Source organism: Roseburia sp. 499 (assembly GCF_001940225.2).
Lineage (GTDB): Bacteria > Bacillota > Clostridia > Lachnospirales > Lachnospiraceae > Petralouisia.
The window spans coordinates 2,768,231-2,883,573 of record NZ_CP135164.1; the positions used below are offsets into that span (position 1 = coordinate 2,768,231).

The following is a 115,343-nucleotide window of genomic DNA, read 5'->3' on the forward strand; positions in this document are numbered from 1 at the left end:
TCTTGGGGAACATAACCACAATAGTCTCGAAAAACTTTCTTTTTTCTTAATGCATTTTCGCCAAAATACAGAATCTCACCGCCATCAGGCTTCATGATTCCAGACATAATACGCATCAGGGTAGACTTCCCACAACCGTTCTTTCCTACGATAGCAATCCGTTCCCCGCAGTTTGCCTGAAAACTAATATCCTCTAAAATGACCTTTTTCCCGTATTTTTTTTGTAAATGTGAAACTTCCACCATTACTGCACTATTTCTACTCCCTTCTTCCTTATTTTGACATTTTTCTCAATCCTTTTTTATTTTATCTTTCTTTCTATTACTTGTCAATTTTTTAACTAAGCAATCTCAATCTGGCACATTTTCATAGCTTCCAATGCATTACTGTGACTTTGTGGTGTAACACCTGCACAGCATTTCTCTTCTACTATAACTTTTACTTCCGGTAAAAATGCTTTTATCAAAAGTGCATTGGAAATAACACAAATATCAGTACAAAGTCCTATCAAAGTAACGCTTTCCAATTCCTTTTTTCCTTTTAAATACTCTGCCAATTCCACAGAACCAAATGTCAACTTATCAAACACTTTCATATCCGGTGTTCTTAGCTTTTCTAATCGTTTCTCAATCTTCCATCCTTCTGTTCCCTTAATACAGTGTGGTACCGGAAGCTTCTGTCCTTCCTGCGTTTCACTGTAATTGTCAAAGTGCGTATCTCTTGTAAATATAATTTCTCCCTTAAAATCTTTAATTTTTTCCTCTACCTTCGGAACAATTTCCGCTGCTTCATTGGTTCCTAATGCCCCGTTGATAAAATCCTTTTGCATGTCTACTACTACCAAAACCTGTTTTTCCATACTTGACTCTCCTCTCGTTCTTAAATATAAACTTGTTACTCTATGGACTTCAACGATTCCGCCATATTGATTCTATTAATTTTTCGGCGCATGATAATATCTACGCACAAAGTAAAACCTAATACTGCTATTACAGAATACAGATAACTCTGGGGACGGATATTGATTTCAAAGGAAACCATATCTATTTTTATTTGCAACATAACAAAACGGTGAAGTAACTTGCCCAATGGAACGCCAAAAATAATCCCCATAATAGACAGTACCATATTTTCTCGGAACACATAGGCACCAGTCTCCCTTGGATAAAAACCTAACACCTTCAAGGTTGCAATTTCCCTAACACGTTCCGAAATATTGATATTTCCTAAATTGAATAATACAATAAACGCCAATGCAGCCGCACAACAAATAATCAATACCACAATATAATTCATACTTTCCATCATATTCTGCACACGAAGCTTCATATCCTCTATTATTGTCATATTAGAAGCATTTTTCATATCCGACAAGTATGATGCTATCTGATAGGCATCTGCCCCTTCCTCTAAGGCAAAGTAAATCGTCTTTGGTTCAAAAATTTCTCCAAAATATTCTTCATAGGTCTCTGCCGTTACATAGGCGTAATAGTAAGCATAATTTTCAAAAATTCCTGCTACCTTTAGAGGCTTTGTATTCTTCTCACCTACCTGTAGGGTCACCTCATCTCCTATTTTTAAGGAAAGTACCTCTGCCAACCGGTTATCAATGAGAATCTCTCCCTTTTTCGGCAACTCTACTGACTTCTCATCCAGATGGAAATTCACACATTGATTAATTTTTGCATCTTCCGATACCAGCAACGTCACTGTTTTACTACCATTTTCATATGGAGCATCCGCAGATGCCTCTTGTAGCACTGCACTGCCGGTAATCGCTTTTCCAAACTGCTCTTCAATCTCTTCCAGCACCGCTTTTGTAATCGCTTTGGTATAAGTAGCACTGATATCATACTGTAAAATCTCGTCATACTGGTTATTGACAATATTGGACACAGAATCCTTCACTCCAAATCCCGCAATTACCAGCGACGTACAGCCTGCAATACCAAGTATCATCATAATCATACGCTTTTTAAAACGAAATATATTTCTGGCTGATACCTTATGCAAGAACTTCAAATGTTTCCAGACAATTGAAATCTTTTCCAGTAAAATTCTTTTTCCGGCAGATGGTGCTTTTGGTCTTATCAAATCCGCCGGTGTATGCGCCAGCTCCAAGCGACATGCCATAAAGGTAGTTCCCACAGAACACAACAACGCTACCAACAATGATAATAAAAATAGCCATACATTATCCACAGTAATAACGGTATCTGTAAATCCATACAACATACCATAGGCTATCCAAATTGCCATAGGAAACAGACGTGATCCCAGAAAATATCCAATCGCTGTACCAATTCCCGCTGCACTTCCGGAATAAATGATATATTTAGAAAGAATCGCTCCTTCTGTATATCCTAATGCTCGCAATGTTCCAATTTGGGTTCGTTCATCATCTACCATTCTGGTCATAGTAGTGGAACATACCAGTGCTGCAATGAGGAAAAAGAATACCGGAAAAACTTTGGCAACTGCTTCTACAATATTTACATCACCTTCAAAACTAGCATATCCCACATTCATACTCCGATTCAATATATAAGCCTTTGGTTCTTCCACGGCTGCAAGTTCCTCTTCTGCATCCGCAATCTTCTGCTCCGCTTTTGTCGTTTCGTTTTCTAATTCCGTCACGCCATCTTCATATTCTTTCCATCCATCGGCCAAAGTCTTCTCATTTTCCGCAATTTCCTGCTCTGCCTGAATTATTTCATTCTTTCCGTTCTCAATCTGACTCTTTCCATCTGCAATCTGCACACGACTTCCTGTAAGTTTTTCATGATTTGCCTCTAATTGTTGACGTCCTGCTGCAAGTTGAGACTGACTAGCATCTAACTTTGCTCGGCTTTCTATAAGCTGAGCATTTGCCACATCTAACTGCACTTTCGTCTCACGCAATTGTAGTTCATTTGCTTCGAACTCCTCAACCGCCTGTTTCAATGCCAAATACATTTCATTCTGATTCAGTGCATCCCCCAGGCCAGCCAACTCTAACTGTTCCTTCTGAGACTTTGCCTGTTCATACTGGCTCCGACTCCTTTCTAACCCGGCAAGCCCTTGTTGATACGCAGCAAGCCCTGCTTGATATTCTGCCAATCCCTTCTGATACTGTACTTCTCCTTCTGCAAGTGCTGCTTCTCCTTCTGTAAGCTCTTGTTCTGCTTTGGCAAGTGCATTCTCCCCTTCTGCAAGTGCTACTTCCCCTTCTCTTAATTCCTGTTCCTTTTCTGCTAGCGTATTCTTTGCCTCTTGAAGTTCCTGCTTTCCCTGTGTCAGTGCTGCTTCCCCTTCTTCCAATTCTGACTTTGCATCCAAAAGCTCCTGCTGCGCCTCGGCTGTCTTTTCCGCAAGTTCCTGCCTTGCATCCGCAATTTCTTCTTTCGCCTCTGCAATTTCTTTCACATATCGTGCTTCAATAACGGAGGTAACCCCTTGCTCTACTGTATCTGTATGGTCATCAATTTCCTTCTGATACTCATCTGTAAACGCCACATTTTTCATATCACCACAGGCATAGACTTCTTTATAATAATCAAAAGAAAATCCCTCCTGGGGTATAAAGACAAAAGCATCTATTTTCCCATTTCCAATCGTAGTCGTTCCTCTCTCCGAGTTCATATACAAAGGCGACCGTACTAATCCGGTAACCGTATAGGTATCATACGCAAAACTATCCTTGATATCCAGAGAATTTTCTGAAGAAATTGCAATCTTCTTCCCTATCATATCCCCAGAATAATAATAAGCATCTACCACGCATTCCTCTGCACGCTCCGGCATTCTTCCGGCTGTCACTATCAGTTGGTTGACCTGTGTGGTAATGGAAAGAGCCTTTAGGCAGCTCTCTTCCCCAGCTTCATTAAGATAAATAAAATCTTCCCAATAAGCCCCTTCTGCTTTCTCTATTCCATCCAAATTCGCTATACCTGATATCTCTTCTTCCTCAAAACCCCAAGTAGACAGGAAACGATAATCATACATTTTCTGTTCTCGTATATACTCCTGTCCGGTCTTAAGCATAGCAGGCTTAGTGGTCTTTAATCCGGCAAAAAATCCTACTCCCAATGCAATAATAGCAAAAATGGCCATATACCTGCCCAGACTCTTTTTTATGGTTCGAAAAATATTTTTACGAAAAGCCTTTTTCATAATATTCACCCTACCATTCTATCTGCTCCACCGGTACAATTTTCTCATTCTTACACACTTCTGCAATAGTTCCGCTTTTTACCCGAATCACCCGATCCGCCATAGCCGTCAATGCAGAATTGTGAGTAATAATCAGAACTGTCATCCCACTTTTTCGGCTTGCATCCTGCAAAAGTTTTAAAATAGCCTTTCCCGTCTGATAATCCAAGGCTCCTGTAGGCTCATCGCATAGAAGAAGTTTGGGATTCTTGGCAAGAGCTCTGGCGATGGCAACTCGTTGTTGCTCTCCACCGGACAGCTGCGCCGGAAAATTATTCATTCGCTCTTCCAATCCTACTTCTTCTAACACCGTTGCCGGATCTAAAGGCTCTTTACAAAGCTGAGATGCAATTTCAACATTTTCCAACGCCGTCAGATTGGGAATAAGATTGTAAAACTGGAATACAAATCCAATATCATTTCTGCGATAATTTGCTAACTGCTTCTTCTTAAAGGCAGATACCTCCACACCATCTAAGAAAATCTTTCCATCGGTTAAAACATCCATACCACCCAATATATTCAACAATGTTGTTTTTCCCGCTCCCGACTGTCCTACAATGACGCAAATCTCTCCTTGTTCTATCTGAAAACTTACATCTTTCAAGGCATGAACCTTGACATCACCGGACTGGTATATTTTATTTACTTTCTGGAATTCGATAAACGCCATAGAGATACCTCCTAACATATATTGATACCTTTATTGTAACGTTTTTTGTAAAACTTGGGAAGAAAAGATATTCTAAAAATATAAAAATTTTAAGAAAAGGGAGTCTTTTTAACTCCCTTTAGATATGTATCTGAAATTCTCCAAAATCAAAAACCCCTTGCCCCTGTACTAACTTTCCGGCTTTATCCAGAGAAGCAAATGCTTTCTCGATTTCTTCTATTATTCCAACCGGAATATCCAATTGATGATGTCCCGGCAAATGTCCCGGTGTATGTATCACCATTACTTGTCGATTCCCTAAATCAATCATTTCTTCATCATGCAAAGCTCTTGTCGGATTACCTGAAAATATTTCATACTTATCAATTTCAAACTCTTTGGGAAAGTCACAAGTTTCACAAATAAGATTCCTCTTTACCACCTGTAACGAATCGGAAATTTTCCGCACAACCACTCCTTCTCACTTTCGTGAACTGCCATATTTTCAAAATACTTATGACCTCCAATATGATTCCAATGGGCATGAGTAGTTACAATCTGTACGGGCAATGCTTGTATTCACTAATCACAAATGTATCCGCTTCTATTTTTTCAGCAGTAAACCATTTTTTCATAAGCACCTCATTATATTACCATATTCTTCGTTAAATCCTACGAACAAAAAAGAGGAAAAAGAAAAGAGATACTTAAAAACTTAAGTATCTCCTTAATGTTAATGCCGCAGACCGGAATCGAACAAATAGTAATTTCTAAAACACTGAAAGAAAGGGGATTTGAGAACTTCATCTTTGTAAAGTGTTCAAAAAAGTGTTCAACATAAGAACTGCGCTCTTACAAACTCAAAACAAATAGCAAAAACCTTATTTATCAATTTTAAGATTATCACAAGAGATTGTCAATCCCTTTACCGCAAGGCACTTGCAAAGCAAGTGGGGATTTACAGTCTCTTTTTATATTATATCGCAAAAAATAACAATTGATATGGCTTTGTTTCAAACGCACTTATTGAAACAAGGCTTGTTTATCTTTCATCTTTATTATTTTCAATCAAATGCCCTCACCATCTGATGTTGTTCCACCACCAGATGTTGTATCTCTGCTTGTATTGGTTGTTGCTGTATCTGCAGAAAGCTCGCTCATTAAATACTCTAAACTTGTACCACCGATACCATTGATTACCCACTGCTTAAACTCTGTTCCATGCGTTAAATAAAATGGGTCATTTACTGAATTTCTTGTTAATGGTGCGGTTGGAATGTGACCTGCTAGGGATGGTACATACCCTTGTAACTGCTCCCATGTGTACCAAGTATAGTTTGATTTATCTTTACTAAGTCCCTCATTGTATGCATTTGTGTACATATTGTCTCTTGTCACTAAATCCGAAGGTTTCCCGTAACATATGTCTATTGTATTTGATACACGGTTACCATTTTCATCTATGATGTATATACGATACCCAGACTGTAAAGTTTCAAAGAACATTCCAGTTGTACCGCCACCAGATGCAGGTCCGCCACCAGTTAAACTTGTGTTTCCACCAGTATCTGATACATCTGCTAGGGCTGTCATATTTACAGATGTGATTGCCGTTGTTATTACTAATGCTGTTGCAATAAGCTTCTTGATTTTTATATGTTTCATTTCTGCTTTCTCCCTTCTATATCTCTTCTTATATGACGAAACACAGCTTTACAGCTGTGTTTTATTTGAGATAATTTTTATCCTTTATGCTTTTAATCAATAACCCTGCAACCCTTCCATGGCTGCTTCTTCTGCCTCTCTCTGTTCATCTGTTAATGAATCTGACTGTCCGCCACCTGTAATAAAATTATCTTGCATTGCTTCCATTGCTGCTCTGTCTTCATCTGAAGGAATATATACATTGTCGTTTTGATTCTGAGAGTCATTCTCAACATTAGAAGATGAAGAAGAACCGCCATTGCTGTTTCCGCTGTTTCCGTTGCCACCGGAATTGTTGTTTCCTGTGCTTCCAGGTTTACTATTGTCTGCTACTTCCGCACTACTGTTTCCGCTATTATCAGAGGATGATGGTGTAACGATGTCTTCATTCTCAATTGCAATTTGCATTAGTACGTTTAATGCGTCTTCTGGATTGTCACCACCGTCTTTGCCTGCCATATAATAACCAAAGTACTCATCTAACTTATCTCCTGTTAATCCTGTGGCTGCACTAAACTCTTCCTTGCTCAACCACTGCCCTACGGACATGTCTAAACTTCCGTTGTTCACTGCTACGTTACTTCCGTCTCCAGAACCCCTTTCATACTCACGCAAACTATTTATTGCACTACAAATAGCGCTATTCATAGAATCAATAGCGTTACTTGTTATCTCTCCTACTTTTATATCCTTTTCATTTCCTTTTAGCAGAAATCTACTGCCTATGGCAACTGCCCCAACTGCTCCGACTGCTATTACCGGAATAACAATCTTCTTATAATTCTTTTTCATTTTCCTTCCTCCTTTGGGATTTATTTTTGTTATTTACGTTTTAGCCAGCCGCACATTGCGAGCCAGAGGCTATAAAAGTAAATATCAAGTTTTCAATGTGCGGACATAGCCTCTATACAATTGTACTTTGTTCGTTGGCTACATTATATCACAGTGTTTTTCTGCTTTCAACCCTATTTTATATGCCAACAGTATAAATGTTTTATGCTCATGGTTTTTGCAATTACTTTAAACTTATAGTAAAAGGAGTTGATACCATGAGCACCACTATGGCAGAACGTTTAAAGGAACTAAGGCTAAAAAATCAGCTTTCCCAGACCCAAGTAGCACATAAACTTCATATTACCCCAGCAATGGTCTCTTCTTACGAAAGAGGTGAAAAATCTCCTAGTCTGGGTTCTCTCATAGCACTTGCAGACATTTTCCATACATCTGCTGATTACATTCTTGGCAGAACCAGCTCTTCACGTTCCTATCTTGATGTAACGGAATTGTCTAATATTCAAATTCAAGCGTTACAAACTCTGATTGATACCATGAAATAATTTATATATCACTTATAACAAGACTGTCACTATGTGGCGGTCTCATTTTTTGCTTATTTGATTATTGGTAGATGATAATTCATAAATAATAGACATGCCACAGGTAGTTCAAAGGTAAAGTACCCTTTGAACTACTTTTGTAGTATGTAGATTTGATAATATAGACATTAACTAGGTGTTAATCTAATTGAAGTGTTCTTTCTGCAAATACTCATTTATTCCTTTCTAAACAACCTGCAATTTCTTTAATAAAAGTGCAAATTATTTCTCTAGCATCTGATGGCATCTGCTGTATTGTCAAATTTACTTGTTCTATTTCTGTTTGATTCGCACCATTGCGAATCTCTTCTGGTGTAAACAATAATTTCATCAACGGAATTTTGTATTCTTTAGATAAACTTTCAATTGTCTGAAAGTTTTCTATTCCCTCTCCCTTCTCATACCTTCGAATTGTATTTGTACATACGTTAAGCTTTTCTGCCATTTCTTCTGCCGAAACAGAATGTACCATTCTTTGTTTTTTTAACATTGTGCCAATTTCATCCACTTTTCTCATATGTATAAATCTCCTTTCTTTAATGGATAAGACCTATACAAACAAGTACCTTTACATGATTAATGATTTTTTTTTATGTACTTCTCTTTTTTGAAAGTACCTATCTTTATTACAATGGTTGATAAATTAGAATTGCTTTATAAGTAAAATTAATAATCGGTTTACTAATAATAACCATTTACTTAAATAGTGACAAAATGTGTACACTTATTCTCAAATGGTGTGCTTTCTGATTATACCTTTTTGCAGGATAATTAAAGTGTACAAAGAAAGCAGGTGAACGCATGAAAGGAAAGGTACGAAGTCCTACACTTTTTCTTAAATGTAGATAGTGCATTTAAGAATGGAGGTGTAACAATGGGTGCAATCCCCTATAGCTATCAGCAGATAAAAAACACATTAAAAGAACATGGTCTGCGTTTGGAAAAGTTATGGATATATAAGGAAAGAATCACCAAATATGACATTCTTGATAAAGAAGGTACTATTCTTATTCATAAGCTTAGCTTGAATCAGTTGCGCTGGATTTTTACTATAGCTGGTGTTCCTATAGATTCTTCAAACCCGCCAGACCAAACAAAGGAGGAGAAACAATGTTAATAAAGAACTTACAATTAGAACTAAACAATATTAACTTCAAGAAAGAAGTTGATTTTTGCTTAGTAACAGAGGTTAACCCTTTACTGGATTACAACGCTAATGCGGAAAATCCACCTGCTATCGGACATAAATACAGATGCCTTGGAAATAGCAATTCTCATTTCGACGTAAAAATCAAGGATTCCAAAACACCTGTTATTACAAATGACATGATTGCTGCCGCAGAGAATATAGGAATCAAGGTTCTGTTTAAGGATATGGTTATAAAAGCCTATGCCTTTATAGAAAAAAGCAGTGGTAATCTCAAACAGGGAGTAACAGTAACAGCATCTAGCATTGAGTTACTGAAAGATAACAATAATGAAATTGTCATGTAAACAACGAGGAGGAAAAAAAATGAACAAGCAAAAAAGAAAAGCTATTGAAAAAGAACAAAAACAGGAATTTCTATTCCATCAGTATATTCGTATCGAACAGGCACTTTCGGATGCCTTATGTAAGCTATCTCTAAATCCGTTTGAAAAAATCGGCATCCAGCCCTTTTTTAAGGCAGGAAAATTAGCGTTTTATCAGGTAGCCTATGAGCTGGATTTAGACCACCTAGGTTTTGATAGTCGGTATCTGCAAGCTAGAGTTCAAGGACAAATCGATTTCGCACAGGAATATGGACATACATTCTACGTTGCTCCTTATTTTCTTGCCGAAAACAGTGCCCTTTTAAGGACTCTACGAATAGCTTCTGTAACTTTTCCAGAGCCAGATATTGCCGTATTTCGGTGCTATGTAGTCCATTCCAAACAGACTTATCGCTTATACCTTAGCGAAAATGCTCCTTTGGATTACTTGGACATAGAATGGAGGGATGCCTAATGTCGCTTTATGAAACACTTATAGCATACCTCGATAAAAAGGCAGAGGAAAATCTGAAAGAAAAAAGAAAATTGGTCTGGGGTTCTCAACAGCTGTGTTCTGAACTTACTTACGTGCTTCATCTCTGTACATCTCCCACTGGCTTAGAGCCAGTGCGAGATGAATACTCATTACAATCAGCTGGTTGGAAACAAGTAAACCAAGAAGTAACCTTCTGCTATCGTTGGAAGAAATGCCGGACAGGAAAGTTTCCTAATGACTGGATGCTATCCACCCTTAGCTATCTTAACACTCATATTCAATCAGTGAGATGTAAAATAGCCAGACAGAGATGTCCAGATAATCGTGCTCGTATAGATAGAAAGTTTTACTTTTTGTCTCATGGCTTTCACATTACTGCCATTCAACAGGATAGTTACTATGCCTATATCTACATCACAATTCCTTTAAATTTTCAAGGAAACAGTTTACATCCGTAGATAATTTGGTAGTGATGTCTGGACTAGGTTACGGAAATAAACAGACTGTGCTTTACTCCATAATGGGAATACCAGACATTCGTTCCATGAACGGTGCGGATGCCTTCAGGCAATAGCACAGAGCATGGATAAGAAATGTCTGGATGCAGGCGGTGTTATAGTATTACCCCGCCTGCACAATCACACTTAAAGCCTAGTAAAAACAAGGCTTTAGGTATGTTCGCATAGAATGCACAAAGCGAACACAAGTTAGCAATAGTTATATAGACAGAAAGGGGTGATACACTTGAAAGAAAATGATTTTCAGAGGAATTCATATCTGTTAACGATTAATAACCCTCTTGACCATGGCTATGACCATAAAAAAATATCAGAAATTCTGATAAGCCAATTTACTACATTACAATTTTTTGCAATGGCGGATGAGATGGGAAAAACACTCCATACGCACATATATGTCTGTTTTTCATCAAGAGTACGTTTTTCAAAAATAAAGAAAGCTTTCCCAGAAGCTCATATTGATGTAGCCAAAGGAGGTGTAGAATCCAATATTAATTACATCAAAAAAGAGGGGAAATGGGCAGAAACCGAAAAGGCAGAAACCAGCATTGAGGGAAGTTATATGGAATGGGGAATAAGACCAGCTCAAAGAGGAACAAAACAAGATATGCAAGAACTATATGAGATGGTTAAAAATGGTTATTCTAATGCTGAAATACTGGCTATAAACAATGATTACATTCTGCATATCGATAAAATTGATAAGGTTAGAACTATGCTTTTGCAGGAGAAATATAAGAATGAACGCCGCACAAATCTGAGAGTAATTTATATTAGTGGAGCAACAGGCACCGGAAAAACCAGAGGTGTACTTGATGCACACGGAGATGCTAATGTATATCGTGTTTCTGATTACCAGCATCCGTTTGACGGCTATTCGATGCAATCTGTTATGGTATTTGATGAATTTCGTTCGGGATTGAAATTATCAGATATGCTTAATTACTGTGACATATATCCCATTGAACTTCCGGCACGTTATGTCAATAAGTATGCATGTTTTGATACTGTTTACATCATTTCCAACTGGGAATTAGAAGAGCAGTACAAAGAAGTGCAGAAAGACAATCCTGAATCATGGAAAGCATTTTTACGACGTATACACGAAGTAAGAATCTATGCTAAGAATGGTACCATTACTATTTATAATTCTGTTGAAAAATATTTGCACCGTAATGAAAAATTTCGGACGTTATCAACAGCAGAGCAAACGGAGCTACCATTTTAACCACAGTTTCACAATACATAAGTAATATCAGAAAGGAGAAAGCACAGTACATATGGCAGACAATTCACTATTAGCACGATTGACCCTGCTGGCTGACTGTGCTAAAATCCCCTTAGATGAAGTTCTCAATGAAGATAAATCTATGAAAGAAATAAAAAAAGACTTAGAAAAAATCATCTTAGAGAACCACACATATGATATTTATTACTCTGAAAGCGAGAAAAGCTGGCGCACTTATTTACCAGATGATACAAAACCTCATCACCGCCGCCCTCTCAAGCGCAAGAGCAAAGAGAACCTTGAAAAAGAGATTATTCAATTCTATATTGAACAGCAACAGAATAATGACCGCAAAAATGTTACATTGGAAACTTTTTATGAGAAATGGCTGATTTACAGACGTGATTATACACCAGCAAAACCAAAAACCATTTATGAAAATACAATGGAATGGAAAAAGTTTTTTGAAGGTACTGACTTAGTGAAAATGCCTTTAGCTGAAATCAAGCCAATAACTCTTATCAAGTTCTTCCGTAAGGTTACAAAAGACAGAACCGTTACTTACAAACGTTTAAGTAATGCCCGTGCTGTACTGAATGGTATTTTTTCATATGCGATTGAAGAAGAAATCATTGAACACAATCCCGTATCAGATGTAAACTTCAAGCAGTTTGTATACAAACCAGTAGAAAATCAAACGGATAATGTTTTTACGCAAGAAGAAACTGCAACACTTTTAAGTTATCTAAAAGGAATCAATGAACCTTATTCTTTGGCAATCCAGCTTTCCTTTTATCTTTTTATCCGCGTTGGCGAAACAAAAGCTATTCGTTGGGAAGATATAGACTATACAAGCAGAAAAGTTTATCTTCACGGACAAGTGTTGACTGAACGCATCCTAAATGATGATTTAACCTTTTCACCAAGAACAGTAACTATTTCTAATCAGATGAAAGGAAACACTTCACACGGATACCGTGAACAGTATCTTACAGATGAAGCATTAGAAATCCTGAAAAAAGCAAAGGAAATTAATCCTTATGGGAAATATGTTTTTGAGCCTAACGGTTCTCTTATGACAACTGACAGTTTCAATCGACGGTTGAAAAAATATTGCAGAGAATGTAATATTCCATATCACTCAAGTCACAAAATTAGATTTTACAATGCAAGTACAGCATATGACGGCGAAAATCTTGTTACCATATCCAAACTCATGGGACATAGTAGAGTTGAAACCACTTTACATTATCTTAGAAATGTCGATAAATCCGAAGATGATATGCAGGCTTTCCAGAATTTAGGATTGAAAAGTAAAAAAAGTGTTCAAAAGTGTTCAAACCTTTAAGAATAAAAAAATAACGGAAACACTGAATTCATCAATGTTTCCGCTTCAAAATGTTAATGCCGCAGACCGGAATCGAACCGGTACGATGTCACCACCACAGGATTTTAAGTCCTGCGCGTCTGCCAGTTCCGCCACTGCGGCACATTATCTTATAAAAGATAAAATGGGCGGAGAAGGATTCGAACCTTCGAAGGCATTGCCAGCAGATTTACAGTCTGTCCCCTTTGGCCACTCGGGAATCCACCCATATGTCATGCAAAAGTTTTGCCCTGACAATGTCATATTATATCATATAGCTCATGCTCTTGCAAGTACAAATTCTATTTTTTATCCAATATTTTTCAATACTACGGAAGAGTGTGCCGGAAGCGATATATTCAAATAGCCACCATGCACTTCATAAATTACGGGTGCCACAGAATGAGCATCTCTTGTTGTATACATAATCTGTTCCAGTTTTGTTTCCTTGTTCAACCCTGCTGCCCAGACAGATACCTTCATGCTACGCTGTACCTCGTCATTATTAAGCACTATTACAAACTGCTGTTCCCGGTTAAACCTTCCGTAACACATCATCTGATAATCACCGCCTAAAAGCTTCAAAGACCCTGTACGAAATGCTTCATTTTCCTTATGAATCCGAATCATTTCCTTGTGGAAGTCTAATAACTCGCGATCTTCAGCCCCCCACGGATAAGTTCTTCGATTATCCGGGTCTGTAAATCCACAGACGCCAACCTCATCTCCATAATATAACGTAGGTGCACCCGGCCAAGTCATCTGTACCACAACCGCTTCCTTCATGACTCCTTTATTCACATCTTGCGCTGCAGCACCACTTCCTAAATTGTCAACTCTACCTACCTTATGATTTGTTCTGGTAAGGAATCTGGAATGATCATGGTTTGACAGTTCATTCATTGCACACTGTAAAGATGGTGTAAGGAATCTCGTCATATAATAATTCATAGCACCTTCAAAGTTCTGATAATTTCCAAGCATATCCTGACGGTAGCCATCACTATGCTTCTCCATTCCTGTCAAAAACCAAGTTAATGGTTCCATAAATGCATCATAATTCATAACGGTATCCCACTGATCGCCACGCAGCCAATCTACCGGATCACCATAATGTTCTGCAAGAATAACAGCATTCGGGTTTGCTTCCTTTACATTCTTTCGAAAATCTCTCCAGAACTGATGGTTATACTCTACAGAATGTCCTAAATCTGCCGCTACATCCAGACGCCATCCATCTGCATTATAAGGTGGAGATACCCATTTTCTGGCAATCTCCATAATATAATCATAAAGGTCTCTGGAACCTTCATAGTTTAGTTTTGGTAACGTATCGTGTCCCCACCAGCCGTCATAAGTGCCATTATACGGCCACTGCCCTTCATCATAGAAGTGAAAGAAGTTTCGATAAGGACTATCTGCTGAGATATATGCTCCGGTTGCGTATCCTAATTCTTTCTCATAAATCAATTCACGATCCAGCCATTTATTAAAAGAACCGCAATGATTAAATACACCATCCAGAATCACTTTCATTCCACGCTTATGTGCTTCTTCTACCAACTGCGCAAATAACTGATTACTAGCTTCCAAATTCTTGTAATCTGTAACACGCTTAATGTACTTGGTTGCCTTAGAATTATCTGTTTCCCCCTGGGGTAATACTTCCCCGCCATCCTCTACAATCACACCATAATGTGGATCTATATAATCATAATCTTGTATATCATATTTATGATTCGATGGTGATACAAATAATGGATTAAAATAAATTACCTCCACACCTAATTCTTGAAGATAATCCATCTTCTGCATTACACCAGCCAAATCACCACCATAAAACTCACCTACACCAAAGCTTGCCGGAAACTTATTCCAACTATCTACCTCTTGGCTATAAATCCCAATATAGTGATATTCATTGGTCTTTACATCATTCGATGGGTCTCCGTTATAAAAACGATCCACCAAAATCTGATACATTACAGCACCCTTCGCCCAATCCGGCGTTGAAAATCCCGGCACAATAATAAAATTATATTCTGGTCTTACCTGCTGTGATACTCCCATTCTGTCATAATAGCAATGAAGCATTCCTGTTACCACTTCAAAATAATAAGAAAAATTCTCCGTTCCAAGTTGTATCGTAACTTGATAGTAATCGAACTCTCCTTCGCTTTCTGACTTCTCCATCACAAATTTTTGTCCATTACTCCATAACCGTACAATATCTACATTATCCTTAGCCGTACGAAATCTAAGAGTCACTTGCTCATTTTCCTTTGGTTCTGCCGGACTCCTATAATCCTTCGTTCCATCCGAAAATAAAGCATGCTTCTTTAACAAAGGACGCATCTGCATCATATACTGCTGTCGTTGGTTTAATTCATAAATCGAAAGCTCTTTCATAGACATAACCTCTCAGCTCACAGACTTTTTCCACTCTTTTTATTCATTCTATCGAATATCTTCACTTAAATCAAGTAAAAAAGTTTTTCTACAAAGTAAAAAAGGCAGCGGTCGAACTGCTGCCTTTTTTAGGAGAAGGTATTTTTACTATGGGGTGTAGCAAAAACTATATAATGTATTGGGGGGTTTTTACGTTAATTATAGTACCATATATCCATCTATAAGTGTGCACAAACTTCACAAAAATTACATCCTTTTTTTATGCACATTTTACAGTACCTTTTTCCCATATTTGAAATACCGTCTTTATTTTTGCACAACTTATCCCTCAAACAACGCTTCAAACTCTTCTCTTCCAATTTTTTCCTTTTCTAAGAGGAGTTCTGCACACTTGTGAAGAATGGTTTCATTTTCATTCAAGATGCTCTTTGCCTTTGCATAACATTCATCAATAATACGTTTTACTTCCTGATCAATGATGCTGGCAATATTTTCTCCATACGCTCTGGTATGTGCCAAATCTCTTCCGATGAATACCTCATCGTCATCATTATCATAATTAATCAAACCTACATTTTCAGACATTCCATACTTAGTAACCATCGCCTTTGCCACACCGGTTGCCTGCTTAATATCCTGAGATGCTCCTGTTGTAATATCGTCAAAAACTAATTCTTCTGCCACACGTCCGCCTAAGTCTACCACAATTTCCTGTAACATTCTGCCCTTGGTGTTAAACATCTCTTCCCGCTCCGGCAATGGCATAGTATAACCTGCGGCTCCTACTCCGGTAGGAATAATGGATACCGAATATACCGGTCCCACATCCGGAAGTAAATGGAACAGAATCGCATGACCTGCTTCATGATATGCTGTAATTTTCTTTTCCTTTTCTGTAATGATACGACTCTTCTTTTCAGAACCAATCCCCACCTTCACAAAGGATTTGCGAATATCATCCTGAATCACATAAGCACGATCTTCTTTTGCAGCACAAATAGCAGCCTCATTTAATAGATTCTCTAAATCAGCCCCGGTAAATCCCGCCGTTGTCTGTGCAATCTGTTTTAAATCTACATCATCACCGAGAGGCTTATTCTTTGCATGAACCTTAAGAATCTCCTCTCTTCCACCGATATCCGGTCTTCCTACATGCACCTTACGATCAAAACGTCCCGGACGCATAATAGCTGGGTCTAAAATATCCACACGGTTTGTGGCTGCCATAACGATAATTCCCTCGTTTACACCAAAACCATCCATCTCTACCAATAACTGATTCAGTGTCTGCTCACGTTCATCATGTCCGCCCCCCATTCCGGTACCTCTGCGACGTGCTACTGCATCAATCTCATCAATAAACACAATACAAGGTGCATTTTTCTTAGCCTCTTCAAATAAATCTCTTACACGAGAAGCACCAACACCAACAAACATCTCTACAAAGTCAGAACCGGAAATACTAAAGAACGGCACACCCGCTTCTCCTGCTACTGCCTTTGCCAGTAATGTCTTTCCAGTTCCCGGCGGTCCTACCAACAGTACTCCCTTCGGAATTCTTGCTCCCAACTTAGTATACTTTCTTGGAGAACGTAAAAAGTCTACTAACTCTTCCAATTCCTCTTTCTCTTCCTTTAGACCGGCAACACTTGCGAAATTTACCTTCTTATTCTCATCAGTGGTCATTTTTGCACGGCTCTTTCCAAAATTCATCATTTTATTACCGCCACCATTGGCTGCTGCCACACGATTAGACATAATGATGTAGAAAATGAACAATATAGCAAACAGTATCAATGTGGGAAGAATAGAAATCAGCCAATTCTCCTGCGGCATTTCCTTAACCTGATACTGTGTAAATTTATATTCTTTCATAGTATCCTGAATTGCATTTACATCGGATAAATACAAAGATACTACTGTAGTCTTATCATCCTTGCCCTTTATGGTAATATCCGCTTCACCACTTGGCACTTCACGATTCTGGGAAATCGTTACGGATTGCACGTTTCCTGCATCTAAATCCTCTTCAAACTGTGCGTAGGTATAATTATCTGACTGTCCTAATCCGGTGGAACTATCTCTTAACAGCCATACCAACGCCAGGATTACAATCACTCCAATGTATAATCCAAACGCTCTATTTCTTTTTTGTGTGTTCATGTACACGCCTCCTCTTATCTTTTATCTATTTTTAAGCATTCAATTCTACTACCCCTATATAAGGTAGATTTCTGTAATGCTGCATATAGTCTAATCCATAGCCCACAACAAATTCATCCGGGATAGCAAATCCGGTATAATCCACCCGAACATCTACTACTCTACGCTCCGGTTTGTCTAAAAGGGTACAAAGCCTCAAACTTTTTGGTTTTCTACTTTTTAAGTTTTCCATCAGATAACTTAACGTTCTTCCGGAATCAATGATATCTTCCACTACTAAAACATTCTTTCCTTCAATTGCCTCATCCAAATCCTTGATTACCTTTACTACACCGCTAGACTTGGTATCGTTTCCATAACTGGATACCGACATAAAATCAATAGAAACGGGCACTGTCAGTCTTTTCGCCAATTCGCAGGTAAAAAACACTCCACCTTTTAATACGCTGACCAAATGCACCTCTTCTCCTTTATAATATTCACTAATCTCTTTTGCCATTTCCAGAATTCTTTTTTCTATATCTTCTTCTGAAATCAATATGCGAATATTTTCACTCATGAATATTTCCTCCGTCTATTCGTATTTCCAAAATTCTTCTTGTATGCTCTGTTACTTTTACATCTTCACCAATGCGGTATCCCACTGCCCAGATAAGATGTGTTTCATCCGCTAAAAGCAATAGTTTATCCCGCTGTTCTCGTGGTATTTTTTCTTCTATCAGATATTTTTTTAATTTCTTTCTTCCGCCCTGAGTATTGATAACAAAATAATCCTTTTCCCGGCGGGTTCTAAGGAGCATACTTCCTTTTATTTTATCATAATCCAACCATTTCGTATACATTTTTTGCGGAATTTCTTGACTTCCAAAATTTTCTTCCAGAATTCTGGTTTGAATTCGATATCCATATTCCGGTATTTCCAACGTTTCCCCCGGCACGATTTCCCATACCTTTTGTAACATATTCTCAACAATACTTTCTTTTGCCTTCTGGATTCGGATTCCTTCATAAGTCCGCTCTGCTTCCAACTGATAGGGCAAATTCACCTTTTTCCCCACTTGCTTTTCCAACAGTTCCAACACCTGTTGGATATGCACATTGGAAATATCTCTGCTACATCCAGCAGCCTCTGTCAACACTCGATGTAGCAAATTCTTCTGTATCATCTTTTTTTCACTTTGCAGTTTTTGCGAAATAAAAATCCCCACTTCCTCTTTACAGATGCAACGCTCTCTCGCTTCCTCCGTAAGCTGCCGCATCAATTCTTCCAACTCCACCGCCATTGCTGCGGTCTGATTCATATGTGCCACTGCCTGACTATTAATCTCTACCAACACCGGCAATACCTGATGCCGAATACGGTTTCTGGTATACTCTAATTCCGCATTCGTCTTATCAATGCAATATTCCTGTTCCTGCTCTTTTAAATACGCTTCAATCTCTTTTCTCTCTACACACAAGAGCGGGCGTATGATATTCTCCCGCACCGGAAGAATTCCACAAAGTCCTTTGAGCCCGGTTCCTCGTGCCAAATGAAACAAAATGGTCTCCGCACAATCATTCTGGTTATGGGCAACCGCAATCTTATCAGCTCGGAACTCCTTAGCTGCCTCTTGAAAATACCCATACCGCAGTTCTCTTGCCCCTTCCTCTACGGTCATTTTATGCTCTCTTGCGTATTTCTCCGCTTTACAATGATATACTTTACATGGAATTTTATGCTCTTTACAAAAATTCTCTACAAATTCTGCATCTTTTTCACTCTCTACTCCTCGAATCCCATGCTCTACATGCACTACACAAAGCTCATACTGCTTTTCGGTACGTAACCGGGACAGCACCAGCAGCAGACAAATAGAATCTGCCCCGCCGGATACTGCCGCCAGAATACGTTCTCCCTTTTCTGCCATATGATGCTGTTCCATAAACTCAAGTACTTTCTTTTGCATTTATTTCTCCCATATTCCTGCCGCCAGTACGGTCATATCATCCGGCACTTTTCCGGCTGTAAATAGTAAAATCCGCTCTAGCACCTGCTTTGCCAGCTGCCCCGGATTGTTAGTTTCTATTGTTTCTAAAATCTCCCGCAGTGTTTCTTCCGGTGATGGAACCCTCAGGTAATCTAGCACCCCATCTGTTACCAGTATCACAAAATCACCGCTTTGAAGTTGTCTTGATGACTTTTCTATTTCTATCTGATGAAAAATCCCCACCGGAAGGGTTGCAGAGGAAATGCACTCCACTTCTTCTCCACGTTTAATAAAGGTGGTTGCTGCCCCGATTTTATAAAAATCACACTTTCCAGTATACAAATCAATATCTGCCATATCCACAGTAGAAAACATTCCTTCTTCTCCTTGAATGACCATGGCAGAATTCATCATACGAATTGCAGTTTCCTTCTGAAATCCGGTTTCTAAAAACTTCTCTATTAACTCTATCACCATTTCGCTTTCCTTACAAGCACTGATTCCAGAACCCATCCCATCTGATAATGCCAGTACGCAGTCACCACCTTCCAGTTCCAATACAGAAAAGCTATCACCGGATATCTGTGCATTATCCTTGGTAAGTCTTGCCACTCCATGCAGACTGTGAAATACGGTATCTTCCTCAAAAGTCAGGTATGCCTCTTCCTTTCCCACCAGAGAACGAACATATTTGCCCGGAACCATGGTTCGTTTCATCCCCAAAGAAATTCCTTTTGCAATTTCTTTTATGGTAACACAATTTCCCCATTTAGAGTACACCTTCATTTGCAATGACAATTTACCATTCTGTCGTTCATAAAGGTGAATATCATTTACTACCACTCCCCTTTCTTTAAGCCTGTATTTTACCGAAGACAACAGGCGCCCCTTCGTTTCACTTACATCAATATATTCTTTGGCACAATCCTCCATGATACCTGCCATTGCATCCAGTTGTTCCGCAATAATGCCCCTGTTTTCCAGCAAACGATTATACCAGGAGAGATTTAACTTTGCTTTTTCAAATACCCCTACCGCTTCTTCTATAATCGTATCCGAGTAAGGACAATAGTCCTCCAACTGCCGCTGTATTTCTTCTTCCGCCACACCTCTTTTTTCCAACGAATGAATCAACTTATAAAATAACTCATACATGGGACTGGTATCCTCCTGCCAGCAGATAGCACACTGATTACAGGACATGCATATCTTTCCAGTAATCTCCTGCTGCATCCTGCCCATTTCTTCCGGCTCAAAATTGCTTTTATATTGATTCATTTGAGAAAATATCTGAGACAACCCATTAAAAGACTTCGCATAAGACTGAAGCTTTTCTCCATGCTCTGGTGTTGTTTTCCCGGAATTCTCGTTTCTTTTCCATGTAATGTTTTCCTCCAAAAACCAATGAAATGCCGGCGATGCCACCAACACCATTCCTGCAACCAACAGGGCTTCTAATATTCCCATCCATATTACCATCCGATTTCGAACTTGAAGCAATTCTCCTGCCATAGCAACCAAACACACACTACCTCCCATGGACACCGCTCCCACCCAGGTCCGGCAAGTCTTATTCGCCCACTCGATTAATTTAATTACCACTGCCGTTACTAAAATTGCCATCGTATACTTTGCCATTTCCTGTACCGGTATGAACAGCGCCATTCCAAATATAGAAAATATTAACAGCAGGGTTCGATTGATTTCTTCCATGTATGCCACCGTAAAAAAGGCAGGTATTAACGGAAAACACCCCACAAACTCCACTTTCGCCACCAGTACTGCCAGGGCATACATTACAATTTCTTTCCATTTTCTTTTTTTCATTTTGTCTATCCTCCTTCTGCCCGCATTTGAGCGTGCAGGAGTTATTATAAAAAGTCCTCTTTGAAATCTTTGTCAAACCAGATACACTTTTTCAAAAACTTTTAGACAAAAAAATCCTTAGAATCGCTGGTTATGACGATTCTAAGGAACTTATGCTTTTTAAGAAATTCATCTATTGACCATCATCTGAATTCTCCTTGAAAATAATTTCATTGGAGTATACCAGACCTAATTTCGTCTTTGCAATCTGTTCTATGTACTCTTTGGTAGTTACATATTCTTCGTATTCCTTAATCTCTTCCTGACGCTGTTGCTCTGATTCCAGTTGCGCCTTTAACTCGGTTTCCTTCTTCTTATAATCCTCATTTTTCTCATACAAAGAAACAATCTGAACAGACATAACACCGATTAAAATCAGCACAATCAGGGTAATAGATAACATTCCTGCTTTATTCTGTTTTCTCTGACGGCGCATGCGCATTCTCTGCACACTTGAACTTCTTGCCCGTTCTCGCTCTTTCATCTTATCTTCCTTCCCTCTGCTTACCGTTTACATAATCCTATTTTAACTGTTCTCCATACTTTTTTCAATTGCTTTTTCATAAATCGTACTACTTTCTTCCCAGTTTTTCTAACAAATCCTATTGGTTTGCAGAATAAACGGGCTGTCCACGCAAAAGGTCTGCTAATAAGAAACAAGATTTTTTTCAACACAAAAACACTGGCTTTTACCACTAGCCGACTTAAGAGAACATTATATATCAACATTCCCAACAGAACACCGCCAATAGCAAATCCTCGAATATAGCCGCTGTTTTCCCGGTAAAGCATCGCGAATAGAACTAATGCACTGGCAATCCAAAACAGCATATCTTCCATTCCAACCCACAGAGTTCCATGTGGAATCAACCTTCGAAAAATCCGTATCTGATCATATACCAGCAACAGCATCATTCCCGTAATGAGGGAAATAAACAATACATCTGCTTCTTTTATGATTTCTGTACTGACTTCCATTATTTAAATAGTCTTCCCAACAAGGATTCTCCTTGCTTTGCTGCGGTCTTTACATCCGAATAGGTCAAACTATCGATTTTCCCTTCAATATCAATTTCACCTTTTTCCAATGTCAAACGCTTTACATGAAGGTCTGCTCCCTTAATCATTAACATTCCCAGTTCTGTTTCTAACAATATTTCTCCCACATCAAAGGACAGTACATCTATGACACCATTGAGCACACCATTTTTCCGATTGGATATTATAATTTTGTGAGTTTTCTGAGCTATTCCTCGCTCTTCCATAAAAAATCCTCCTTCCATATTTTAGGCTTTGGATTGTCCTTTTTAAATATATGAATGAGGTATTTTTTTATGACTGTATTCTCTTATAAACTATCGCTTATATATACCGGAATAACTCTTTTGCTTCTTCCTTCTTACTGGTATCCTGCAAATCAAGTACTTCTACTTTAACATTCTTAGTTCCAAACATAATCTCTATCATATCCCCTACCTTAACATCCAGAGACGCTTTCGCAACCTTACCATTCACAGTCACTCTTCCTGCATCGCACGCCTCGTTTGCTACGGTACGTCGTTTGATAATACGAGATACTTTTAAAAACTTATCTAATCTCATAATCATTTTCCTTTCTCTTACATAACCTTTTTACTAAAGTAATAAAGGACCCTCCTAAAACGGAAGGTCCTTCTTAAATACTATTTTAAACAATCAATGCTTATTATGCATTTACTAAATCTTTTAAAGCTTTTCCTGCTTTGAACTTAGGAGCTTTAGAAGCTGGGATTGTCATTTCTTTACCTGTCTGTGGATTTCTTCCTGTTCTAGCTGCTCTTTCAGAAACTTCAAAAGTACCGAATCCAACTAACTGAATCTTTTCTCCCTTTTTTAATTCTTCAGCAACTACATCTGTAAAAGCCTTTAATGCTTTTTCTGCATCTTTCTTAGATAATTCAGTTTTTTCAGCCATTGCTGCAACTAATTCTGCTTTGTTCATGACAAAATTCCTCCTCTGGATTTCTTCTCTAATATAATTATATTTAGGTTATGATCTCTATCAAAGTGAATACTCCTCTAGTAGATTACCTACAAACATATTTATACTTGTTTTCCTCTGCTTTGTCAAGGAAAATTCCATATTTACAGGCTTTTTTCGGGTTTTTATGAAATGTGCCGAAATATGAATTTTCACTTTGTATACTTTTTCTCTTGCTTTTTTAGATATTTTAATGTAATGATGCCCATTTTAAAGCATTTTATCAATCATTGCAAGAACTTCTTTGCCTAATTTCTCTGATTTTTCATCAGCATCTGCAATGGATGTTCCCTTTACACCGTAATAAAACTTCACTTTTGGTTCTGTTCCGGAAGGTCTTACACACATCCATGCATCGTCCGTCAAATCATAATACAATACATTAGAACTTGGCAATCCTGTTGCGCTTACTTCTCCAGTTTCCATATTCTTAATGGTATCCTGTTTGTAATCTCTTGCAGAAACCACCTGATATCCACCAATTTCAGAAGGTGTATTTTCTCTTAATGTATCCATAATCTTCTGAATCTTTTCCAGACCTTCAATTCCCTTTAAGGTAATTGCCTGTACATCATCCTTGTAGTAACCATAGCGCTCATACATTTCAATCATGGCATCCCAAAGGGTCATATTTTTGGTTTTATAATAAGCTGCTGCTTCACACAATGTCATAGATGCAACTACCGCATCCTTATCTCTTGCATAGGTTCCGGTCAGACAACCATAGCTTTCTTCCATACCAAACAAGTAAGTTCCATTTCCCTTGGTCTCGAATTCCAGAATCTTTTGTCCGATAAACTTAAATCCGGTCAATACTTCAACTAACTGGATACCATAATATTTTGCAATGGCATCTGCCATATTAGTAGAAACGATGGACTTAATGAATGCGCCATCCTTTGGCAGTCCTTCCTTTTCCTTTCTCTGGCTGATAACATAATCACCAATGAGACATCCGGACATATTACCGGTCAAGCTATGGTATTCACCTGTTTTAGAATCCTTTACATAAACACCAAGACGGTCTGCATCCGGGTCTGTTGCCAAAATCAGGTCTGCATCTACTTCTTTTCCAAGCTTTAAGCCCAATTCAAATGCTTCTGCTGCTTCCGGGTTCGGATAACTTACCGTAGGGAATTCTCCATCCGGTAATTCCTGCTCCGGTACTACATAAACATTCTCAAATCCCAGTTCCTTTAACACGCGACGTACCGGGATATTACCGGTTCCGTGAAGTGGACTATATACAATCTTTAAGTCTTTTCCTACTGCATCAATAGAATCCTGATGAAGTACCAGACTCTTTAACTCAGCGATATATGGATCATCAATGTCTGCTCCGATGGTCTGATACAGACCTTCAGCCTTTGCTGCCTCTTTATCCATGGTCTTTACCGTTGCATAATCAGTTACCTTCTTTACTTCGTCCATGATTCCCTTATCATGAGGTGGAGTAATCTGGGCACCATCCTCCCAATATACTTTGTAACCATTATATTCCGGTGGATTATGACTTGCAGTGATATTGATACCTGCAATACATCCCAATTTGCGTACTGCATAAGAAAGTTCCGGTGTTGGACGTAAAGACTCAAATACATATGCCTTAATTCCATTTGCTGCCAGACACAATGCAGCTTCGTCTGCAAATTCCGGAGACATTCTTCTAGAATCATATGCAATAGCAACTCCCTTTGCCTGTCCATTGACTGCAGCAATATAGTTTGCCAGTCCCTGAGTTGCCTTTCTTACAGTGTAAACATTCATACGGTTTGTTCCTGCGCCAATTACACCACGAAGTCCGGCAGTTCCGAACTCCAAATCCATGTAAAAACGTTCTTCGATTTCCTTTTCATCGGCTGCAATGCTCCGTAACTCTGCTTTGGTTGCTTCATCAAAATAAGGATTATTCAGCCATTCCTGATACATCTCTTTATATCCCATTTCTTCCTCCTGATTATTTATGATATATGTTTCTATCATACTTCAAATTATTGATTTTCTCAATACTTTTCCTGTACTTTTATATAAACAGATTAATTTGTGCTACTACTATCCGTGGTAGTTAATGTTCCATTTCTGATTTCTTCTATTAGTGCTTTTACTGCCTCTTCCTGCGTTTTTCCGCTATCTTCTGTAGTATTCGTGCTTTCTGTTGTTTCTTCCTCTTCTGCTTCTTCCTCTTCTACCTCTTCTTCCGTCTGAAGTTCTATTTTCAGATTAGCACTTTCGGAATTCACCACAAGTGTCCTCTTCCAATCTGCATATCCTTCCGCCTTAGCACTCAAGGTATACCTTCCATATTTGAGTATTAAAGGCTGCGAAAGATCAACTAACTCTCCGTTCAGATATAATGTTGCACTATCCGGCTCTATCACAAAATTTATGGTGCAGGACTTCGGTCCTTCCCCCTTTAATTCTTCTAAATTTATTGCCGTTTCACGATTTGCTTCTACGGTAACCTCACGACTTCCACCATAACCATCATTGGCCACAGACAATAAATAAGTTCCTTCCGGTACTTCAATCTTCATATCCTTTTCGATATCCAAAGATAATATATTTCCAATCGTGATATTTCCACCTTCAAAAATATCTGTATTCTGTAAAACCACAGTTCCATGCCCACTGGTTACCTGAATGGCATAAACTTTTTTATCAATCCCTTTCAGACATATGGTGTCCCACTGACTAATTTCCGCTATAGAAATCTTACTATTTCGATAGAACACTTGAATATCATCATTATAATAATAATTGTTTTTTCCTACCGTAATCGTTTTTTTCTCTGTATCCAAAGTAAAATTATGTACATCTCCATATGTAAACACTTCATCCGATACCTGAACCGACGTTACCATGTCCTTCTCTAATTTCACATTTACTGCTTCACCGGCAGATAATTGACCCATGGTAATATCATTGCCAAACTTATCTTTCACATAGGTAGCACCGGTATAATCATATTCCGTTTCTTCTTTCTCATTATAACCTTTTAATGTAATTTTCTTCTGCTCTGTATTTAATCCGATCACAAAATACAGCTGCTCATCATCCGATTGTTCCTCTGTTTCCTCTGTTCCTTCTATTTCTTCTTTCTCGTTCTTCTCTTCTTTCACATAGACTTCCCTGCCATCTGTAAGACCTGCCTTCTTTTCTCCGCAGCCCGGCAGAATGAAACATATGCTTAACAGGAGCAGCCATAGTATTCCTTTTTTCTTCTGCAACATAGTCTCTCCTTTCTCTTGCGTTATATCGACTCACTTGCGCTCATTATATCACACCTTCTGCTTCATTAAAAGTAAGAAGGCCTCTCTCGCTTCGTTCTGTTCCATAATTTTTTCCAGTTTTTCCAGATTCCTTCCGCAGACCCATGCTTTACTGGAATTAAAATAATGGTTGGCTATCTTCCAGAATTTTTCCGGATAAGCAAGACGAATATATAATTGATTTAATTCTTCTATCGACATTTCCCTCACTTTTTCATAAGCAGCCAGCATATCTACCCCCAGCCCCATATTCCAGTTATGTTTTTCCATGATTTTACGCATAAAATTCCCAAGGTCTCCCGCCTGCACATCATAGGAAGCTCTTTCAAAATTTAAAACAATCAGTCCTTTTGAGGTAAAAATAACGTTATGCTGATTATAGTCACCATGACAAATTCCATATATAGAATCGGTATCTGTCCGTTCCAGCTCCTTTCTCTGCAATTCTACCACTTGCTCTGCCTCTCGGTAGAACATGGGGTAACTTTGCAAAAATTTCTGTTCAAAATCATTTTTCTTTTTTCTGGAATACACATAATTGCGAACCTTTTTTAATTCTCTGGTATGCTTCTCATTTTCCAAAAGAAGCGTATTATTTTTTCCCTTCAGATACTCCGGTATCTCTTGCGGAAATTCACGCATTATCTTATGCAACTTCGCCAATTGCTGCACTGCACGCAAAATATCCTCCCGGTTCTTGGTATCACATTCTTTTCCTTCATACCAATCCCGCACCATGTAAGCCGTGCCATCCACATCAACAGTAATTGCCTTTTCTTCTTTATTTTTCACAATACAGTCAATGTATTCTTGTCCATGCTCCTTTAAAAACTCAAGCAAACAATATAAAAATTCTGCCCTACCCTCAGAGCCCCTATATTCTTTTAAAATCTTAAGCCCTTTATCTGTATCACAAATCAGGGCTCCTCTACCTTTTGCCGTCTGCTTTACTTCAAATGGATACTGTTCTAAAATCTGGTTTTCTCGATTATACACACAAACCCCTCCACACCATATTCACAGATTATTTTCTGTGTCTTTCTATCATATGTGAAGGGGTTTCATTGTATTCAAATTTTTATCTGCTTCATTAAAATTTCTTTTTGATTCTCTTCCGGATGCTCTAGTACATAGTCTAACATCCTTTCTAAAACTTCACCCAATTCCTTTCCCGGTTTCATTCCGGCTTCAATCAAATCTTTTCCGGTTACCGCAAGGTCTTTTAGGGTGAGACACTGCTGCTTTTCTAAAATCTCTTCATAGAGCTTTTGATATCCTTCGATATATGCTAGTTTCTCTGCTCGCTGATATTGATTTTTCCCCATAGTATCTGCTCGTTTTACCGCAAATAATGCCGGATACTGTTCTAAACCAATTCGAGAAATAGCTCTACGAATTGCCCTTGGTTCTAAAGGCGGCGTATCATCATGCCACTTAATTAAAGTTGTAACCCTGCGCATGGTATCATTGTCAAACTTTAACCTTTTTAAAATCTCTTTTGCCATTTCCGAACCCTTGGCCGGATGACCATAAAAATGATAAATCCCTTGTTCATCCATACTTTTGCACACCGGCTTGGCTACATCATGCAATAACATAGTGAGACGAATTATCTTATCCGGTGGACTGTTCTTTACCGCTTCTATGGTATGTTGTCCTACATTATAACAGTGATGTTTGTTGTTCTGAGGTGTATCTATCATTGCATCAAATTCCGGCAAAAATATCCGTGTAAGTCCTGTCTCATAAAAGGTTAGAAATTCCTCCGGATGATTAGAGACCAACAGCTTCACCAACTCTACTTGTATACGCTCTGCACTGACTTTCGCAAGATTCTGCGCAAGTTCTGTAATGGCTCCTTTTGTCTCTTCTTCAATAGAAAATCCAAGTTGTGCCGCAAAGCGTACCGCACGCATCATCCTAAGGGCATCTTCTTCAAAACGTTCTTTTGGATTTCCTACACAACGAATTACCTTTTTTTCCAAATCCTCTATTCCGGAAAAAGCATCCACTAACCCATCTTTCTCATTATATGCCATAGCGTTAATGGTAAAATCACGGCGTTTCAAATCCTCTAGAAGACTTGCCGTAAATACGACTTCTTTGGGATGACGACCATCTTCATATTCCCCATCAACGCGATAAGTGGTAACTTCAAAACCTTCCCCATTCATCATAACAGTTACCGTTCCATGCTGAATCCCTGTATCTATCGTCCTTGAAAACAGTTCTTTTACCTGCATAGGCTTTGCTGAAGTTGTAATGTCCCAATCTCCCGGTTTTCGTCCTAAAATAGAATCCCTGATGCAGCCGCCTACTGCATATGCCTCGTAGCCGGCTTCCATCAGGGTATCTATAATATATTTCACTTTTTCAGGCAACTGAATTACCATTTATACTCTCCTACTGACACAGATCTGCCACCACCTGATTGATGACTTTTCCATCTGCCTTTCCTTTTAATTCTGCCATAACAGCTTTCATAATCTGTCCCTTATTCTTTGTTGCTACTACTTCTGCAAATTTTTCTGTAATGTATGTCTTCACTTCTTCTTCGGACATCATAGCAGGTGCATACTCTTTGATTACATTATATCTTAATTCATATTCTTCCTTTAAATCGGTTCTTTCTGCCGGACAGGTATCCAACTGTTCCTTTGCAGTCTTCAACTCCTTTAAGATAACACGATCTGCTAATTCTTCCGGTATATTCTCTCTGCATCCTTCGTCAATAGCTGTCTTCTTTACTGCTGAAACCAAAGAAGAAATGGCATCTTTTCTTCCCTTATCCTTTGCCTTCATTGCTGCAATCATGTCTTTTTGTAATGTTTCAATGTTCATTTCTATTTCCTCCTGAAAATTTTTAACCACCTATAACACTCGCCGTACAGTAATAATCGGCCGGTATGTAGCATTATCATTTCCTACAATTCCATATGCCCTTCCTTTGGCATGTACGATTTTTCCATTTCCCATGTAAAGCGCCACATGCCCTTCGTAACAAATCAAATCTCCCGGTTGCGCGTTCTCATAACTTACTTCCTTGCCCACAGAGCGTTGAGCATAAGACTGACTTGGAATTTTAATTCCAAAGTGAGCATACACATAACTGGTAAATCCACTGCAATCAGCTCCGGTATTCGGGTCTTTTCCACCCCATACATAAGGATTACCTACAAACTGCATCGCATATGCTACCACATCACTTCCACTTACATTGGTAGCATATCCCGGATTAAGATTCTGACCACCGCCAGTAGAACCGCTTCCACCACCGGAGCCTCCTGTACCACCATTATTATTGTTATTATTCTGATTTGCTGCTGCCGCCGCTGCTGCCGCTTCAGCCGCTGCGCGTTCTTCTGCCTCTCGTTGTTCTTCCTTTGCAATAATCGTATTCTGGGCACTAATTGTATCCTGATACTGTGCTGCCAATGCCTGCGCCTGTTTCAACTTCTCACTAAAGTTGTCCATGGTCTTTTCTTTTTGCGCTATCATGTTCTCATAGTCCACAGCCTTGGCCTGATAATCCGCCTGCGCCTGTGTCAATTCGGCAACCTCTTGCTCCTGTTGTTTTTCCAACGCTGCTACCTGTTCTTTTGTTTCCTGATAGGTCACTAATAAATCCCTGTCATAATTATATACTTCATTCACATATTCCACGCGGTTAAGCATATCGGAAATGTTATCTGACTCCAGTATACTGCTAAGTAAAGTAGAATCTCCATTCTCATACATGAATTGGATTCTCTTTTTCATTGCCTCATACTGGTTCTGTTCATCAATCTTTGCCTGCTCTAACTCCTCTTTCGTCTGAGCAAGTTCATCCTCCTTGATTGATAATTCCTCTTCTAAGGTACTCAGGTCAATCATCACCTGTACCAATTCAGAATCTAACTGGTCAATCTCGTTTTGAAGCGCCTGCTGCTCCTTTTCAATTTCATCAATTTCACTATTCTTTTTATCTAAATTTTCCTCTGCCTCTTTCTTCTTATTCTGAGCATCGGTTTTCTTATCTGCTAACGCTACCGTAACTTGTGAAAAACATAATACAACCACCAACAGTGCTGCTGTAAGTCTTCTGGCTTTCATTTCTTTCCCCTTTCTCTTACATCTACGGTTTGTATTCATTCTAAATAATTATAACATTATCTTGTGGGGATAGCAACCTCAGCAACTTTGTAAATTATGGTAAAGATCACATGTTTTCCAGACGTTCCATAGCACTCTGCAACATTTCCTGTGTTATCTTATACGGATAGTGTCTCACATCCGACATCTCCGGAATTCGCTCTATGGTCTCTTCAAACTCTTTTCTGGTGATTCCAATATCCTTTAGTTTCAGTGGAAGTCCCAGTTCTTGATTCAAATGATAAATTTTCCGGAATTCTTCTTCCTGTCCATCGCACAAAAGAGCATACAGCACACCAAAACCGACCACTTCACCGTGAAGATGTTCCCGTTCTATTACCGGATAGGCTGTTAACGCATAAAAAATTGCATGAGCAAGTCCGCTGTTATAATCCGGAGTAAAGTCCCTGGTCAGGAAAATGGACGCGATTCCCGTCGTTATCACAATAGAAAGTACTGCCTGCTCCAGTTCATAAGAACAGATTCCCTTCCGGTTATCCTGATAAGCCTTTGCTCCATACTGTACCAAAGGGTCTAGACACATACGGCTCATTGATACTCCCAGAGCTGTAAAATGTGGCAAATCCTCTCCACGGGATGAAATGGTTGCTTCATAGTATTTTGCATAGGTGTCACCGATTCCTGCCCAGAGATATTTCTCCGGTGCTTTTGCCATAATTTCCGTATCAATAAACGCATGAATTGCCGGCTGTGTAAAAAAATGAGGTTTTAAAAAGGTTCCATCTTCATTATACATGATGGACACAGAGGTACATGCTGCACAGTTAGAAGCAATGGTCGGAAACGTGAAAATCGGCTTTTTCTCTTCGATACAAAGGCACTTACAGGTATCCAGACACTTTCCTCCGCCTACGGCAAACACCATATCAGCCTCTCCATACACCTTAAGTGCCTTCAGGTGTTCCACCGCTGCATAAGTGCAGTCTGTTCCAAAGTATTCATGTCCTATCACTTCAAACCCATTCTCCTGAATTGCTTTTAACAGTTTGGATGAAGCCGCTTCATAAGATTTTACACCGCTAATAATTAAGACCTTTTTTCCAAAAGGACTGCAAATCTTTTCTATCTGTCCATAAATATCACTTCCTATGGAATAGCTTGGTAAATGCATCTCATAATTTTCCAACTTCATGTTTTCCTTCCTCCATTCACTTTGCCGCTATCTTTTATCCCTCACTGGAAAGCAGAATTCTGTCATTATCAAACTCTTTCTGTTTTTTCATGGAATACATCTGAATCAAATCTTCCATGGTCATGTTTTCCCGTTCTTTTCCGGATACATCCAAAATAATCTCACCGGAATCCAGCATAATCGTTCTGCTTCCGGTAGTCAGAGACTGCTTCAAATTATGGGTAATCATCATGGTGGTAATGTTATTTTCTTCCACAATTGTTTTCGTAATCTCCATAACCTTTTCTGCTGTCGCCGGGTCAAGCGCTGCCGTATGTTCGTCTAACAACAGCAATTTCGGAACAGAAAGTGTACACATCAAAAGAGTCACAACCTGACGCTGACCTCCGGAAAGAAGACCAATCTTTGTCTTCATTCTATCCTCTATTCCCATATGGTAACGTGCAAGATTTTCCTGAAAAAATGCTATCTTCTTTTTCGTAATTGCGGACGAAAACGGATTGGCATGCCGTTCTGACCTGGTATAAGCAAGTGCCAGATTCTCTTCAATGGTCATATTTGGCGCTGTCCCCTTCATGGGGTCCTGAAAAACACGTCCTATTTCCCTTGCTCTTTTATGTTCACTTTTGTATGTAATATCCTCATTATCCAAAAAAATATGTCCGCCATCTACCAGAAAACTTCCACAAATAGCATTAAATAAGGTACTTTTTCCCGCTCCATTCGAGCCAACTACTGTAACAAACTCTCCTTTTTTCAAAGAAAGGCTCATGTCTTTAATCGCCACATGTTCATTGACGGTTCCTTTTTCAAATGCTTTTGTAATATTCTGTATCTCTAACATTATCTCTCCGCCTTTCTTTGTTTTCTTTCTGCCATCTTCTGCTTCGCCGCCGGAATTGCCAATGTAATGGCTACAATCAAAGCACAAGTAAGCTTCATCAGATTGGCACTCTTGTCCCCGAATATGTTTTCTCTGATAACAAGGGCTACAATTAACTTATATAATACAGAACCAAGCACTGCCGACACAACTCCAACTGCCGGTCCTCTTTTTCCCAATATCGCTTCTCCGATAATGACTGCTGCGAGACCGTAAATCAAAGTTCCATTTGACGTGTTAATATCGGAATATCCAAGACTCTGTGATGCCAATGCACCGGAAAATCCAATCAGTGCATTCGCTATCATTAATCCGATTATCTTTGTTCTATCCACATTGATGGAAGATGCACTTACCATATCCGGATTATCTCCCGTTGCCCGAATACAAAGACCGATACGTGTCCGGAAGAACCATATCATGATACATACTACCAGAATTACAATCACAAAACTTACCACCGCCTTTACCACGCTGGTCTGAAACTGCCCCCGAATTTCCAAAAGCTCTTTTACCTTTTCAAATACCGTATTTTTGTCGTAACTCAAATTAGTAGTGGCACCCTTCTCTGTCATAGAATAGCCAACCAGATTAATAGAATACAGTCCGCTCATGGTAATGATTCCGGCTAATACCGGATGTACCTTCAACTTTGTCTGCAAAAAACCGGTAATGATTCCGGCGCAGGCGCCTGCCAACATTCCTGCAAAAAGAGCAAATATGGGATGTCCATTCAAAGCAGTCAGAACAGATATCACCGCTCCAAAGCCAAAACTTCCTTCTGTTGTCAAATCCGGAATGTCCAAAATCCGAAGCGATATGTAAATTCCCATTGCCAACAAACCATATATCAGGGCATCCGGCAGATTTGATAAGTAATATTGTAATTCAATCATTTTCTCAATCCTCTTATTCAAGTATGTTTACTTCATACTCAGTCTGAATACTGTCTTCTGTTAATCCCAAAGCTTCCATTGCTGTCTTGTTTACAGAACAATAATCAATACCAATAACCTGAGATGGAATCTCTGTCAATGCTTTTCCTTCTAAATACTCAATTGCCATATCCGCTGTTTTTTTACCAATTCCCTTATCGTCAATTGCAAGTGTTGCAAAGCAACCGGAAGCTACTGTTGTTGCAGAGGAACAGTAAGTAGGAATTCCCTTTTCATTACAGATTTCTGCTAATTTTTCAACTCCATCCTGAATGATGGAATCGTTTGGTACAAAAATTGCTTCTGCTCCATCACTAATTAAAGCATTTACTGCTGTTTCAATATCTCCGGATGTTGGTGCAGTAGTTACTGTATAAGCAATTCCCTGTCCATCCAGATACTCTTTACACTGTTCTATGGTATTTGTTGCATTATCTTCATTTCCGCTATAAATCAATCCATACTTTTCTACCGGAGTGGTTGCCTGAGCAAGTTCAAAAATTTCAGATACCGGAATGGCATTGGAGGTTCCTGTTGCATTTTTATCAGGTGCTTCCATGTCTGTAAGAACTCCTGCTGCTACCGGTGCAGATACTGCACAGAAAAATACCGGCGTGTCAGATTCTGCATTTACAAATCCCTGTGTAGGAGGTGTTGCTATGGTAAATACCACATCATAAGTTCCATCTGTCATATTGTTTACAATAGAAGAAAGTGCAGATGCATCTCCTGCTGCACACTGGTAATCAAATTCTGTATTTTCCTCTGTGTAACCTTTTGCCTCCAACTCTTCTAAAATTCCTTCTTTCATATCCATGAATGCACCATTTTCCACCATGGTAACAATTCCAACTTTTTTCTTATCGCCATCGGAATTATCGGAACCTTTCTCACTTCCACATCCCACAGCTACTGTTGCTGCCATAACTACTGTTAATAAAATACTCAATACTCTCTTTTTCATCTTCTTTTCCTCCTCTTAAAATAAGAAAAGTCCTTATTTTTACATAATGTAAAAATAAGGACAAGTCATCAAATAAACCTGCGGTACCACCTTGATTGATTCTTATGGAATCCACTCTTTAGTAATGCTAACACATCACCTGTCTTTAACGCAGACAATACGTCTTGGATACTCAGCATCAGCCTTTCCCTTCGCCCTCTACAGCCCATGTATCCAAACACTACCTACCGGTTTCCACCATCCCAGCTCTCTGTGCGGGCCCTTTTGCATACCTTTTCTGTATCAGCGGTTTCATTTTTTTACTTGTGGGTAATTATAGTCTGTATGATTTTATTTGTCAATAGCATTTTTTAATTATCTTGCTTTTTAAAAGTGTATCTGTCCGAGTTCTTTTGGCATACCCTTATCGAGCATTCTTGTTGCTGCTGTCTAGAAGAACCAGAAGTGTGAGTTCATATGAAAATCCAATTTTTTCTATTCAGGTTCCGGTGCATGAAGGGAAAAACCGAGTTTCGAATTAGGGAAATTAATATCATTCCTGCAAATGCAATAGCTGAATAGTAGCTACCCCACCGTTTTTATAATCAAAATCTTATCTCCCGCTTTTATCTGCTCGGAAGACATCTGATTGGTACTTACTATGTCTGCAATTGTAGTATAGTTTTCCTTGGCAATATCCCATAATCGGTCCTGTTCCTTGGCGATATACCCTATAATGCCCGGGCTTTCCTGCAACGCCTCCATGTCTAATGGTTCCTCTTCTACCTCTGTCATCTTTTTGATTTCTTGCCGTTCAAATACAATACAATTTAGATTAATCACTGCTTTTACTTCTACCTGAGTGCTATCTGTCATTACGGTTGTCATCTGGTCAATTCCTGCCTGCAAATGATAACGGCAATTTTTATTAATTCCCGGAACCTCTATTAGATAATGAAATGGCAGTACATCCCTCATAGATGCCACCGGCATCTTATCATCTGTTGTCACATAGAGAACTCCCACCTGCAATGTTCCTTCTACCTGAATACCATCTGTTACAAGCTCTGTCTGTTCCACAACCGCATTTCCTTCACTGGCGCAAATTTGCAAAATAGATTCTTGATTTTGATCTATATTCATCTTTTCTGCAATTCTACACTTAGAGAAATTGCGTACCAGAAGTTTTTCAAGTATTGTATCTTCATAAACCGGATTTATCTTTGCTTCTATAGAGTACATATCCTCTACCATCTGATTTTCCTCTTCTGAAAAAATCTTAATTTCCAAATCCAGCACCAACTCCAAATGAAGCATCCGCTCTTCACCATCATAATCCGGCTTTGCTTCTAATTCTACCCCTGCAATCTGATAGGAAATGTCACTTATCATGTCCTCTGTACTTCCCGGACAATCAATCATTCCTACAAAGGGCAACGCATTTTCCACCCATTGCAAACGTTCTTCTTCATCTTCTCCCTCATACAAAACAAAAATCAGCGCTTCGCCTTTAATGTTCAGCTGATTTTCCCCTAATTTCATTTCCACGCCTCGAAGTTGGACGCTTTTCCAAAGAATCTGACGAATATTCGGCTTATTAGACGGAAGTACAATTTCTTCCTTAAAACGATAAGTATCCTTTTGAGATAATAAAAGCGCCATAGCTGTCACAGAATTATTTAATATCTGAAGCCTATCACTTTCTTCTGCTCCGGTTACCAGCTCTTCATCATAATTTTCATCTACCGTTGCCTTTAGTACCACCAACGCCTTAACACTTACTTTTCTGGAATTGATAATTCCCAAAGACAAGTCCTCCATCTCCCATGTAACCTTTGCCGAATCATATTCATTCACCCCATCCATTGCGAGACTTTCCTGAAACGGAATTTCCCCCACCAGACTATCAATTTTTCCGGCATCCTGATCACTACGATAAAGCATAGAAAACTTAAGTACTCCCTTCAGCCATACATGCCCCTGCGTAATACTAGTCTCATCTAAGCGTATTTCTCCCCGATCCATAATGATTCGTATCAAATCCGGCTTTACATCAGGTACATTAAAGTCATCATCCAAGGTAATCTGCGTAACCGCTTCTCCCTTTCCCCGGCTCATATGTATATATTTTTTTAATAATTCCAAAGCAAAAAAACGCTCCCATTCTGAACTTTTGTACATTCTATTCAGAACGGAAACGTTTTATTCATTTCATTCCTAACACAACTTCATTCTAACATCTCTTGTAAGCACATCTGCATAGCTAAAAGATAATAGCTGTGGCGGATTATTTTCATTATCATCATTTATCTGAACTGTAAAAACACAAGGATATGCGCCCTTAATTACACCTTCCTGCACATCTACCCGGTTTCTTCCTCTATCTAACTGAATCAAAACTTTGTTTCCCAACTGCTGTAATACGGATGCTCTTACTTTGGAGATATCTTCCTGTCTTACTATCATTCTTCCACCTCATTTTAATTTTTTAGATTTTCAGTCCCTTATTATGTCAATTTCACTTTTTAGTATAGCACTGCGTTAAAGTGTTGTCAAATGAAATTTTACAACCGAACAAATGTATGGTAACATATATTTATTACAGTAGGTGCCTTTGCGAATGGCGTGGCGGGAACTGTAACCTATTCCCAAACTATTGGAGGATACCATGGATAGACTTATTTTTCATATTGATGTAAATTCTGCTTACCTTTCCTGGTCAGCAGTGGAAAATTTAAAAAATGGAAGTTCTGTAGACCTTCGTGAAATCCCCGCCATTATCGGTGGAGATATGGCAAGCCGTCACGGAATCGTATTGGCAAAGTCTATTCCTGCCAAAGCATATAAAATAACCACAGGTGAACCTGTGGCGCATGCACTTCAAAAGTATCCAAAGTTAGTTATTGTTCCACCAAACCATCAACTTTACAGCGAGTACAGTCACCGTCTTATGGAGCTTTTAAAAACTTTTTCTCCTATCATTGAACAAGTCAGTATTGACGAATGCTATATGGATTTTACTGATTATATCAAAGATTACCCCGACCCGGTTACTGCCGCTACACAGATTAAAGACACGGTACGCAACACCTTTGGTTTCACGGTAAATGTAGGAATTTCCAATAATAAGCTACTGGCTAAAATGGCTTCTGATTTTCAGAAGCCTGATAAAGTGCACACACTATTTCCCAAGGAAGTGCCCGGCAAAATGTGGCCTTTGCCCGTCAGAGACCTTTTTATGGTCGGAAAATCCGCCGCTGCCACCTTAGAAAAGCTAGAGATTCTTACCATCGGTGATTTAGCACACATGGATATCGCTATTCTGGAAAGTCATATGAAGAGTCATGGAAGACTCATTTGGGAATTTGCAAATGGCATAGACGATTCCCCTGTCCAGGCAGAGGAATCTGAATTAAAGGGTGTCGGAAACTCTACCACGCTTTCGCGGGATGCGGAAACTTCCGCAGACGCGAAAAAAGTATTGCGTGGCCTTTGCGACCAGGTAGCTTCCCGCTTAAAAAAATACGGTCAGCTTGCCGGAATGATTAGCACTGAAATCAAATACGCTACCTTTACCAATGTTTCCCACCAGCGACAGCTTCCTAATGTCACGGACGATGCCGCTACCTTGTACCACTATGCCTGCTTATTGTTTGACGAACTCTGGAACGGAGAACCCATTCGCTTGCTGGGCGTACGAACCTCTAAACTCACCACGGAACCGGAACCGATTCAAATGAGCCTCTTTGACTTGCCAAAAACGCAAAGAGAAATCAAAGCGGACAAGGCAGCAGAAGAATTGAGGAAACGTTTTGGCGATGAGGTTATAAAAAAAGGTTTCCCTTAATCCATCGACTTTAAAGCCTCGACCATATTTACTTTTTTTATCTTTGCACATACCGCGCTATTAATCACGATAGAAGATGTACCTTCATTGAGCGTAGTGTTCACAACCATCCATAAGAAAAATTGGAACGTTTTGCTCATCTTTCAACCTTTTCCGTTCAATAATCCCCCCGAATTATCTGAGCCGGCACACCCTTTATTGGCTTTCTCGTAGTTAAAGCCGCAGAATATATACATATGATAATAATTGCTACCCTATAGAATTCCAATACCTCCTCCAAGTAACGACACTGCAACCCCCTAGCCTGCATAGTGTCCATAAATACTGGAATTATAGTACCCCAACGCCTTCATTCTATTCCAAACACACCCCATGTTGGAAAACAGCATCCTTATAACACTGTCACATGACCAATACTTTCTTGTAACACGAGTAATTGCTCACATTTTGAACATATCACTTCTTTTTCTTTTTGTCAATACCTTTTGTGAGTATTTACTCATATTCAATGAAACGGTTGCTTTTTTTTACCTGCTATGTTAAATTTCATTATAGAAAAATATCAGATAATGGAGAGTTTACAATGAGCGATAAATCCGTTCGTGTTCCAAAACAAGCACGAAGTATTGAAAAGAAAAACCAAATTAAACAAGCAGCCCTCGAACTCATGTCTGAAAAGGGATATTTTGGCACTACTTCCAATGAAATTGCCAAGAAAGCCGGACTTTCTATCGGTACATTCTATTCCTATTTTGCTAATAAAAAAGATTTATATGAAGAACTGGTAAAAGATCTCTATCAAACAGTTTTAGAACAATTACCACGCTATGAATCAGAGATGGATCTATCCCCCACTGAACTGGTTCGCAACCGTATTCAAATGATTATGCAATTACATACCTATATGTCTGATTTTCAAAAAGAGATTACCTGCTTGTCCCAACGCTACGATGAGTTCCGCGCCATTGAAGCCAAATACCACCTTAACCTTACTACACGGGCTATGCAATTATTAAATAATCATAAGGATATTCTTAGAATTACTGATATTTCCACTGCAGTATTGCTTATTAACCGATCTCTTGAAGCAGTTGCACATGAGCTACAATTTTACCCAAATTCTTTTGATCAAGATAAGATAATAGATGAACTTACCGATATGTTCTGTCAATATGCAATTAAACCGGAATTTTTATCCGACAAAAAAACAGACCAGAACTGACATTGTTCTGTCCTGCTTTCCTAATATCATATATAAATTCACACTGCAAACTGGCTATTATAAAGCTGCGCATAGAATCCATTTTTTGCAAGCAATTCTTCATGATTTCCCTGCTCCATAATTTTTCCATCTTTCATCACCAGAATAATATCTGCTTCTTGAATCGTAGACAATCGATGGGCTACGATAAAACTGGTACGTCCTTTCATCATTTTGGCAAAAGCATTTTGAATCTTCATTTCCGTTCTGGTATCAATCGAAGACGTAGCCTCATCCAAAATCAACATTGGCGGCAGGCACAACATAACTCTTGCAATACAAAGAAGCTGTTTCTGACCTGCGGAAAGGCTTCCGCCCTCTTCTCCAATTACAGTATCATATCCTTCTGGTAAACGTTTGATAAAACTATGGGCATGAGCTGCCTTTGCTGCCTCTATCATCTCTTCTTCAGTGGCATCCGGTTTTCCCATCATTAAATTTTCTCGGATGGTTCCTGCCTTCAACCATGTCTCCTGCAATACCATACCGTAGCTGCCTCGAAGACTTTTTCTGGTAACAGTTCGAATATCCTTTCCTTCTACCTGAATACTTCCGCTGTCTACATCATAGAAACGCATCAGCAGGTTAATAATAGTGGTTTTCCCACATCCGGTAGGACCTACAATCGCCACACGCTGCCCCGGTTCTACTTTTAAATTAAAATCTTCAATCAGTTTTTTATCCGGTTGATAAGAAAAATATACATGCTCTAAATCCACGTTTCCCTTTACATCTTCCAGTGTCACAGCATTTTCCGGTTCCGGAACTTGCGGTTCCTCTTCAATTAAACGAAAGATACGATCTGCACAGGCAAGAGCATTCTGAAGTTCGGTAACAACACCGGATATCTCGTTAAAAGGCTTGGTATACTGGTTCGCATAACTTAGGAAACAGGAAAGCTGTCCTACCGATATCATCCCGTTCATCGCGCAGAACGCTCCCACAAGCCCTACTCCTGTATACACCAGACTGTTCACAAAACGAGTACATGGATTGGTTAGAGAGGAAAAAAAGGTTGCCTGCAAAGACGCCTTCGCCAGTCTCCCATTAATTTCATCAAAAGTTTCCAGTACATCTGACTCTTTGGAAAACGCCTGGACCACCTTCTGATTCTCTATCATTTCATTGATTAACGCTGTCTGCTCTCCTCGGGTACTGGATTGCAAATGAAACATTGCATAAGTCCGTTTTGCAATAAAACTTGCCACAAATAACGACACAGGTGTAATAAGAACTACCACCAACGTAATCTTTACGTTAATGTTAAGCATAAACAATAGTGTTCCTAAAATTGTAATCACACCCGTAAACAATTGGGAAAAACCCATCAAAAGTCCATCAGCAAACTGGTCTACGTCTGCAATGACGCGACTCACCAATTCTCCATGAGAATGTCCATCTATAAATTTCAAGGGAAGAATCTCTATTTTCGCAAAGGCCTCCCGGCGAATGTCCTGAATTACCTCATAGGTAATCTTATTGTTACATACATTCATTAACCACTGCGCCAATGCTGTTACACCAATCACAACTCCAATTTTTATAAGAATTGCAAATACTGCCTGAAAATCTACAAATCCCTTATCAATAATATAGTCAATGGCATCTCCGGTAAGGACCGGAACATATAAGGTTGCTGCCACTGTTATAACCGCAAATACAAGAGACAGAATTAAATACCAACGATAACGCTTGATATAGTGTAACACTTTTTTTAATGTTTCTGACTGATTTTTGCTTTTTTCCTTTTTCATCGTATCCATGCCTCCCTTCTAATGCTTCTTGTACTGAGATTCGTAAATTTCCCGATACACTCCACAGCTTTCCAGCAATTGGTCATGGGTTCCCATTCCGGCTACCTCACCATCGTCTAGCACAATAATTTTATCTGCATGCTGAATGGAGGAAGTACGCTGTGACACAATAAATACCGTGGGATTTCCCTCCATTTCACGAATTGCTTTCCGAAGCCTTGCATCTGTAGCATAATCAAGAGCTGAGGCACTATCATCCAAAATCAAAATCTGAGGCTTTCTAACCAATGCTCTGGCAATCGTAAGACGTTGCCGTTGTCCACCGGAAAAGTTTTTACCACCTTGCTCCACCAGGGCATCCAGCTTTCCTTCTTTGCCTTCTACCACTTCTTTTGCCTGCGCAGTTTCCAGTGCTTGATATAATTCTTCTTCCGTAGCATCTTCCTTGCCCCAGCAAAGATTTTCTCGAATCGTACCTTTAAAAAGAACTGCTTTCTGCATCACGATTCCAACCATCTGGCGGAGCTGCTCTAATGGATAATCCTTTACATTCTGTCCATCTATCTTCACTTCTCCGGCAGTGGCATCATAAAACCTTGGAATCAAATGAACCAATGACGTTTTACCACTTCCGGTTCCACCAATGATTCCGATTGTCTCTCCTTTTTTCACCTTAAAATCAATATCAGTTAAGCTTTCTGCGCCTGCATCCTGATAGGTCAATCCCACATGCGAAAACTCTACCATATATTCAGAATCTGTTTTTTGCATAGTTGTATTCTGTTTTTCCTTCTGACTTTCCACCGGCATACTGCTCTTCATCTCCAAAATGGATTCGATACGGTTTCCACAAGCAACTGCCTTGGTAATGGTAACAATCAGGTTTGCCAGCTTAATCAATTCTACCAGAATCTGAGACATATAGTTTACCAGCGCAACTACTTGTCCCTGTGTAAGAACTCCCGTATCTACCTGAAAAGTTCCTACATAAAGCAAGGCAATAATCCCACAGTTAATGATAATATAAGTAACCGGATTCATGAATGCACTGATACGTCCCACATGATTCTGCATTCCGGTAAGAGATTCCAGACTGTCTTCGTATCGCGCCTTTTCCTCTTCTTCCTTGTGAAATGCTCGAATTACACGAACTCCGGTAAGATTCTCTCTGGTAATTCCAAGTACCCGGTCAAGACACTCCTGCACCTTTTTGTAAAGAGGAATACTTACTGCCATAATTCCAAATACCACAACAGATAACAATGGAATCGTCACTACAAATATTAACGCTGCCTTCACATCAATGGTAAATGCCATAATCATTGCACCAAATACAATAAATGGTGAACGTAAAAATAACCGCAATACCATATTTACCCCTGACTGCACCTGATTAATATCACTGGTCATTCGGGTAATTAAGGTTGCCGTTCCTGCCTTGTCTATTTCTGAAAAAGAAAACGTCTGAATATGAGAAAACAAGTGATGGCGCACTTGAGTTCCGAATCCAACTGCCGCTTTGGCCGCAAAGTACTGCGCCGTTACGGAACAAGTCAGACCGATTAGTCCAAGTGCCACCATCACCAGACACATTTTTACAATGTAACCACTATCACGATTTGCAATACCTACATCAATAATCTGAGTTACCACCAATGGGACAATTAACTCAAAAGATGCTTCTAACATCTTGAATAATGGGGCTAATATGCTTTCTTTTTTATAGTCTTTTAAATATATCAATAATTTTTTCATGGGAATAATCCTTCCGTAATAATCAATTTATCTTTCCCCATTATAATCCCACTTTCAGACCTAATTCAATACATGATAGCCACCATTTTTATAAAAATGGTGTTTCTTCTATATATTCTTTCTCAGTTCCCTGTATAATATGCTCTACTAACTCTGTTTCCTTGGATTCTCCTAAAATCTCATCTACACTACACCCTAAAATCAATGCCAGCTGTGGTAATTTCCCAATATCAGGCATGGAATTTTCTCCTTTCCGTTGCTGACTTCATCCTAACAAAAAGGCATAAAAAACAACAGCAAGTGGTAGTTGAGTTGGACTCAAGTGGTGCTTGAGTTGCAGTACCTATATAAACCAAAAGCTGAAAACTCGTTTAAAAGTTTTCAGCTCAATCTATTTAATACGTCTCTAAAGTCAAACTCTAAATCTCGACTCTTATTGTACCATACACTTCCCAAAATCTCAGGAACATTATATTTTATCGAGGAACAAACAATCACAGGAATTTCTATTTTTTCTTTATTCAGTCGTTCGATTAATTTAAATCCGGCCTCTTCATCAATACTATTCCCTCTAGATAATGGATAGCACATATCTGTGACAATCAAATCTATCTTTGCTTCCATATTTTCACTTTTGTAAATTTCTTTCCAAGCGTCTTCCTGATTATTCACAGTCAAAATATTCGTAATCCCGCTAAATGCAAGTGCCTTACGGATATCATTCGCCTTAAAAACATCATCATCAATCACTAAAACTTGTATTTTTGATAAATTCATAACTAGTCTCCTAAAAACAATTCCACGGATTTTCTATCTCTCCAACAATCTGTACTCCGGTTATACGATTATAATCCCCTCTGACCTCTTCATAACCTTCTATATATCCAATAGCGCAGTAATAATCCAAAATTTTCTTAACCGTTTCATGCACATTGTGTATTTTACGTTTCCAATATAACTCTGATTTCGTTTTTGTATCATATACTCCAATCGTTGGCAACAAACCAACGTCTTTTCTTTCTTTATGTGACCTTCTCACATATATAATACTTCTGTCCCTTTTTATGATATTATTATTGGTTTTTCTCTCACTATTCACACGCATAATTTCAATCCGGCGAATTAAATACCTTTTTATTAAAATATTCTCTTTTGTATTAGATATTTTCTCTTCTGAAGAATCCTCACAAGAAAGCAGATTTATAGGAAATGAAATCATCTGTGTATTCAATTCCGTATATCTATACAACGGCATTAATACCTCTAACGGTAAATCCTTTTTCAGTTCATAACACTTAGCCTTTTCGTGCCATGTTGCCAAAAGATATTTGCCTTCCAACTCATACGCATTCTCTCCATCAAACTTTTGTTTTCTTGCCCGAAATTCTTCTTCACACTCAATCATAATTTCTGTTTTCCGGAGTTTATTAATACTATCTATAATATCCTTTTTCTTTTGAGCTGTTATCGTCTGTTTATAATCTCCCGACATTGTTCTCAGCACCTGTCCCGGAGTAAAAGTTGAATACCCATTCCTATATAATGTATAAACGGCATCAGCCACATCACAATCAAAACAGGAAAGTGTTTTTGTTATTGCAAAAGTATTTTCCATCTTTTTGTTGGTTCCTCCAACATTGATTCTATTACAGCTCCCACAAAGGTCATCACGTTCACGAATCGTATTTGCAATCTTGGTATTGCTACAATATTCTACCTCTATTATCATTATGAAATCCTCCGTTCCGGCAAATCACTTAATGATGATTTTTTCTTTTTTTCCACTTCTTTTTCTTGAAAACAATCATGTTCCGCATAATAATCAAACTTTACAGCGGCTTCACTACCACTGTTTCCATAACGTTGCTTTAATACAACAATTTCCACTTCTCGCGGTGATTTACTCTTTTCCTTGTCGATGTTAATCTTGCCATCACTCCTGCCTTTTGTGCAAAACTGTAACGCAAGAACTACGTCTGCAGAATATTCAATACTTCCTGATTCTTTCAAATCCTGAAGTTGCACAGACTTCTCATAACTAGCTCGGCTCAAAGAACTAATCAGAAGAATCGGAACTTTTTCAGTATTTGCCAAGGCAGTCATCTGGCGTATACTTTCATCTACGTTCTGTTTATCACTTGCTCTAAAATTTTCACTCTCCGGCGTAAGAATCTGAAGATAATCTACGATTACCACAGGAACCTTATTTTCATTTTTAATAAATTCTTTTACTATTTCCACTACTTTTTTCGCTGAAATACATTCTTCGCCACGTTCTATGATATAAAGATTACTATTATCCTTCTTTACTTTGGAACGTACTTTATCCACAATCTTCCAATCTATTTTTCCTATATTATCATAATTTGTCAATGTACTTGCCGTAATCTTACAGTTCTTATCATAACCACTTTCAATAAAAATTCGTCGGCTGATTGCCTTTGCAGCAATTCTCTCTCGCGGCATTTCCAATGAGAAGTAAATAACAGGCGTTCCCGCCTTTGATATTTTCTCCGCCATCTGTAAAGAAAATGTTGATTTTCCCAGTCCTGATACCGCACCTAAAACTGTCAATCCCGCACAGATTCCTCCACCAAGCATCTCATCCAGACTTGGAAATCCTGTTTTTAAATATGGTAAACAAATTTTTTTAATATTACTTTTGCTAAATAAAGCAATTGCCGAATCCAGTCCCTGGTATTGTTTTTCATTATTGTTATCCATCTTTTTCACTCCATAATTCACTGCAACATCCATTCTAATTTTTAAAACAACTCATGCATCACCTTGGAATAACACTGAAGAACCTCTTCATATCCAATATCATCACCTATTAATTTCATTGTAGAATTCTCATAATCCTTCAGATAAAACTCGGATTGTATCATTTTTTCTACTTGATAAACAATATCTACATCTGCTCTCGCCGATGGTGTTATTTTTATATCCATATTTGCCCTATGTTCTCTGACGTCTCGCATAAGATTATAAAATTTCTCATCTATTGTGATGTATGAATATAATTTATAAATATCATATAAATGTCTTGAATTTCTTGTTGGCTTTCCATTCATATAATAATCGCATACAGCAAACAACTTATCTATAAAAGTCCTTATAAGCGACTGCGTATTCATCATAAATGGTCCAAGACCATATTCCTTAATTATTTCTGGTTCTGTATCTTTTAAATTTTCATATATTATACTCGTAATCTCACGTTCTTCTGTGGGATACGAATAAGACATTAGCGCTGTTTCCAATTTTATATATGGTCTAAGCACATTTTCTCCGGATGTACTCATTGTATCATACAGAAAATCATAGTGATTATAATCCTTATTACTTTCAATCATATCCCAATTATCAATAGGCAATCCCAGTTTCTCGCTAATTGGTTTCAAAAGTTCATATTTAATCTTCTTTTTTCTAGCTACTCCAATATGTTCACAAAATGTAATATCGATATCTTCTGAAAAACGCTCTATTACATGATAAGCCTTCGAAAGAGATGTTCCACCTTTAAATACAACACCTGAATTACGTTTTGCTAATTCTTTAAGCAGTAACGTTACATAGTAATCCTTTTCGACGATATTTTCTTCTATTCCGCTTTTTTCTGAAACTGTAATAATAATATCTTGAAATAATTCTATATCTTCTTTATGCAAATACATCATCCAACCTCAATTCATAATAAAATTTAAATACATTCACCGGATATTCCCTAATATACAAATCCACATCTTCTCTTGTTATTCCATGAACATTAATGTATGTCCGAAATTTTTCTTTTGCATATGAATAATCCTCATCAAGATATGCATCCAGATTTTTCAGCAATTCTAACATCTGTAAAACATGTACATTCTCCTCTGTCACCTTTATATTCGCCCTTCTTACGATAAAGGTCCTCTTTCCAATCGGAATCTCCCTCACTTTTGCAGCAATGTTATTACTTACAATCTCAACCTTGTTTGGAACCTGTGTAGAAATACCAATCTGATTAGCAAAAAAATTGCCGGAATAGAATCCATCTATTCTGCCTCTTCTGGAAATATATTTGTATCTGGCAACCATATCTGCATTGATTCCTACTGTTCCATTAAGTTTGGACTTCTTTGGAATATAGTAAATACCATTCTCGTACTTCACTAGTTTTCCTTCATCACATAACTTCTTAAATTGTTGGTTAATCGCAGATCTCGTAATCCCTTCCAACTTTACATCCGAAAAAAATATAGGTTCTGCAACCTTATAGTTCTTTACTAAATATTCATATAGCATATCTACCACCTTTTTCTAAATATTTGTAACCGCTTTGTTTATATTTATTAAGTATAGCATATTCCTTATTATAATGTTTGTCAATACAAATAAATTATACACTAATAACGCAATGTAAAATCAGTAACTATTCAATGAATCTTTATGATATTTTCAGTGAAAACAAGTATACACATTTTTAGTATATTTACTATAATTCAAAGAAAAACAAGCACTCATCATCCCCCTTATGATAGTATACATTTAAGTATACTATATCAATGATACAAAGGAATATAAACGAAAAATTCAAATGAAACTGAAATAAATTTCATCTTTTCTTAAAGGAAAATTTGATACGCGCACTGACGTGCGTCGGTTGTTTTTAGGAAACATAATAACTATACACAAAGGAAAGGAGCATACACGTATGAAACGAATACTTACCAATTACGACGATGTCAGTTATGACAACGAACTTTACTCTTATGACCAAAATTGGATTCGTCATATCTGTAAACTTCCATCGTTCATCCAAGGTAACTATCAACTGTATATGGATGTATGGTTCAAAAACATGGACGTCCTATTTCCTGTAGAATCCATGACAGATGAAACAGCCGCTTATTACGTAGAAAATGGCTCTCGAATGAATCTTCTAATATGTAAAAATGACAGAGCCGTGCTCGGAGTAAAGTTCTACGAAGATGAAGAAGAACGCGCTTTGCATATGCAAATTTGCACTTCTTATCTAAAAAGCTTTCCTGTCATGCAATTTCCCTGGAGTGCTTATTTCGGAAATGCAACATATGTTCCAATTATTCTGGAAATGATAGAAAAAAAATTAGCGACAGATATTCTGTATCCTGCGAAAGCTAAGATTCTATTTCGAACATTTCCCATTGATACAAGCGGAACAGAAGCTATTGCTTACGCAAAGGCACACCTTCTAACGCAATCAGTAACAACAACTTCTCCGCCAAAGTATGTTTATCGTCCATCACAATATGGTTGTGAGTATGGTATCGTCGCCAGCTACTGTGCTAAAAGTAAATATCCCGAAATACGAACTACCAAAAATGGTAAAGCTGAACTAGCGCGAAGTCTGTCATATCAAAACAGAAGGATAGATATTGAGAAAGAGATTCCAAAAGAAATATCTAAATCTTAATACCAACTTAGAAAGGAAGGATTCAATTGAAATATCCAACAACACTTGAGAAGAAACTAGAACGCCTTCAGAAAGGATTTCCCTGCGAAGATTCCTATGCAATAGCTGAAGTCGAAAAATCTGCAAATATTACATTAGAAACTTATTTTGCACAATGTCCCGAAAAACTGGAACAGTTAAAGGAAATCATCTCCATTTCGACTGACAATATGGGAACTCTAACTTATATGGACGCAGCAATGCTGATAAATCAAGAATTGCTATTCGGAAACCGCCAAAAAGGACTGGACATGCTTTCTCTTTTAACAGAACCATTACATCACGAATATAACAGGAGGGTCAAACTACATGAAAAAGCAAAAAATACCGTTTGAAGAAAGAATTTCTACAGAATGTTCTACGATTAACGAACTTTTTCCGATTGCCGGAATATCAATCACTTACTATTTTACAGGTGCTATTCTGCTTGCCAAAAGCAGATATCTGACCTGGACATATCATCGAAAAATAGCAGATTTTCAAGAGCAAATTGACTTAGTCAATGCTATAGAAGAAGCACTCTGGTATGTCCATTCCCAAGACGAAATAGAGCAAAACACCGGATATGAAGCCCTGTATTACCTAATGATTCAGCCCTTTGTAGAAATCTACCATTCCCAAAAAGAAAGAGAGGAAAACGAAAATGTATACACCAATGATATTAAAAGAAACCTGTAACGGAGTATCCTGCTATAACATCCAGGACGAAATGCTATCTCACAGAGAAATTGAATGTGTAGGAGAGATAAACGCAGAATCTGTTAATTCTATTATTATGCAAATTTTATTTCTGGCTCGCCAGGATGAAGAAAAAGAAATCACCATCTATATTAACAGTCCGGGTGGCGAAGTATCCAGTGGCCTTGCCTTATATGACATTATGCAGGCTGTAAAATGCCCGATTCGCACTGTCTGTGTAGGAATTGCAGCAAGTATGGGAGCAATCCTTTTTGCTGCCGGTGATAAACGTGATATTCTTCCACATGCAAGAGTAATGATACACGATCCGCTGATTTCCGGTGGAGTGGGTGGAAACGCTCTACATATCAAGAGTTTAAGTGAAGACCTGATGCGTACAAGAGAAATCACAGGAAAAATACTGGCTGAACATACTAAAAAGCCAATCGAAGAAATTTACAAAAAAACAGCAACAGACAGTTACTTCTATGCAGAAGAAGCCGTAGCGTATGGACTGGCTGACCGTATCATCAAAACCATATAAAGAAAGGACGATTATTATGAATAAAAACACTTACAGAATCTTAGGAAAGAATGAAACCATCAGCAACAATACCTGGATAACAGGACTAAACAATAACGACTTAATCATCGGACCAAGTGGTGCCGGAAAAACGCGAAACTATGTAAAGCCCAATATCATGCAATGCAACGAAAGTCTTATCATTGCCGATACCAAGGGCAGTCTCTATGAAGAAGTAGGACCTGTACTGAAAAATAACGGTTACAAAGTCCTGCTGTTAAACTTCAATTCCATCAAAGATTCCTGTGGGTATAATCCATTCGATTATATCCACTATGATAAAAGAAGAAAAAAATATTCCGAACAAGATATCATGAAAATAGCTGCCTGTCTGGTTCCTATCAAGGATAAAAAGGAACCTTTCTGGGAGCAGGCAGCACAACTATATGTGACATCTATGATTGCATATATTCTGGAGTGTCTTCCAAAAAGACAGCACACCTTAGAATATGTCTACAAATTATATGCTGAGATGCACACAGGAAACTTCGACAAACTATTTTCAGAGCTTGAAAAAATCAATCCGAACAGCTATGCCATTCAATGTTACAAATTATTCCAAAATAATAAAAAAGCTGACAAAATGCATTCCAGTATTATCGGCATATTGAGTGAAAAATTAAACGGATTGATCTTCGATGATGCATTAGAAATGTATCGTAAAAAAGATAAAATTGATTTCACAGAGATGGGAAAGAGAAAAACCGCTGTGTTCCTGACAATTAGTGATACAGACCGTTCTATGGACAGAATGGCAAATCTATTCTATACACAAGCATTACAGGAACTGTGCAAAAGCGCAGATACAGATTATCCGGACCACAGACTTCCGATTCCGGTTCGTTTCATACTGGATGACTTTGCAACCAATGTGTATATTCCAGACTTTGATAAGATTATTTCTGTCATTCGTTCCAGGGAGGTCTCTGTCAGCATTATCCTGCAAAGCATCTCGCAACTTACCGGACTTTATGGAGAAGCAAACGCCATGACTATCATCAACAACTGCGACAACTGGATTTATCTTGGCGGACAGGATATTAATACAGCAAATATTATCAGTATCAAAGCAAATAAAGCCCAGAATACTATCTTAAATATGCCACTTAATCAGGTCTATCTCTTTACCCGTGGACAAGAGGCCAGAAGGGTAGAAAAATACAACCTGCGTGACCATGAAAAATATAATCAGCTTCCAGAAGCACGAAAGGAGTGTTCACCATGCACATAGAAGATTATAATAAAGACCTTACTGACCGGGAAGAAATTTCCTGGTCAGTATATAAAGGGGTTGGAACCGCTTACGGAATTCATCGTGAAATCGCGGCTGTAAAACTTGCGCTACAAGATTCGCTCATGATAGATGCACTAAAAACTCATGAAAATATTATGGTGCAGGTTATTGGAGATGTTTCACTTCTCGAATTTAACCATGCTATCGATTACATTCAGCAAATAGCCGGAAAAACCGTTGCTGCCTTTGGCGGATGTAATGATTGTTTCGGGAACCCAACCGACGGCATATGCGTTGTTATCACTGTGTATAGCTAATATTGTAAGATACTGAAGGAAAAAAGACCAATAATAAGATTTAAATGTAACTTTCTTACAATTATTTAAATTTTATTATTGGTCTTTTTTCTTTCAGTGATACTTTATTTACGTTTCATCTATATAATATTTAGAAAAGAATTTGGACAGCAAGCAAAGTGCCCACTGTCCGTTTTTCTTATTTATCTGGTTTTCCCAGTTCCGCAGGAGTGTGACGTTCTCCGCAACTGTCATCCGCACAGAAGTAGTAGTCGATGTACTGTTCCGTGACTGCTGGATGATGTACGGTTTCCGTAACCTGTTTTTCTACGGGTACGGTGTCGGTGTGACAACTACAGCCATATCCCATTACAGACATGTAAGCACCTTCGTTTGGTAAATCAGGTCTGTTTGCTTGCCATTCTGCCGTGATATCCCACGATGGGTCTTCGTTTGAAAAACAGTGTAATTCCCACTCCGTCACGGTCTTCGTCACGGTCTCGTCATAGGCTTCCTGTACGACTCTCGTTGCCCAGTGTGGTTGCCACTGATGCTGATGTGTTGGCTGAGCAGGCGTTGGAGTTGGAGTTGTGTTTGTCGGCATAGTGAATGTTCCTATCAAGTGACCATCTGTTGTGTCCATATTATAATAAGTCACTCCGTCTGTGATAAGTCCTCTGGCTACCATTCCGTTCCAGTGATAGAACACAATTCTTCCCCATGGGTCGTAGGAGAATCCATTATTCATAAGACTTCCATCCCAGTTTGCATATCCGTAGTCTGTTCCATTGGCGAACTGAAACCAGCCGTTCTGCTCCATTGCCCCGTTGGCGTTTAAATAATATACGTTATCTCCTACGAAGGTAATCTGGTCTTTGTAGAGATATCCGTTGGAATCAAAGTAACAGGTGTATCCTACACTTGGACAATACTGAAAGTTCGTGAATACTTCATGTCCATAAGAATCCAGATAGATGATATGTTCTCCGTCTGGATGGTAAGTGAGTTTATCCTTCATCGGAGTTCCGTCTGCCTGCAGGTAGTAGGTATATGCGCCGTCGAAGAAGAAGGCGTCTGTTACTAAGGTTCCGTTTGGCAGTGTGTAATGGGTTCCGTCCCAGTTCCCGCCTACTTTTGTGATATCGTAGTGTGGGACCGTTCTGCCGCCTTCTGCTGCGTACGTCTGGGTTGTTATTCCTGTGAATAGCAACGTGACGCTTAATATCATTGTTAATAATTTTCGCTTCATATGTTCTCTCCTTTTCTATTTTGTGTTATTTAGGCGTTTGCGAAACGCCAAAAGCCGCATAAATACAGCATTTTTTGTTGCCAAAATAAAATATCTCCTCAAGGTTTATGGTAAAATAGAATTGTCGAGAAACTAATCAACCATCCACCTGAAAGGAGATATACTCATATGATAACACATAAGCAGCTCACTTTGGCAGAAGTTTTTGAAGATTGTCAAAATAAATTTGACAATGACAAATATCAGTTTCTAATACTTCTTGATGAAGCCATTAACCTTGATGAAATTGTTCCTGTTTCTTTTGTGTCTCATTTTCACGCTCGTACCGGAAGACCTCGCAAACATCAGCTTTATCCTATGCTCAAAGCTCTTCTGATCCAGCGTATCTTCTCAATCCCGACTGATATGCTTCTGATTGTCTTTCTCAAATACTCTCAGGAATTGCGTGATTTCTGTGGATTTGATGTTGTTCCCGATGCCTCAAAATTCACTCGTTTTAAACAGGATTTCTTACTGGACTTACAATCTATGTTCGACCACTTGGTTGATCTGACCGAACCGATCTGCCAAAAGATTGATTCTGCTCTTGCATCCATGACCATCTTCGATACCTCCGGTATAGAAGCCTGGGTCGCTGAAAATAATCCCAAATATGCTAACCGTATTATCAAACAGCTGAAAGCCTTTAAAAAATCCCATAACCTTGATGATTCTTACGACCCTTATAAGGCTGCCTATGGTTCCATGCCTTCCCATGCTGCTTCTAATCAGGCTATCCAACAAATGTACATTAATGGACATTTCTGTTACGCTTACAAGTTTGGCATTATTACAAATGGGCTTGGCATTGTTCGTGATATCACTTTCTATAACAAAGACTTTCTGAATGCTCATCCTGATATCGTTGTGGAGAAAAAATCGGATTCTCCGGACGAAGATAAGTCACTCGCCGACTCAAAAGCATTACTTCCTGTTTTGATTGATTTCTTCCAGAAACATCCGCTTATTGAGCCAAAGACTTTTCTGGGCGATGCAGCCTTTGATACGATTGAAATCTACAAATCTCTTTTTGAAGAAATCGGATTTCAAAAAGCTTTCATTCCCCTTAGAGTAAAACTCTCCATGGAAGAAAACGGCTGCACATTCAACGAGAACGGCATTCCCTGTTGCCCTCACGATCCTTCACTCCCAATGAAAAGAGAAGGAAGTAAATCTCATTTAAAAAGCAAGATTCCAACCATGAAGTTTGTATGCCCCAAAATGAAATGGGAATACAATCCGGCAGATAAATCCAAACGTCGCGTCTGCCACTGCGATAACCCCTGTACAACTTCTTCCTGCGGACGAATGATCTACATCTATCCGGAGAAAAACCTCCGCGCGTATCCGGGTGTCGAACGCGGTTCCGCCGAATGGGATGAAACTTACAAAATCCGAGTCAATGTAGAGAAATCTATCAATCACTTTAAAGATAGTTTCTGTATTGCCGGACGTAAAACTCAAAATGAGAAAACGCTCCATGCAGATCTTCTTCTCGCCGGTATTACCCAGCTTGTTACTGTGATGGTTGCTGATAAAATACATAAACACCAGTATCTTAGAAGTTTGAAACCTCTCATCGCATAGGGCTTACCAATTCCATAAATCCATGGGATTTATTTCGTGTGCCAAAAAATACCTGGTATCCACTTTTCATACCAAGAATCCTGCATTGCAGGATTCTATCCTTGTATTCAATCAGGATTGCGAACTTGTTTCGCAATTACCTATTTGTGTTATTGATTTCTTCTTGTATCCGCCCGAACAGCGATAGCTGTTGTGCTGATAATTATGTTAAATGTTTTCATTTATGGGGATTTTTGTTGAAGATTGTCGTTTCATATGTTATATTTTTTTCTGGTACAATTTAGCAGAAAGCGGATGCGATTTTCCGATATCAGTTGCCCTCTAGTATTATGAAAGAGGGTGATGCTTATGACCACTATGGAAGTTTTAACTTTATTATTAGTTGTCTTTGCAGTATTGTCATACATTGATAATCGTTATGATAAAAAGAAATAGCATCCTCTACCGCCCAAAGTTTAGGATGCTATTTCTCTAATTTATTCTTTACTGAGGGTAATCGGAATATCGTTTTCCGATACCTTTCTGATTTGATTGTACCATCCCGGGCTTGATATTTCAAGTCCTTTTTATTTCATTTTTGTTCATAAATGGGGCGAAGTGACATTTTTGAGAGATAAGGACAGCAAGTCCGCAGGCTCACTGTCCGTTTTTCTTATTTATCTGGTTTTCCCAGTTCCGCAGGAGTGTGACGTTCTCCGCAACTGTCATCCGCGCAGAAGTAGTAGTCGATGTACTGTTCCGTGACTGCTGGATGATGTACGGTTTCCGTAACCTGTTTTTCTACGGGTACGGTGTCGGTGTGACAACTACAGCCATATCCCATTACAGACATGTAAGCACCTTCGTTTGGTAAATCAGGTCTGTTTGCTTGCCATTCTGCCGTGATATCCCACGATGGGTCTTCGTTTGAAAAACAGTGTAATTCCCACTCCGTCACGGTCTTCGTCACGGTCTCGTCATAGGCTTCCTGTACGACTCTCGTTGCCCAGTGTGGTTGCCACTGATGATTGTGGGTTGGCTGAGCAGGCGCTGGGGTTGGAGTTGTTGGCATAATGAAGGAACCTGTCAGGTGTCCGTCAGTTGTGTCCATATTATAATAAGTCACTCCGTCTGTGATAAGTCCTCTGGCTACCATTCCGTTCCAGTGATAGAACACAATTCTTCCCCATGGGTCATAGGAGAATCCGTTGTTCATGAGTGTGCCGTTCCAGTTAGCGTAACCGTAGTCTGCACCGTTTGCAAACTGAAACCAGCCGTTTTGCTCCATTGCCCCGTTGGCGTTTAAATAATATACGTTATCTCCTACGAAGGTAATCTGGTCTTTGTAAAGATATCCGTTGGAATCAAAGTAACAGGTATATCCTACACTTGGACAATACTGAAAGTTCGTGAATACTTCATGTCCGTAAGAATCCAGATAGATGATGTGTTCTCCGTCCGGATGGTAAGTGAGTTTATCCTTCATCGGAGTTCCGTCTGCCTGCAGGTAGTAGGTATATGCTCCGTCGAAGAAGAAGGCGTCTGTTACTAAGGTTCCGTCTGGCAGTGTGTAATGGGTTCCGTCCCAGTTCCCGCCTACTTTTGTGATATCGTAGTGTGGGACCGTTCTGCCGCCTTCTGCTGCGTGTGTTGGAATGGTTGTTCCTGTAAATAGTAATGCAACGCTTAGCATGATTGTCAATAATTTTCGTTTCATAAGGATGCTCCCTTCTGCCTTTTATTTTTCTGACTATCTGGAATTCTCTTCCAATTTCTCTCTGTTTTGATTGTATTAGCAAAGGTTTGATAAATCAAGTCCTTTTTACTTTGTACCTTCATTTTTCCATAACAAAATGCGTCTCTCCATCATACTTCTCCCTACCGCTTAACTCTCCCTATTTTCCACATAATAGCAAGTACACTGCCTATGCCGGCAATAATGGCTCCAACAATTATCAGATATGGTCCTGCACCAAAACTTCCTATTCCATGAGCCACATTTTTTACCTGGGACATATCAAAAACAGTTATCCCCACACCAAGAACCGCCGGTATTAGACCAAACTTCTGTAAATTCGTAACCGCCAACACAACTGCGGCAATAGCCAATATAATTATAAGAATTCCATCTCCTACGCCGTCTCCCATACCATTTACATACGAAATGCTCTGGGAACGAACGCTATAGAATGGCATGAAACTGGCAATAAACATAATAGCCGCGCCAATTATAACCAATAATTTCGTTTTCTTCCTTTGCTCCATAACATTCTGTTCTGCTCCTGTAACTGCCTGACAGTTGCAGGCTTCTCCTTCTTTCAGTTCTTTTCCACATTTCATACAATATGACATTTTTTGTTCCTCCTTGGATATTATTTTTTTGTTTTGTACCTCTATGACAATGTAAGTTTTTAAAAAGTTTTAAAAACTTAAAATTTTTTTGAAAATTTTATTATACACCTTATTTTTCCATTAAATAATATCATGTTGTGACTATCTCCACAATATTTATTTTTTCGCAACACACATAACAAAAGTGATACAAAAAATTGGACAGCAAGTCCGCAGGCTCACTGTCCGTTTTTCTTATTTATCTGGTTTTCCCAGTTCCGCAGGAGTGTGACGTTCTCCGCAACTGTCATCCGCGCAGAAGTAGTAGTCGATGTACTGTTCGGTAACAGCGTCGTGATGAACGGTTTCTGTTACGGTTTTCTGCACGGGGACCATGTCGTTGTGACACCCCATGATACCGTTCCATCGCATCCATTCTCCAAATGACATTGTTGCGGAGTCAGGGTCATTTCTGTACGCAATGGTCAAGTCTTTGTTCGTACCGTTTTCGAATGTGTGTTCTTCATATTCCGTAACGGTTTTTGTTACTTCTTCGTCGTATGCTTCTTTCACAACCCTTGTTGCATAGTGTGGCATCCACTGATGTTCGTGGGTTGGCTGAGCAGGTGCTGGGGTTGGAGTTGTTGGCATAATGAAGGAACCTATTAAATGTCCATCAGTTGTGTCCATATTATAATAAGTCACTCCGTCTGTGATAAGTCCTCTGGCTACCATTCCATTCCAATGATAGAATACCACTCTTCCCCACGGGTCGTAGGAGAATCCGTTATTCATAAGTGTGCCGTTCCAGTTGGCGTAACCGTAGTCCATTCCATTGGCGAACTGAAACCAGCCGTTCTGCTCCATTGCCCCGTTGGCGTTTAAATAATATACGTTATCTCCTACGAAGGTAATCTGGTCTTTGTAAAGATATCCGTTGGAATCAAAGTAACAGGTGTAACCTACACTTGGACAATACTGGAAGTTCGTGAATACTTCATGTCCGTAAGAATCCAGATAGATGATGTGTTCTCCGTCCGGATGGTAAGTGAGTTTATCCTTCATCGGAGTTCCGTCTGCCTGCAGGTAATAGGTATATGCTCCGTCGAAGAAGAAGGCATCTGTTACTAAGGTTCCGTTTGGCAGTGTGTAATGAGTTCCGTCCCAGTTCCCGCCCACTTTTGTGATATCGTAGTGTGGGACTGTTCTGCCACCTTCTGCTGCGTATGTCTGTGTTGTCATTCCTGTAAATAGCAACGTGACGCTTAATATAACTGTTAGTATTTTTCTTTTCATAACGATTCCCTCTTCAGTCACGGTGCTTCAATAGCACCGTAACTGTTATATATAACTTTTATATTCTATAACTATTATTCTGCGTTCGTAAATCCATAGCACTGCTGATCCACCAAATTACCTGATGCATCATACAAATTAAACAATGTCCAATAATATCCCGGTACCGGTTTCCAGGTTGTCCACAAGGTTGTATCCTGGGTTCCACACTTTCCTGTGCTATAAATCCATGCGTCTTTTCCTTGCATATACAAATTACAATCCAAAATCTGCATTTCGTAATAATATCCCGGATTATTAAAACTCTGGATACCAATCAGATAGCCATTTCCATTTGGATCCGGCATCTGACAAATTGCCTTGATTGCATGACGATAATTAACACCAACTGTTGCATTAAATGTTTTTCCTGCACCATCTTTTACTTCACAGTAAACCAAATAATCTCCACTGGTAGTTGGTCTATAGTGAATTCCATAATCACTTGACCAGTCACTTGCCTGAATCCACTGTCCATTTTTCACATCATATACTAACCAACGATATAATAATGGTGCAGCATTCGCTCCTTCATTCACAACAGCTCCACCCTCAATCAATCCGTTTTCATACTGCCAGATATAAATTCCTACAGAATCCAGTAATGGAACAAATGGTAATTTATGGCTTTTTGCAAATTTTTCTGCTGGGGATCCAACATAACCATATATGGTTACTGCATTACTATCGTAAAAAGCATAATCATAATTAAGAAATAAATTGTATGTAGATTCACACCGGAAAGTTGTCAACGACGGATTACCTCTAAAACAAAATGCCCCAATACAAGTTACACTTTTGGGTATTGTAATCTCTTTTAAAGATGTGCAGTATTCGAAAGCCCCTGTACCGAGCACTGTTACCGTATCCGGTATCACAACAGAGGTAAGTTCACCACAACTAGCAAATGCCGACTGCCCTATTGTAATCAACCCAGTTGGTAATTCTACACTATTAAGAGAATCGCAGTCATAAAAAGCTTGGTATCTCAAGGACTGTACCTTTGACCCCTGTTCGAATCTCACCGATGTAATGTTGTCATTGTTTTTAAAAGCATTGTCCCCAATTGCAGTCGCTTTTGCCGGAATCACTATGTCAAATGCATCACCCTGATATCCGACAATTACGGTTCCATTCCATTTAAATCCTGCTTCGTCTACCACTATATCTGCTGCTTTTTCCTCACTGATTACTTCCATTTCAGTTGTATTTTCTTCAGCTATATCCGTATTTTGCGTTGTTTCCTCCTCAATAACTGACGCTTCATTTGTAGTGGAATCTTCCGCAGCCATAACCTCTGCCGGAAACGCAGTGAATACAACTGCTGTACATAATAATGCTGCTATTTTCTTCATAATATTCTCCTTTCCTTTTTCATAATTATTCTTTCGCATTTTCTTTCTCATATTGCTCTCCTTTCCTTTCGCTTCACTCAAGGTTCAAAATAGTATATAAAACCTTGAATTTACTAAGTTTCTTTTTATATTTCATACTACAGCTGTTGTCTACACACTAATAATAGTCGATGTACTCTTCGGTCATTGCATCATTATGCACAATTTCAGTAACTTGTTTTTCGACCAAAGCCGTATCGTTGTGTGCACCTTTTTGGGAAATATACCTTTATGGTTCTATTATTTCACCACAATCCAGACAGTAATAGTAGTCAATATATTCTTCTGTTATTGCATCGTGTTGTATGATTTCCGTTACTGTTTTTGTAACAGGAATTTGAATATGATGAAAATTCCCTTGATAACCCGTTGTTTCAGTTAGGTATATGATGTATTCCATGATGTTCGGCAAGTCAGGTCTTTTCATTTGCCACTCTATCGTTAAGTCACGAGAAGGGTCATCATCGTCTATTACATGGTCTTCGTATTCTGTCACTGTTTTTGTTACGGTTTCTGTCCACGCTTCCTGTAATACTCTTGTCGCCCAGTGTGCTATTACGTTGTGTACGCATGCTGATGGTGGTGTCGGCTGAGCCGGCGTTGGAGTTGAATTTGTTGATACGGGGAAGGAACCTATTAAATGCCCGTCTGTCGTATCCATGCTGTAATAGTTTACTCCGTCTGTGATGAGTCCTCTGGCTACCATTCCGTTCCAGTGATAGAATACAACTCTTCCCCATGGGTCGTATGAGAATCCGTTGTTCATGAGTGTGCCGTTCCAGTTGGCGTAACCGTAATCTGCACCATTTGCAAACTGAAACCAGCCGTTTTGCTCCATTGCCCCGTTGGCGTTTAGATAGTATACGTTATCCCCGACGAAGGTAATCTGGTCTTTGTAGAGATATCCGTTGGAATCAAAGTAACAGGTGTATCCTACACTTGGACAATACTGAAAGTTCGTGAATACTTCATGTCCGTAAGAATCCAGATAGATGATATGCTCTCCGTCCGGATGGTAAGTAAGTTTATCCTTCATCGGGGTTCCGTCTGCCTGCAGATAGTAGGTATATGCTCCGTCGAAGAAGAAGGCATCTGTTACTAAGGTTCCGTCTTGCAATGTGTAATGGGTTCCGTCCCAGTTCCCGCCCACTTTTGTAAGGTTATAGTGGGGAACGGTTCTGCCACCTTCTGCTGCGTGTGTTGGGGTTGTCATTCCTGTGAATAGCAGTGTGATGCTTAATATTATTGTTAATAATTTTCGTTTCATAAGGATGCTCCCTTCTGCCTTTTATTTTTCTGACTATCTGGAATTCTCTTCCAATTTCTCTCTGTTTTGATTGTATTAGCAAAGGTTTGATAAATCAAGTCCTTTTTACTTTGTACCTTCATTTTTCCATAACAAAATGCGTCTCTCCATCATACTTCTCCCTACCGCTTAACTCTCCCTATTTTCCACATAATAGCAAGTACACTGCCTATGCCGGCAATAATGGCTCCAACAATTATCAGATATGGTCCTGCACCAAAACTTCCTATTCCATGAGCCACATTTTTTACCTGGGACATATCAAAAACAGTTATCCCCACACCAAGAACCGCCGGTATTAGACCAAACTTCTGTAAATTCGTAACCGCCAACACAACTGCGGCAATAGCCAATATAATTATAAGAATTCCATCTCCTACGCCGTCTCCCATACCATTTACATACGAAATGCTCTGGGAACGAACGCTATAGAATGGCATGAAACTGGCAATAAACATAATAGCCGCGCCAATTATAACCAATAATTTCGTTTTCTTCCTTTGCTCCATAACATTCTGTTCTGCTCCTGTAACTGCCTGACAGTTGCAGGCTTCTCCTTCTTTCAGTTCTTTTCCACATTTCATACAATATGACATTTTTTGTTCCTCCTTGGATATTATTTTTTTGTTTTGTACCTCTATGACAATGTAAGTTTTTAAAAAGTTTTAAAAACTTAAAATTTTTTTGAAAATTTTATTATACACCTTATTTTTCCATTAAATCATAGCATATTGTGACTATCTCCACAATATTTATTTTTTCGCAACACACATAACAAAAGTGATACAAAAAATTGGACAGCAAGTCCGCAGGCTCACTGTCCGTTCTTCTTATTTGTCTGGTTTTCCCAGTTCTGCAGGCGTGTGACGTTCTCCACAACTGTTGTCCGCGCAGAAGTAGTAGTCGATGTACTGTTCCGTAACGGCTGGATGATGAACGGTTTCTGTGACTTCTTCGTTTTTTGTCACTGTTTGTGTGAAGCATGCCGTTGGGTATCCGTGATATTGCATCCAACCCATGAAATCGCGACCCGCTGCTACACCTTCTGGTTCGTCCATCCAAGCCTGTGTCAAGTCAAAGGATGGGTCCCAGTTTGCGAATAGATGGTCGTAGTCACGTTGCACGGTGTGTGTTACTTCTTCGTCATAGGCTTCCTGTACGACTCTTGTCGCATAGTGCGGTTGCCACTGATGATTGTGGGTTGGCTGTGTGGGCGTTGGGGTTGGGGTTGTTGGCATAATGAAGGAACCTATCAGGTGTCCGTCGGTTGTGTCCATACTGTAATAAGTTACTCCGTCTGTGATAAGTCCTCTGGCTACCATCCCATTCCAATGATAGAACACAATTCTTCCCCATGGGTCATAGGAGAATCCGTTATTCATAAGACTTCCATCCCAGTTGGCATATCCGTAGTCTGTTCCATTGGCAAACTGGAACCATCCTTCGTTTTCCATTTTTCCATTGGCATTCAGGTAATACACCTTATCCCCCACAAAGGTAATCTGGTCTTTGTAGAGATATCCGTTGGAATCAAAGTAACAGGTGTAACCTACACTTGGACAATACTGAAAGTTCGTGAATACTTCATGTCCGTAAGAATCCAGATAGATGATATGCTCTCCGTCCGGATGGTAAGTAAGTTTATCCTTCATCGGGGTTCCGTCTGCCTGCAGATAGTAGGTATATGCTCCGTCGAAGAAGAAGGCGTCTGTTACTAAGGTTCCGTCTGGCAGTGTGTAATGGGTTCCGTCCCAGTCCCCACCTACTTTTGTAATGTCGTAGTGCGGGACTGTTCTGCCGCCTTCGGCAGCGTGCGCTGGGGTTGTTATCCCTGTAAATAGCAACGTGATACTTAGCATCATCGTTAATAATTTTCGCTTCATATGTTCTCTCCTTTTCTATTTTGTGTTATTTAGGCGTTTGCGAAACGCCAAAAGCCGCATAAATACAGCATTTTTTGTTGCCAAAATAAAATATCTCCTCAAGGTTTATGGTAAAATAGAATTGTCGAGAAACTAATCAACCATCCACCTGAAAGGAGATATACTCATATGATAACACATAAGCAGCTCACTTTGGCAGAAGTTTTTGAAGATTGTCAAAATAAATTTGACAATGACAAATATCAGTTTCTAATACTTCTTGATGAAGCCATTAACCTTGATGAAATTGTTCCTGTTTCTTTTGTGTCTCATTTTCACGCTCGTACCGGAAGACCTCGTAAACATCAGCTTTATCCTATGCTGAAAGCTCTTCTGATCCAGCGTATCTTCTCAATCCCGACTGATATGCTTTTGATTGTCTTTCTCAAGTACTCTCAGGAATTGCGTGATTTCTGTGGATTTGATGTGGTTCCAGATGCCTCAAAATTCACTCGTTTCAAACAGGATTTTCTTTCGGACTTACAATCAATGTTCGATCACATGGTTGATCTGACTGAACCGATATGCCAAAAGCTGGATTCTGCTCTTGCATCCATGACCATCTTCGATACCTCCGGTATAGAGGCCTGGGTCACTGAAAATAATCCCAAATACGCTAACCGTATTATCAAACAGCTGAAAGCCTTTAAAAAATCTCATAACCTTGATGATTCTTACGACCCTTATAAGGCTGCTTATGGTTCCATGCCTTCCCATGCTGCCTCTAATCAGGCTATCCAGCAAATGTACATCAATGGGCATTTCTGTTACGCCTATAAGTTTGGCATTATTACAAATGGACTTGGTATCGTTCGTGACATCACTTTCTATAACAAAGACTTCCTGAATACTCATCCTGATATCGTTGTGGAGAAAAAATCGGATTCTCCGGACGAGGATAAGTCGCTCGCTGACTCAAAAGCATTACTTCCTGTTTTGATTGATTTCTTCCAGAAACATCCGCTTATTGAACCAAAGACTTTTCTGGGCGATGCAGCCTTTGATACGATTGAAATCTACAAATCTCTTTTTGAAGAAATCGGATTTCAAAAAGCTTTCATTCCCCTTAGAGTAAAACTCTCCATGGAAGAAAACGGCTGCACATTCAACGAGAACGGCATTCCCTGTTGCCCTCACGATCCTTCACTCCCAATGAAAAGAGAAGGAAGTAAATCTCATTTAAAAAGCAAGATTCCAACCATGAAGTTTGTATGCCCCAAAATGAAATGGGAATACAATCCGGCAGATAAATCCAAACGTCGCGTCTGCCACTGCGATAACCCCTGTACAACTTCTTCCTGCGGACGAATGATCTACATCTATCCGGAGAAAAACCTCCGCGCGTATCCGGGTGTCGAACGCGGTTCCGCCGAATGGGATGAAACTTACAAAATCCGAGTCAATGTAGAGAAATCTATCAATCACTTTAAAGATAGTTTCTGTATTGCCGGACGTAAAACTCAAAATGAGAAAACGCTCCATGCAGATCTTCTTCTCGCCGGTATTACCCAGCTTGTTACTGTGATGGTTGCTGATAAAATACATAAACACCAGTATCTTAGAAGTTTGAAACCTCTCATCGCATAGGGCTTACCAATTCCATAAATCCATGGGATTTATTTCGTGTGCCAAAAAATACCTGGTATCCACTTTTCATACCAAGAATCCTGCATTGCAGGATTCTATCCTTGTATTCAATCAGGATTGCGAACTTGTTTCGCAATTACCTATTTGTGTTATTGATTTCTTCTTGTATCCGCCCGAACGGCGGTAGCCGTTGTGCTGATAATCTTAGATACTTGAAAGAAATTGGACAGCAAGTCCGCAGGCTCACTGTCCGTTCTTCTTATTTGTCTGGTTTTCCCAGTTCTGCAGGAGTGTGACGTTCTCCGCAACTGTCATCCGCACAGAAGTAGTAGTCGATGTACTGTTCCGTGACTGCTGGGTGATGTACGGTTTCTGTAACCTGTTTTTCTACGGGTACGACGCCGTTGTGTACACCACAGTCAATTCCTTCATATGCTAACCATTCAGTGAGGGTTCTCCCTGCAGCATAACCGTCTGGGTCGTTTCTACACATAGCGGTCAAATCTGTGTTATCTTCATTTGAGAAGATATGTTCTTCCCCCACCGTCACGGTCTTCGTTACGGTTTCGTCATAGGCTTCCTGTATAACTCTTGTTGTATAGTGTGGTTGCCACTGATGGTTGTGAGTTGGCTGAGTAGGCGTTGGGGTCGGAGTTGTTGGCATAATGAAGGAACCTGTCAGGTGTCCATCAGTTGTGTCCATACTGTAATAAGTTACTCCGTCTGTGATAAGTCCTCTGGCTACCATTCCGTTCCAGTGATAGAACACAATTCTTCCCCATGGGTCATAGGAGAATCCGTTATTCATGAGTGTGCCGTTCCAGTTGGCGTAACCGTAGTCTGCACCGTTTGCAAACTGAAACCAGCCGTTCTGCTCCATTGCCCCGTTGGCGTTTAAATAATATACGTTATCTCCTACGAAGGTAATCTGGTCTTTGTAAAGATATCCGTTGGAATCAAAGTAACAGGTATATCCTACACTCGGACAATACTGAAAGTTCGTGAATACTTCATGTCCGTAAGAATCCAGATAGATGATGTGTTCTCCGTCCGGATGGTAAGTGAGTTTATCCTTCATCGGAGTTCCGTCTGCCTGCAGGTAGTAGGTATATGCTCCGTCGAAGAAGAAGGCATCTGTTACTAAGGTTCCGTCTGGCAGTGTGTAATGGGTTCCGTCCCAGTTCCCGCCTACTTTTGTAAGGTTATAGTGGGGAACGGTTCTTCCACCTTCTGCTGCGTGTGTTGGAATGGTTGTTCCTGTAAATAGTAATGCAACGCTTAGCATGATTGTCAATAATTTTCGTTTCATCTTGTGTTCTCTCCTTTTAGTTCACCGGAAAACTACCCACATAATGACCATCTGTCTCATCCATAAGATAATACCACTGACCGTCTGTGATAAGTCCACGTGCTACCATTCCATTCCAATGATAGAATACCACTCTTCCCCATGGGTCATAGGAAAATCCACAGGTATTTAAAGTTCCATCCCAGTTGGCATATCCATAATCCATACCATTACCAAATTGGAACCATCCTTCATTCTCTAGTTTTCCATTCAGATTCAAATAATAGGTCTTGTCTCCCACAAAGGTAATCTGGTCTTTATAGAGATACCCGTTAGAATCAAAATAGCAAGTATATCCTACGCTCGGACAGTATTGGAATGAATTGAATACCTCATGTCCGTTAGAGTCCAGATAAATAATGTGTTCTCCGTCCGGATGATAGGTAAGGGTATCGCGCATTGGGCTTCCATCTGCTTGTAAATAATAAGTATTAGAACCATCAAAGAAAAATGCGTCTGTTGCTACCGTTCCATCTGCCATTGTATATTGATTTCCATTCCATGTACCACCATTTGATGTAAGGCTATAATATGGTACAACACGACCTGCACCGGAATCTGCTAAAAATCCTTGATTATTAAACCACTCTTCCCCCTCATCTTCATCATTCAAAAGTGAAGACGGAAGTTTCGTCCTTGCTTCAGTAACTGTAATCTTATTTCCGGAAAAACTGGTAAATATAGGGATTTTGCCCAACCGCACGCTAAGTGGCAATCCAGTCAAATCCGGTAAGGATGTAAGATTGTTATTTGCCACCTGTAACACCCTTAATATAGAAAGTCCTTTCACTGGTGTAATATCTGTTATTTCATTATTTTCTAACCCTAAGAGTTCTAGATTTGTTAATCCACTTAGTGGTGTAATATCTGTTATTCTATTATTATTCAAATATAAATATTTTACACTCATGAAATCCTTTAATTGTGCAATATCTATTTGTGCGTTATCACTTAAGGATAATGTTTCTAAGTTTGTAGCACCTTTCACCGGAGAAATATCCGTTATTTTATTGCTATCTAAGTATAAATGCTTTAAATTTTTCATCCCACTTAACGGTGTAATATCTGTTATTTCATTTTCTTCTAATTCTAAAGCAGTTATATTTGTTAATCCACTTAGTGCTGTAATATCTGTTATTCTATTTTTTCCTAATTCCAAAGAGGTTAAAATCGTTAACCCTTCTATTGCTGTAATGTCTTCGATATTATTACTATCCAAGCTTAAAGATGTCAAATTCGTCATTCCGCTTAGCACTGTAATATCTGTTATTTCATTTCTTCCCAAACTTAAAGATGCTAAATTCGTTAACCCACTTAATGGTGTAATATCTGTTATTTTATTATGATACAAACATAAACTTGTTAGATTTGTCAACCCGCTTAATGGTGTAATATCTGTTATTGAATGGTCAATCAGCGAAATCATATTAAGATTCTTAAAATACTCAATTCCCTTTAAACTTTTAATACGTTTCTCTTCAGGTCTTTCTCCTCCCCATTCCCATTCAGGAGCTATTCCAGTCATCACCCACATTTGTGCCTCTGCTTCTGCCACACTCAGACGCCCATCACCGTTTTTGTCAGACTGACTCAACAATTTATCATACAACACCTTATCCGGTATCCCTGTCTCATCGTTTTCAATATAAGTCGTTTCTTTTTCGCTTGTAGTTTCTTCTGCTGCTAAGCTCGGAAACGACTGGCTAAATGTCATTCCAGCTACAGCAATCGCTGTTACCATTGCGAAAACACTTCTCTTCTTCATCAATTGCTTCCTCCTTTATCCTAATCCTGATTCATTTTAGATACCACATAGAATCCTTATGGCTTTATTCTACAGCAATTTTTCTCAAAATAAAACAATGTTTTTAAACTCGAACAAATTTTGAACAAATTTCATCAGCAGTTTTTTTACAATTTGTATTTATAATAATCTTGCGCTGCTTTCTCTGTAGTTCTCTGTGACTCTTTCGCAATATTGACACGCCGATTGGCTTCATACTTCATTCTCAAAATCAAGATACCTATTCTATTTATTATTTATTTCTTCACAAACTTCCTTCTTTAACTTCTCCTCTAGCTCAGAATTGTTCTTATCCACTTCGACACCCTTTGACTTTGGTGTATCTAAACAAATACCATTTACTTCAGATTCTACACGAGTTACAAAAACAGTTTTTTTACCGCATTTCCATCCGGAATAAAAGGAATCATATACTAAACCAAAAGACTTATTTTCCAACGATATACGTTCACAATAAACAGAAGGTTCTTCTGATATTTCTAACGAATATAGCATATCAGATTCACTATATGTACTAACCCCTGAGCCTTCCCCTTCTCCAACTATTATTAACTTCTCCGATACTGCAGAATTTCCAGATGAATCTGTAATAACATTTAAAGCATATGTATTTTCAACTGGACCTTTTGGTTGCCATTCCTTCAATATCTCCAATCCCCTCTTCGCATCTTCATCCGTAACTCCCAAAAATACTTCATCACTTTCAGACCATGGTCTCTTCTGTTCAATTGCTTCTTCTTCACTAACTCTTGGTGCATATTTTCCCTGTTCCAACAGTTCTATATCGTGAGCCCATTGTTCCTCAAACAGTCTTATTCTTTTCTCTCTATAACTTTTTTTTGCCTCTTCGGCGACTTCCAGTATTTCTTCATCTGACATGTTAGATAATTCTCCAAATGTTCTATCCACATACTTACCTTCTATTTCTGTCACTTTCCCATCTTTAAAAATATATAAATCCGGTTGTTCTTCTTTATCTATAGCTTTCACCTTATAGAAAATCACAGGTTCCTCATTCCTTAAAAATTCGCTTAACGGAACTTGTCCCTTATTTTCAGTCTCTTTTTCTGCCTTCGGGGTATCCTTTTCTGTTTTTGCAACCTCTCCTTCTGAATTGCCACATGCACATAACATCAATGACATTCCCATAACTAAACCTAACATTTTAACCATTTTTTTCATTCTCTTTTTCCTCCTTGGATATTAATTTTTTTGTTTTGTACCCCTATGACATGGTGAGTTTTAAAAAAGTTTTAAAAAATTAAAATTTTTTTGAAAAATTTTTATACACCTTATTTTTCCATTAAATCATAGCATATTGTGATTATCTCCACAATGTTTATTTTTTCACAACACACATATAATAAACTTGTTATATAAGTATAAGGAGTTGGTTGACATTATCACTTTTGATCCCTTATGGAAAACCATGGAAGCTAAAAATATTTCTCAATACAAATTATTGAAATCCGGTATCGATAACAAAACACTGGATAGTTTAAAAAAGAATAAAAACATCACGGTAAATACATTAGGAAAGTTATGCGAAATATTAGATTGTACTCCGAATGATATTATAGAATTTAAGTAAGAAAGGGCATCACAAACAGATATCATAATCTATTTGTGATGCCCTTTTCTTTTTCTAATCAAGCAATTTCATTAACTCATAAACTCTGTCTCTGGTCAGCTCTGCAGCCTTCTCATTCATAACCATCGGTTTCATAGATCCACCTTCATACTCAGCGCCTGCTTCACTAACCATCTCTTCTTTCATTGCGACCCACTCACGTTGTTCTACAGTAAGTTTACTCATTGTCTCTGTATCCAACGTCTGTTTCAAAACACTCCATACATCGTTTAACTTAGCATCCCACAATTCATACAACTGCAATGTCTTTTCATTATAATCTGCTTGTGTAAGTGCATCCTGCGCAATAGAAGTTTCTAAATCAGAAGCCCTTTCTTCCGCAGACTCTATATCTCTGTTTATTCTATCAATAATATTGTAACTTGAAAAAACATATTGTTCTTTTTCATCATACAACACATAAAATGAAATTTCTGTATCACTATTCTTCAAGACAGCATTACCATTTAGCCATTTCTTAACTTCTTCCGGAAGTTTATCAAGTGAGGTTCCTGGCAAATAAATCAAAAACTCCTCTACCCCCTCCACGCCATAAGCTTCCTCATAATGGTACAAAACACCATCCTCAATTTCTTCTTTTCCTACTTCTTCATCATAACTCAATTCACGAATTCGCATTGAATATGTATACTCATTTACCTTCACAGGTTGTGCAAACTGCCCAGAAAAATTACTGATGTTTATCGTTCCATATGGATGGTCTTCTCCTGTTTCTCCCATATTACTATCATGATATCCTCCCGAAAAACTTCCATCAGCATAAATATCCATACCAGTTCCCCATGCACCGGCACCACTCGAAAAACTAAATGAAAAATATTTTAAATCTTCAAATGACAATGTATCTTCTTCGTCCTGAGAAATTTCTTCTTGTGGTTCTACATTTTCTTGCTGCTCCTCACGTTCTTGCCTTTCTACTTCTTCTACTACTTCCTCTGTAGATACATCATCTTCTTCCTGTTCATTTACAACTTCTGCTGTTTCTTCCCCAGAATTCCAAAGTGATACTCCTACTGCTACAGCTCCTCCTGTGATACAAATTCCAATTGCTGCCGCTGTAATTTTTCCTGCTACAGTATGAATAAATCCACTTTTTGCTGCTTTCGTCGCTGTCCCTATACCTGCTTTTGCTGCATTTCCGGCTCCAGCTGACATTCCCGCACTACTAGAAGCATTTACCGCTTGGGCAACATTTTTCGCTATTATATCGTTTGCAAACTCCAACGCACCTTCTGCTGCCATAGATTGCTTTTCTGACATAAGCAAATATACAAGCAATGGAGTTGGTGCAATGCTGTATAGCTTGTATCCCTTTTTCTGTAATTCTTCTGCTTTCGCCTTAAGGTTCTTTCTTCCATAATTCAGTCTGGATTTTACTGTATTTTCGGAACAGTTCAGAGCCTCGGCTATTTCACTGATGCTTTCTCCCTCTATATGGAACATCAAAATACACATTCTCTGCTCTTCTGATAATGAACTTATCAGTTCTTGCACAAGCTCTTGTGTTTCCTGTCTGGTATATGCAATTTCTGGCTGACTTTGTGTATTTTCATCCTCTATTTGATATTCAAGACTTTCATTTTCTTCGTCTGTCATAATATCAGAAAACAACATCGGTTTCTTCTTCTGCAACGCATTTTTCGCTGTATTCGCCACTATGATTCCAAGCCACCCCGAAAACGCTTCCGGATTATCCAGCATATCCAATTTTGAAAATGCCCTGATATATGCATCTTGCAACACATCCTTGGCTGCCTCTTCGTTCTGCATATATTTCAATGCAAGATAATATTTACTTTTGTAAGTATCTTCATATAAAAAATTAAATCCTTCTTCCTTGCCTTCTTTAGCAAGTTGTACTGCTTGCGTATAATTCATTCTCTCATCTCCACCTTTTCTTCTTTTTGTTTAAAGTTTCTTGCTGTACAACATTATAAATACTTTTTTTAGCACCTATGTCTTCCTCGTATTCTTCCATATCCCGTCGTATAAGACAGATAAACCATTGTATAAAACTTTTTTTCTTCATGCCAATTACCTCCATTATACAACCAAGACACAGAAAATTGGAAAAAAGTTTTATATTTTATTTTTTTTTACAAATATTGTCTAACGCTGCTGTTGCCTCATACTGGAACGGATAAAACTGATTCTTTTTCTGCGCTCTTTAAATCTTTCCATTTCTGAAATTTCTTCTCTTCTAAAGAGCTTTCCAGATATTTCTCTCAATAGTTCTCCGAAAGAACTCATAAGTTTTCTTAAAATAAAGAATCGTCAAATAAACCAAGCATCTGTTGTACTTATGAAAAAAAGAAAATTTTATCCTTCTGCTATTCCTGTTATCCATAACTATTTTTTCACGACCCTCGGCAAATCCCACTTATAATGAGCTGCCAACAAACGAATTACAATAATAACAAAGAAACCTGCAAATATGGCCGGATTCTCTCCCAGGTATTTCCAACAGTATACAGTAACAACAGCACCTAAAATAGAAGCACAGGCATAAATGTGTTTTACAAAAATATACGGCAATTCATTTGCCATCGTATCGCGCAACACACCGCCGCCTACTCCTGTAATCACGCCAAGAAAGACCACAAGAAACATATTAGAATCAAACTCAGAATGCATTCCGGCATTTACACCATCTACAGTAAATACAGCCAAACCTAACGTATCAAATAGAAACAACGTCTTCTCGTATAAATTCACATAACTACTCTTGACATTCTTTTTATTCCAATAAGCATAAACAAATACGCTATTTGCAATAATAACCGCTACCAATGTATAAATAGGATTTTGAAACATTTCCGGCGGAACATCCCCAATCAAAACATCCCGCAGCATGCCTCCACCGACAGCTGTAATAATTGCCAGAATGTTTACCCCAAAAATATCCATTTCTTTTTTAATGGCAACCATAGCACCGGATATTGCAAATGCTATCGTTCCCAGAATATCCATACAGAACATAAATGAAAGTGCCATCATCATTACCTCCACTTAAATGCAATTTTAATTCATCTGCATTATAAGGGAAGTCTCCGGCATTCGTCAATGTATATTTTATGGCAGTTTTTTCCTTTTCCTAATTTAATAGTTGTGAAAAAAGAAGCAACATGTTAAAATGTGTGCAAAAGCATATTTTCTAAGATTCTGGGCGTAATGCCATCTATTTTTTCTAAAGATTCTTTCATCAGAAAATCCGTGCTTTTACTCGTATCAAACATCAAAAGCAGGAGATTCTGTAAGAGCCTCCTGCAATATCAAGGAGGACAATAATTAAGTCTGTATAATGCGGTAAACGGAACAGATTACGATAATCCTGAAGATTTAGAAGTAAATACATTGGAAAATGCTATTTATATGAATATGAAAAATGATATATCCTTTGTGTTTGACGTGGAATTGAATCTTTACGAGCATCAATCTACTTACAATCCAAATATGCCTCTTAGGGACTTACTCTATATTGCGAGACTTTTAGAGAAAATGACCACAGACCGTTCCTTGTATGGCATATCACTGGTTCAGATACCAACACCAAGATTTGTGGTATTTTATAATGGAACAGAAGAACAGCCAGAACGTCAGATACTGAAACTTTCAGATGCATTCGAAAAGAAGGTAGCGGAACCGGAAATAGAGTTAAAAGTATTAATGTTAAATATCAATCTTGGAAAAAATAAAGAAATCTTAGAAAGATGCAACACTTTGCAAGAATATATGATTTATGTAACTAAAGTGCGGGAATATGCGGCTACTATGAATATCCAGACTGCAGTAGAACATGCGGTAAATGAATGTATTAAACAAGGAATTTTAAGGGATTTCTTGCTTAAGTATAAAGCGGAGGCGATTCAGATGAGTATTTTCGAATATGATGAGGAACGAGAAATGCAGTTGATTAAAGAATCTATGCGTCAGGTATACTCAAAAGAAGGACGAGAGGAAGGTTGGAAACAAGGATTAGAAGAAGGGCGGAAAAAGGGATTAGAAGAAGGGCGGAAAGAGGGATTGGAGCAAGGTCTGGAGCAAGGTCTGGAGCAAGGTCTGGAACAAGGTCTGGAGCAAGGTCTGGAGCAAGGTCTGGAACAAGGTTTGGAGCAAGGAATCAAAGCATTTATTTTAGACAATCTGGAAGAAAGCATTCCAGAAGAACGCATCCTCGATAAATTACAGAGACGCTTTGAACTTAGCAAAGAACAATCAGAAATATATTTTAGGAAATACAGCAATAAGTAAGCCAAATTCGCCCTTAAGACCTACGTCTCAAGGGCGAACAAAATGATACTATTCTGTTACAATCTTTTCCATCTCCTGTGCAATATTCAATGCATGGTCTCCAATTCGTTCAAAATCCGTCAGCATTTCTGAATAAATAATGCAGGCTTCCTCGGAGCACTCTCCCAAACGCATACGTTCCATATGCTGTTCCCGATACTGAATTGTCATGTCATCCATACTTTGCTCCAGCTGTGCAATACGCATCATCCATTCAGAAGTTCCCCGTTTCTCATTTTCCAAGGTTTCAAACAACACTCGTAAAACCTGTTCCATTCGTTCCATTTCCTCCTGCGCCTTTTGTGAAAAAGCAATATGATGTTCCTGCAGTATTTCTGTATATTCTGCAATGTTTAATGCATGATCTCCTATTCGCTCAATATTTCCAATCATTTTAAAATACTGACTGGCATTGTAAGTCTCTTCTGCATTTGCTTCATTTACAATAGTTCTGGAAATATAGTGCGATATTTCCTTGTTTAAATAATCAATGTATTCCTCTGTTTCCACTATCACAGCTAATTGTTCAGAATCCCCTATCCGAAATGCCCAAAATGCCTTGTCTACGTTTTCCTTAGCCATCTCCAACATACGGAACACCTCTTGCTCCAGCTGATTCATATAAATAGCTGCCACACCTATGGTACGCTCTGCAGATTTTCCAAGGGGGTGCAAGTATTTTAGATGCTGCTCTTTGTTTCTCTCCTCCGGGCGCTCCGGAAGAATCTTTTTTGCCAACGCTGCCAGCCCAGTTCCTGCCGGAAGTAAAAGCAACGTTGTAACAATATTAAATAGTGTATGTACATTTGCAATTTGTGCCGCTGGATTAGATGTAAGTGATTCCATAAAGGAAACCAATGGTGTTACCATACACAATACGGTAAAGATTACCGTTCCTATCACATTAAACATTAAATGTATCAATGTGGTACGCTTTGCATTTCTACTGGTTCCAATAGATGCCAGAACCGCCGTAATACAAGTTCCAATATTTTGTCCAAACAACACATACACTGCACCGTCAAGTCCAATCAGCCCACTAACTGCAAGTGCCTGTAAAATTCCCACTGACGCAGAAGATGACTGGATGACTGCTGTAAATACAGCTCCCGCCAAAATTCCCAATGCCGGATTAGAAAATGTGGTCATTAAATCAATAAATGTTTCTGACTGCTGCAACGGCTCCATGGAACCGCTCATCATTCCCATTCCGATAAACAATACCCCAAGTCCCGCCAGAATCTGTCCAAAATGAGTATATTTCTGTTTTTTCAAAAACATAATCATTGCCACACCAATAAAAGCAAATAACGGTGCGATAGCCCCTACATCCAGTGCTATCAACTGTCCGGTTATAGTAGTACCGATATTGGCCCCCATAATAATCCAGACTGCCTGCTGCAACGTCATCATGCCGGAATTTACAAATCCTACTACCATAACCGTGGTAGCCGATGAAGACTGGATAATCGCTGTAATTCCCGCGCCTACTGCCACACCTAAGAACCGATTAGCCGTAAGTTTTTCCAGAATCTGCTTCATTCTGTTTCCGGCCGCTGCCTCTAATCCCTGACTCATCATCTGCATTCCATACAAAAACAGAGCAAGTCCTCCTAACAATTCCAGTATGTGTGTCGTTTCCATAAATCTTTTTCTTCCTTCCTGTATTAGTTACCCCTTCTGCTACTCTTTCCATAGAAAAAGGAGCTCCATACAGGGAACTCCTTTTTGTGCCTTCTTGAGCATATCAACTATTTATTTTACCGTCAATCCAACTGGAATTTCTTTAACACTTTCTGGGCAATCTCTTAATGTTTTCTTAGCATTATTTTATATCTGCCTATGAATAAACCCGGACAATCGTTTTATCAGAATAGCTCCTACCATTCCAATCACACCCCCGAAAAAAACACCGGAAACAAGAAGTACCGGAAGATAATAAAAAAGGCTGCTATTTTCTACCACTATGGCAGCCACTAAAATCTGCCCTATATTATGGAACACTGCACCTAAAACACTGACACCTGTAACAGAAAACAACTTCAGCTTTCGGGCAATTACCATTATCAGCAGGCTTAGCATACCGCCTCCCAGACTGTACATCATCATTGCCAGATTTCCAAACGTAAATCCGGTAAGCACGATACGAACCAATGATAAAACAAATGCCGGGCCTGTTCCCATGGTAAATAACGTCACAATAATTACCATATTTGCCAATCCTAATTTAATTCCCGGAATTCCCACAGTAATCGGAATCAACGACTCAATATAAGAAAATATAAATGCCAGGGCTACCAGCATTCCCATATACGCTACTTTTTTTGTCATAAGTTTTCCCTTCTAACTGTTAATTAGTGGATGCATCCACATCTGCTTCTTCTCCATTTTGTATCTCGACCACCACTTTATTAGGCAGGCAAACCAATGTTTCTCCCGTTTTATCTACCGGCTTATGATTTACACAGATTTTATCCGGACAAGAAGCTTCTTCTATACTCGCTGCTCCATCTTCGATAATCAGCAGATTATATCCACCACTTTCTGCTTCTATCTTTACCTCTCGGTCCTCTGACAGAGGATAACTTCCATACACCTCTCCATTTACTGTCACTACTGCCAGAGCATCTTTGGTATTCTGCTCACCATAGAGATTCACTCCCACCCAGGTTGTCAACGCAATCACTACAATAATTCCTATCATTATCACGTCATTTTTCTTCATCCTTATGCTCCTGTTATTGTGCCAGATAATCGGAAAATCCACTGGAATATTTTATGGTTCCATCATTCAATATCCACATAGCTTCTACATCTTGCATGGATTCTACCAATGCCTTTCCTGATTCATAATCCATATTGAATAATGCTGTAGACATCGCATCTGCTTCCCCGGAATCTTTCATAATAACAGAAACGGAAGCCATATGCTCTGACGGCATCATGGTATCTTGATCGATAATGTGGCAATAACGTTTTCCTTTTACCTCATAGTATCTCTGATAATTTCCACTGGTTACAATAGACATATCTTGCAGCTGTACCTTCTGCACATATTCCTCATCACTATCCAAATCCGGATTTTGAACCCCGACACGCCAATTTTCCCCATCTTCCTTTGTACCTACTACGCAGATATTTCCACCGGCACTGATTAAAAGATGTTCCATGCCATGTTCGCTGGCATATTCCGCTACCTGCTGCACTGCATATCCCTTTCCGATACTTCCTACATCCAGGGACATCTCCGGATCCGCCAGATAAACAGTAGAGGCTTCTTCATCAATAATAAGATTATTAATATCTGTATGTACCGCCCGTTCCTCCAACTCCTTCATCGGCGGAAGTTCTGCCTTAGCGGCATCTTCTAATCCTGCTTCTCGATAATCATGCCATAGACGCAACACACTTCCGTATGCAATATTTACCTCGCCACCTGTCTTTTCATAGGTTTCTTTTCCCAGTTTTAACAATTTTATAATTTCCGGCGCTACCTTTACCGGCTGTTTCCCTGCATTATCATTAATGGTCTTTATATTGTTAATACCTTCATAGTCATTATAAATGTCGTACAACTGATTATAATAGTCAAACTGTTCCTTCAGCTCACTTACCTGTTCGGTAAACACTTCCTGACTTTCTCCATAACCAATAATTTTCGTTACCGTATCAAACACATCTGTAAACTGTGCTTCATAACGATCTGTTTTCGATGCACCTTTTCCCTGCCAAAGCAACACTCCAACTAACACAACTGCTACTACGGCAAGAACCAGTGCCTGATATTTTTTCTTCATGTCCTGCCTCCATGCCTTCTATTATACTAAAGAACCATTTTCCAAACAAGAGTGTTGCTATTCCGTATTTATTTTTATACACATACCTATAAGCATGCCTAAATATTTGAAATAAATACAGAATAGTAGCGTTTTTCTTGAATCTACGATGGAAGTATGTTACTTTTAATATATTATAAAATAATTCGGGTGACAAAATGAAACGAACCTTTACTTATCAAATTACTTCTGCAGATGCAGGACATAGTATTGAACGCTTTTTAAAGGAACAGGGATTTTCCGGTCAGAATATCATTGACTTAAAAAAAATGCCGGAAAGTATTCTGGTAAATAATGTATGGGAGCATATGAACTATCGTCTTCAGCCACTAGACACGTTAAAGGTATGCATGGAAGAAACGGAATCCTCGCAAAAGATTATTCCTGTTCATCTTCCACTGGATATTGTTTATGAAGATGAAGACCTATTAGTAGTAAACAAACCGGCAGATATGCCTATTCATCCTTCCATGGGAAACTATGAAAATACACTTGCCAATGCTGTTGCATGGCATTATCACACCCAGGATATTCCCTTTGTGTTTCGTTGTGTTAACCGTCTGGATCGAAATACTTCCGGTCTTACCATTATTGCCAAACACATGGTCAGCGCAAACATCCTTTCTCAGATGGTAGCAGAACGTGATATTCATCGTGAATACCTTGCTATCGTTCAAGATAAATATTTACCCGATATGGGAATTGTTTATGCCCCGATTGGTCGCAAGGAAGGTTCTACCATTGAACGCATGGTAGACTTTATCAATGGTGACCGCGCAATCACCCAATATCAAGTACTTGGTAGAGAAAACGGCTATGCTTTAGTAGCGCTTCAATTGGAAACAGGACGTACCCATCAGATTCGAGTTCATATGAAATATATGAAGTGCCCGCTTGTGGGAGACAGTCTATATAACCCCAAGGAAGCCTCTTACCTTTCTACATTGCCAGAGGGAGAAACGGATACGCGGATTCTAAAGCGTCAGGCACTTCATTCTGCCAAGTTAGAATTCAATCATCCAATTACAAAGGAGCCTCTGTGTTTTACCCAGAAGCTCCCAGAAGATATGACAGAATTCTTAATTCAAAATATGTCATTTACTTACGAAGAATATAAATAATTTATACATGCGGAATATTCGTATACTCTGAAATCTCCCGGCTTGTGGTGCAAAGGTCTGCAACACTAAGATCGTGGAGATTTTCATGTCCCGTAATTCTTGCAAATGTCCTTAATTCCTCTAGTGTTACATTCAGATAATTTGCCACTCGCTTTGCAGACGTTTCAATATGTAAGCGTTTCCTCAATTCTTCATCCTGAGTAGCGATACCTACCGGACACATTCCACTTCCACAAATTCTATACTGTTGACATGCCGCTGCTATCAACGCTCCTGAAGCTACTGCCACCGCATCTGCGCCCATAGCAATTGCTTTTGCAACATCTGATGATACTCGAAATCCTCCCGTCATTACAAGAGAAATATCGGAATGTACCTCATCTAAGTATTTCCTTGCCCTGTATAACGCATATATCGTAGGCACACTGGTAGCATCCCTTATCATAAGAGGGCTAGAGCCTGTAGCTCCTCCTCTTCCATCAATGGTAATAAAATCTGGTTGCGCATAAACACAATATTCTAAATCCCGTTCAATATGTCCTGCTGCAATTTTGATACCGATTGGTCTTCCATCTGAACGATTACGCAATTGAGTAACCAGTTCTTTCAAATCTTCTTTTGTATTGATTCCCGGAAATCTGGAGGGACTTATAACATCCTGTCCCATTGGTTTGTTACGAGCTGCTGCAATCTCTGCTGTCACCTTTTCTCCCGGAAGATGACCGCCCATTCCAGGCTTGGTTCCCTGACCAATTTTTATTTCAATAGCATCTGCCTTTCGCAAGTTCTCATCCGTATCACCATACTTATTTGGCACATATTCAAAAATATAGCGATAAGATGCATCCCTTTCTTCCGGTAGGATTCCGCCTTCCCCGGAGCACATAGCTGCTTTTGCCTGAGCTGCTCCTTTTGCCAACGCAATCTTGACTTCTCTGGACAATGCCCCGAAAGACATATGAGAAACATACACCGGATTTTCCAGAATCATAGGACGCTTCGCATGTTTTCCAATTACCACCGTTGTGGTCACCTTTGCATTTTCATCCAAAGGCATTGGATTCAACTGCGCTCCCAAAATCAGAATATCATCCCAACTAGGCACATTTTTTGTCGTTCCCATTGCCGCATGAATAGAATGACCGGAAACTGCCATTTCATGAATTTCCTTCATATAGCGGCATGACTCATCCTGACGTGCATACTCTGCGGGATATGCAAGATTAACCTTGTTGGATTCCTTATTTGGAGTTTTTTCCTGCTTTCCCCCGCTCCGCTTCTGCTCTTTGTTCTCTACTTTCTGAAACTTCTCCACCGGCTGATGGCAAACCGGACATTCTGTTAACGTTTCAAACTTTTTTCCTTCTTTTTCTTCATCAAATAAATACCCACATACACTACACTTATAAACTGCCATAGAAGCCTCCTCCTTCTCCTTTGTTATGGCTTTATTATAGCATAAAAGTAAGACTTTCGGCAGTTTATTTATTTTTCTACGGAGTATTATTCTGAGGCTCACATTCTCTTAATGCTGCGATAAAATCATACATATTTTCCGGATAGGCTTCTTTCCCTAAACCTTTTCCTCCTGTCCGATAAATCGTTCCGTCCGAAAACTCAACTGCAAATGACCAATGATACCATGCAGTAGTTCCTTCCATACTTCCACCCTCATAGTAATCTTTCCAACTATATATATCATATTCTGAAATTAATTGAATCACTTTCTGTTTTATAGTATCATCCGTGTTTCCTACTAAATCCTCATTAGTAAAATAATCAATTCTTGCTCCATCGTAAATTCTTGTATTTTCAAAATCAAATACAACAGATTCCAAACTATCTCCAGAATTTACAAACCATGCAATTTTTATAATATCATTAACATTTCCTTTTGTAAGTACTTCATCTGCTACTTCATATAACATATATTCATAATTCATATACCCCTGACTTGCAAAATGTTCTTTATAAAATTTTAATTTTCTTGGTATATCATACTCATCAATATTATCCTCTGTAATTTGATAACGCCATAGAAAACTTTTTATATCTACACCCTCTAATTCTTCCTCGGAAATTCCATAGTTTTCTATTAAATATTCTTTTGTTATATTTTGCTTCACTTCTTTATCTTCTTTCTTATCTTTCACATCCTGTACCTCCACCACGTTTTTTTCTTCCTTTCCCTTTTTATCATTTTTTCTAGAACAACCATACAATAACATCCCCATTATAACCATACCAATACACAATAGTATTCTCTTTCTACTTTTCGTCATCATAACTCTCCTATTTTCTATAATATTCAGTCATCTCTGTTGCCATATCACCATACTGTTGCATTGTATTCGGAAAATACTCATCCATTACTTTTATTACCTCTGCATCACCCAGCATTTCAAAGCTAAAATAATGTGCCCACAATTCTTTTTCCTGATTTCCTGTTCTCTCACCAGTTTCCGGATCATACCAATATGTATACTCCCCCTTATGTGAGCCTTTTTCTTCCTTATCCCAATGCCCTCTTTCCCCCACAATTATATTATTTGTAACTCCTCCATATACATCTGATATACCTGCCATGTATTGTGTGCCAAGCCATATGCCCGAACTATTCTCATACCGATTTTCAATACTTATTGTATTTAATTTTTTATGCATATCATCTTGAAGTATTTCATATAATTCCTCTTCATCTTCCGATAATCTCTCTATATTCCCACCATTTTTAATACTTTCAATAATGTTTCCCACTGAGCATGTTTCAGACAAATTCATTGTACTGATATAATTTTCTATCTCCGTTTCTATATACGTATATACATCTCCCGCTATAATATCATAATTAGAACCATCCTTATACACATTAGAAAAATAGGTATCCCCATCTATATTATAATCAATGGCATGTCCACATTCATGAAAAAACGTAGTATAGGCCCCCTTGGGGCAGTGATAAAAGGCATCACTCGCACCAAAATTAATAGAATTAGCCGGTGTTCCGTCCTTTTTGTTTCCTGTTCGTGTAAAATAAGATTTATCCGCTAAATCCGTCCTCCCAATTGTATACGTCCCTAGCGACTCAAAAAACAATGACCGGTACGGCTCATCTGCTGTGTATGCAATATACATAATATTATTTCTGTCAAAATCATCAATTTGTGTGGCTGACGAGTCAAACAATTCCCGGAATCTCTGCGCTGCCTCCGGATCTAACATCTGATACAATACAACAACTCTCTCTTGCATTGCTTTATCATCTGCTGCATTTAACTGGGTCACATCTCTTCCCAATGCATTTACTTGACGATCTATATACGCCTCTATCTGCTCTCTTTTCCAATCTTCTATTTCCACTTCTTCGCCGCTTAAATACTGAGTTATCCACACTTCCGCCTCAGCATCCTGCATCCGATTCAGAATATCTTGAATTGATATATGCGCAGTTGCCAATGGATTTGTAAGATTTTGTGGTAAAATCATTTCAGACATTGCATTGATATATTCCCGATACTGTACCATTATAGCTGAAACATTCTGGAATTCTCCGGCATAGCTACTGTCTACTGACGCAACCTCCTGAAATATCTTGTCAATCTCTTTCTTTGTGGTATTATTTTTATCCAGTACTTTTTCATGATATTTTTCCACATTATCCAAGTAAGAATTAATACTCAATTCCCCGGCCCATGACTGAAATGCAAGTCCCAAATCTCCAAAAAAGTCTCCTACAGATTCCATCACGCCTACCGGTGTAACCTTGTCTATTTGACTGTATAATGTCTCCTTTGCTTCTTGCGAAAAATCCCTTATCATAATCCCCTTTTCTATCCTCCAATCTTCTCCGCCATTTTTTCATCTTCCCCTACAAATGCTTCTTCTGTTTTTTGCAGGAACTGCAAGGTATTTTCCAATAAAAATGAAACTGCCTCGTGCAAAAGTTTATATTCCTCGCCAACTTGTGCAATTTTTTCAAAAGCTTCCCCTTTTCCTTCCGCAGAAGTCGGAAGCGTACAATCTGTTGCATCCCATTTTTGCTTTAATGCCTGCATTCGCTGCCAAGCACTTTGCGTTACAAAACTTTGAAAACGTATTCTATCCATTTTTGCCCCTTTCCTAGCCTCATTTCCTAGTTACTTAATACAAGTAACTATCTGTCTCATCTATGTCAGCCTTATAGTTTTTCAGCATCTGCACTGCCAATTCCGATGTACTACCCACATGATTCTTTAATGTGGACGCAATTCCTATATAATTTTTTAATGCTTCTGCTGTTTTTCCTTCTGCAATTCCTTGCATTGACGTCTGAAAAAGTATCTGAATATATTCACCAAGAAACGTTTCGAATTGTTCTCCCTGATTTGTAATCCAATTCTCCATCTCGGATAAATATTCTTCATCAATAACGGTATCTGCCATGTTCACGCTCCCTTTCCTCTATACGACGAATCTCTCTTCTACACTCTGCAATACTATCGTTGTACTCCGAAATCTGTCTGTAACATTCTTCGATTTCATTATTTAATCTTCTGATTTTTTCTGCTACCGTTTCTTCGGCAACTGTTAATCCATCAAATACACGTTTCTGTTCACTACCGGATAACAGTTCATTCATACCTTGCTCAAAGCTTTGTACAATTCTTTGACTATATCTCTTTCTGGAAAACAATTCCCCAACCGCTAGGGACAGACTTTTTCTACGGTTTCTTTGAACTTCGTCAAACACTTCCGAATAACGGAAAATCTTTGACTTAAGACTTGCTAATTCACTAGCTTGCTGATTCTTCTTGCTGATTGCACTGTTGCAAGCCGCTATCTCACGCTCGTATGCGCTGATTTTGGTATAATAATACCCCTTATCATTCATTTTATACTCTTTCCCCAAAAAATTCCTCTCAAAACAACTCTTGTGTTGGATTATAAACATTTCTCTAAACTATGTCAATAGTTTTTTGGCTTCAGAAATATCCACATTCAATATTCCTGAAGCCCTTGCTTTCTATTCACTCTCTGTACTATCTGTGCTCTCCGTCTCTTCCTGCTTCATCGTAAATAATTCATCAAACTTTACTTTTTTCCATTCAGATTCGTTTATTTCGTATTTTGCGTTTTCCTTGTATCCATCACACACTTCTGTATAATGATCTGTTTTTCTCTGACTTACAATAGATTCCTTCTTTTTCGCAGTTGCTTCTTCATCAAACGTACTGTCCATGCGGATGACATAGTAGTTATCATCATCCTCCAGCAATCCGCTAATCTCACCATCCTGCATTTTGTCTGCCTGCGCAATAACTGCCTCTGCAAAATTGCTCTCATCGGTTCCATAAGAATAAGTTGAAACGGTATAACCTGCCTCTGCCGCAGCTCCGTCAAAATCTGCCTTTGCTTTTTCTACATATGCGTCCACAGTATTCTTTAACTCTTCTTTTTCTTCCTCTGTATATTCTACTGTATTTCCATCTGCATCTGTAGTCGAAGTCTTGCTGATTCTTACATAACTAAAGGTCTTCTGTGCAGCTTCTTCATCGGAAACTTCTGTATCTACCTCTGCTTCAATCGCAGCCTGCATTTTTGTCTGAATCGTATCCAGTCGAAGCATTTCTTTCACATATTCTTTTGTTGCTCCAATCTGTTCAATCGCATCCTTGCTGTTATCTGACATAAACTTCTCAGCAGCTTCATCCATAGCGGTTAATTCATCCTTTGTAATCTCCACGCCATAATCTGTCATATGATCTTCTAAAAGATACAGCAATTCTATATTCTCTGCCACCTGACTTTTTACGGTTGTCTCCATATCGGTGCCATTACCACTCATATCCTGAGACCAATAATCTGCTGTTCCATACATATATCCTAAATATCCATCGTATACGGCCTGCTGGAACTTTGCCATAAAATTCATAAATCCAAGGGAAATTTCTTCTCCATTCAGTGTTGCCCCTGTTGCATCTTTATCAATCTTGCCACATCCTGTTAATGCAGATGCTCCCATTACCGCTGCCATAAGTAGTGGCAGTAATCTTTTTGCCTTCATAGTTTCCTCCTACGTTTCCTTTTCTTTTTTACATAAAAGATATTATAGTTCTTTTTTTCGAGGCTATCAACATTTTTCAGTCGATTTAACAGTTTTTTCACTTTTCTATCAACAGTGCCTGCGTATCTTCCAATACCTGCTCTGCCACTTCTAATGCCCCTTTGTTCTTTTGACGTGTATTATGCCCTCTCACATATTCAAAATAAGGTGCCTTGGCATCCCTTACAAACTGAAGTGCACCTTCATATTTCTCTGCCATCTGAGCAATATTTGCCGGATTAATCTTTGCCTGATTATAAAATGTAAATTTAATTTTATCTCCATTTTCTTTAATTTCAGTGTAATAGCAACTATGCGCCTTAGCCTTTAATTGTGCAATCGTCAAAAGATTTTCCACGGATTTCGGTGGTTCTCCAAAACGGTCTATCAGTTCTTCCAGCATTTCTTCACTTTCTTCCTGATTCTCAATTCCCGTAATCCGCTTATAAATATCCAACTTCTGAAATTCATTTGGAATATAAGTCGGTGGAATAAATGCATCCATATCCAGCTCAATAGTGGTATCGAACTGTTCCGGTGTCTCAATTCCCTTCAAAGACTTCACTGCTTCATTGAGCATCTTGCAATATAAATCATATCCTACCGCTTCCATATGCCCATGCTGCTTTGCCCCTAACAGATTCCCGGCACCGCGAATTTCTAAATCTCGCATAGCGATCTTGAATCCACTTCCTAACTCTGTAAATTCTTTGATGGCAGACAAACGTTTCTCTGCAACTTCTTTTAACATCTTGTTCTGTTTATACATTAAAAAGGCATAGGCGGTACGATTGGAACGTCCTACTCTTCCTCGAAGCTGATACAACTGGGATAATCCCAGATTATCTGCATCATGGATAATCATGGTATTTACATTGGAAATATCTAATCCTGTTTCAATAATTGTGGTAGATACCAGTACATCAATCTCTCCGTTAATAAACTGATACATAATATCTTCCAGTTCCCGCTCCTTCATCTGTCCGTGGGCAAATGCTACATTTGCCTCCGGTACCAGTTCTGCGATTTTGGAAGTCACTTCTGCAATCTGGTTTACCCGGTTAAAAACATAGTATACCTGGCCGTTTCTAGCCAATTCCCGGTGAATTGCTTCCCGCACAATCTCTTCATTAAACTCCATAACATACGTCTGGATTGGCATACGGTCCATTGGTGGTTCTTCCAACACACTCATATCTCGGATTCCAATCAAACTCATATGGAGTGTTCGCGGAATCGGCGTTGCCGTTAAGGTCAGAACATCCACATTTTTCTTCATCTGCTTAATTTTTTCCTTATGGGCAACACCAAAACGCTGCTCTTCATCTATAATGAGAAGCCCCAGATCCTTGAATTCTACATCTTTAGAAAGTACCCGATGGGTTCCAATCACAATATCAACCATACCCTTTTTCAGGTCTTCTACCGTCTTCTTTGTTTGACTGCTAGTACAAAAACGACACATCAAATCAACTCGCACCGGAAAATCCTTCATACGCTGTACGAAATTATTGTAATGCTGCTGTGCTAAAATTGTGGTAGGCACAAGGTAAACCACTTGCTTTCCTTCCTGCACTGCCTTAAATGCTGCACGAATGGCTATCTCGGTCTTTCCATATCCCACATCACCACAAATCAAGCGATCCATAATCTTGGTGCTTTCCATATCTTTCTTCGTGGCTTCAATGGCAAGTTCCTGGTCCTCCGTTTCTTCAAACGGGAACATTTCCTCAAATTCTTTCTGCCATACGGTGTCCGGACCATACTGATAACCTTCGGTCTGCTGACGAATTGCATACAGTTCCACCAACTCTTTTGCAATCTCTTTTACAGCGCCCTTTACGCGGTTCTTTGTCTTGTTCCACTCTTGTCCGTCTAATCGGTTTATCTTCGGCTTCTTCGCGTCTGCTCCTGCATATTTTTGAATTGCCTCTAACTGGGTAGCCAGGATATACAAGGTACTTCCCTTATCATATTCAATCTTGATATAATCTTTTACGGTCTTTTGAATCTCTACCTTTTCGATTCCACGGTAGATTCCCACACCATAGCGCTCGTGTACCACATAGTCCCCTACACTTAAGTCGGTAAAACTCTGGATTTTCTCGCCTTCGTATATCTTTCGTTTCTTCTTCCGCTTCTTTTCTCCACCGAAAATATCACTTTCCGAAATCACTACAAACTTAATATCCGGATACTCAAATCCCTTTTTCAGCTTACCATAAGCAGTCATCACCTCTCCCGGCTGCACCTCATGGTTAAAATCTTCACTGTAAAAGCAACTCAATCCTTCATTTTGCAAATCCTCTGCCAAATGTGATGCACGGGTTCTAGAACCAGACAATAAAATTACCCGATACTTATTTTTCTTATACCGCTGTAAATCCTTTATTAACAGTTCAAAGCTACGATTGTATGGATTTACTGTTTTTGTCTGTATGTTAAATCTATATTTTATTTCCAGTTCATTTGTTTTTATATCAAGAGTTGTAACAGCTACACATTTACGATGTTCCAACATCGCCAGAATCTCTTGTCCCGAATACAGTGCTTCCATTTGCCCCGGCAGAATATATCCCTTTTCCAGACGATGCTTCATACTCTCGGAAAATTCCTGTTCCACCACGCGTCCTTTTTCTGCAATTCGTGCCGGTTCGTCCAAAAATATCATTGCATCTTCTTCGCAAAAATAATCAAGAAAGGATACTGTCTTCTCCAGAAAATAACTGAAATAGCTGTCCAGACTTCCTACGCGGCCCATTTCTGTTACTTCTTCCTTCAGTGCATCCACTGTTTTGCGAATCCGATGTGCTTCCTCCGTCTTCATTTCTTTTCGAAATGTTTCATAGAGTTTCTGGGTGTCTGCTTCTATTTTTTCCAATCCCCGTGTAATCTGCTCTTCCGACAACACCACTTCGCAGGCAGGATAAATCCGTACCTCCTCCAAATTCTCAATAGAACGCTGACTCTCTACCTCAAAGCTTCGAATTGAGTCAATCTCATCCCCCCACAACTCAATGCGGTAAGGCACATCTTCTGTCAACGGAAAAATATCCAGAATGCCCCCTCGAACCGCAAACTGTCCGGCACTTTCAATCTGGTAATTGCGCTCATATCCCATTTGCACCAATTTTTGCTTCATCTCTTCCATATTCATGGAATCCCCAACAGAATAAGTCAAAATTCCACTTTGCATATTATTAAGAGGCGCCATCCGGTCCATCAACGCATCAAAGGTGGTAATAACCGTCACTTGCTCCTGCTCTAACAACGCCCTTACTGCCTGCAACCGTTCCGCAGTCAGCAGGTTTCCTCGAATATCTGACTGATAAAACAACACATCCTTAGCCGGATAATACACCGCTTGTCTGTCGAAAAAACGATAACTATCATATATATCTCGCGCCTTCTGCTCATTAAAAGTCACAATCAGACTTTTCTTCTTTTGCTGAGATAAGCTATAAATCAAATGAGGCTTCTGGGCATCAATGCATCCAGAAACCTGTATGATTCCTTTCTCTTTGGAAAGTGTATTCTTTAATTCTTCATATTCTTTTAAACCCAATAAAGGCTCTGTAAAACTCTTCATCCTTCCTACCTCAACCTCATGAAACGTAGTATTAATTAAACAGATTCATCGCCTTATCTGTCTCCCCGTTTACCATATATCCTACTGCTTCTACTGCTTTGTCAAAAGCATCTTCCACCTTTTCCCGGTCTTCCTTGGAAAAATGGCCTAACACATAATCCGCTAAATCCCAACCCTGAGGCTTTTCTCCAACGCCAACCTTAATTCGCTGGAATTCCTGTGTTCCGACGTGAGCAATAATATTCTTAATTCCATTATGCCCCCCAGCGCTTCCTTTCTTACGGATACGCAGTTTCCCCGGTTCCAGACTGATATCATCATAAATAACAATCAGATTTGTCTCCGGTTCTACTTTGTAAAAATTCAGAATGGCACCAATGCTCTCACCGCTTAAGTTCATAAAAGTCTGTGGCTTTACCAGCAATACTTTCTGCCCTTCCACCATACCACTTCCACAAAGTGCCTTGTGCCTATTATCTGATACTCTTATATTATATTTCTCTGCCAGCCGGTCAATGACATCAAATCCTACATTGTGTCTTGTTTTTTCATACTTGGCAGTAGGATTTCCCAAGCCTGCAATTACATACATAATCTTTTCCTCTTTCTGCTTCTTTCTAAACCACATTACCGTATTACTCCAAAATAAAGCAATACAATGGCACCTAATATAATACGATACCATCCGAATACCTTAAAGTCATGCTTTTTGATATATCCCATCAGGAAACGAATCACAATGACAGATACTACAAAGGATACAATCATTCCTGTAAATAGTATTCCCAATTCCGTTCCCGTAAAATCAAATCCAAATTTAACAAGTTTCAAAAAGCTTGCTCCAAACATAACCGGAATAGCCAAATAAAAAGTAAATTCAGCAGCTGCTGTACGAGCCACTCCAATCATCAATGCTCCGATTATGGTTGCCCCGGAACGTGAAGTTCCCGGAAGCACTGCTGCAACCAACTGAAATACCCCAATCATTGCTGCCGCTTTATAAGTAATGGCATCCGTATTTCTCATAGTTGCCCGCTGTCCCTTATTGTGATTTTCTACAATAATAAATACAAGACCAACCAACATCAGCATAACAGAAACGACCCAATAATTATACAAATGCTCATCCAGCCAGTCATCAAACAAAATACCAATTACAGCTGCCGGAACACATGCTACTAAAATTTTTCCCCAAAGATTCATAATTTTCATATCTACAAATTCTTTTTTTCCCGGCTTAAAAGGAAAAATCTTATTCCAGAACAACAGTACTACTGCTAAAATTGCGCCTAACTGTACCACCACCAAAAACATGTTCCAAAAATCCTTGGATACATCCATCGGCATAATTTCTTCCAATAAAATCATATGTCCGGTACTGCTGACCGGAAGCCATTCTGTAATTCCTTCTACGATTCCGTAGATTGCTGCCTTTAAAATTTCTAACATATCTTTTCCTTTCTATTCAAAAATCCGCTATAATCATGTATACTACATTGCCTTGTACAGTATATCACATTATAACGGATTTTTAATAGAAATATCTTCAAATTTTTCTTAATATTTTTCTAACTCTGGAAGAACTTCAAATCACTTTCCGCTTGTTTGTCAACCTTAGCTTTCAAATAAATCAACTTTCCACGAAAATCCCCCCAAAGATTCTCTATCTGTAACCCTCCATACATCAAGGTACTTCCAAGGTAAACAGTATCTTCTCCCTCAATATAGTACTTTTGGTTCTCATCCAAACCATCCAGATAAATTCTTCTACTGTGACAATTTGCTCTCCCCATTACCTGAATAAAAGTAATCAGCACTTCTGATTTATCCTTTGCCACTACTTCATAGCAATCATATTCATGATTTTCCTGATAAGAAGCAATTCTATAATAATCTCCGGCACGCACTAAATCATTGTATTTATGATACATTTCCACCTGTGTCGGTATCATATCATGGTCTTCCTGATGGATTTTCGTTACATCCAATTCATATCCAAACGTTCCCGCCAATGCTACATATCCTCTGGTTTCAAAAGGTGTTTTTCTACCCACTGTATGATTCGGGCAATCTGATACATGCGCTCCTATGGCAGATAGCGGATAAATCATAGATGTTCCTTCCTGAATGGACAGTCGTTCTATGGCATCGGTATCATCTGAACACCAAATCTGCGGACTGTAATACAACATTCCTGCATCAAATCTGGCACCGCCACCGGAACAATTTTCCAGCAACACATGAGGGAACTCCTTCGTAAGTCTCTCCTGCATCTCATATACCGCAAGTACATATCGGTGGCTCAGCTCTCCCTGACGTTCTGCCGGTAATCCAAAACTTCCCAAATCACTCAGCTGACGATTCATGTCCCATTTTACATATTCGATATTAGCGCTTCTTAGAATTTTCGCTACTTTTTCATAAATATAGTTCACAATTTCCGGACGGCTCAAATCCAACACCAACTGATTTCTGGCAAGGCTCGGTGTCCGATTCGGCATCTGAATTGCCCAATCCGGATGTTCCCGAAACAGGTTAGAATCCGGAGAAATCATTTCCGGTTCGAACCAGATTCCAAACTTCAGTCCCATTTTATTTACTTCCTCGACCAAATGCTTCAGTCCACCCTGAATCTTGCTCTCGTTGACTTCCCAATCCCCTAGGCTGGTATTATCATCATTTCGATATCCAAACCACCCGTCATCCATAACAAGCATTTCAATTCCAAGTTTTGATGCTTCTTTTGCAATGTCTAACAATTTTTCCGTATTAAAGTCGAAATAAGTAGCCTCCCAGTTATTAATGAGAATCGGGCGTTTCTTATCTTTATACTCACCTCGCATCAGATGATTGCGGTATAAATCATGATATGTTCTTGTCATTTTTCCAATTCCCTGATTGGAATATACCATAACAACTTCCGGCGTTTGGAAAGTGTCTGCCATTTTTAACTCCCAGCAAAAGTTTTCCGGATGAATTCCCATCATTACGCGCATACTATCAAACTGGCTCTGTTCCACCTGCGCCAGAAAATTTCCGGAGTATACAAAATTTAGTCCGTAGACTGCCCCTTGCTTCTGATTCGCTCCCTTTTCCAACAACGCCAAAAACGGATGCTCCTGATGAGAAGATTCTCCACGCATGGAACCACAGCTTTGCTTTCCATAACCTACTGTTCTTCTTTGAAGTCTTCTTTCTCTCGCCCAGGAACCATGCATCGTAAGCATTTCAAATTCTCTATCATTATCCATATCAAATGCCGCAGACATTACCTTAGTAAGATAAATCGTCTCTTTTCCGGCATTTTTCACCTTCACACTTCTGGTAATAGCATCCAATTGATGAAACGCTGTATAAACTAATGTTACCTCTAGTCCTAATACTTTGTCCTCCAAAATCAATTCCAACGTATCACATTCTGCCGCTGTTCCCCAAGTAGCTGGAAGTCCTGTAAGTTCCGGTTTTCCCGGATAAATCCGATGACTCTTATACAAAAGCAACACACCTTCGTGCCCTTGCTTCGTACGAACCTTAATCGCTCCTTCCCGATAATCTCCGACACCGCTACCCGGATATTCCATCGGAAAAGAGTCCAGAAATGAATTTCGATCTCTTCCGTTTTCTGACGGCACAAAAGGATTTTCTCCAGTACGCATAAGATATCTAAAATCATCATTCCCTAATTTTCTTCCATAGTAGATATGTCCAACAAATTTTTCTTCATCTACAATTCCAAGAATATAACTGGTATTCGGCGTATCAAGTTTAAACACACCTGTTTCTTTTTGATAACTGATACTCATGATTATTCCCTCGCCTTCTTGTTTCTTCATCTTACACACATCACGAAACTCCAATCTTATGAGTTGAATATAGCATTTTGCATTTCTTTCTGCTATAATATTTTATTATAAAAATCGTACAAATCTATTTTAAAAATTGGGATTTTGAGGTGAACAACATGAATTCTTTTTCTTGTATACAAAAGATAAAAAAATTTTTTTGCCTAACATTAGCTTTCATGCTATTTGTTCAATGTAAAACCGTTGCTGCAGCAGAAGATGAAACACTCAGTCCAGACAAAATGTCGCAGGAGGAAATCGAAGAACTAAACCTTTGTAATACGTTGGACACACCGCAGGAATTAACGATTAAAACAGCCTCGAAAGGATATCAGTCAGGTACTACATTGGTTTCCTTTTTAGGTGACAGTATCACAACCTATCTGGATTATACCGATTACGGAACCGCAGGCAATTATTACAACGAAACACTCCTGCCAATAGAAACTACGTGGTGGATGCAAATTCTTCAAAGAAACAACTGGTCTTTAGGCGTGAATGAATCGCTAGGCGGTTCCCGAGTGACATGGGACGGACAGACTGAGGATAGCGTGTATCATGTTGGAAACGACTATTATATGGCTTCCGATACCAGAATTGCTAAACTCGGTGCAAACGGAACGCCGGATAAAATTTTTGTGTTTGGCGGAACAAATGATATTCTCTCTCAAGGCGAAGTAGAAATTGGAACAGTGAAGGAAAACTACTGCTACGGAAAAGTGGATAATTTTGCAGATGCTTATTACACAATGATTACAAAAACAGAAGAACAATACCCGGAAGCAGAAATTATCTGTTTACTACCTTACCATACGATTTATTCTTTAGCTTATCCAGACATCGCGCAGGATACCGAACAAGTCTGTGCCATCATCACAGATATCTGTAATACCAAGGATATCCTGTATGTAGATTTACGCACAATCGGATTGGAAGGTCAAAACGATATGGAAACCCAAGACTATGTGCATCCAAACGAAAACGGAATGAAAAAAATCGCAGATTTCGTTTTGGCAGAGATGGAGCCGAAGCATGGTCTGGTAGAAAAGGATGGAAAATATTATTACTATGATGAAAATAGCAAAAAGGTAAAGGATAGTTTGGTGGAATACGAGGGAAATACCTATTATTTTCAAGAAGATGGCAGTGCTGTTACCTCAAGACGAATAGATGATTCCACCAATGACTTTGTAGTTTATTTTGATGAAAATGCCCATATGGTCAAAAATAAACTACAAAAAGATCCGGACTCTGAAAATGTCTGGTATTTTAATAATGACGGACACCAAGTCTTTGATGAATTCGTGAGATTAGAAGATAAAGTATATTATTTCGATAAAAACGGCAATCAGTATACGGATGAATGTTATCAGGATGAAACTGGCAAAATGCATTTTTTCCGTAAAGACAGCACAATGATTTATAATGATTATTATTTTGATGGCGACTGGACGTACTATCTACAATATGACGGAACACCAATGAAGAGTCGAATGTCTTACGACCCGGAGGGAACGGGCGTTATTTATTTTGATGATTATGGTCATATGTTATTCAATACCTTTTATTATTGTGAAGATGTCGGATATACCTGCTATTTTGCAGGAGATGGACGAGCATACTTTGATCAGATTACTTTTGTAGGTGATAAAGTCTACTACCTAAACGGAAATGGAAAAATGGAAGATTCTGGATGGTTTCAGTTTGCAAACGGCAGGGATTATGGATATGCCAACGCTGACGGAACACTGTTCACTTGTGGATTCTCTTATGACCCCAAAGGAAGAGTGGTATTCTATCACTGGAACGGCATGGTAGCAAGAGGACTAATCAACGATGGACAGTGGTACTATAATATGGATACGACAGATGGACATTATTTGGGACAGTTTCCTTTCCCTTAAAAAAGTGAAAAGTTCTTTAAACACCCGAACCAAAATCGTACAAATCTATTTTAAAAATTGGGATTTTGAGGTAAACAATATGAATTCTTTATTTGAATATTCAGATTCGCTCAATGCGCCTTACGAATGTTTTTACGCTGATAGCGCAAAGAACAGCTATTTTCCTGTACGCCCTCACTGGCACTATTTTGCAGAACTCCTTTACTTCCAAAAGGGAAATGGAATTGTTGAGTGCGACAATAAGAGCTTCTACACCTCTCCGGGAGATTTAGTTCTATTTTTGCCCCAGACAATCCATAGCATTTACATTGCTACCGATGTTCCTCTGGGCTACTGCGTATTAAAATTTGATTTAGGACAACTCTTTCCCGCAACAGACCACTCTTCCTCCACGTTTTCCGGCATTCATATCCCAAGTCTCTTTGCACATGCAAAAGAAGACCCAAATGCCTGTGTTCATCTCACTGCCGAACAACTGAAGCACCTCTCCATAGAGGAGCTTTTTGTTCGATGCGTTACAGAAATGGAACACCAGCAATATGGTTACCGAATGATGATTCGCTCCTGTATCCAAACAATTCTGTTGGAAATCGTCCGTATCTGGCGCGAGAATGGCTTTGATACAGACCAGGCATTTACCCCGCCTAAGGATACAGATTCTCTTGCCTCCATTACCGAATATATCGATACACATGCACACCTTCCGCTCAGAGTAGAAGACTTGGCAGAACGATGCCACATGAGCTATTCCTATTTTGCAAAAACTTTTCGGGAAACTTATGGACAATCCTGCAAAAAATATATTGAATTTGTCCGAATTTGTAAGGCGGAAGACTTATTGCGTTTTACCAATTTAGACTTGAATTACATCAGTCAGGAAACAGGATTTTCCGATTGCAGCCACTTTATTCGAGTATTTAAACAACAAAAAGGGATAACACCCAAACAGTTTCGGATGAAACTGTAGGGTGTTATCCCTTTTTATTCTTTCCTATTGATATACTCTTACATAATCAATCTCAAATACATTACTTTCGTCCTTTTTATTTTCTATATCATATAAATCCAACATAATCTGCATTGGATAATCCGGACTTTGATTAATCACCTTTATTTTGTTTCCATTCAAATAAAATGTTATTTTATCTTCTTCCCACTTCAAGGCATATGTGTTCCACTCTTTTACATTAATAGAGAACTTTTCTTCATAAAATTCATCTTTTATATTTCCGTCTGCAAATGGATGTACTCCGTATCCAATTACTGCATATTCATCTGCCACATTCCATCCTTTTAATTCAAATAAACATATTTCTGCTGCTTGTGAGGGATTTTCCTCTACACCAATCAACCACAAAGCTGCTACATTTTCTTTTGCAATATTACACCGTGCCTTAAATTCAATATATCCATATTGTGGTGCCACTTTCAGCTCTCTACGTTGGAATTCACGGACAACCAATCCTTCTGTAAAATGATGCTGACCGATATCACTTCCCACCTCTCCCGAAAAAACACCTGTCTGAAGATTCGAAACCCGAACATTACCATTCCACTCCGGACACCATGGCTCCTGTTCATCAGAAATATACAAAGTCAATATACTGTTCCGAATCTTATAACTAGGGATTGTCTTTTTACGACTGCTCCACTGTGGCAAATAAGTAGGCAACCAATATTCTGTATTTAATTCCGTTCCTTCAAAATCATCATCCATAACTAAACTATATTTTTTCATGCTATCGCTCTCTTTCCTTTTTATAAACTGGCAGTTTAATTTTAGAAAACAATTCTATCTATGTCAAGAATGACTCAAAATCACCACTTCCTATTTAATCCCAATAGAATTTAACTTTAAAACCTAAAACTATATAATCTAAACACCACCTTGTTTGCTTCTAACTTATGTGTGCTTTTGAGGATTATAGTTTTTATATGCCAATTCTCTCGCCTTTATCTTAATATCCTCAGTCACTAAATCCGAAAAATTAAATTTCCCTTCTTTTATCGAAAAATACTCTTGAAATAATTTCTCTTTTTCAACTAACATACATAAATCGGTACACCAAGGATACTGCATATTTAATTGAAGGGGTTTTAAGCATGCTTTTCTTCCCTGAGCTATCCATATACTCCTTTTGTTTTCTAATTTCAGCCATGATAATATCTCCAAAACTATAATATTAAGATTTTCTTTATCAATATATAGTGGTTCAGTTGTCAAGACAAAAATCTAAGACTTTTATAATGAACTGATATCCATGGTTAGAGGAAGATAGCTTCTCCTCAGTGACAGTCTCCAATTAAGCAGCATTCTTAGCAGCGTCATATAGCATAGCCGGATAGTATACAGATGCTGGAGGAACATTACCGATTGCAGAATGGCAACGCTCAAAGTTGTACTTATGAATATAAGCAGCGATAGCCTGACGTGCTTCTTTGATATTTTTCCATTCGGTAAGATATGCTTCTTCGTACTTGAATGTACGGAACCAGCGTTCAATCATGATGTTATCAGCCCAACGGCTTTTTCCATCCATGCTTTGCTTGATTTTGTTTGTTTTAAGAAAATCCTTGTATTTTTGACTGGTAAATTGGCATCCTTGATCTGAGTTAAGGATTTCTGGTTTTGCAACTTTAAATGCTTTTTCACATGCTTCTATGCAGGCACGTGTATCCAAAGTGTCATCCAGTTCCCAGCCTACGATACAACGGCTATGCCAATCTATAATGGCTGTTAAATACAAGAAACCATGCTTCATTGGAATATATGTAATGTCAATTGACCATGCCTGGTTAGGGCGGTCTATGATGGCATTTCTAAGTAAATATGGAACAACCTGTGCCTGTTTCAAGCGTTTTGAAAGATTTGGCTTTGGATATACTGGGTTAATACCCATTTCATCCATGTATCTACGTGCTTTGCGTCTGCCAACTTTATATCCATGTTGTTTAAGCTGGGAAGATATCTGTCTGGCACCCCATGTTGGATTATCCGTGTGAAGCCGATCTATGATTCGTTTACATTCAAATTCTTCATCAGAAATAGGCGTTCCTTTGTAATAAATACTTGTCCTGTTAATGCTGGCAAGCATCGCAACAACAGAAACCGGAAGATTGCTTTCCTTATTCTTCGAATGGTTTTTTACTAAATTTACTCTCGTAGTCAGGTCCAAGCAATTCTTCAGATTTTTTTTTGAGCCAATCCACCTGCATGGTGAGTTGACCGACCTTTTTTGCATATTCAGCTTTTTCCTTACGCTCTGATGCAAGCTTTTCCTTGATATTTTCTTCTCTTTTGTCATCAAAAACAACAGAAGCATTGTCCAGAAATTCTTTCTTCCAGTTACGGAGTAAGTTTGGCTGAATATCATTTTCGGTAGCTATTGTATTTATATCTTTTTCACCTTTAAGCACTTCCAATACGAGTTTTGCTTTGAACTGAGCTGTAAAATTTCTTCTTGTACGAGACATAATTTTTCCTTCTTTCTGATTGATAATAAGAGTATATCAAATTCATTAAGATTTGTCTCAGGAAGTGTCTTAAATTATGATACCATTATAACATAAGAATCACCGCTTTTTTGAACGTTTTTTGTATCTAAAATGCCGCTTTTTGAAAACATTTTATATGATGCTACACATATATTTTTTTATTATTCATATAGAAAAATGCACTCTTTCGCAACGTTATATTACTAAGAGTGCGTTACATCAGCATATTCATTTTTCAATGTTCGTTAGTATACCCAACTCGGAAAAATTCGCTAGCGTCTATTAATTAACATCATGAATTCTTAATTGCTTCGCAACAGCCATGATGGTTAATTAATAAACGTACAAGAATTTTTAGGTTGTTGGGAGTCCGAAAGTATAACCCTAATAAATGTTATTATATAGAAACATAACGGGTTCTATTCAAAAATAATCTGAACCGTATTTCCATTCATACTTTTCTGCACTTCTCGGATGATTCTTTCTATTTTTTCTTTACTTATTTTCTCATTTTCATGCGGTGGCTCCCATGTTTTCATAGTGTCTGTATATGCTACAAACTTTCTTCCTACAAGCATTTCTCCTTCCGCTTTTACAACATAACCATTTTCCAAATCAAACTTAACATAATTCATGCTACCTGTAATTTTCGTTTTCTCACCTCTCAAGAATGACATTCTATACATCACATATTACCTACCTAAAAATAGCAAATAACAATCCCTGCCTTTGCAGATTTAATATCAAAATACGACATTATTTTTCCCCATTGATACTCATATTCTCGACCAGATAAATTTTCTTTATCTGATGGTCCCAAATTCTTTAGCAAAAAATCATCATTTGCTTTTCTTAAATCTTCCAAAATAGTACTATCCATTGTCTGATAATTCATTTTATACTTTTCATCAGCATTACTCAATTCAACTTTTTTTATATTTATTTCGTCAAAATAAATAGTTGTCCAAAAAATCGAACCACATAACTCCAATGGCTTTTTTGATATGTACACTATCCCATTTTTTGTTTTTATCACATTAAATTCATCACTTTGAAGCATATCAATGCTTGTCGTCGGTTCGATAGCATATTTCCCTAATTTCAATTTTCCATTCTTCATTTTTAATCTCTCTTACTTGATTTCATCCATCATATTAAAATAATCTTCAAGGGATACTTTTATGTTTGTTAACTCTATTGCTTGACCTTCCAATCTTTCTAAAAAAACCATTTGCATAATTATAATCAAAATTGGGGTCAAATCATTGTGCAAGTCCTCCTGGTCCAAATTGGGGATTATTGAGAGCCACTCCCTCTGCTACATTCACTTCTCCATGTACTTTATAAGGTGTTAAACTATTCCTATACTCTGCGTATAGCATGCCTTTACCTTCTTCATAGTACGGTTTCACTTGCAATCCACCAAAATTTTTTTGTGCATCATTACCTAAATCTGCAATTGCTTCTTTAGTTGTAGAATATCCTGTAGGGAATGGCTCGCCCATCCAAATAATATCTCCGTCATGTAATATAGTATTTCTATAAGTATCTACACCAACATAAGGATAACTTCCTTGCCAAGCAGTTACAACTTCTGATGGATTACAGTTTTCCCAACATACATTTTCTTTTCCGTATGTTTTTCTAAAGTAATCATACCAGTCCATACCTGTAATTTCTTTATTATTCACAGGTGAACTCCCCCCCTCAAACATCTCCCCTATCTTCTTCACCTCTGCATCATCTAGCAATACTTCCCTGCTAAATCCCTCTCCCTCAAACAACAACTTATTCCCCTTGCAGCTTACCGCTATTCCCGCTGCAAGACTAAGCATTATCGTAATCGGTATCGGCCAGTCAAAGACCTCTCCTATCGCACTGACTCCACATGCCGCTGTATTTCCCGCAAATTCTATCGCTACGGTTCTACCCAGTGCATGCCTCGATAATGGTTTTGATTCTAGTCATACCATTTTGTCCTTGAGCTACGACCATAATATTATAAGAAATATCGTCGGTTCTGTAGTATACTAATGTGTCTTTTATATTACATAATCATATCCTTCCTCTAATTTCAAAACAATATTTTTTTCATACTCATCAAGACTTCTATAACACTCTAACTCTTCCTTTTCAAAACCTAACTTTAATAATGTTGCAATAGCTAAATGTCCAATTGTATATACTCCTACTAAAATATGTAAATCCCCTCTATATTTACTTATCTCTATTAATCTATTTATTATAGCATCTGTTTTATATTGATGCTTAACAATTTCTTTCATTGCATTACTTAGTACAAAGACATTATTTATTTCTAAAAATTCTTGAAGTTGTTCCTCAACATATGCTCCTTCTTGGATTTTTTTTATTATTTTATTATTACTCATTCTTTTATCACTCCTTAAATAAATTAAGTATATATTCTCGTTCTTGTCGATAATTTTCCCATAGTTGTGCTGACACATCTTTTAACCCTAATTCATCTGCAATTTTAATTTCTTTCATATATGCACGTAATTCTTTTATAATTCTAGGATTTTGTTCGTACAATTGTCGCATTCCTGGTAATCCACTAGTTACATCGTCTAAATAATGTTGATATTCATGTATTAGAGCACTCATTGATGCATTTTTATCTATTATCAATTGCCCTGGTGTTCCTGGAACTAATCCCGGTGAATATGCCATTGTACCATCTCTATACACTATTTCCACCCCGTTTTTCTCCATTTCATTAATTAATTTATCCCATTAATTAGGATTAGACTCAAGTCCTGAGCCCAAAACATCTCTTATTGGATCTGATGGATTCTTTCTATAGAAATCTTTAGTATTACCAACCACCTCGTAAGAATTTAATCCACTCTCAAACATCTCCCCTATCTGCTTCACCTCAGTATCATCCAGCAATACTTCCCTGCTAAATCCCTCTCCCTCAAACAACAACTTATTCCCCTTGCAGCTTACCGCTATTCCAGCTGCAAGACTAAGCATTATCGTAATCGGTATCGGCCAGTCAAAGGCCTCTCCTATCGCACTAACCCCACATGCCGCTGTATTTCCCGCAAATTCTATCGCTACGGTTTTTCCCAATACCTGCAATGCTTTCTTCAATTCCATTTCCGAACACTTAGTTGCAGCCACCGCTCCACCTAAGGTCACCAAGTCCACGATTGCAAATACTACCTTAAGACCTCGTTCTAAATCACTTAAGTCTTCTCCGGTAATCAAATCTTCTCCGGTGCATGCCTCGATAATGGGTTTAATAATTGTGATATCCAGTACGGACGAAACGAAGCTCAGAAAAGGCTTATCCATGGTATGGTTGAACTCTCCCTGATGCGCAAAGTGTTCCAGATACTCTTCATAACTTGTTATCTCAGTTTCCTTGAACATCTCTGCCGCATTCATGGCCTCATACTGTCCTTCAAATATCCGTGCAAAGTCCTCCACGCATCCACTGGTGGAAACAATCCATCCGGAGCTATTTGGTAAATGTGCTGTTTCTGTATTGGTTCCCAGAAAATCAACAAACGTGAATCTTGTCTTGTTCTCGCTTCCCTTATACTCTCCCAAATAAGGGTCATAGTAACTTTCTGTAATTCCTATCTGATTATTTTCTCCGGCATCAACCCAAAAATCCTCCAGTTTAATCCGGCTGATGGTTTCCGTAGCATGCTGATTGAACGCCTTATATAACGGTTCATCCAAATAATAATTCACGAAATCCGGGAGCATTGGGACATACTCCCATAACACTCTTTTATCCTCCAACAGTCCTTCCAGTTCTGTTCTCTTTGATATAAATCCGGTTCCCAGTCCAACTTCCTGAAGGATTGCATCGCACTCCTGCAGGATACCGTCAATCTCCAGCAAACGCTCTCCACAGCTCATCCACTCTACCGTAGAATTACATTTCGCTTCCCATGAATCACTGACCTTCTTCACTTCTGTATTCATGCGTTCTGCTCCCCTCCTATCTGTCCAATGATCCAATCCACCAATTGTTCTTCATTATAGTACATGGTCCGGTATGCATTAGATATATAGGAAGCTGCCGCCTGATATAAGAATATCATTCTTTGCAAGTGACTTTCAAGGGAATTAAAAAATAATTTTACTTCTTCCTCTGCCATTCCCTGATAGCCTCCCTCCGAAAGATTCGTAACACACCTCACCGCATATGTATATGCTTCCTGAAGCTCTGCTCCTATGTTTCCAAGTTCTGCAATATAATCAAGAACCTCTTCCCCTATTTTAATCTCGTCTGCCATACTTTCCCTCCTGCTAAATCTTTTCTATATTTCGATATTCCGGAAAATCTGCATAAAAGTTATCTACATTGGTTTCCAACTCCTTGAGAGCATCCTCTGCCTCTTTTAACGGATTCTCTCGTTTTTTTCCACATTTGTCTGTAAAACACTTGTGGTATTCCTGCATCAATTTCAAATAAACCAGAAAGGTATCTCGTTCCTTCCCTTTCCATTCTTCCTGCGTCTCAATACGTTCCGCCAGTTGCTCTACCCGGCTGTAAGAAGACTTCATCCTCTCCTTTACCCCTTGCAAATCTGCCAACAAGCGATTCATATCTTCTCCCGATAACTTAAAATTTCCCATTCTACCTTACACTTCCTCCGCCATGATTTTGTCTAAGATTCTCCCGTTCCCTTCTGCGCGCTTCTTCCTGCCGTCTTTGGCGCTCTAACTCATCGTAATATTGTTCCTCATAAACTTTCATTTCACGGTCTTCCCGTTCCACTTCTCCTGCCCAATATTCATACTGGCTCTGCGCCTCCTGACACTTAGACTTTACATAGGAAACACCTATTGTATAATGTTGCTCAATCGCCTTCACTGCTACACGATTTTGTTCCTCCTTTTCCATATAATAATCTCTCGGAATCTTTAAGCCAGTAAATATAAGGCTTTTAGATTCCTTTTTTATTAAAATCCCCCACTTTTTTATCAAAAACACTTGACAAATCCATCGAAAAATGCGGCGCTTCGCGCCCTTATTTATAAGACATATTTTTCGATTGGAGGCGATTTTATTTGTTACCTGTTAACTGTGGCAGTCATTCCGACTACCAAAACTTTGTTGTCAAAAATTTACGTAAATATTATCCTAACCCTGATTCCATTGCCCGCTCTACGTGGGATATCATTGATCGTTTTTGGAATCTCGATCTTTCCTACACGGATAAAAGACTAAAAAGCAGATACTCTGTCTTTGGACCTAAACCAAGGACTCCTTCCTGCATGCACCGTTCCTACCTGCTGTCTTTGGATTTTAAAGTTACTTCCCTCACTGAGTGGGCTGCACAACTAAAAATCAATCCACTTTTTGCCATTCTCAGCGGTTTTGAATTCGGTAACACTCCCGGAGTTGGTACTTTTTATGATTTCCTTAATCGTCTTTGGGATTCTGATGAAGACAACATGACTCCTCATATACATCCCATTAAGGCCACTGTTAAAAAGCCTTCTACAAAAGGTGCTAAAGCTAAATCTGTTGAAAAGGTATCTGTTGAGCAGCTCTTACAGAAACTGGAAGACACTTCTTTCTCCATTTCTGAACAGCCTTATGGCTCTCTGTTTGACCTTTATAATCAGGAATTCCTACAACAGTCTGTTTCTAAAGGGCTTATTAATCCCAATGCACTGGCTCTCGCCGGCGATGGTACTCCTTTTGTTACTTCTGCAAGAGAACGAAAGCATCGTGTTTGTGATTGTGCCTCTAAAGGTATCAATGACTGTTCCTGTGACCGCTACTTTTCCCAACCTGATTGTGACATCGGATGGGATTCATCCCGTTCCTGTTTTTATCATGGATACGATTTATATATGCTGACTGCTTCTGATTCAGAAAGCGACCTTCCTGTTTTCCCTTTGCTGAATCCTGCCTCAAGACATGATTCCCACGGCTTTCTGCATACCTTTTTCAGAATGAAAAGCTTTTTACCTGAATTTAAAATATCCAAGCTGCTTCTTGATTCCGCACATGATGCCATGCCTGTTTATAAATACTGTAAACGAAAAGGTATTACTCCTTTTATTGACCTGAATGAAAAACGGGGCATTAAAGTCAAATATAAAAATGACTTTACCATTGGCAAGGATGGTGTTCCTGTATGCAAAGAAGGTCGTCGAATGAATCATGATGGTTCAGAACCTGCTAAAAACAGAATAAAATACCGCTGTCCTCTCGCAAGCAGAAAATACGGCTGCTCATGCGAGCATCCCTGCTCTGATTCCAGGTATGGAAGAACAGTTCACCTTGCCACAAAGGACAATCCACGATTAATCAACATACCGCCGCGTGACAGTGACGAATGGAAAACGGAATTTAATGCAAGAACTTCTGCAGAACGTTCCAATAAACGTGAGAAATATGATTTTCTATTAGAAAACGGCAGACACCGCTCTAGTAAGATGTGGTACTGCCGCCTCTATAACATCATGATGCTGCAACATCTTGATGCATGGGATTTGCCCTATGAATCCACCCTACAAAAGTTGATTTTAGAAGTGGCATAATCCTATGATTATTATACACCTTTTTTAAGACATAGCGACAGTTATGTCTGTTTCTCATGCTTATTTTTATTCATTTCGGATAATATTCACTTTTCAATGTTCTTTACCAGCTGTGCTGGATATAATCACTCAGAATTCCGAGAGATTATTATAATAATCTCTCGGAATCTTTAAGCCAGTAAATATAAGGCTTTCAGATTCCTTTTTTTATAAAATCCCCCACTTTTTTGTCAAAAACACTTGACAATCGCATCAAAAAATGCGGCGCTTCGCGCCTATTGATTAATAAGAACCGTCGTTTGCGGCGGCAATCATTTTTCGATATGGAGGCGATTTTTATGTTACCTGTTAACTGTGGCAGTCATACTGACTACCAAAACTTTGTTGTTACTAATCTTCGTAAATATTATCCTAACCCTGATGTTCTTGCTCGTTCAACTTGGGATATCATTGAACGTTTCTGGAACCTTGATTTATCTGAAACCGATGTTATTCTGGCTGATAAATATTCCAAATTCGGACCTGCTCCAAGAACTCCATCCTGCATGCAGCGTTCCTATCTTTTATCCATCGATTTTAAAGTTACTTCCTTAACAGAATGGGCTGCTCAGCTTAAAATCAATCCTCTTTATGCCATTCTTAGCGGATTTGAAGTAAGCAACACTCCTGGTGTTGGAACTTTTTATGATTTCATTAACCGTTGTCTGTGGGACTCCGATGATAGTCATATGTCTTCTCATATCCATCCCCTTAAGACAAAGGTTAAAAAACCTAAATCTAAAGGAACAAAAGCGGATTCTGTAGAAAAAGTTACCGTTGCTGAACTCCTTCCCGAGTTAGAAAACACGGAGTTTCATCTGGATGATCAGCCTTATGCTTCTCTGTTTAAAATCTATAAAAAAGAATTCCTTGATAGTTCTGTCGATAAAGGACTTATTCATAAAAATGCTTTAGCACTTGCCGGAGATGGAACTCCTGTTGTCACTTCACACAGAGAACGTAAGCATCGTGTCTGCAAATGTGACCGTTACTTTTCCCAGCCCGACTGCGATATCGGATGGGATTCATCTCGTGATTGTTTTTATCATGGGTATGACTTATACATGCTTGTCGACGCTGAAAGCGACTTGCCTGTATTTCCTCACTATTCCTGTGCCTCCAAGCATGATTCACATGGATTTTTACATGCTTTTTTCAGAATGAAATCATTCCTGCCAGACTATAAAATCTCAAAGGTACTATTAGATTCTGCCCATGATGCCATGCCTTATTATCAATACTTTCAGCGTGAAAATATCACGCCTTTTATCGATCTTAACGGCAAAGGTGGCAGACCACCTGTCTATAAAAACGACTTTACCATTGATAAGGATGGTGTACCAATCTGTCCATGTGGTTTTCGTATGCGCCGTGATGGTATTGAAATTTCAAAAGGCAGAATGAAATTCAAGTGTCCAAAAATCAGCAGGAAAAATGGTTGTATTTCCTGCACCTGCGATAATCCGTGCTCTGATGCCAAATATGGGCGTACCGTTCATTTGGTAATGAATGATAACCCAAGATTATTTAATAATCCACCAAGAAGCAGCAATGAATGGAAGCTGGAGTATAACGCAAGAACATCTGCGGAACGTTCAAATAAACGTGAGAAATTAGACTTTAAATTAGAAGACGGCAGACACCGCTCAACAAAGATGTGGTACTGCCGACTCTATCACATCCTGATGCTACAACATCTGGATGCATGGGATTTGCCATTTGAATCTACCCTCAGAAAGTTGATTTTGAATGCAGCATAATCCTATTGTCTATAATACCACTTTTTGAAACATAGTGAAAGCTATGTTTATTTCTCGTGCGATTTTTTCGTTCCACATATAATATTTACTTTTCAAAGTACAATGCCGGGTTTCCGCCGGCATGAACACTCAGGATTCCGAGAGTTCATTAAATTTATATAGCACCACTTTTCGCAGATTAGTTTTATTCAATTTTCTTCGTTTCGGATATTTTACTGAATTAGCAGCTTATCGAATGACAAGCTATGATTATAAATCCCCTAATTCCCCCTTATCCTTACTTATCCCTCTAAATCTGAAATTTATTGTAATGTTTTTTACATATATTGTCAATGAGAAATTATACCTAAAAACAGTGGTCGATAACACTATCGACCACTGCCTGATAAACCCTCATAGTACTTAATACCTTCTTAAATACTAAAAATCCTTCTCAAAACCCTATTCTGCTTCTCCTGCGGCAATTTCAGCCTGATATTTCTCCAGAATAATCCGCTGAATCCGTTCTCTTGTCTGTGAATTAATTGGATGTGCAATGTCACGGTATTCCCCATCCGCTGCCTTACGGCTTGGCATTGCAATAAACAATCCCTTCTCTCCTTCAATTACCTTGATGTCATGAACAACAAATTCCTCATCGAGTGTAATTGAAACAACTGCTCTCATTTTACCTTCTTTTTCTACTTTTCTAATTCTCACGTCCGTAATTTGCATAATTGCTGCCCCTTTCTATATGTCTTTGCTACATTGTTGGTTCCACCCTAAACCACCCTAGAGTACATACCTGTCATTATTTTCACATACTACTTTAATTCCATCACCACCACTGAAATATGTATTGGCCCGCAAGGTATCACGGCTCTCTACAATACAATTCTCAATATGTGTGTTATCTCCTATATACACATCATTTAAAATGATGGAATTTTTAATCACGCAATTTTTACCCACAAATACCTTCTTAAATAAAATGGAATTTTCCACTTTGCTATTGATAATACAACCACTAGCTATCAAACTGTTACGTACTTCTGACCCCACATTATATTTTGCCGGTGGAAGATCCTCTATCTTAGAATAAATCCTTGGCTCTTCTCGGAAATAAGCACGCACTTCCGGTCTTAGAAAATCCATATTTGTTTTGTAATAAGACTCTACTGTTGCAATGTTGCTCCAATAGGAATCTAATTTGTAACCATAAATACGTTTCATATTCTTATAGCGGATTAAAATATCTGTTACAAAATTAAAACGATTTTCCTGTGCACAACGCTCCAACATTTCAATCAGCTGTCTTCTCCTTAACACGTAAATTCCTGCTGATATCGTATTGGATTGTGCTACCATCGGTTTTTCTTCAAACTCTATAATTCTGGAATCTTCGTTCATCCGCACCACCCCGAAGCGGCTAACGTCTTCTTCCTTTGGCATTTCCTTGCAAACCACCGTAATATCTGCCTTCTTTGAAATGTGATATTCCAAAAGTTCATTATAATCCAGCTTGTAAACACAATCTGCATCCGCGATGATTACATACGGTTCATGACTTCTTTTCAAAAAATCGATATTACGATACATGGCATCTGCCGTTCCTCGATACCACCAACTGTTATCTGAAGTAACCGTAGGGTTGAATACATACAATCCACCTTGTTTTCTACCAAAATCCCACCATTTTGAAGAACTCAAATGTTCATTCAAACTTCTGGCATTATACTGTGTCAATACTGCTACCTTCTGAATATGTGAATTGCTCATATTGCTAAGTGTAAAATCAATGCTTCGAAAGCTTCCTGCAACCGGCATCGCCGCTATGGCACGCTTGTTGGTCAGTTGCTGCATCTTGCTGCTGTTTCCTCCTGCTAAAATAATCCCTAATGCTTTCATCTTCCGTCACCTGCCTTAATAATGGATTCTCCGCCTTCTAATATTCCGTTTGGATAATCCTCTTTTTCTGTCTCGCCAAAAATAGCTGTATTCTTTCCAACCTTTACCCCAGGTGGTATCACCGACTTCTCACCTACCGCCACTAATCCGAAGGAATATACACTTTTCTTTAATTTGTTCTCAACTTCTTCTCCAATTCCCAATTCTACATTTTTTCCAATCTCACAACTTTCTGCAATAATGGATTTATTAATAATAGTATTTTCACCTATCACCGAATCTCTCATAATGATAGAATCATGTACCACACAACCTGCCCCAATTTTAACACCCGGACCTATCACAGATCCATATACCTTGCCATAAATCTCACAACCATCTCCAATAATACACCGCTCTGTTACCGCATCCTGCGCAATGTACTGTGGTTCAATCACGTCTCCTTTGGTGTATATCCGCCAGTATTCCTCGTACAGATTGAACTCCGGTATGAGATCAATCAATTCCATATTGGCCTCCCAATAAGAACCAAGCGTTCCTACATCCTTCCAATATCCATTGTACTCATACGCAAACAAACGCTGACCTTTTTCATGGCAATATGGTATGATATGTTTTCCAAAATCACAATTACTCTGATCCGACATAGTAATCAAGGCTTCCTTCAATACACTCCAATTGAAAATGTAAATCCCCATAGATGCCAAATTACTTCTTGGATTCTCCGGTTTTTCTTCAAACTCCTGAATCTTCTTATCCTCATCTGTAATCACAACCCCAAAACGACTGGCTTCTTCCCACGGAACCGGTATTGTGGCGATGGTTACATCTGCTTTATTTTCCTTATGAAAATCCAGCATAACCTCATAATCCATTTTATAAATGTGATCTCCTGAAAGAATCAACACATATTCCGGATCATAACTATCGATATAGTTTATGTTCTGATAAATTGCATTCGCTGTGCCCGAATACCATTCACTGTTGCCACTTCTTTCATACGGTGGCAATACAGTTACTCCGCCGTTGTTTCGGTCCAAGTCCCACGGAATTCCTATCCCAATATGACTGTTTAACCTTAACGGTTGATACTGTGTCAGAACCCCCACGGTATCAATCCCGGAGTTAATGCAGTTACTTAAAGGAAAATCAATGATGCGGTATTTCCCCCCAAAAGACACTGCTGGTTTTGCTACATTGGAAGTTAATACTCCAAGCCGGCTTCCCTGTCCGCCTGCTAAAAGCATGGCTATCATTTCTTTCTTTATCATGTCCCTCACCTCTCGTCAATAAATTCAGCTTGCCTGCATTAAAATTATAACATAAAGTAATCATTTCGTATACATATTTCACATATTTTTTGTCGATTTTTTTGCTTTTTTGTCATTTTATACAATTTTTTATTTTTTTATTGGACAGTATGTCAATTCATTTCTTCCTATTTTTGTGTATTTCAATTTGCAAATTCTATCTGATTGTTATAAAATGGGAATAATCATAAGAATTTTAGATTGGACAGGTAAAACGCTATGTATAAAATTGATTTTAAAAAACCGATTCACATTCATTTTATCGGCATTGGCGGTATCAGTATGAGTGGTCTTGCCGAGATATTATTAAAGGAAAATTTTCAAATATCCGGTTCCGATTCCAAAGAATCAGAACTTACCGATAAGTTAACAGCACTAGGAGCTTCCATCTGTTATGGACAACGTGCTTCTAATATCACCGACAACACAGATCTTGTTGTTTACACAGCTGCTATCCATCCGGACAATGCAGAGTTAAAAGCTGCTGTGGAAAAAGGTATTCCTACCCTTACCCGTGCAGAACTTCTTGGACAAATTATGGACAACTACAAAAATTCCATTGCAGTAGCAGGAACACATGGAAAAACCACCACCACTTCCATGATTACCCATATTCTGTTACATGCTTGTGCAGATCCAACCGTGTCCGTGGGGGGAATCTTAAAATCTATTGACGGAAATATCCGCGTAGGTAACTCATCGGTTTTCTTAACCGAAGCCTGTGAATATACAAACAGTTTTTTAAATTTTTATCCGAAGTATGCTGTCATATTAAATATAGAAGAAGACCATCTTGATTTCTTCAAGGATTTGTCAGATATTCGTAGCTCCTTTCATAAATTTGCCGAAAATGTTCCGGCTGACGGCACCGTTATTATCAACGGCCAAATTGACAACTACCAAGAAATTACACAGGGACTCCCCTGTCAGATTATCACCTATGGTCTTGATGCTTCTGATTCATATTATGCAGACAACATCACATTTAACACACAGGGTTGCGGTGAATTTACATTAATGCATGGTTCTGATTCCTTAGGAACCATTACTTTAAGTGTTCCCGGCCTACACAATGTGTCAAACGCAGTTGCTGCCAGTGCACTTGCATTAGAAATGAAGTTCTCCTTTGAACATATCAAGGCTGCTCTTGCAGACTTTGGCGGAACTGCAAGACGCTTTGAACAAAAAGGATCACTTGGCGGCATTACCATTATCGACGATTATGCACATCATCCTACCGAAATTGCTGCTACTTTAAAGGCTGCGCAGAATTATCCTCACGAAAGGGTTGTCTGTGTATTCCAGCCCCATACCTACACTCGTACCAAAGCATTCTTAAAGGATTTTGCTGCTTCTCTTTCCCATGCAGACATTGTCGTTCTGGCAGATATTTATGCTGCTCGCGAAAAGAATACGCTCGGCATCTCTTCGGAAGACCTTTTAAAAGAGCTTCAAGCGCTTGGATGTGAAAGCTATTATTTCCCATCTTTTGACGAGATTGAAAACTTTTTATTAAAAAAATGTATAAACGGCGACTTGTTGATAACTATGGGCGCCGGAGACATTGTCCAAGTGGGCGAACACCTTTTAGGACATTAGTTATCCACATTATCCACATTTCATTGGGGAAAACTTTCCCGTTGGAATGTGGATTTTTAGTTTACATAACCTTACTTCTGTTTTTTCTTCGTTTTTCCCTTTTTCTACTGCATTTTACGTTCCCTTTACTTGTTTACCATAATTATTTTTTCTTTTTTATCCACATTTTCCACACTTTCCACATTCTCTGAATCCCTTGATTTTACTAGGTTTTCACGAAAATTTCCACTTCTCTTTTTTTATTTTATGTGCTATACTCAATTTCACATGAAGATGTTTTAAAGGAAGGAATCACCATGTCTAACATAACTTTACATAAAGAAAATGGGAACTCCACAACAAATGTTCCTAATCGTTTTATTGATGAATATATGACCTCTGCTAACGGCGAGTTTGTAAAGATATACTTATATCTGCTTCGTTGCATGAATTCTCCTGACTGCAGTTTTTCTATTTCTAAAACTGCGGACAAGTTTGAACATACGGAAAAGGACGTAAAAAGGGCCTTAAAGTATTGGGAGAAGATGAACCTATTAAGATTGGAATATGACGAGAACAAAAATATTTCCAGTATTTATTTTACTGATTCTTCTAACTCATACCATATGCCACAACCTGCTTTTCCGCAGACCACAGAAAACGAAGTCACACCAACGCTCCATATGGAAGCTCCACAGGAACCTATATCTTCGCAGGTTCCCGAAGTTCCAAAAACCCCTTCCATGCCGCAGTATTCAGCAGATGATATGCTTCGTTTCCAAGAAAAAGAAGATGTACAGGAACTGTTTTTCGTAACAGAGAGTTATCTTGGACATCCATTAACACAATCTGACGTTCAGATTCTGCTGTTTTGGTATGACGAGCTTCATTTCTCTGCAGATGTAATTATTTTCCTGATTGAGCATGCAATCTCAAAAGGACACAAGAGTCTGCGCTACATGAATACAATTGCTTTAAGCTGGAACGATTCCAACGTTAAAACGGTAGAAGACGCACGTAACGCTGCTTCTTCTTACAGCAAGATTCACTATGCTGTGGCAAAAGCCTTCGGTATTCAGAACCGAAATCTTGTTTCCATTGAAATGGACTTCGTGAACAAATGGACACAGGAACTTGGTTATGGATTGGACATTATTTCAGAAGCTTGCAAACGTACGATTTTAGCTACTCATCAGCCTAATTTTGAATACGCAGATAAGATTCTCACCAGTTGGCATGACCAGAAGGTCTGTCAGCTTACCGACATTATAAAGATTGATACACAACGTCAGAAGGAACGGAATGCAGCTAAAGTTCAAAAATCCAGTTCTCCAAATAAGTTTAATAATTTCCACCAGAGAACTTATGATTATGACCAGTTACAGAACCAACTTTTAAACAGTCAGAATTAAGGAGGATTTCATGTCTCTTAATAACACGCAATACAATGCTATTTTTCGGAAATATGATGCCCGACAGTTAAAAAACCAGCATATTGTATCGGAACGAATTCAATATGTTTATAATGAAATTCCCCGCGTCCGTGAAATTGACGATACTATTGCTTCCATTTCTGTTGAACAGGCGAAGAAACTACTTGATAACGATTCTTCCGCTTCCGAAGAGTTAAAGACACAGATTCAAAAGTTGACAGCAGAAAAAGTTGAACTTATGCGTTCACATGGGTATCCGGAAGACTACTTTTCCCCACCTTATACCTGCCCTGATTGTAAAGACACCGGGTATATCGGAAGGGAAAAATGCCATTGCTTCAAACAGGCAGAAATTGACTTCGTATATACCCAATCCAATATAAAACGAATTTTAAAAAAGGAAAATTTCCAAAATTTCTCTTATGAATATTATTCCGAAACAGAAGTAAATCCTTCCACCGGATTAACCAGTCTTGCCACTGCCCAACAGGCCGTCAAGAATTGCAAAGACTTTATTGAACACTTTAATGCAGACAATATGCCTTTTCAAAATATACTTCTTTGCGGTGATACAGGTACCGGAAAAACTTTTTTATCCAATTGTATCGCCAAGGAATTACTGGACCAAGGCTATTCGGTAATTTACCTTACTTGTTTTGAACTTCTTGAAATATTGGAATCTAATACATTTTCAAAAGACCCTGTAGATTCGGAAAAATATCAAAACATTTTTGACTGTGATTTACTTATTATTGATGATTTGGGGGCTGAATTGTCCAATTCATTTACAAATTCGCAACTTTTTCTATGCTTGAATGAACGAATTTTGAGACAACATTCTACCATCATCTCAACGAACCTTGGGTTAAACCAGCTGGCAGAGACTTATTCCGAACGAATTTTTTCTCGCATCGCCAGCAACTATAAAATGATACAACTCTTTGGATATGACATAAGAATTCAAAAGAAACTAAAAAGATAGACTTGCCATTCCGAATAAGTAATGCTATAATTTTTGAGGTTTGGCGCAAAATATGTACATTAAAAACTTTAAATACACATTTTTATGGAGGATATTGCAATGCAGCGTAATGAAAAAAATTATGAAACCATTCCTAATGGAACCCTTGGTCTTATCGCCATGGATAGTTGTAAGGAATTAGGAGAAAAGGTAGACAAGTACCTCATCAACTTCCGTACAGAACGTAAGCACAAGCATGAAAATGATATTGCTTTCCGCGGATATCAGAGAGATACTTATTTGTTGGAAACTTCTACCCCACGTTTCGGAACCGGTGAAGCAAAAGGAATGATTAAATCTTCTGTTCGTGGATACGACTTATTCATCATGGTAGATGTAACAAATTATAGTCTGACCTATTCTGTTTGTGGACATGAAAACCACATGTCTCCAGATGACCACTATGCAGACATCAAACGTATTATCGCAGCAGCTGGTGGAAAAGCCAGAAGAATTACTGTTATCATGCCTTTCCTTTACGAAAGCCGTCAGCACAGACGTACCGGAAGAGAATCCATGGACTGTGCCCTTGCATTGCAGGAACTGACCAATATGGGCGTAGACAATATTATTACCTTCGATGCTCATGACCCTCGTGTACAGAATGCAATTCCATTAAAGGGATTTGAAACTGTGCAGCCTGCTTATCAGTTCATCAAAGGTATCTTACGCGAAGTAAAGGACTTACAGATTGACAGTGACCATATGATGATTATCAGCCCGGATGAAGGTGGAACTAATCGTGCTATCTACCTTGCCAACGTACTTGGTCTGGATATGGGTATGTTCTACAAACGTCGTGACTACAGCAAAATCGTAGACGGACGTAACCCAATCGTAGCTCACGAATTCCTTGGTTCTTCCGTAGAAGGAAAAGACGTTTTAATTATTGACGATATGATTTCTTCCGGAGACAGTATGATTGACGTTGCAACAGAGTTAAAGAAAAGAAAAGCAAACCGTATCTTCGTAGTATCTACTTTCGGATTATTTACTAACGGTCTGGAGAAATTTGACAAAGCTGTTGAAGAAGGAATTATTTATAAAGTTGTAACTACCAACCTGACCTACCAGACACCAGAGTTATTGAGCAAACCTTACTATATCAACTGCGATATGAGTAAATACATTGCTTACATCATTGATACTTTAAATCACGATACCTCCATTAGTGATTTATTGGATCCATATGACAGAATCGAATCTCTTGTTAAAAAGTATAAAGCTGGCGAAGAAGTATAATATTGTTTTTTCCAGTGTTCAAAAGAGCTGATATCGCATTTTGATATCAGCTCTTTCTTTATGAATTAAATGATTTTTACTCTACAATTCTATAATAAGTTCTTGCAGTCATCCAATATACCAGACCATAAATAACTGCAAATACTACTACCGTAACCGCCGTGCAAATAGCAAATGTTTCTGTATTTGTCAGACCAAATAACGCAAGCAATCGATTCACTAACGGAAATGCTGCTGTAAGATGAATACAAGCAGTTACTAACGGCAGGAAAAACACCTTCAATATCTGGCTTCGGATAGATGCCTTTACTTCATGATGACTCATTCCCACCTTTCGCATAATTTCATAACGTCCTTTATCTTCATAACCTTCTGAAATCTGCTTATAATAGATAATCAATACAGTGGCCATCAGGAATACAAATCCCAGAAAAATTCCCAAAAACAGGAATCCACCAAAGAATACATAATATTGTTCTATGCCTTCCGCCTTAGATTCCGGCTGTATTATCCATGCTGAAGTTCCATCTCTTAATGTACTCTCGCCATAAGTAGCTACTTTCTCCCTTAATGCCTGCACATATGCTTTCTCTATCATTTCATCGCCTGATACATCAAACAATACTTGATATTCTCTTCTACCAGCATCTTCACCATATGCCTGTTTCTGCATCAAACTGATTTCATCCATTACCGATGAATCCTTTACTACAATATAATAGCTGTCATATACGGTAACCATAGCTTCTGATGTCAAAACTTCCGGAAATTCTTCCAGATGCTTTTTTACTCGAAAGTTCTTTCCCTGAATTACATAATTCTGATCATCTTTATCTCCCTGATATACATATGCTAAAATCTCATCATCTTCCAGTTCTACCGAAGTCCCACCAATTTTTTCATATTCGTCCATTGTAATAACGTACATCGCGCTTGGTGTCCCCTGTACAATTTCATCCGATCCACCCATTACAAAGTTCTGCCCGTCTTTTATGACTGTGACATCAACACTCTCAAAGTCTGACAAGTCTTGAATCTGTATCCCTTGCTCTTGTGCGGTCTCTTTTACCATCTGAATCAAGTCATTTTTATTATCTTCTGATAAATCTTTTCCCACCACGGAAATTTCTCGTGGATATCTTTTTTTCATTACATCATTCATTCCTGCATACA

110 protein-coding genes, 2 tRNA genes and 2 pseudogenes (2 of these 114 running past the window's edge) are annotated in these 115,343 nt (G+C 38.7%); 28 read left to right on the forward strand and 86 right to left on the reverse strand.

All coding sequences use genetic code 11. The features are described from left to right. The 7 genes from ccmA to BIV20_RS13585 all read right to left on the reverse strand — a co-directional run. A protein-coding gene (gene ccmA / locus BIV20_RS13555) for a heme ABC exporter ATP-binding protein CcmA (protein ID WP_075721134.1) crosses the window boundary here: on the reverse strand, positions 1 to 245 show its start. It extends 421 nt beyond the left edge of the window; 245 of the gene's 666 nt are visible here — the first part of the coding sequence; its start codon is at positions 243 to 245; its stop codon lies beyond the left edge, outside the window. Positions 246 to 340: 95 nt separating this feature from the next. Next, the gene (locus BIV20_RS13560) at positions 341 to 859 is read right to left on the reverse strand and encodes a cysteine hydrolase family protein (protein ID WP_075721133.1); all 519 of its coding nucleotides are present in this window, start codon (positions 857 to 859) and stop codon (positions 341 to 343) included. Between the two features lie 35 nt (positions 860 to 894). Next, positions 895 to 4,152, reverse strand: coding sequence for an FtsX-like permease family protein (locus BIV20_RS13565; RefSeq protein WP_075721282.1), 3,258 nt, complete (start codon positions 4,150 to 4,152; stop codon positions 895 to 897). Between the two features lie 10 nt (positions 4,153 to 4,162). Next, complete coding sequence (locus BIV20_RS13570) at positions 4,163 to 4,864, reverse strand: ABC transporter ATP-binding protein (RefSeq protein WP_075721132.1); 702 nt, start codon at positions 4,862 to 4,864, stop codon at positions 4,163 to 4,165. A gap of 118 nt (positions 4,865 to 4,982) precedes the next feature. Beyond that, positions 4,983 to 5,312 (reverse strand): hypothetical protein, encoded by a 330-nt coding sequence (locus BIV20_RS13575; protein WP_330554320.1) that lies wholly within the window; start codon positions 5,310 to 5,312, stop codon positions 4,983 to 4,985. Between the two features lie 599 nt (positions 5,313 to 5,911). Next, positions 5,912 to 6,508 (reverse strand): hypothetical protein, encoded by a 597-nt coding sequence (locus BIV20_RS13580; protein WP_075721131.1) that lies wholly within the window; start codon positions 6,506 to 6,508, stop codon positions 5,912 to 5,914. 96 nt (positions 6,509 to 6,604) lie between these two features. Further along, positions 6,605 to 7,339, reverse strand: a complete 735-nt coding sequence (locus BIV20_RS13585) for a hypothetical protein (protein ID WP_075721130.1) — start codon at positions 7,337 to 7,339, stop codon at positions 6,605 to 6,607. 257 nt (positions 7,340 to 7,596) lie between these two features. On the opposite strand from BIV20_RS13585, the gene BIV20_RS13590 reads away from it, so the two are divergent. Further along, on the forward strand, positions 7,597 to 7,884 hold the full coding sequence (locus BIV20_RS13590; protein ID WP_158024939.1) for a helix-turn-helix domain-containing protein: 288 nt from the start codon (positions 7,597 to 7,599) through the stop codon (positions 7,882 to 7,884). Between the two features lie 211 nt (positions 7,885 to 8,095). On the opposite strand, the gene BIV20_RS13595 is transcribed toward BIV20_RS13590, so the two are convergent. Further along, positions 8,096 to 8,440 (reverse strand): helix-turn-helix domain-containing protein, encoded by a 345-nt coding sequence (locus BIV20_RS13595; protein ID WP_075721129.1) that lies wholly within the window; start codon positions 8,438 to 8,440, stop codon positions 8,096 to 8,098. A 357-nt stretch (positions 8,441 to 8,797) separates the two neighbouring features. Here BIV20_RS13595 and BIV20_RS13600 point away from each other — a divergent pair, with 357 nt between their 5' ends. The 6 genes from BIV20_RS13600 (at position 8,798) to BIV20_RS13625 (ending at position 13,025) form a co-directional block, all read left to right on the forward strand. Next, on the forward strand, positions 8,798 to 9,040 hold the full coding sequence (locus tag BIV20_RS13600; RefSeq protein ID WP_075721128.1) for a hypothetical protein: 243 nt from the start codon (positions 8,798 to 8,800) through the stop codon (positions 9,038 to 9,040). After that, positions 9,034 to 9,417: a hypothetical protein gene (locus BIV20_RS13605; RefSeq protein ID WP_075721127.1), complete on the forward strand. Its 384-nt coding sequence runs from the start codon at positions 9,034 to 9,036 to the stop codon at positions 9,415 to 9,417. Before BIV20_RS13600 ends, BIV20_RS13605 begins: the two co-directional genes overlap by 7 nt. A gap of 19 nt (positions 9,418 to 9,436) precedes the next feature. Further along, positions 9,437 to 9,910 (forward strand): hypothetical protein, encoded by a 474-nt coding sequence (locus BIV20_RS13610; RefSeq protein ID WP_075721126.1) that lies wholly within the window; start codon positions 9,437 to 9,439, stop codon positions 9,908 to 9,910. Then, entirely contained in the window at positions 9,910 to 10,389 is a 480-nt protein-coding gene (locus BIV20_RS13615) for a hypothetical protein (protein ID WP_075721125.1), read from the forward strand. Before BIV20_RS13610 ends, BIV20_RS13615 begins: the two co-directional genes overlap by 1 nt. A gap of 286 nt (positions 10,390 to 10,675) precedes the next feature. Continuing rightward, positions 10,676 to 11,677 carry a hypothetical protein gene (locus BIV20_RS13620; RefSeq protein WP_158024938.1) on the forward strand — a complete coding sequence of 334 codons (1,002 nt, stop codon included), beginning with the start codon at positions 10,676 to 10,678 and terminating at the stop codon, positions 11,675 to 11,677. A gap of 52 nt (positions 11,678 to 11,729) precedes the next feature. Continuing rightward, complete coding sequence (locus tag BIV20_RS13625; protein ID WP_075721123.1) at positions 11,730 to 13,025, forward strand: tyrosine-type recombinase/integrase; 1,296 nt, start codon at positions 11,730 to 11,732, stop codon at positions 13,023 to 13,025. 57 nt (positions 13,026 to 13,082) lie between these two features. On the opposite strand, the gene BIV20_RS13630 is transcribed toward BIV20_RS13625, so the two are convergent. From BIV20_RS13630 to BIV20_RS13745, 24 genes are all read right to left on the reverse strand, one after another. Continuing rightward, a tRNA-Leu gene (locus BIV20_RS13630) sits at positions 13,083 to 13,166 on the reverse strand. 23 nt (positions 13,167 to 13,189) lie between these two features. Next, positions 13,190 to 13,271, reverse strand: a tRNA-Tyr gene (locus BIV20_RS13635). Between the two features lie 81 nt (positions 13,272 to 13,352). Further along, the gene (locus BIV20_RS13640) at positions 13,353 to 15,452 is read right to left on the reverse strand and encodes a glycoside hydrolase family 13 protein (RefSeq protein ID WP_075721122.1); all 2,100 of its coding nucleotides are present in this window, start codon (positions 15,450 to 15,452) and stop codon (positions 13,353 to 13,355) included. Between the two features lie 321 nt (positions 15,453 to 15,773). Continuing rightward, on the reverse strand, positions 15,774 to 17,615 hold the full coding sequence (ftsH, locus tag BIV20_RS13645; RefSeq protein WP_075721121.1) for an ATP-dependent zinc metalloprotease FtsH: 1,842 nt from the start codon (positions 17,613 to 17,615) through the stop codon (positions 15,774 to 15,776). Between the two features lie 31 nt (positions 17,616 to 17,646). Further along, the gene (gene hpt / locus BIV20_RS13650) at positions 17,647 to 18,174 is read right to left on the reverse strand and encodes a hypoxanthine phosphoribosyltransferase (RefSeq protein ID WP_075721120.1); all 528 of its coding nucleotides are present in this window, start codon (positions 18,172 to 18,174) and stop codon (positions 17,647 to 17,649) included. Beyond that, positions 18,167 to 19,564 (reverse strand): tRNA lysidine(34) synthetase TilS, encoded by a 1,398-nt coding sequence (tilS, locus tag BIV20_RS13655; protein ID WP_075721119.1) that lies wholly within the window; start codon positions 19,562 to 19,564, stop codon positions 18,167 to 18,169. Before tilS ends, hpt begins: the two co-directional genes overlap by 8 nt. Next, complete coding sequence (locus tag BIV20_RS13660; RefSeq protein ID WP_075721118.1) at positions 19,565 to 21,412, reverse strand: SpoIIE family protein phosphatase; 1,848 nt, start codon at positions 21,410 to 21,412, stop codon at positions 19,565 to 19,567. It abuts the gene before it with no gap. Positions 21,413 to 21,584: 172 nt separating this feature from the next. Further along, complete coding sequence (locus BIV20_RS13665) at positions 21,585 to 21,935, reverse strand: FtsB family cell division protein (RefSeq protein WP_083655223.1); 351 nt, start codon at positions 21,933 to 21,935, stop codon at positions 21,585 to 21,587. 20 nt (positions 21,936 to 21,955) lie between these two features. Beyond that, positions 21,956 to 22,429, reverse strand: a complete 474-nt coding sequence (gene yabQ, locus BIV20_RS13670; RefSeq protein WP_083655222.1) for a spore cortex biosynthesis protein YabQ — start codon at positions 22,427 to 22,429, stop codon at positions 21,956 to 21,958. Next, the gene (gene yabP / locus BIV20_RS13675; protein ID WP_075721116.1) at positions 22,429 to 22,716 is read right to left on the reverse strand and encodes a sporulation protein YabP; all 288 of its coding nucleotides are present in this window, start codon (positions 22,714 to 22,716) and stop codon (positions 22,429 to 22,431) included. Before yabP ends, yabQ begins: the two co-directional genes overlap by 1 nt. A 97-nt stretch (positions 22,717 to 22,813) precedes the next feature. Further along, positions 22,814 to 23,053, reverse strand: coding sequence for an RNA-binding S4 domain-containing protein (locus BIV20_RS13680; RefSeq protein WP_075721279.1), 240 nt, complete (start codon positions 23,051 to 23,053; stop codon positions 22,814 to 22,816). 103 nt (positions 23,054 to 23,156) lie between these two features. Beyond that, positions 23,157 to 23,432 carry an HU family DNA-binding protein gene (locus tag BIV20_RS13685; RefSeq protein WP_075721115.1) on the reverse strand — a complete coding sequence of 92 codons (276 nt, stop codon included), beginning with the start codon at positions 23,430 to 23,432 and terminating at the stop codon, positions 23,157 to 23,159. A 249-nt stretch (positions 23,433 to 23,681) separates the two neighbouring features. Beyond that, a complete protein-coding gene (locus BIV20_RS13690; protein WP_075721114.1) occupies positions 23,682 to 25,415 on the reverse strand; it encodes a phospho-sugar mutase in 1,734 nt (577 codons plus the stop codon). A 92-nt stretch (positions 25,416 to 25,507) separates the two neighbouring features. After that, on the reverse strand, positions 25,508 to 26,701 hold the full coding sequence (locus BIV20_RS13695) for a hypothetical protein (protein WP_075721113.1): 1,194 nt from the start codon (positions 26,699 to 26,701) through the stop codon (positions 25,508 to 25,510). A 48-nt stretch (positions 26,702 to 26,749) separates the two neighbouring features. After that, a complete protein-coding gene (locus BIV20_RS13700; protein ID WP_075721112.1) occupies positions 26,750 to 27,736 on the reverse strand; it encodes a CotS family spore coat protein in 987 nt (328 codons plus the stop codon). A 74-nt stretch (positions 27,737 to 27,810) separates the two neighbouring features. Next, entirely contained in the window at positions 27,811 to 29,133 is a 1,323-nt protein-coding gene (locus tag BIV20_RS13705; RefSeq protein WP_075721111.1) for a CCA tRNA nucleotidyltransferase, read from the reverse strand. Between the two features lie 10 nt (positions 29,134 to 29,143). Beyond that, positions 29,144 to 29,581, reverse strand: a complete 438-nt coding sequence (locus BIV20_RS13710) for a GatB/YqeY domain-containing protein (RefSeq protein WP_075721110.1) — start codon at positions 29,579 to 29,581, stop codon at positions 29,144 to 29,146. 30 nt (positions 29,582 to 29,611) lie between these two features. Beyond that, the gene (locus tag BIV20_RS13715; RefSeq protein ID WP_158024937.1) at positions 29,612 to 30,832 is read right to left on the reverse strand and encodes a C40 family peptidase; all 1,221 of its coding nucleotides are present in this window, start codon (positions 30,830 to 30,832) and stop codon (positions 29,612 to 29,614) included. Positions 30,833 to 30,938: 106 nt separating this feature from the next. Further along, entirely contained in the window at positions 30,939 to 32,024 is a 1,086-nt protein-coding gene (locus BIV20_RS13720; RefSeq protein ID WP_192848886.1) for an iron-containing alcohol dehydrogenase family protein, read from the reverse strand. Positions 32,025 to 32,058: 34 nt separating this feature from the next. Then, positions 32,059 to 32,868: an ABC transporter ATP-binding protein gene (locus tag BIV20_RS13725; protein ID WP_075721108.1), complete on the reverse strand. Its 810-nt coding sequence runs from the start codon at positions 32,866 to 32,868 to the stop codon at positions 32,059 to 32,061. After that, positions 32,868 to 33,803, reverse strand: a complete 936-nt coding sequence (locus tag BIV20_RS13730; protein WP_075721107.1) for an ABC transporter permease — start codon at positions 33,801 to 33,803, stop codon at positions 32,868 to 32,870. Before BIV20_RS13730 ends, BIV20_RS13725 begins: the two co-directional genes overlap by 1 nt. A 13-nt stretch (positions 33,804 to 33,816) precedes the next feature. Next, positions 33,817 to 34,806 carry an ABC transporter substrate-binding protein gene (locus tag BIV20_RS13735; protein WP_075721106.1) on the reverse strand — a complete coding sequence of 330 codons (990 nt, stop codon included), beginning with the start codon at positions 34,804 to 34,806 and terminating at the stop codon, positions 33,817 to 33,819. A gap of 564 nt (positions 34,807 to 35,370) precedes the next feature. After that, positions 35,371 to 36,930, reverse strand: a complete 1,560-nt coding sequence (locus BIV20_RS13740) for a DUF3794 and LysM peptidoglycan-binding domain-containing protein (protein ID WP_158024936.1) — start codon at positions 36,928 to 36,930, stop codon at positions 35,371 to 35,373. Positions 36,931 to 37,002: 72 nt separating this feature from the next. Then, on the reverse strand, positions 37,003 to 37,251 hold the full coding sequence (locus tag BIV20_RS13745; RefSeq protein ID WP_075721104.1) for a Veg family protein: 249 nt from the start codon (positions 37,249 to 37,251) through the stop codon (positions 37,003 to 37,005). Positions 37,252 to 37,453: 202 nt separating this feature from the next. Here BIV20_RS13745 and BIV20_RS13750 point away from each other — a divergent pair, with 202 nt between their 5' ends. Together BIV20_RS13750 and BIV20_RS13755 are read left to right on the forward strand one after the other, a co-directional pair. Next, positions 37,454 to 38,632 carry a DNA polymerase Y family protein gene (locus BIV20_RS13750; protein WP_075721103.1) on the forward strand — a complete coding sequence of 393 codons (1,179 nt, stop codon included), beginning with the start codon at positions 37,454 to 37,456 and terminating at the stop codon, positions 38,630 to 38,632. Between the two features lie 583 nt (positions 38,633 to 39,215). After that, on the forward strand, positions 39,216 to 39,854 hold the full coding sequence (locus tag BIV20_RS13755) for a TetR/AcrR family transcriptional regulator (protein WP_075721102.1): 639 nt from the start codon (positions 39,216 to 39,218) through the stop codon (positions 39,852 to 39,854). A gap of 38 nt (positions 39,855 to 39,892) precedes the next feature. On the opposite strand, the gene BIV20_RS13760 is transcribed toward BIV20_RS13755, so the two are convergent. The 8 genes from BIV20_RS13760 to BIV20_RS13795 all read right to left on the reverse strand — a co-directional run bounded on the left by BIV20_RS13760 (position 39,893) and on the right by BIV20_RS13795 (position 47,689). Further along, entirely contained in the window at positions 39,893 to 41,647 is a 1,755-nt protein-coding gene (locus BIV20_RS13760) for an ABC transporter ATP-binding protein (RefSeq protein ID WP_075721101.1), read from the reverse strand. 18 nt (positions 41,648 to 41,665) lie between these two features. Then, a complete protein-coding gene (locus BIV20_RS13765; RefSeq protein WP_075721100.1) occupies positions 41,666 to 43,402 on the reverse strand; it encodes an ABC transporter ATP-binding protein in 1,737 nt (578 codons plus the stop codon). Positions 43,403 to 43,490: 88 nt separating this feature from the next. Beyond that, complete coding sequence (locus BIV20_RS13770) at positions 43,491 to 43,640, reverse strand: hypothetical protein (RefSeq protein ID WP_158024935.1); 150 nt, start codon at positions 43,638 to 43,640, stop codon at positions 43,491 to 43,493. Between the two features lie 143 nt (positions 43,641 to 43,783). Further along, positions 43,784 to 44,179 (reverse strand): response regulator, encoded by a 396-nt coding sequence (locus tag BIV20_RS13775; protein ID WP_083655219.1) that lies wholly within the window; start codon positions 44,177 to 44,179, stop codon positions 43,784 to 43,786. 10 nt (positions 44,180 to 44,189) lie between these two features. Further along, entirely contained in the window at positions 44,190 to 45,131 is a 942-nt protein-coding gene (locus tag BIV20_RS13780) for a hypothetical protein (protein WP_075721099.1), read from the reverse strand. After that, complete coding sequence (locus BIV20_RS13785) at positions 45,131 to 46,126, reverse strand: DnaB-like helicase C-terminal domain-containing protein (protein ID WP_158024934.1); 996 nt, start codon at positions 46,124 to 46,126, stop codon at positions 45,131 to 45,133. The genes BIV20_RS13780 and BIV20_RS13785 overlap by 1 nt, the downstream gene beginning before the upstream one ends. 41 nt (positions 46,127 to 46,167) lie before the next feature. Further along, positions 46,168 to 47,082, reverse strand: a complete 915-nt coding sequence (locus BIV20_RS13790) for a nucleotidyl transferase AbiEii/AbiGii toxin family protein (protein ID WP_242939849.1) — start codon at positions 47,080 to 47,082, stop codon at positions 46,168 to 46,170. Continuing rightward, positions 47,066 to 47,689 carry a DUF6088 family protein gene (locus BIV20_RS13795; protein WP_075721096.1) on the reverse strand — a complete coding sequence of 208 codons (624 nt, stop codon included), beginning with the start codon at positions 47,687 to 47,689 and terminating at the stop codon, positions 47,066 to 47,068. Before BIV20_RS13795 ends, BIV20_RS13790 begins: the two co-directional genes overlap by 17 nt. Before the next feature lie 409 nt (positions 47,690 to 48,098). Here BIV20_RS13795 and BIV20_RS13800 point away from each other — a divergent pair, with 409 nt between their 5' ends. From BIV20_RS13800 to BIV20_RS13825, 6 genes are read left to right on the forward strand one after another with little or no spacing between them, the layout of a single operon-like run. Then, the gene (locus BIV20_RS13800) at positions 48,099 to 48,839 is read left to right on the forward strand and encodes a hypothetical protein (RefSeq protein ID WP_075721095.1); all 741 of its coding nucleotides are present in this window, start codon (positions 48,099 to 48,101) and stop codon (positions 48,837 to 48,839) included. 26 nt (positions 48,840 to 48,865) lie between these two features. Beyond that, positions 48,866 to 49,213, forward strand: coding sequence for a hypothetical protein (locus BIV20_RS13805; RefSeq protein WP_075721094.1), 348 nt, complete (start codon positions 48,866 to 48,868; stop codon positions 49,211 to 49,213). Continuing rightward, positions 49,188 to 49,556 carry a hypothetical protein gene (locus BIV20_RS13810; RefSeq protein ID WP_075721093.1) on the forward strand — a complete coding sequence of 123 codons (369 nt, stop codon included), beginning with the start codon at positions 49,188 to 49,190 and terminating at the stop codon, positions 49,554 to 49,556. The genes BIV20_RS13805 and BIV20_RS13810 overlap by 26 nt, the downstream gene beginning before the upstream one ends. Further along, positions 49,522 to 50,100 (forward strand): ClpP family protease, encoded by a 579-nt coding sequence (locus BIV20_RS13815; RefSeq protein ID WP_075721092.1) that lies wholly within the window; start codon positions 49,522 to 49,524, stop codon positions 50,098 to 50,100. The genes BIV20_RS13810 and BIV20_RS13815 overlap by 35 nt, the downstream gene beginning before the upstream one ends. A 16-nt stretch (positions 50,101 to 50,116) precedes the next feature. Continuing rightward, positions 50,117 to 51,370, forward strand: a complete 1,254-nt coding sequence (locus BIV20_RS13820; RefSeq protein WP_075721091.1) for a VirD4-like conjugal transfer protein, CD1115 family — start codon at positions 50,117 to 50,119, stop codon at positions 51,368 to 51,370. Next, complete coding sequence (locus BIV20_RS13825) at positions 51,361 to 51,690, forward strand: hypothetical protein (RefSeq protein ID WP_075721090.1); 330 nt, start codon at positions 51,361 to 51,363, stop codon at positions 51,688 to 51,690. Before BIV20_RS13820 ends, BIV20_RS13825 begins: the two co-directional genes overlap by 10 nt. Positions 51,691 to 51,868: 178 nt before the next feature. On the opposite strand, the gene BIV20_RS13830 is transcribed toward BIV20_RS13825, so the two are convergent. Beyond that, positions 51,869 to 52,918: a hypothetical protein gene (locus tag BIV20_RS13830; RefSeq protein WP_075721089.1), complete on the reverse strand. Its 1,050-nt coding sequence runs from the start codon at positions 52,916 to 52,918 to the stop codon at positions 51,869 to 51,871. 168 nt (positions 52,919 to 53,086) lie between these two features. Between BIV20_RS13830 and BIV20_RS13835 the strand changes: the two are divergent. Continuing rightward, positions 53,087 to 54,482: pseudogene (locus tag BIV20_RS13835) on the forward strand (transposase). 714 nt (positions 54,483 to 55,196) lie between these two features. Here BIV20_RS13835 and BIV20_RS13840 read toward each other — a convergent pair. The 7 genes from BIV20_RS13840 to BIV20_RS13870 form a co-directional block, all read right to left on the reverse strand. Beyond that, the gene (locus BIV20_RS13840) at positions 55,197 to 56,240 is read right to left on the reverse strand and encodes a hypothetical protein (RefSeq protein ID WP_330554324.1); all 1,044 of its coding nucleotides are present in this window, start codon (positions 56,238 to 56,240) and stop codon (positions 55,197 to 55,199) included. 161 nt (positions 56,241 to 56,401) lie between these two features. Next, positions 56,402 to 56,875, reverse strand: coding sequence for a hypothetical protein (locus BIV20_RS13845; RefSeq protein ID WP_330554325.1), 474 nt, complete (start codon positions 56,873 to 56,875; stop codon positions 56,402 to 56,404). Positions 56,876 to 57,109: 234 nt separating this feature from the next. Next, on the reverse strand, positions 57,110 to 58,150 hold the full coding sequence (locus BIV20_RS13850; RefSeq protein ID WP_330554326.1) for a hypothetical protein: 1,041 nt from the start codon (positions 58,148 to 58,150) through the stop codon (positions 57,110 to 57,112). Between the two features lie 74 nt (positions 58,151 to 58,224). After that, complete coding sequence (locus BIV20_RS13855) at positions 58,225 to 59,595, reverse strand: leucine-rich repeat domain-containing protein (protein WP_075722046.1); 1,371 nt, start codon at positions 59,593 to 59,595, stop codon at positions 58,225 to 58,227. Positions 59,596 to 59,812: 217 nt separating this feature from the next. Then, positions 59,813 to 60,850, reverse strand: coding sequence for a hypothetical protein (locus BIV20_RS13860; protein ID WP_330554327.1), 1,038 nt, complete (start codon positions 60,848 to 60,850; stop codon positions 59,813 to 59,815). Positions 60,851 to 61,011: 161 nt separating this feature from the next. Then, positions 61,012 to 61,485, reverse strand: a complete 474-nt coding sequence (locus BIV20_RS13865) for a hypothetical protein (RefSeq protein ID WP_330554325.1) — start codon at positions 61,483 to 61,485, stop codon at positions 61,012 to 61,014. Positions 61,486 to 61,719: 234 nt separating this feature from the next. Then, positions 61,720 to 62,772, reverse strand: coding sequence for a hypothetical protein (locus tag BIV20_RS13870; RefSeq protein ID WP_330554328.1), 1,053 nt, complete (start codon positions 62,770 to 62,772; stop codon positions 61,720 to 61,722). Between the two features lie 168 nt (positions 62,773 to 62,940). Between BIV20_RS13870 and BIV20_RS13875 the strand changes: the two are divergent. Then, positions 62,941 to 64,336: pseudogene (locus BIV20_RS13875) on the forward strand (transposase). A 321-nt stretch (positions 64,337 to 64,657) separates the two neighbouring features. On the opposite strand, the gene BIV20_RS13880 reads toward BIV20_RS13875, so the two are convergent. The 3 genes from BIV20_RS13880 to BIV20_RS13890 all read right to left on the reverse strand — a co-directional run bounded on the left by BIV20_RS13880 (position 64,658) and on the right by BIV20_RS13890 (position 68,732). Then, positions 64,658 to 65,707: a hypothetical protein gene (locus BIV20_RS13880; protein WP_075722018.1), complete on the reverse strand. Its 1,050-nt coding sequence runs from the start codon at positions 65,705 to 65,707 to the stop codon at positions 64,658 to 64,660. Positions 65,708 to 65,723: 16 nt separating this feature from the next. Further along, positions 65,724 to 67,511, reverse strand: coding sequence for a leucine-rich repeat domain-containing protein (locus tag BIV20_RS13885; protein WP_075722017.1), 1,788 nt, complete (start codon positions 67,509 to 67,511; stop codon positions 65,724 to 65,726). Between the two features lie 264 nt (positions 67,512 to 67,775). Beyond that, complete coding sequence (locus BIV20_RS13890) at positions 67,776 to 68,732, reverse strand: hypothetical protein (protein WP_075722016.1); 957 nt, start codon at positions 68,730 to 68,732, stop codon at positions 67,776 to 67,778. 247 nt (positions 68,733 to 68,979) lie between these two features. Between BIV20_RS13890 and BIV20_RS16720 the strand changes: the two genes are divergently transcribed. Then, positions 68,980 to 69,141 carry a helix-turn-helix domain-containing protein gene (locus tag BIV20_RS16720; RefSeq protein WP_192848895.1) on the forward strand — a complete coding sequence of 54 codons (162 nt, stop codon included), beginning with the start codon at positions 68,980 to 68,982 and terminating at the stop codon, positions 69,139 to 69,141. 54 nt (positions 69,142 to 69,195) lie between these two features. On the opposite strand, the gene BIV20_RS13895 is transcribed toward BIV20_RS16720, so the two are convergent. The 3 genes from BIV20_RS13895 to BIV20_RS13905 form a co-directional block, all read right to left on the reverse strand. Then, positions 69,196 to 71,079, reverse strand: a complete 1,884-nt coding sequence (locus BIV20_RS13895; protein WP_075722015.1) for a sigma-70 family RNA polymerase sigma factor — start codon at positions 71,077 to 71,079, stop codon at positions 69,196 to 69,198. A gap of 4 nt (positions 71,080 to 71,083) precedes the next feature. Beyond that, positions 71,084 to 71,230, reverse strand: coding sequence for a hypothetical protein (locus BIV20_RS13900; protein ID WP_158024956.1), 147 nt, complete (start codon positions 71,228 to 71,230; stop codon positions 71,084 to 71,086). A gap of 320 nt (positions 71,231 to 71,550) precedes the next feature. Next, positions 71,551 to 72,195 carry a trimeric intracellular cation channel family protein gene (locus BIV20_RS13905; RefSeq protein WP_083655326.1) on the reverse strand — a complete coding sequence of 215 codons (645 nt, stop codon included), beginning with the start codon at positions 72,193 to 72,195 and terminating at the stop codon, positions 71,551 to 71,553. 378 nt (positions 72,196 to 72,573) lie between these two features. Between BIV20_RS13905 and BIV20_RS13910 the strand changes: the two genes are divergently transcribed. Then, the gene (locus BIV20_RS13910; RefSeq protein WP_158024955.1) at positions 72,574 to 73,452 is read left to right on the forward strand and encodes a hypothetical protein; all 879 of its coding nucleotides are present in this window, start codon (positions 72,574 to 72,576) and stop codon (positions 73,450 to 73,452) included. Between the two features lie 48 nt (positions 73,453 to 73,500). On the opposite strand, the gene BIV20_RS13915 is transcribed toward BIV20_RS13910, so the two are convergent. From BIV20_RS13915 to BIV20_RS13930, 4 genes are all read right to left on the reverse strand, one after another. Further along, positions 73,501 to 75,135 (reverse strand): Na/Pi cotransporter family protein, encoded by a 1,635-nt coding sequence (locus BIV20_RS13915; RefSeq protein ID WP_075722012.1) that lies wholly within the window; start codon positions 75,133 to 75,135, stop codon positions 73,501 to 73,503. A gap of 186 nt (positions 75,136 to 75,321) precedes the next feature. Then, on the reverse strand, positions 75,322 to 75,822 hold the full coding sequence (locus tag BIV20_RS13920) for a Gx transporter family protein (RefSeq protein WP_075722011.1): 501 nt from the start codon (positions 75,820 to 75,822) through the stop codon (positions 75,322 to 75,324). 19 nt (positions 75,823 to 75,841) lie between these two features. Next, positions 75,842 to 76,216, reverse strand: coding sequence for a NusG domain II-containing protein (locus BIV20_RS13925; RefSeq protein WP_075722010.1), 375 nt, complete (start codon positions 76,214 to 76,216; stop codon positions 75,842 to 75,844). 13 nt (positions 76,217 to 76,229) lie between these two features. Continuing rightward, positions 76,230 to 77,288 carry an FAD:protein FMN transferase gene (locus BIV20_RS13930; RefSeq protein WP_075722009.1) on the reverse strand — a complete coding sequence of 353 codons (1,059 nt, stop codon included), beginning with the start codon at positions 77,286 to 77,288 and terminating at the stop codon, positions 76,230 to 76,232. Positions 77,289 to 77,485: 197 nt separating this feature from the next. On the opposite strand from BIV20_RS13930, the gene BIV20_RS13935 reads away from it, so the two are divergent. Continuing rightward, the gene (locus BIV20_RS13935; protein WP_075722008.1) at positions 77,486 to 78,448 is read left to right on the forward strand and encodes an RluA family pseudouridine synthase; all 963 of its coding nucleotides are present in this window, start codon (positions 77,486 to 77,488) and stop codon (positions 78,446 to 78,448) included. A 1-nt stretch (position 78,449) separates the two neighbouring features. Here BIV20_RS13935 and BIV20_RS13940 read toward each other — a convergent pair whose 3' ends face one another. The 11 genes from BIV20_RS13940 to BIV20_RS13990 all read right to left on the reverse strand — a co-directional run bounded on the left by BIV20_RS13940 (position 78,450) and on the right by BIV20_RS13990 (position 91,922). Continuing rightward, entirely contained in the window at positions 78,450 to 79,865 is a 1,416-nt protein-coding gene (locus BIV20_RS13940) for a glutamate synthase-related protein (protein ID WP_075722007.1), read from the reverse strand. Between the two features lie 76 nt (positions 79,866 to 79,941). After that, positions 79,942 to 80,730 carry a hypothetical protein gene (locus BIV20_RS13945; protein ID WP_075722006.1) on the reverse strand — a complete coding sequence of 263 codons (789 nt, stop codon included), beginning with the start codon at positions 80,728 to 80,730 and terminating at the stop codon, positions 79,942 to 79,944. Positions 80,731 to 80,740: 10 nt separating this feature from the next. Next, on the reverse strand, positions 80,741 to 82,267 hold the full coding sequence (locus BIV20_RS13950) for a hypothetical protein (protein ID WP_075722005.1): 1,527 nt from the start codon (positions 82,265 to 82,267) through the stop codon (positions 80,741 to 80,743). An 11-nt stretch (positions 82,268 to 82,278) separates the two neighbouring features. Further along, positions 82,279 to 82,554, reverse strand: a complete 276-nt coding sequence (locus BIV20_RS13955) for a hypothetical protein (protein WP_075722004.1) — start codon at positions 82,552 to 82,554, stop codon at positions 82,279 to 82,281. A gap of 34 nt (positions 82,555 to 82,588) precedes the next feature. Continuing rightward, positions 82,589 to 82,870 (reverse strand): hypothetical protein, encoded by a 282-nt coding sequence (locus BIV20_RS13960; RefSeq protein WP_075722003.1) that lies wholly within the window; start codon positions 82,868 to 82,870, stop codon positions 82,589 to 82,591. Then, complete coding sequence (locus BIV20_RS13965) at positions 82,851 to 83,336, reverse strand: hypothetical protein (RefSeq protein WP_143524586.1); 486 nt, start codon at positions 83,334 to 83,336, stop codon at positions 82,851 to 82,853. Before BIV20_RS13965 ends, BIV20_RS13960 begins: the two co-directional genes overlap by 20 nt. Positions 83,337 to 83,450: 114 nt before the next feature. After that, positions 83,451 to 84,491 carry a peptidyl-prolyl cis-trans isomerase gene (locus BIV20_RS13970; protein ID WP_075722001.1) on the reverse strand — a complete coding sequence of 347 codons (1,041 nt, stop codon included), beginning with the start codon at positions 84,489 to 84,491 and terminating at the stop codon, positions 83,451 to 83,453. Positions 84,492 to 84,588: 97 nt separating this feature from the next. Next, positions 84,589 to 88,119, reverse strand: a complete 3,531-nt coding sequence (gene mfd, locus BIV20_RS13975) for a transcription-repair coupling factor (RefSeq protein ID WP_075722000.1) — start codon at positions 88,117 to 88,119, stop codon at positions 84,589 to 84,591. 31 nt (positions 88,120 to 88,150) lie between these two features. Continuing rightward, the gene (pth, locus tag BIV20_RS13980) at positions 88,151 to 88,711 is read right to left on the reverse strand and encodes an aminoacyl-tRNA hydrolase (RefSeq protein WP_075722028.1); all 561 of its coding nucleotides are present in this window, start codon (positions 88,709 to 88,711) and stop codon (positions 88,151 to 88,153) included. Positions 88,712 to 88,746: 35 nt separating this feature from the next. Then, positions 88,747 to 89,568: an undecaprenyl-diphosphate phosphatase gene (locus BIV20_RS13985; protein WP_075721999.1), complete on the reverse strand. Its 822-nt coding sequence runs from the start codon at positions 89,566 to 89,568 to the stop codon at positions 88,747 to 88,749. A gap of 119 nt (positions 89,569 to 89,687) precedes the next feature. Continuing rightward, on the reverse strand, positions 89,688 to 91,922 hold the full coding sequence (locus BIV20_RS13990; RefSeq protein ID WP_075722027.1) for an alpha-galactosidase: 2,235 nt from the start codon (positions 91,920 to 91,922) through the stop codon (positions 89,688 to 89,690). Between the two features lie 218 nt (positions 91,923 to 92,140). Here BIV20_RS13990 and BIV20_RS13995 point away from each other — a divergent pair, with 218 nt between their 5' ends. Both BIV20_RS13995 and BIV20_RS14000 read left to right on the forward strand, forming a co-directional pair. Then, the gene (locus BIV20_RS13995; RefSeq protein WP_158024954.1) at positions 92,141 to 93,865 is read left to right on the forward strand and encodes a GDSL-type esterase/lipase family protein; all 1,725 of its coding nucleotides are present in this window, start codon (positions 92,141 to 92,143) and stop codon (positions 93,863 to 93,865) included. Next, entirely contained in the window at positions 93,831 to 94,832 is a 1,002-nt protein-coding gene (locus BIV20_RS14000) for an AraC family transcriptional regulator (protein ID WP_242939888.1), read from the forward strand. The genes BIV20_RS13995 and BIV20_RS14000 overlap by 35 nt, the downstream gene beginning before the upstream one ends. Before the next feature lie 24 nt (positions 94,833 to 94,856). Here BIV20_RS14000 and BIV20_RS14005 read toward each other — a convergent pair whose 3' ends face one another. The 13 genes from BIV20_RS14005 to BIV20_RS14065 form a co-directional block, all read right to left on the reverse strand. After that, complete coding sequence (locus BIV20_RS14005) at positions 94,857 to 95,603, reverse strand: glycoside hydrolase family 16 protein (protein ID WP_075721997.1); 747 nt, start codon at positions 95,601 to 95,603, stop codon at positions 94,857 to 94,859. Between the two features lie 165 nt (positions 95,604 to 95,768). Continuing rightward, positions 95,769 to 96,089, reverse strand: coding sequence for a hypothetical protein (locus BIV20_RS14010; protein ID WP_075721996.1), 321 nt, complete (start codon positions 96,087 to 96,089; stop codon positions 95,769 to 95,771). Positions 96,090 to 96,168: 79 nt separating this feature from the next. Next, positions 96,169 to 97,041, reverse strand: a complete 873-nt coding sequence (locus BIV20_RS14015; RefSeq protein WP_075721300.1) for an IS3 family transposase — start codon at positions 97,039 to 97,041, stop codon at positions 96,169 to 96,171. After that, positions 96,992 to 97,339: a transposase gene (locus tag BIV20_RS14020; RefSeq protein ID WP_075721299.1), complete on the reverse strand. Its 348-nt coding sequence runs from the start codon at positions 97,337 to 97,339 to the stop codon at positions 96,992 to 96,994. Before BIV20_RS14020 ends, BIV20_RS14015 begins: the two co-directional genes overlap by 50 nt. 440 nt (positions 97,340 to 97,779) lie before the next feature. Beyond that, entirely contained in the window at positions 97,780 to 97,995 is a 216-nt protein-coding gene (locus BIV20_RS14025; protein ID WP_242939887.1) for an Imm74 family immunity protein, read from the reverse strand. A gap of 65 nt (positions 97,996 to 98,060) precedes the next feature. Continuing rightward, the gene (locus tag BIV20_RS14030; RefSeq protein WP_075721994.1) at positions 98,061 to 98,480 is read right to left on the reverse strand and encodes a hypothetical protein; all 420 of its coding nucleotides are present in this window, start codon (positions 98,478 to 98,480) and stop codon (positions 98,061 to 98,063) included. Between the two features lie 142 nt (positions 98,481 to 98,622). Then, positions 98,623 to 99,111: a hypothetical protein gene (locus BIV20_RS14035; RefSeq protein WP_143524585.1), complete on the reverse strand. Its 489-nt coding sequence runs from the start codon at positions 99,109 to 99,111 to the stop codon at positions 98,623 to 98,625. Positions 99,112 to 99,402: 291 nt separating this feature from the next. Continuing rightward, positions 99,403 to 99,750 carry a hypothetical protein gene (locus BIV20_RS14040; RefSeq protein WP_083655318.1) on the reverse strand — a complete coding sequence of 116 codons (348 nt, stop codon included), beginning with the start codon at positions 99,748 to 99,750 and terminating at the stop codon, positions 99,403 to 99,405. 7 nt (positions 99,751 to 99,757) lie between these two features. Further along, positions 99,758 to 100,078: a hypothetical protein gene (locus tag BIV20_RS14045; protein WP_075721992.1), complete on the reverse strand. Its 321-nt coding sequence runs from the start codon at positions 100,076 to 100,078 to the stop codon at positions 99,758 to 99,760. Positions 100,079 to 100,114: 36 nt separating this feature from the next. Next, entirely contained in the window at positions 100,115 to 101,323 is a 1,209-nt protein-coding gene (locus tag BIV20_RS14050; protein ID WP_075721991.1) for a pre-toxin TG domain-containing protein, read from the reverse strand. Next, positions 101,320 to 101,637 (reverse strand): hypothetical protein, encoded by a 318-nt coding sequence (locus BIV20_RS14055; RefSeq protein WP_075721990.1) that lies wholly within the window; start codon positions 101,635 to 101,637, stop codon positions 101,320 to 101,322. Before BIV20_RS14055 ends, BIV20_RS14050 begins: the two co-directional genes overlap by 4 nt. A 13-nt stretch (positions 101,638 to 101,650) precedes the next feature. After that, positions 101,651 to 101,980: a hypothetical protein gene (locus BIV20_RS14060; protein WP_075721989.1), complete on the reverse strand. Its 330-nt coding sequence runs from the start codon at positions 101,978 to 101,980 to the stop codon at positions 101,651 to 101,653. Position 101,981: 1 nt separating this feature from the next. Further along, positions 101,982 to 102,248 carry a hypothetical protein gene (locus BIV20_RS14065; protein ID WP_143524584.1) on the reverse strand — a complete coding sequence of 89 codons (267 nt, stop codon included), beginning with the start codon at positions 102,246 to 102,248 and terminating at the stop codon, positions 101,982 to 101,984. A gap of 167 nt (positions 102,249 to 102,415) precedes the next feature. Between BIV20_RS14065 and BIV20_RS14070 the strand changes: the two genes are divergently transcribed. Together BIV20_RS14070 and BIV20_RS14075 are read left to right on the forward strand one after the other, a co-directional pair. Then, positions 102,416 to 103,900, forward strand: a complete 1,485-nt coding sequence (locus tag BIV20_RS14070) for a hypothetical protein (RefSeq protein ID WP_075721987.1) — start codon at positions 102,416 to 102,418, stop codon at positions 103,898 to 103,900. 338 nt (positions 103,901 to 104,238) lie between these two features. Then, positions 104,239 to 105,699 carry a hypothetical protein gene (locus tag BIV20_RS14075; protein WP_075721986.1) on the forward strand — a complete coding sequence of 487 codons (1,461 nt, stop codon included), beginning with the start codon at positions 104,239 to 104,241 and terminating at the stop codon, positions 105,697 to 105,699. A 441-nt stretch (positions 105,700 to 106,140) separates the two neighbouring features. Here the strand turns inward: BIV20_RS14075 and spoVG are convergent, their stop codons facing one another. The 3 genes from spoVG to BIV20_RS14090 are packed head-to-tail and all read right to left on the reverse strand — an operon-like array spanning position 106,141 to position 108,857. Next, complete coding sequence (gene spoVG / locus BIV20_RS14080) at positions 106,141 to 106,413, reverse strand: septation regulator SpoVG (RefSeq protein WP_075721985.1); 273 nt, start codon at positions 106,411 to 106,413, stop codon at positions 106,141 to 106,143. Between the two features lie 57 nt (positions 106,414 to 106,470). Continuing rightward, a complete protein-coding gene (gene glgD / locus BIV20_RS14085; protein WP_075721984.1) occupies positions 106,471 to 107,586 on the reverse strand; it encodes a glucose-1-phosphate adenylyltransferase subunit GlgD in 1,116 nt (371 codons plus the stop codon). Beyond that, a complete protein-coding gene (locus BIV20_RS14090; protein ID WP_075721983.1) occupies positions 107,583 to 108,857 on the reverse strand; it encodes a glucose-1-phosphate adenylyltransferase in 1,275 nt (424 codons plus the stop codon). The genes glgD and BIV20_RS14090 overlap by 4 nt, the downstream gene beginning before the upstream one ends. 258 nt (positions 108,858 to 109,115) lie before the next feature. Between BIV20_RS14090 and murC the strand changes: the two genes are divergently transcribed. From murC to BIV20_RS14110, 4 genes are all read left to right on the forward strand, one after another. Continuing rightward, positions 109,116 to 110,495: a UDP-N-acetylmuramate--L-alanine ligase gene (murC, locus tag BIV20_RS14095; RefSeq protein ID WP_075721982.1), complete on the forward strand. Its 1,380-nt coding sequence runs from the start codon at positions 109,116 to 109,118 to the stop codon at positions 110,493 to 110,495. 296 nt (positions 110,496 to 110,791) lie between these two features. Beyond that, positions 110,792 to 111,886, forward strand: a complete 1,095-nt coding sequence (locus tag BIV20_RS14100; protein WP_075721981.1) for a DnaD domain protein — start codon at positions 110,792 to 110,794, stop codon at positions 111,884 to 111,886. Positions 111,887 to 111,896: 10 nt separating this feature from the next. Continuing rightward, positions 111,897 to 112,889 (forward strand): ATP-binding protein, encoded by a 993-nt coding sequence (locus tag BIV20_RS14105; protein ID WP_075721980.1) that lies wholly within the window; start codon positions 111,897 to 111,899, stop codon positions 112,887 to 112,889. Positions 112,890 to 112,988: 99 nt separating this feature from the next. After that, positions 112,989 to 114,170: a ribose-phosphate pyrophosphokinase gene (locus BIV20_RS14110; protein ID WP_075721979.1), complete on the forward strand. Its 1,182-nt coding sequence runs from the start codon at positions 112,989 to 112,991 to the stop codon at positions 114,168 to 114,170. A gap of 76 nt (positions 114,171 to 114,246) precedes the next feature. Here BIV20_RS14110 and BIV20_RS14115 read toward each other — a convergent pair whose 3' ends face one another. Next, a protein-coding gene (locus BIV20_RS14115; RefSeq protein WP_075721978.1) for an ABC transporter permease crosses the window boundary here: on the reverse strand, positions 114,247 to 115,343 show its 3' portion. It continues 919 nt past the right edge of the window; the window shows 1,097 of its 2,016 coding nt (coding positions 920–2,016); the start codon falls outside the window, past its right edge; its stop codon occupies positions 114,247 to 114,249.

Coding starts and splice junctions, on each gene's coding strand:
- BIV20_RS13560 (WP_075721133.1), bottom strand. CDS start 859: ATGGAAAAACAGGTTTTGGTAGTAGTAGACATGCAAAAGGATTTTATC.
- BIV20_RS13565 (WP_075721282.1), bottom strand. CDS start 4,152: ATGAAAAAGGCTTTTCGTAAAAATATTTTTCGAACCATAAAAAAGAGT.
- BIV20_RS13570 (WP_075721132.1), bottom strand. CDS start 4,864: ATGGCGTTTATCGAATTCCAGAAAGTAAATAAAATATACCAGTCCGGT.
- BIV20_RS13580 (WP_075721131.1), bottom strand. CDS start 6,508: ATGAAACATATAAAAATCAAGAAGCTTATTGCAACAGCATTAGTAATA.
- BIV20_RS13585 (WP_075721130.1), bottom strand. CDS start 7,339: ATGAAAAAGAATTATAAGAAGATTGTTATTCCGGTAATAGCAGTCGGA.
- BIV20_RS13590 (WP_158024939.1), top strand. CDS start 7,597: ATGAGCACCACTATGGCAGAACGTTTAAAGGAACTAAGGCTAAAAAAT.
- BIV20_RS13595 (WP_075721129.1), bottom strand. CDS start 8,440: ATGAGAAAAGTGGATGAAATTGGCACAATGTTAAAAAAACAAAGAATG.
- BIV20_RS13600 (WP_075721128.1), top strand. CDS start 8,798: ATGGGTGCAATCCCCTATAGCTATCAGCAGATAAAAAACACATTAAAA.
- BIV20_RS13605 (WP_075721127.1), top strand. CDS start 9,034: ATGTTAATAAAGAACTTACAATTAGAACTAAACAATATTAACTTCAAG.
- BIV20_RS13610 (WP_075721126.1), top strand. CDS start 9,437: ATGAACAAGCAAAAAAGAAAAGCTATTGAAAAAGAACAAAAACAGGAA.
- BIV20_RS13615 (WP_075721125.1), top strand. CDS start 9,910: ATGTCGCTTTATGAAACACTTATAGCATACCTCGATAAAAAGGCAGAG.
- BIV20_RS13625 (WP_075721123.1), top strand. CDS start 11,730: ATGGCAGACAATTCACTATTAGCACGATTGACCCTGCTGGCTGACTGT.
- BIV20_RS13640 (WP_075721122.1), bottom strand. CDS start 15,452: ATGAAAGAGCTTTCGATTTATGAATTAAACCAACGACAGCAGTATATG.
- ftsH (WP_075721121.1), bottom strand. CDS start 17,615: ATGAACACACAAAAAAGAAATAGAGCGTTTGGATTATACATTGGAGTG.
- hpt (WP_075721120.1), bottom strand. CDS start 18,174: ATGAGTGAAAATATTCGCATATTGATTTCAGAAGAAGATATAGAAAAA.
- tilS (WP_075721119.1), bottom strand. CDS start 19,564: ATGCAAAAGAAAGTACTTGAGTTTATGGAACAGCATCATATGGCAGAA.
- BIV20_RS13660 (WP_075721118.1), bottom strand. CDS start 21,412: ATGAAAAAAAGAAAATGGAAAGAAATTGTAATGTATGCCCTGGCAGTA.
- BIV20_RS13665 (WP_083655223.1), bottom strand. CDS start 21,935: ATGAAAGAGCGAGAACGGGCAAGAAGTTCAAGTGTGCAGAGAATGCGC.
- yabQ (WP_083655222.1), bottom strand. CDS start 22,429: ATGGAAGTCAGTACAGAAATCATAAAAGAAGCAGATGTATTGTTTATT.
- yabP (WP_075721116.1), bottom strand. CDS start 22,716: ATGGAAGAGCGAGGAATAGCTCAGAAAACTCACAAAATTATAATATCC.
- BIV20_RS13680 (WP_075721279.1), bottom strand. CDS start 23,053: ATGAGATTAGATAAGTTTTTAAAAGTATCTCGTATTATCAAACGACGT.
- BIV20_RS13685 (WP_075721115.1), bottom strand. CDS start 23,432: ATGAACAAAGCAGAATTAGTTGCAGCAATGGCTGAAAAAACTGAATTA.
- BIV20_RS13690 (WP_075721114.1), bottom strand. CDS start 25,415: ATGGGATATAAAGAGATGTATCAGGAATGGCTGAATAATCCTTATTTT.
- BIV20_RS13695 (WP_075721113.1), bottom strand. CDS start 26,701: ATGTTGCAGAAGAAAAAAGGAATACTATGGCTGCTCCTGTTAAGCATA.
- BIV20_RS13705 (WP_075721111.1), bottom strand. CDS start 29,133: ATGGTAATTCAGTTGCCTGAAAAAGTGAAATATATTATAGATACCCTG.
- BIV20_RS13710 (WP_075721110.1), bottom strand. CDS start 29,581: ATGAACATTGAAACATTACAAAAAGACATGATTGCAGCAATGAAGGCA.
- BIV20_RS13715 (WP_158024937.1), bottom strand. CDS start 30,832: ATGAAAGCCAGAAGACTTACAGCAGCACTGTTGGTGGTTGTATTATGT.
- BIV20_RS13720 (WP_192848886.1), bottom strand. CDS start 32,024: ATGAAGTTGGAAAATTATGAGATGCATTTACCAAGCTATTCCATAGGA.
- BIV20_RS13725 (WP_075721108.1), bottom strand. CDS start 32,868: ATGTTAGAGATACAGAATATTACAAAAGCATTTGAAAAAGGAACCGTC.
- BIV20_RS13730 (WP_075721107.1), bottom strand. CDS start 33,803: ATGATTGAATTACAATATTACTTATCAAATCTGCCGGATGCCCTGATA.
- BIV20_RS13735 (WP_075721106.1), bottom strand. CDS start 34,806: ATGAAAAAGAGAGTATTGAGTATTTTATTAACAGTAGTTATGGCAGCA.
- BIV20_RS13745 (WP_075721104.1), bottom strand. CDS start 37,251: ATGATAGTAAGACAGGAAGATATCTCCAAAGTAAGAGCATCCGTATTA.
- BIV20_RS13750 (WP_075721103.1), top strand. CDS start 37,454: ATGGATAGACTTATTTTTCATATTGATGTAAATTCTGCTTACCTTTCC.
- BIV20_RS13755 (WP_075721102.1), top strand. CDS start 39,216: ATGAGCGATAAATCCGTTCGTGTTCCAAAACAAGCACGAAGTATTGAA.
- BIV20_RS13760 (WP_075721101.1), bottom strand. CDS start 41,647: ATGAAAAAGGAAAAAAGCAAAAATCAGTCAGAAACATTAAAAAAAGTG.
- BIV20_RS13765 (WP_075721100.1), bottom strand. CDS start 43,402: ATGAAAAAATTATTGATATATTTAAAAGACTATAAAAAAGAAAGCATA.
- BIV20_RS13770 (WP_158024935.1), bottom strand. CDS start 43,640: ATGCCTGATATTGGGAAATTACCACAGCTGGCATTGATTTTAGGGTGT.
- BIV20_RS13775 (WP_083655219.1), bottom strand. CDS start 44,179: ATGAATTTATCAAAAATACAAGTTTTAGTGATTGATGATGATGTTTTT.
- BIV20_RS13780 (WP_075721099.1), bottom strand. CDS start 45,131: ATGATAATAGAGGTAGAATATTGTAGCAATACCAAGATTGCAAATACG.
- BIV20_RS13785 (WP_158024934.1), bottom strand. CDS start 46,126: ATGGATAACAATAATGAAAAACAATACCAGGGACTGGATTCGGCAATT.
- BIV20_RS13790 (WP_242939849.1), bottom strand. CDS start 47,082: ATGATGTATTTGCATAAAGAAGATATAGAATTATTTCAAGATATTATT.
- BIV20_RS13795 (WP_075721096.1), bottom strand. CDS start 47,689: ATGCTATATGAATATTTAGTAAAGAACTATAAGGTTGCAGAACCTATA.
- BIV20_RS13800 (WP_075721095.1), top strand. CDS start 48,099: ATGAAACGAATACTTACCAATTACGACGATGTCAGTTATGACAACGAA.
- BIV20_RS13810 (WP_075721093.1), top strand. CDS start 49,188: ATGAAAAAGCAAAAAATACCGTTTGAAGAAAGAATTTCTACAGAATGT.
- BIV20_RS13815 (WP_075721092.1), top strand. CDS start 49,522: ATGTATACACCAATGATATTAAAAGAAACCTGTAACGGAGTATCCTGC.
- BIV20_RS13820 (WP_075721091.1), top strand. CDS start 50,117: ATGAATAAAAACACTTACAGAATCTTAGGAAAGAATGAAACCATCAGC.
- BIV20_RS13825 (WP_075721090.1), top strand. CDS start 51,361: ATGCACATAGAAGATTATAATAAAGACCTTACTGACCGGGAAGAAATT.
- BIV20_RS13830 (WP_075721089.1), bottom strand. CDS start 52,918: ATGAAGCGAAAATTATTAACAATGATATTAAGCGTCACGTTGCTATTC.
- BIV20_RS13840 (WP_330554324.1), bottom strand. CDS start 56,240: ATGAAACGAAAATTATTGACAATCATGCTAAGCGTTGCATTACTATTT.
- BIV20_RS13845 (WP_330554325.1), bottom strand. CDS start 56,875: ATGTCATATTGTATGAAATGTGGAAAAGAACTGAAAGAAGGAGAAGCC.
- BIV20_RS13850 (WP_330554326.1), bottom strand. CDS start 58,150: ATGAAAAGAAAAATACTAACAGTTATATTAAGCGTCACGTTGCTATTT.
- BIV20_RS13855 (WP_075722046.1), bottom strand. CDS start 59,595: ATGAGAAAGAAAATGCGAAAGAATAATTATGAAAAAGGAAAGGAGAAT.
- BIV20_RS13860 (WP_330554327.1), bottom strand. CDS start 60,850: ATGAAACGAAAATTATTAACAATAATATTAAGCATCACACTGCTATTC.
- BIV20_RS13865 (WP_330554325.1), bottom strand. CDS start 61,485: ATGTCATATTGTATGAAATGTGGAAAAGAACTGAAAGAAGGAGAAGCC.
- BIV20_RS13870 (WP_330554328.1), bottom strand. CDS start 62,772: ATGAAGCGAAAATTATTAACGATGATGCTAAGTATCACGTTGCTATTT.
- BIV20_RS13880 (WP_075722018.1), bottom strand. CDS start 65,707: ATGAAACGAAAATTATTGACAATCATGCTAAGCGTTGCATTACTATTT.
- BIV20_RS13885 (WP_075722017.1), bottom strand. CDS start 67,511: ATGAAGAAGAGAAGTGTTTTCGCAATGGTAACAGCGATTGCTGTAGCT.
- BIV20_RS13890 (WP_075722016.1), bottom strand. CDS start 68,732: ATGAAAAAAATGGTTAAAATGTTAGGTTTAGTTATGGGAATGTCATTG.
- BIV20_RS16720 (WP_192848895.1), top strand. CDS start 68,980: ATGGAAGCTAAAAATATTTCTCAATACAAATTATTGAAATCCGGTATC.
- BIV20_RS13895 (WP_075722015.1), bottom strand. CDS start 71,079: ATGAATTATACGCAAGCAGTACAACTTGCTAAAGAAGGCAAGGAAGAA.
- BIV20_RS13900 (WP_158024956.1), bottom strand. CDS start 71,230: ATGAAGAAAAAAAGTTTTATACAATGGTTTATCTGTCTTATACGACGG.
- BIV20_RS13905 (WP_083655326.1), bottom strand. CDS start 72,195: ATGGCACTTTCATTTATGTTCTGTATGGATATTCTGGGAACGATAGCA.
- BIV20_RS13910 (WP_158024955.1), top strand. CDS start 72,574: ATGAATATGAAAAATGATATATCCTTTGTGTTTGACGTGGAATTGAAT.
- BIV20_RS13915 (WP_075722012.1), bottom strand. CDS start 75,135: ATGGAAACGACACACATACTGGAATTGTTAGGAGGACTTGCTCTGTTT.
- BIV20_RS13920 (WP_075722011.1), bottom strand. CDS start 75,822: ATGACAAAAAAAGTAGCGTATATGGGAATGCTGGTAGCCCTGGCATTT.
- BIV20_RS13925 (WP_075722010.1), bottom strand. CDS start 76,216: ATGAAGAAAAATGACGTGATAATGATAGGAATTATTGTAGTGATTGCG.
- BIV20_RS13930 (WP_075722009.1), bottom strand. CDS start 77,288: ATGAAGAAAAAATATCAGGCACTGGTTCTTGCCGTAGTAGCAGTTGTG.
- BIV20_RS13935 (WP_075722008.1), top strand. CDS start 77,486: ATGAAACGAACCTTTACTTATCAAATTACTTCTGCAGATGCAGGACAT.
- BIV20_RS13940 (WP_075722007.1), bottom strand. CDS start 79,865: ATGGCAGTTTATAAGTGTAGTGTATGTGGGTATTTATTTGATGAAGAA.
- BIV20_RS13945 (WP_075722006.1), bottom strand. CDS start 80,730: ATGACGAAAAGTAGAAAGAGAATACTATTGTGTATTGGTATGGTTATA.
- BIV20_RS13950 (WP_075722005.1), bottom strand. CDS start 82,267: ATGATAAGGGATTTTTCGCAAGAAGCAAAGGAGACATTATACAGTCAA.
- BIV20_RS13955 (WP_075722004.1), bottom strand. CDS start 82,554: ATGGATAGAATACGTTTTCAAAGTTTTGTAACGCAAAGTGCTTGGCAG.
- BIV20_RS13960 (WP_075722003.1), bottom strand. CDS start 82,870: ATGGCAGATACCGTTATTGATGAAGAATATTTATCCGAGATGGAGAAT.
- BIV20_RS13970 (WP_075722001.1), bottom strand. CDS start 84,491: ATGAAGGCAAAAAGATTACTGCCACTACTTATGGCAGCGGTAATGGGA.
- mfd (WP_075722000.1), bottom strand. CDS start 88,119: ATGAAGAGTTTTACAGAGCCTTTATTGGGTTTAAAAGAATATGAAGAA.
- pth (WP_075722028.1), bottom strand. CDS start 88,711: ATGTATGTAATTGCAGGCTTGGGAAATCCTACTGCCAAGTATGAAAAA.
- BIV20_RS13985 (WP_075721999.1), bottom strand. CDS start 89,568: ATGTTAGAAATTTTAAAGGCAGCAATCTACGGAATCGTAGAAGGAATT.
- BIV20_RS13990 (WP_075722027.1), bottom strand. CDS start 91,922: ATGAGTATCAGTTATCAAAAAGAAACAGGTGTGTTTAAACTTGATACG.
- BIV20_RS13995 (WP_158024954.1), top strand. CDS start 92,141: ATGCTATTTGTTCAATGTAAAACCGTTGCTGCAGCAGAAGATGAAACA.
- BIV20_RS14000 (WP_242939888.1), top strand. CDS start 93,831: ATGGACATTATTTGGGACAGTTTCCTTTCCCTTAAAAAAGTGAAAAGT.
- BIV20_RS14005 (WP_075721997.1), bottom strand. CDS start 95,603: ATGAAAAAATATAGTTTAGTTATGGATGATGATTTTGAAGGAACGGAA.
- BIV20_RS14020 (WP_075721299.1), bottom strand. CDS start 97,339: ATGTCTCGTACAAGAAGAAATTTTACAGCTCAGTTCAAAGCAAAACTC.
- BIV20_RS14025 (WP_242939887.1), bottom strand. CDS start 97,995: ATGAATTATGTTAAGTTTGATTTGGAAAATGGTTATGTTGTAAAAGCG.
- BIV20_RS14030 (WP_075721994.1), bottom strand. CDS start 98,480: ATGAAGAATGGAAAATTGAAATTAGGGAAATATGCTATCGAACCGACG.
- BIV20_RS14040 (WP_083655318.1), bottom strand. CDS start 99,750: ATGAGTAATAATAAAATAATAAAAAAAATCCAAGAAGGAGCATATGTT.
- BIV20_RS14050 (WP_075721991.1), bottom strand. CDS start 101,323: ATGAATACAGAAGTGAAGAAGGTCAGTGATTCATGGGAAGCGAAATGT.
- BIV20_RS14055 (WP_075721990.1), bottom strand. CDS start 101,637: ATGGCAGACGAGATTAAAATAGGGGAAGAGGTTCTTGATTATATTGCA.
- BIV20_RS14060 (WP_075721989.1), bottom strand. CDS start 101,980: ATGGGAAATTTTAAGTTATCGGGAGAAGATATGAATCGCTTGTTGGCA.
- BIV20_RS14065 (WP_143524584.1), bottom strand. CDS start 102,248: ATGGAAAAGGAGGAACAAAATCGTGTAGCAGTGAAGGCGATTGAGCAA.
- BIV20_RS14075 (WP_075721986.1), top strand. CDS start 104,239: ATGTTACCTGTTAACTGTGGCAGTCATACTGACTACCAAAACTTTGTT.
- spoVG (WP_075721985.1), bottom strand. CDS start 106,413: ATGCAAATTACGGACGTGAGAATTAGAAAAGTAGAAAAAGAAGGTAAA.
- glgD (WP_075721984.1), bottom strand. CDS start 107,586: ATGAAAGCATTAGGGATTATTTTAGCAGGAGGAAACAGCAGCAAGATG.
- BIV20_RS14090 (WP_075721983.1), bottom strand. CDS start 108,857: ATGATAAAGAAAGAAATGATAGCCATGCTTTTAGCAGGCGGACAGGGA.
- murC (WP_075721982.1), top strand. CDS start 109,116: ATGTATAAAATTGATTTTAAAAAACCGATTCACATTCATTTTATCGGC.
- BIV20_RS14100 (WP_075721981.1), top strand. CDS start 110,792: ATGTCTAACATAACTTTACATAAAGAAAATGGGAACTCCACAACAAAT.
- BIV20_RS14105 (WP_075721980.1), top strand. CDS start 111,897: ATGTCTCTTAATAACACGCAATACAATGCTATTTTTCGGAAATATGAT.
- BIV20_RS14110 (WP_075721979.1), top strand. CDS start 112,989: ATGCAGCGTAATGAAAAAAATTATGAAACCATTCCTAATGGAACCCTT.